Here is a 114546-nt window from a genome sequence, read left to right as displayed (position 1 = left end):
ACGATTCTGGCGAACGGTGGAAATGCGGCGATGATCGACCCTGCAGCCGTGAACCTGATGCATGATCTGGTTCCGAGACGACCCATATTCGGTAGCTCGACGGGAAGTTCGTCGGGCAGCGACGTCGGCTTCCAGACCGGGTCATTCGGATAGGCCCACTTGCCTACAGGCGCTACATCTTCGTCGAGCGCGCCATCACGAAGCAGTAGAGCCCGTAGGTGATGATGCCCAATCCGGCAAGGATCAGCAGCGCCACTCCGTACGGCTGCGCGCCCAGCGTCTTGAACGCTCCGTCGAGTCCGGAGGACTTGCCGGGTTCGGAACTGTTGACCGCAAGAAGAACCAGAATGCCGACTGCAGCGATGGCCAAGCCCTTGGCGACGTACCCGACGGTTCCGAGTCGGCGCACGAAGTTGCTGGGTGTGCCTTTCAGATCATCGAGGAAGTTCTGGCTCGCGCCCTTGTACACGTGGTACACACCAACGGCGATGATCGCGATCCCGCCGATCACCAATGCGATAGTTCCAAGCGTGTTCTCCATCAAACGCGCCGTGATCCCCGCACTCTGACCGCTGCTGGACTTCCCGCTACCGCGGGCGAATCCGAATGCAGTGAAAGCAAAACCGAAATAGACGAGCGAAATGCCCAGAGCCTTTGCGCGGTTGAAGAACTCTTTCTTCTTGTCGTCAGAGGACGGCGACGACGAGCTTCCCAACGCAGCTTCGGCCAATCTCCACAACGCCATGGCAAGGAAGGCCACGACGCCGACCCACAGAGCGAAGACACCCCCTGGCTTTCCTGCCAACTCGGCCATCGCACCCGATTGGTCCGCAGACCCGGATCCACCGAGAGCAAGGCGGATCGCGATATATCCGATCAGCAGATGAACCACACCGCTGACGACGAATCCGGCACGGGCAAAGCGCTCGAAGACATTGTTCTGTGCGACGTCAGCCGCCGTGGACGCGACGCTCTTCTGGTCGTGCGGTGACGATTCTTTATTCATCATGATCGTCGAACCATATACGGGCAGACGCTTCCCTCGAACGCCTGCATCAAGTGTTTCGAGATCAAGGGTTTCGAGGGTTCTGATCCGGCGTCGACCGCGGTTCTTCGGGGTTGGGAACCTTGGGGTCGATCGTGTCTGCATGATCTCGTTGCTGGTTCAGTTCCTCGCGAGAACTCGTCGCCTCTTTCCGATGCTGCGCTGCATGATGTTGCAGCGCAGACGCTTCCGCCGCTTTGGCGTCGGCCTCTGCCTGCACCATGCGCGCTTTGGCTGCTGTCTCTTCTGCCCGCGCCTCGCGCTCGCCTACTTGCAGTGACTTGTCTGCGACGTCTTCGCGGATCTGTTCTGCCTCGATGTGACGACGCTCGTCACGCCTGTTTCGCGCCACCCACAGGAGTGCGGCCACGATCGCTATCACCACGACCACGGCAACAATTATCCAGATAATGCTGCTGGTACTCATACTGCGAGAGGTACCCACCTGCGACTTTCTCACACGCAGGCAAACAAATACGCTGAAATTACAGGTCGGTCGGATGTGTGTTGGCTCCGCATAAAACCACGCACAGTTCACCGTCGGACGGCGGCGACACCGTTCCGTTCAGAACCGGAGCCAATGCTGCTGCGGTTCCCAACTCCACCAGAATCCGGAACTCCCGCCACAGGAATGCCCGCGCCTGTCGGATCGAATCATCTTCGACCACAACACTGTCTACCGAACTCTCATGCAGTGTCTCCCAGGCGATGGCACCAATTCGTGTAGCCCCCAACGAGTCTCCGGCGATACTGTTTACTTCGATATCCACCGGACGCCCCGCATCGAGCGAGGTGTGCAAGGTGGCAGCTCCGGTCGGCTCGACGGCTACCACGTGATCTTCGGGACGAGCCGCCGCGACGATTCCAGAGACCAATCCGCCGCCGCCGACTGCAACGCAATACGTGATCGGTCCGGATGCGTCGTCTTCGAGCTCGAGAGCGATGGTGCCGGCCCCACTGACGATGTCGGGCAGGTCGTAGGCATGCAGTTCGAGCGCACCGCTGGTGCGTGCGATGTCCGCCGCAGCGGCAGCAGCGAGTGCATACCGGTCGCCTACCTTGTGAACGGTTGCACCCAACTCTCCGAGAGCCTTCACCTTGGCATCAGGCGCTGTCTCCGGCACCACCACTGTGCAGGTGAGTCCTCGTCGCCGCGCTGCCCACGCGGCCCCGATTGCAGCGTTGCCGCCAGACGCGATCACCACGCCGGCATCGGGCATGGTGCCGTCGGCGACCGCTCGTTCCACTGCATTGAGACTGCCGCGCACTTTGAAGGAACCGCCGTGCTGGAGGTACTCGAGCTTGAACAGAACCGGTACCTCACCCTGTGGCGTCGGTAGCGCAGTGCGAAAGATCGGAGTACGCCGCGCCAGTCCCGCGATACGAGTCCGCGCAGCTTCGACGTCCGAGCGCTCGATTGCCACTGGACCTGCATTGTTGTCGGCGGTGAGAGTCATGTACCAACCCTACGGTTCGCAACGTCGACCCGAAGCAGTCGGCCCATCGTCATCATGATGTCTGTTTTTCACCAAGGAATGCCCGCATCTGACCGAGACAATGCACCTCGGGGTGAATAAATTTACTACTACAAGCACAACGACGACATCAAGGAAAGGCACACCCCATGTCGAAGATCGCAGTATTCGGTGGAAACGGTTTTGCAGGAAGCGCAATCGCGAAAGAAGCCGCTTCACGCGGCCACGAGGTAACCGTCGTCGCTCGCAGCGCGCAGTCCGGAACCGACACGAATGTCGTGCAGGGTTCTGTTCACGACAACACGATCGTGGAGCAGATCACGGCAGACAACGACGTCGTTGTCGTTGCCATCCCCGCTCGCGAGATCGACGGCAAGCGCCTGCTCGACGCCGTCACTCCCCTCGCAGATGCCGCCGCACGCAACGGTGCTCGCATTGCCGTAGTCGGTGGCGCCGGCAGCCTGTTGGTCTCCGAGGGTGGGCCACGCGTCGTCGACACCCCCGACTTCCCGGACGCATACAAGGGTGAGGCACTCGCTCACGCCGACGTCCTCGATGCGCTCCGCGCGACCGACAGCAATGTCGACTGGTTCTACGTGAGCCCGGCCGCTGCGTTCGGTGCCCATGCCGGCGTCGCCCCGAAGGGATCGTTCCAGTTGGGTGGCGACATTCTCCTGACGGACGCCGAGGGCAACTCCGCCATCGCGGGCGAAGACTACGCACACGCTTTTGTCGACGAGATCGAGACTCCGGCCCACCGTCGCCAGCGTTTCACCGTCGCACACTGAATATGAGCAACCTTCGTAGGCGCGCAGCCTGGATGACTGTTCCCGCTGCCGCCGCACTCCTGCTCACCGCGTGCTCCAACGACGCGGAATCCGCAACGCCCAGCAGTTCTACGACGTCCACGAGCGTTGTTGCCGAACAGGGCGATCAACTCGAATCCAACAAGACCGTCGTCACGGACTTCTACGAACTGGCGTTCAACGGCCGTCAGGTTCAGCAAGCCGCCGACCGGTACCTTGGCGACGTCTACATCCAGCACAACCCCACCGCCGCCGATGGGGCAGCCGGATTTGTCAGCGGCATAGGCGGTTACGTCGAGGCCACACCCGGATTGCATGCCGAGATCACTCGCGTTTTCGCCGAGGGCGATCTGGTTGCCCTCCAGTCCCACACCACGTCTGCACCCGGCGACCGCGGCCAGGCGGTATTCGACATCTTCCGCGTCGACAACGGCAAGATCGTCGAACACTGGGATGCCATTCAAGACGTGCCGGAAACGTCCGCGAATCCGAACACAATGTTCGACGGACCCACCTCGTCGCCGTCCAAGTCGTCAGAAGTCTTGGAGCGCAACACGGCCAACGCGTTGACGTTCCTGCAGCTCGCCTTCAACGAAGGCAAAGCCGCCGAGGCTGCCGACCAGCTGGTCGGTCCGACCTACACGCAGCACAACCCCTCGTTCGCTGACGGCAAGGACGCATTTGTCACCGCACTGGCCGGGATCGAACCCGTTACCGAAGACAAGGCCACCAAGTTTCCACGGACGGTAGCCGAGGGCGACTTCGTCTTTGTTCAGACCTTCGCTTCGTCCGGTGAGGGAACGGCCGGCAGCGGCTCGATGGACATCTTCCGATTCGACGAGAACGGCAAAATCGTCGAGCATTGGGACGCCGTCCAGGACTACCCGTCGACGACTGCAAGCGGCAACACCGTGTGGGACGACGGTCGCTGAGACGGCAACTCCGAACAGTTCAGAGAGGGATGCGGATCAGCCGACGTTGATTCGTTCTGTGTCGCCGTCGTAGTAGTCCAACAATCTCTGATCCATCACCCGGCGCCACAGCGGTGGAATCCACGCGATCACGATCATCACTGCGTAGCCGGCCGGAAGTTGCGGCGCTTCGGCCGCGCTACGCAGACTTTGGTACCGCAGCTTCGGGTTGGCGTGGTGATCGCTGTGCCGCTGCAGTTGGTAGAGAAACAGATTGCTCACGACGTGATCGCTGTTCCAACTGTCAGCGGGGCTGCAGCGAACGTACGAGCCGTCGGCACGCTTGCCACGCAGCAGGCCGTAATGCTCGAGGTAGTTCGCGGCTTCGAGGAAGGTGAATCCGGCAACTGCCTGCAGCAGGAGCCAGGGCGCGACCTCCCAACCGAAGATACCGATCAGCGTCGCGAAGAGGACAACACTCATCGCCCAAGCGTTGAGAATATTGTTCTCGAAGCTCCAGGTTCGTTTGCCTTTCCTCTGGAGTCGAGCGCTCTCGATGCGCCATGCCGAACGCAGCCCGCCGAACACACTTCGTGGCAAGAACCTCCAGAAGCTCTCACCGAACCGTGAGCTGGCCGGGTCCTGCGGAGTAGCTACACGCACATGGTGGCCGAAATTGTGTTCCACGTAGAAGTGCCCGTAGAGAGATTGCGCAAGCGCCACTTTCGCGAGCCACTGTTCGATCTTCTCGCTCTTGTGGCCGAGCTCGTGGGCCGCGTTGATACCGACGCCGGCGACGACGCCCACCGTGAACGACATCGCGATCTTCTCCGCGATTCCCATCGGAGCGTTGATCCAGCACCAGCAGGCGAAGACCAGACCGGCGTATTGCAAGGGGAGGAACGCGTAAGTGCACCAGCGGTAGTAGCGGTCCTTCTGCAGTCGTGGGATCGCATCGTCCGGCGGACTTTCGCCGTCTTCACCGGCCAGCATGTCGATGATCGGGATGACGATGACCAGTAGCCACGCGCCGGTCGCCCAGAACAATCCGAGACGAAGGTTGTCGACGAGAAACCAGGAGATGAACGGGCTGAGTGGAATCAGCAATCCGAGCGGCCACAGGTACCTCTTGCGGTCGCGCCAGCGCGGATTTTCGCCGGACGGCGAGTCGGTGTTCTGGACAGCGTTCGATTCGGTACGCCGTGCGTCGGAAGTCGCTGTCATTCGCCGATCTCGCCTTTCGTCCCCTCGAACGATTCGCCCCACGCACCGTTCACGCTCAGCAAACCAGAACTAATGTCCGGACGGGTATGGTCCCGAAATCCAGAGCGCCCTGCTCGAAAGACGGCACGAGCGCTTGTACTCACCAAAAACTCCCCCGCACATCACTGCTCACCCCGACAGTAGATACGGACAAAATACCCCACGGATCTGCGGGGATGGCGACCACCTCCGCACGTCGCCGAGGATCGATGATCCCTGCCAAGGCAAGGTCGAACCGCGTCGCCCTCGTCGAAGTAACGGTAACCGGCAGTGACAGAAATCATAAGCAGAGGACAGGATTTCCGCTCGTAGTGGCGACCAAAAAGACTGCGCGCCCTCAACTGGTCAGTTGCGGGCACGCAGTGAAAAGGTGAGCAAGCGTCAGAGCGTTGCAAACACCTTCGTTTTCACTTCGTTCAGCCAACCGTTCGCGGTCACGAAGTCTGTGACGCTCGACTGCAATCCGAAGACGTGCCCGGCCTGCGCCGCCGGCAGCCTCGTGAAGAGGTTGTCGTCGAGGACCGCCTGAACCGCCGCACTGGTCGACCCGTCCGCGTTCAGCGGATACAGCACGACCGTCACGCCGTTCAGGATGTCGGCCAACTGCTCCATCGGATAGGACGCGTATCCGGCATCGGTGTAATTGGTCGGAACACCGGGCCCGTACGCCAATCCGAGTTCGTTGACCACCAAATTGCCGATCGCACCGGTGGGCTGCTGAACCGAGAAAGCGCCGGGCGCGTCTCCGAGTGAAATGTGAATCCACTTGTTGGTCGCGATCACGTCGGCGTACTCGCCACGGACACGTTCGAGATTCTCTTCGTAAGCAGTCCGCGTCGACTCGAGCACGTCGGTCTTGCCAATTGCCTCAGCAAGCTCGGTGGTGATCTTCTTCCAGTCGCCTCGGCTCTCTCCCTTGACGATGACGGTGGGTGCAATGCCGGACAGACGGTCGAACGCCGCTTGGTCCACCTCGTCGGCGTCGCCGACAATGATGTCGGGATCCGCCGCAGCGATCGCTTCGAAGTTCATTTCCCCGAAAGGCCCGATGGTCGGGAGCCCGTCGACGAAGGCCTGCTGCTCCGGCGTGAATTCACTGATCCACTTGCCGTAGTCCTGCACAGCAGCCGGTTTCACTCCGAGAGACATGAGCTGCCAAGGAGTGTCGTACGACGCGGCGACGACGCGCTCAGGTGAAACCGGCACCTCGATGTCCCCGTACGCCGACGCGACGGTCCGGACGTCCGTCTGCTCGGAGTCGGCCGACGACGAGGAACAGCCGGTCACCACCATCGCACCTACGACGGCAACCGCCGCCGCTGCGATGACTCTGGAACCGAAAGAAAATGATCGAATTGCGCGCACGCAGAACTCCTACAGGGTGATTGTTTAGCCAACCCTAAGTTCATTCTGCGGCACGGCACAAGTCCGATCGAGGCGCTTAGAGTCGCTGTTCGGACTAGTCCTGTAGCCAATCGGTCATTGGCGCGCGCGGATGATCGATCAGGCTTGCAAACTCCCCCGGTGTCACGCCCATCGTTCGACGAAAAGCCGCACCGAACGCGCTTTCGGAACGAAAACCCGTCTTCCGCGCCACAAACGAGATGCTTCGACCGAGTGCCAGAAGTTGCATCGCGTGATGAGCCCGCAATCGCATACGCCATTCCGAGAAGGTCAATCCGGTCTCGGCCGGAAACCTTCGTGTGAGTGTCCTCGTACTGACCTTCGCGTCGGTGGCCCACTCCTCGACCGATCGGGTGTCGGCCGGGCTGGCGACCAACTGATCTGCGATCTGCCGAAGCCACGGCGTCGTCGGCAGCGGTACATCGAAAATCAGTCGTGGAACGGGTTCGACGAGATCGATGGCAAACGCCTCGGCTCGCCGACGCGCCGCGTCGGTCAGGTCGTCTCGGGTGAGGTGATCGAGTACTTGTTCGAGCAGTGGAGGGGTGGACAAGGCCACCACACGATCCAACCCGGTCACATCGGATGCCACCAACCACGTGCACGACAATTCTGTGCCGCTGCGCGCTGTCACCTCGTGGGGAACAAAGGACGGGATCCACAGACTGACTCCGCTCGGCACCGTGTACACAGTCTCCGGAGTACGGACCTCGAGAACACCGTCGATCGCCCACAGCAATTCGTGATCGCTGTGGCGGTGCATCTCCCACGTGTAGTCGGAATCGACGGCCAGCCGATTGGTCGCCAACCGCAAGTACCCGTCGGCACTGACGCGCAGCGGTCGAACGACGCGTTGCCACTCGGACAGTTCGTCGAGCGGACTGCTGAGCGGGTAGTCGATCTGCTCGCTCACCGCAGCGTCGACAGTTCGGGATGTCCGAACAGGCCAGGCAACCCACCGGTGTGCAGGAAGACCGTTTTTGATCCCGCCGTGATGGCTTCGTCCTTCACGAGTTGGATCAATCCCGCAAAGGCTCGGCCGGTGTACGTCGGGTCGAGGAAGATGCCCTCCGTACGAGCCAATAATCGAATCGCGCCGGCTGATGCTTCCGTGAGCGTCGAATATCCTTGTCCAACTTGGTTTCGCAGGATCTGAAGATCTGCGGCTCGCATAGCCGGACCAGGCATCTCGTCCAACAACCCAGCGACAGTCGACACCGGGTCGGCAACAGCCCCGACGTCGACGCCCACAACTCTGTCGACGCCCAGATGCGCGACAAGGCCTGCCATCGTTCCACCCGATCCGAGTGCAACCACGACGCGATCGACGCCGGCGAGTTGCTGTTCGATCTCGCGTGCGCAGTCCACGTATCCCTGCGCAGCCACCGCGCTGGTACCACCGAAGGGAATGACAAAAGGTACACCGCCCGAGTCCGCGACGGCCTGCACCGCGGCGTCGAGCGCGGATGCCGTGTCCCCACCGGCCCAGACGATCTCAGCGCCCGCGAGTGCATCCAGAACGAGATTTCCCTGCGCGGATTCCGGCTCGGCACCACCGAGCACCAGCACACAACGCAATCCCAAACGGGCTGCTGCCGACGCAGTCAAGCGAGCGTGATTGCTTTGCGGCGCACCGGTAGTGATCAGAGTCGTCGCGCCGACGGCCAAAGCCTGAGCGCAGGTGTACTGCAGCTTTCGGATCTTGTTGCCGCCGCCGCCCAGGCCAGTGACGTCGTCACGTTTGATCCACAGATCTTCCGGCCCCAATCCGAGTGCCTGCGCGCAACGCGCCAGAGGTTCGACGGGCGTCGGCCAACTGCCCAAGCTGATCGGCGGAACGGCGGAACTCAACATTTGACGAGTCTAGTTCGACCGTGCACCTACAGGCTGGGCTCGCATACAGTCGGGACATGGGAACTTTCACGACGACCACACGTGATGTACCGCTGACCGTCAGCCGACCGGATTCGCCGAGTGAACCGAGACATGCGGTAGTAGTTCTCCAAGAAGCGTGGGGCGTGAACCAACACATCGAGAGCATCCTCGAACGCCTCGCCGATGCCGGCTACCTTGCCGTCGCCCCGCATCTCTACCACCGCGGCGCACAGACCTCCTTCACCGACTTCCCGTCCGCGAAGGATGCGCTCATGGCACTCGACGGCACAAGCATCGGCCACGACGTACGTGCCGCCGTCGACTACAGCCGATCCGAGGGAGCAGAGAAAGTCGGCTCCCTCGGATTCTGCATGGGCGGCACCGCATCCCTGTGGTGTGCCGCCGTACCCCTCGTCGATTCCGCTGTCACGTACTACGGTGGCGGCGTTGCAGAAGCCCGATGGGATGGGATTGCCGCAGGCACCGAACTTGCAGCGCAACTGCAGGTCCCGTGGCTCGGTCACTACGGCGACCTCGATCCCAGTATCCCGCCGGAGAGCGTCGAGCAATTGCGCGCAACCGCGTCCGATCTCGCCCGGGTGTACCGTTATTCCGACGCCGGCCACGCGTTCAACAACGACACTTCGACCAGCCACTACGCCCCGGATTCTGCTGCCCTCGCCTGGACCCGCACTATGGAGTTCTTCAACGAAACCCTTTGATTGCCAGCGCGAGTCAGGGCACCCACTTGACCACCGTGCCGGTGATCTCGTCCTGAACCTGCTCAGCCGTCACCGCTCGACTCTGTGCCCGACGTGAGCGGGTGAAGTAGTAGATGCCGATCACGGCGAGGACAAACGGTACTCCGAACACCAAGGTCATCTTGAAATCCTCGACCCACAACGTCGTGACGAGGATCGCGACCATGAGGACACCTCCCAGTATCGTCCCCACCGGGAAGAACGGAATCGTGAAGGAGAGTGTCCGTCCTTCGCTCGCCATCCGCTTGCGAAAGAACCAGTGCGTCACGAAGATCAGCAGCCACGTCGCCATTGCCCCGAACATCGACAGCGAGATCATCAAGGTGAATGCCTGCTCGGGAAAGAGAACGTAGACGATGGTTGCGACGGCGATACCCGACGTCGACAGCAGCAAGGCATTGACCGGTGAGCCGTTGGCCCTGACCTTGCCGAGAATGGCCGGCGCGTCACCAGCACGGGAGAGCGAGAACATCATTCGCGAAGACACGTACAGCTGACTGTTCATCGCGGACAGCGCGGCAATGATCACCACGAAGTTCAGCACGCTGTCTGCGCCCGGAATCTTCACGACCTGCATCACCGTGACGAAAGGGCTTCCGCCGCTCAATATCTTGTCCATCGGAGCGATTGCCAGAATCAAGGCAAGCGTTGCGATGTAGAAGACGAACAGTCGGACGATCGTCACACGGAATGCCTTCTTCACCGCCACTGCCGGGTTTTCCGCCTCACCGGCCGCAATGGCGATCATCTCGATGCTCAAGTAGCTGAAGATCGATACGATCACGGCAAACCACATGCCGGACAAACCATTCGGGAAGAATCCGCCACCGGCCGTGTAATTGTGGAATCCGTAGTCCGGGTTTCCGCTACCGAACACGACGTACGCTGCCATCACGATGAACGCCACGATCGCGAAGACCTTGATCGTCGAGAACCAGTACTCCATCGTTCCGAAGGCCTTGACGTTGAACATGTTCACGCCGATCAGCACTCCGGAGAACAACACGATCCACAGCCACGACGGTACGTCGGCGAACCAGAACTGCATGTATTCACCGATCGCGGTGACCTCGGTCCCGACCGCGAGGACGATGCATGACCAGTAGAGATAGCGAACGAGGAAGCCGATCAACGGTCCGACGTAGAATTCTGCGTACGCACCGAACGAACCTGATGTCGCATGTGCAACAGTCATTTCGGCGAGGGCACCCATCAGCAGGAGGGCGATCAACCCGCCGATCGCGTAACTGATGATGACGCTCGGGCCGGCAAAGCCGATGGCGAACTTACTGCCGAGGAAGAGTCCGGTGCCGATTGCACCGCCGAGCGCGATCATGCTCATCTGCTTGGGGCCGAGTTCGCGTTTGAGACCTGATTCTCGCTGCTGAATGTTTTTGAAATCACTCATGAAAGCTCCTTGCGAAAGGCGGTACCTCCCGGTCCGCGGAAACTTGGAAGAATCAGGTGACTGCGTCGCGCTCGCGGAATTCGGGGCGATCCCAGGACTTGTTCTCGAGGATGTCTCGCAACACGTCGACGGCGTTCCACACGTCGGCGTATCCGAGATAGAGCGGAGTGATACCGAACCTCAGCACTCCTGGTTCGCGGTAGTCGCCGATGACGCCCCGCGCGATGAGAGCCTTCATGATGGAATAGCCCTCGGGATGAACAAAACTCACGTGCGAGCCACGACGCTCGTGCTCGCGCGGCGTGATCAACTCCAAACCGTAGGCAGCGCAACGCTCCTCGACGAGGCTGATGAAGAGATCGGCCAGCGCGAGCGACTTGCTGCGGATGTCGGCCATGTCAGCTTTGAGCATGATGTCGAGACCACATTCGACGAGAGACAACGACGTGATGGGTTGAGTACCACTCAGAAACCGTCGTATTCCTGCGCCCGGTTCGTAGGCCGACTCCATCGCGAACGGTCGCGCGTGCCCCCACCACCCGGACAGCGGCTGGATTCCGGTGTTCTGATGGCGACGGTTGACCCAGATGAATGCAGGTGAACCCGGACCGCCATTGAGGTACTTGTACGTACACCCGACCGCGAAGTCGGCGTCGGCTCCGCTCAGATCGACAGTGACGGCGCCGGCCGAGTGTGCGAGATCCCAGATTATGAGGGCGCCACGTTCCTGCACTGCTGCAGTGACTTCCGTCATCGCATACAGGTTTCCGGTGCGGTAGTTGACGTGCGACAACATCACTACGGCGGTGTCCGGTCCTACTGCTTCGGTGACGTCGCCCGGTTGGTCGATCAGGCGTAGTTCGTATCCCTGATCGAGCAGCGAGATGATGCCCTCCGCAATGTAGAGGTCAGTGGGGAAATTGTCTCGCTCGGAGACGATCACCTTCCGGCTGGGATCCTGTGCAGCCGCGATGGACAGCGCGGAGGCCAATGCCTTGAACAGGTTGATCGACGTCGAATCCGTTACTACCACTTCGCCTTCACCTGCTCCCAGCAACGGGGCAAGTTTGTCACCGAGGCGGACCGGGAGGTCGAACCATCCAGCCTCGTTCCAACTGCGAACCAAGCCGTTGCCCCACTCGTCGCCGATCACTCTCGCGGCGCATTCCTGCGCGGCAATGGGACGCGCGCCGAGCGAGTTTCCGTCGAAGTAGAGAACGCCCTCCGGAATCGCGAACTCGCGGCGGAACTCCCTCAGGGGATCCACTGCGTCGGCCTTGACGCAGTCTTCCAACGAAAGTGTGGTTGTCGATGTCATGACGATTCTTCTCCTGCATGTGTCGGCGTTGAGGGTGATGAAGGCAGAGTCCGGAGCACGGCCCGTACCGGGCTGGCATCGAGGTCGAGGAACTTCAGCGGCAGTGCGATCAACTCGTAGTAGCCTTCGTCGACGTCGTCGAGGCAAAGTCCTTCGAGGATCGCGACGCTACGATCGCTTGCCGCGTGGTGCCCGTCCATGGTCTTGCTGTCCATCGGATCGAACGAGGCGCCGTCGATTCCGATCAGAACTCCACCGCGGTCGGCGAACCAGTGGGTCAGCTCCGGAGATACACCGGCGAAGTCGTTGTCCCACTCGCGCGGGTACTTCGGGTACGTCCTCAGAATCAGCCGCTGCGGCAGATGTCCGCCGAGTCGCTCCACCGTCTCTTCGACGGGCCTGATGCAGGCGGCACCGTCGACCCCCGTCATGTCGACCACCAGTGCTTCGCCGAGATAGGGATCGAGGGGAACGGAACCAATGGTCGCGCCGTCGATGCGAGTGTGCGCCGGCGCATCGGCGTGAGCACCGATATGCGGAGTGGTGGTGATTCGGTTGATGGTGACGGCGTCACTGCCGCCGAGGTCGGACGTGACAGCGCGGGTGAAGGCGGTATCGCCTGGCCACACGGGCGTCGATTCGGAGATCGGCGGGCTGATGTCGATCAACCGCGCCCTCCAGTCGCCCGTGTGTCCGTCGCCCGCGTGTCGGCCGATCCTCGGAAGCATCCAGACCCCTTCGTCGCAACAGTCGACTGTGTCGATCTCGACCGTTTGATAATTCGATGTGTTTGGCAAAAGCTAGGATCATCGACGGGCGCGGTCAATAGATGCTGAATATTTTCGCGACGGCAGGGAGAAATCGGATGATAAATGCGATCGAACGGGCAGCTGCCGCAGCTCGGCCGAATCATGTTCGGCTCGACGACGTCGATACAGCGATTCTCCGCGAACTCGTCCGGGATGCACGCATCCCCAACAATGCACTCGCCGAGAAGGTCGGGATAGCGCCGTCGACCGCTCTGGCGCGGATGCGTGCGCTACGCGAATCGGGCGTCATCAAGGGGTTTCACGCAGACATAGACCTCGAGCTACTCGGCCTCGAGATCTCGGCGATGGTGTCGATTCTGATTCACTCCCACGCCAGGAGCCGGATGACGGAAATTGCCGAGCACCTGAGCGGATTGGATTCCGTTCAGCGAGTGTTCCTGATGAGTGGGGACCGTGATCTCCTGGTACACGTGTCGTGTGAATCCCCCACTCGGCTTCGCGATTTCGTCAGCGCGCACCTCAACGATCCGGCCATCGCCAATACCCAGACCAACCTGATCTTCAGCGAACTGAGTCAAGGCGGCTGAACTGCAGCTGTCGCCAAGGCGTCTTCGAGTGCTTCCGAGATCGGCACCTCGATTCGAACTTCTCCCCACTAGAGTCGAACAGCATGTTGCCACTCGGGTTGTCCATGCTCTGGGAATCGGTGGAGCCGGAAGCCGCATTGAAGCAGCGATTCGGATTCAACAGCTTCCGCGCAGCCACCCATTGGGTCTCGGCGGTACTCGAGCAGACTTGGGGATTGACGGCCCTCGAATGCTCGCGAATGGCGATCAGTGACCAGAACGCGATCGTGTGGGTTGCGAGCGACCGCGGTTGGGCTGGTGGTGAAGTGGTCGCGCGCCACAGAGCGCTTCGCGAACCTGGAGGCGTCGACGCGACTGCTGAGCGCACTCGCCGGGCAGGGTGCGCCCGTTCCGTCGCCAATCACTTCCCTGAACGGATTGGACCGGGAAACACTGCTGGACCGGGAAACACTGGAAGGGCCTTCGTGCGCAGTGTCATTCACCGTACTGCCGGAGTTGGCGGGAGATTGGTTGGACGTGCAAGACCGCGCGGCGGTCCGTTCGGCAGGAGCATGTCTGGCAGAAATACACCGAACGCTCGGCGCCACCCATGTCGACGGATCGGTTTTCTCGTCGCGCAGCACCGGGTTGAAGGAGCGCATCGGTGGTTGGCTCGAGAATTTCGACCGCGGGTTCGCGCCTGAGGCAACGCGTAGGCTCGTGGGCCTCCTGGCGCGTGCGTCCGAGCTCGATGACCAAACACAACTGGTACACAACGACTTCCGTGCAGCCAACATCTTGACTCGAAACTCTCGGACCACCGGAGTACTCGACTTCGACGACGTGGTGATCGACCACCGGGTGAGCGACCTGGCCAAGGCAAGCGTCTATCTGGGCACCCTGTTCACCGATTGGCGACCGACACCGATCGCGGTACGGCAGAGCCTGCGCGCCGGCTACGAATCCGTCCGTCCCCTCAGCCGATCCGAGACAGAATGGTTCGAGATCCTCGAACTGTGGCACGGCCTGATGGCGATCCCGGGTGAGAACGACACCGCCGGTTGGGCATCAGCGTTGTGACAAAAGTGGGGGACGCCGGTACCGGCGTCCCCACTTCGCTTCTGATCACATCAGGATCCGGCGCGGATCCATTCTTCGAGATGCGGCGCCTCGGTACCGATCGTCGTGCCGTCGCCGTGACCGGTGTGAACCTTGGTCTCGGCGGGGAGCGCGAACAGCTTGTCGCGAATGGACCCGATGATGGTCGGGAAGTCTGAGTACGACCGCCCCGTTGCGCCGGGTCCACCGGAGAACAAGGTGTCGCCGCTGAACAGTTCCCCCGCCTCGGGCAGGTAGAGGCAGGTCGACCCCGGGGAATGGCCCGGTGTGTGGATGGCCAGAATGTCCGTACCCGCCACAGCAATACGCTGATCATCTTCCAAGCTCAGATGCTTCACCCCGGGGTGAGTCATCTCCCAGAGGACATCGTCGGCCGGGTTCAGGTAGATCGGAGCGTCGAGTTTCTCGGCCAGCTCCGGCGCAACGGTGACGTGGTCGTTGTGGCCGTGGGTGCAGACGATTCCGATCACCTTGCGTCCACCGACAGCGTCGATGATCGGCTGCGCGGTGTGAGCTGCGTCGACGATCACCACTTCGTTGTCGTCACCGATCAGCCAGATGTTGTTGTCGACGTCCCATGTTCCGCCGTCGAGGCTGAACGTGCCCGAGGTGACGACGCGATCGACTCGCAATGTCACAGGACCACCACCGAACGGAGAACCTCGCCGCGGTGCATCGTCTCGAATGCCTTCTCGACCTCGTCGAGCTTGATGCGCTCGCTGACGAACTTCTCGAGCGGCAGACGCCCATGCTGGTACAGGTCGACCAGAACGGGGAAGTCACGCTCGGGCAGGCAATCGCCGTACCACGACGACTTGAGGGCTCCGCCGCGCGAGAAGAAGTCCACCAGCGGCATTTCCAGCTTCATGTCCGGCGTCGGAACTCCCACCAGCACTACGGTTCCCGCGAGGTCGCGGGCGTAGAACGCCTGCTTCCAGGTCTCGGGACGGCCGACTGCGTCGACAACCACGTCGGCGCCGAAACCTCCGGTCAGCTCCTGGACCGCTTCGACGACGTCGTCGACCTCGGTCGCATTGATCGTGTGCGTGGCACCAAGTTCCGTGGCCCACTCCAGCTTTCGAGGATCCCGGTCGATGGCGATGATGGTATTGGCACCGGCCAGGCGTGAACCCATGATCGCTGCGTCGCCGACGCCGCCACACCCGATCACGGCCACCGAATCACCGCGTCCGACGTTGCCGGTGTTCATCGCGGCACCCATGCCGGCCATGACGCCGCAACCGAGCAGTCCGACGACAGCCGGATCGGCCGAGGCGTCGACCTTGGTGCACTGGCCTTCGTGAACGAGCGTCTTGTCTGCGAATGCGCCGATGCCGAGTGCCGGCGTCAGTTCGGTGCCGTCTTCGAGCGTCATCTTCTGCTCGGCGTTGAAGGTGTCGAAGCAGTACTGCGGGCGGCCACGCTTACACGCACGACACTGCCCGCATACGGCACGCCAGTTGAGCACGACGAAGTCGCCCACCTCGACGTGAGTGACACCGGGGCCGACGCTCTCGACGATGCCCGACGCCTCGTGCCCGAGCAGGAACGGGTACTCGTCGTTGATTCCGCCGTCGCGGTAGGTCAGATCGGTGTGGCACACACCGCACGCTGCAATGGCGACCACTACCTCGTTGGCGCCGGGATCGGGAATCGTGATGGGGACGATTTCGACGGGGGCACCCTTGGATCGGGCGATGACGCCGCGTACCTGCTGTGGCATGGCTTTGCTCCTGGCTTCGTGCGATTGAGGACGTGTCGTCACATGGCGCCGTGTTTTCACATTGCGATATGTGCACTCGTTGAAAGGTTAGCCCGAAGCAGGTGCCCGCAACCCTGGTCGAACTGACTGACCGACCTGGCCGAAAGGACTAGGGCGCGGGCTTCACGCCGGCCTCCGCGCCCGCGGCGGCCGCCGCACCCCGACTCTCGACGCCCAATTTTCGCAGGACCCCGGCAACATGAAACTTGACTGTGCTCTCACTGACGCCGAGTCGCTCCGAGATTGCCTTGTTGCGCCGTCCGGCCACCAGATGCTCGAGTACCTCGAACTCCCGCGGAGCCAGTTCCGTCAGGACGTCGCGGTTCGGTAGGGCGACGGGCGCGTCGAGCGGGATGGTTGCGCTGATCCGGTTCCCCCACCCGGGCGTCGACTCGGATTCGACGGTTCCACCCAAAGTCTCTACCCTCGAACGTAATTGGCGTTCCACGTCGATCACGTCGGCTTCACCACCACCGTCGTCGCGGATGTCGATCGAGAGCGAAGCCGCGTCGAGGGTCCAGGCCACCCGGATTCGCGAGAGCGTCTGCTGATCCGACAAGGCCAAGACCGCGCCGCGGACGACCGCGCGGGCGCCGTGCGCCACTTCACCGGGTAACCCACGCCCGTCGACGGGTGGCTCCACCAACTCCAACGCGATTTCCCGATGCTTGAGCAGCGAACGCAATTCACCACGCATCCGCGCAAAAGCGGTGGTGGTCGACTCTTCGGCCAACTCGCGGTGCACGTCGACGGCCGAACGCAGGCCGATCAGAGCCGAGGCCGCAGTCTCCCTGGCCGAGGTTCGCGCACGTGTGTCGTCGAGATCCGCCGAGCGCAGCGTCGCCAGCATCGTCTCGAGGGTGGCCGCATGCACCTCCGTCATCTCTGCCACGGTGCGTGCACGCTCGGACGACGCTGCCCGCGACTCGGCGAGATATGCCGGGCTCGCGTTCCGGACCTGGAGCTGAATTCCGGTTGAAGTCACCGCGAACAGTGCCTGGATCAATTCGAGGGATGCTGTCTTCACCGGTACGGGGTGCGGTGTCAAAACGAGAAGCGTATCGGTTCGATCAAGCATCGCAAGCACTTCACGATCCCGGCCGGCGATAGCGCATTTTCCCCGAAATATCTGTCCGACAGTGAGATCCGTACGGATACGGTCGAGTTCGGCGATGGTCACACGATCGACGACGGCTGGATCCCCAGCGACCTTGCGCGGCCTACCGGTGCATTCACGGGTGAAGATCACCAGGGAAGTGTGCGGCGCCATGTCCGCGATCAACGTCGAAAATCGTCGGCCGATTTCGGGAAGTGGTCCCACCAACACGTCTCGAAGGGCGGTGATCAGTAGCGCATTGTCGGTGGTGCTCACCGTTCAACGATAACCATCCGGTTCACTGGTGCAGCGTGGTCTTCATGAGCATCACGTTGTAGTCGGACCACGTGGTGGCGAGAAAGTAGAGGTCCTGCCCCTGCGACCAGGGGTGCATGTACGCGCCGTAGAGTCCCGGAACCGCGTCGGTGCCGATCACGACGTCCGGTGCGCTCCACGGGCCGGTCAGGTCCGAGGCCGTCCGCAGCACCAGCGCTCCCCACTCGTTGGAGTACATCGCGACGAACTTTCCGAGATAGTTGTTGTACTGCACCGACAGTTCGCTGACATCCCCGTCGAGAACTACTGCAGCGGCAGCAGGATTGTTGGGGACCCATGCCTTTCCGTCCCAGTATTCGTACGCCGCGACGTCCGCGATGGAGGCTTCCTTGACTCGCGAGAGACGCCCCTCGCCAAAGCGTCCGGCGGGGGTGCCGAAGTTGTAGACGTAACCACCGTCTTTGACGAAGGACCCCATCTGGAAGTTGTCGTTACCTGTCAACGGCAGATTGGGCCGGGACGAGGCCGGTTCGATCTGCCAGGTCTCACCGTTGTCGTGCGAGGACGCGATCTGCGAGAAGTTGGTGACCCACTCGCCCGACCCTCCCCACGAACGTATCGACATGTAGTTGACGTACTGAACGCCGCCCACGGAGATACCCGTCGTCGGAATGCTGCTGGTTTCGACGCCGGTGACTTTCAGACTTCCGATGATCTCGCGCGAGTGATTCGGTCGGTCGGTCGGCGAGGAGTCGATGTTCATGCCGTCGGACAGATTTCCGTCCGAGCTACGGAACAGGACGTTGCTGCGCCAGTCGCCGACCACCCCGGAGCACAGAGGGTCAGATCCGATACCGACGGTGTCACCGAAAGCTGTCAGGACCTGACCTGCGCCGTTGTCCCACATGATGCCCAGATCCGTGCCGAGAACGTTGAACCGCTCGACGGTTTGGTTGGGGCTCAGCGCGCCCGTGATGTACTCGACCGCCGAGGTGCGGCCTTGCAATTCCGGCAGTTTGCCATCCGTGCCGTTGAGCCAGGGAATCGGATTGGTCGGCCCACCTGATTGATCCAAGCTCCCGGTGACATTGCAATCCCACGGGGATGCATTGGCCTGGGTCGCCCCCAAGACCGCGGTCGACGCGAGTACACACGTCACTGCTGCTGTCGATATCTTCCGCATCCGGCGCATCGCTCCCCTTTCGCGGGGGAGATCCGGACTCTACGAGGTGTGTTGCTCGACCGGATCGGTTCATCCACCCACGAGAACACAAGGTAACAGGTAAATCGGTCAATCAGGACGAAACGGGCTTATTCGGTGGAGATGGATTTCAACCATTTCTCCATCACGGCTGCGGCAATCTCGAGCCCCTGCGACTCGGCTGCACTCAACTGCTGCATGAAGATGCGCGGACCGTCCGCTCCCAGCGAAGCATGCAGCGAATCGCGGTACTCGGCCAGTTCCATCCATTCGCGCGCCACCGCGGAGGACGCTTCGAGGTGAAACTGAACGGCGTAACTCTGCTTGTATCGGAAGAGTTGATTCGGATACTTGGCTGAACCAGCGAGCCGCACCGCGCCGTTCGGAATGTCGAAGGTATCCGAATGCCATTGCATTGCAGGAAATGTGGAGGGCAGATCTCCCCACACGGGATCTTGCCGGCCCTCGACAGTCAAGGTGATCTCCTCAACTCCGACTTCAGGCACAGCGCCCGTGTAGACGCGAGCACCCAGCGCCGCGGCGAGCAACTGCGAACCCAGACACACTCCCCACACCGGGACGTCGCTCTCGACCAGATCGCGAATGTATTCGATCTCGGATGCCAACCACTCGACCTCGCCCTGATCGCCGACGCCCATCGGCCCGCCCATCACGATCACGGCGTCGAACCGTCGATGTGCCGGAAGCGGGTCGGTGCCCAGAAGAACAGTCTGCACGTCTCCGTAGCTCTCCAGGACAGGCGAATACGCCGCTGGGGGTTCACACTGCGCGTGTCGTAGTTCCAGAAAATGCATGTAGGCAATTCCTCTCGAATCCGGTGCCGAAAGCCTATGGTTCTATTCGACATAAGGCACATCGACGGCGTCGGATGTGCTCTGCGCTCGAATCTCCGCTTTCATCGCCCCTTTACCGACAAGGAACGTCTGTGCGCGCACCACACCTCTTTTCGACATCGATTCGCCCGCCCTCAACTGCCGTTCGCATCGGACTCAGCGCATTCGCCTTGGCGTCACTTGCCGCGTGCTCAGGAACAAGCACCGACAGCGAGGCCGAATCAACATCCACCGCGACCACCACTGCAACCTCGACAACTCAACCCACGACGACTCAGGCTCCATTGACCACCTCGGTGATCGGTACGACGAATTCTCCACTGGCCACGACCCCAGTCGCCGCGGAAGTGACGCCCGCTGCAGCTCCCGCGGTCATGCCCAACGTCGTGTGCATGAATCTTCAAGACGCACAGGACACCATTCAGTCGGCCGGAGTCTTCTTCTCCAGAAGTGCTGACGCAACCGGCGCGGGTCGACGCCAACTGGTCGATTCCAACTGGATTGTCGTCGATCAGACACCCTCTGCCGGAAGTCCTTTCGGGGAAATCGAAGCCGTGCTCTCGGCCGTGAAGATCGGCGAACCGAACCCCTGCTGATCGGCTGAGTTCTCGAACTTCGCAATTCCGGGAACACTGCGCCTTACTTGACAACTACCTCCGACCTCCTTCACTGTAGTCAACATTACGAGTATCCAATATATTGGATGCGAAAGGTTGGATTGCAACATGAAGGTGCCACGAATACGGCAGAGCGCCAGCTCTCCGGCGTCCATGAGCGACCCCGTCATCGGAATACTCGGAGGCATGGGGCCCGCCGCTACTGCCGACTTCTACTCCAAACTCGTTGCGCTGACACCAGGTTCGACGGATCAAGAGCACCCCAAAGTTGTCATCTGGGCCGATCCCACCGTTCCCGACCGGACATTGGCACTCACCGAGAACGGCCCTGACCCCACTCCGTGGCTGATCCGCGGTGCGCGCGTTCTCCGAGAGTCGGGCGCGACGACGCTCGCCATCCCATGCAATACCGCCCACGCCTTCCTGCCCGCCATCTCGTCCCAACTGGGACTTCCCGTCGTCCACATGATCGACGAAGTCGCTCGGCACATCCGGACGCTCTCACCCGCCGTCACATCCGTCGGACTATTGGCCACCACGGGGACGGTCCGCACCGGGTTGTATCAACAATGGCTGTCGGAATACTCGATCGACGTCCTGGTGCCCGGACCTGCGATCCAGGACGAACTGGTGATGCCGGCGATCCGAGCAATCAAGAGCGGCAACGTCGGAGACGAGACCACCGACAAGCTCGTCAGGGCCGCTGATCTTCTCGTCGAATCGGGCGCGCAGGTCGTCGTGGCCGGGTGCACCGAGATTCCGCTCGGACTGCCCGCCGACGCCACAACCTGTCAGATCATCGATCCGGCAACAATTCTCGCCCGCGCTCTGCTCCGGCGGGTTGCGGATGCCCGGAGACACCCTTCGATGGTCGTTTCGGGCTGACCTGCAGCAGGGAGGCTGCAGAGTACGATATCCAGTATGTTGCGTGGCGGTAAACCGGTTGAGCGAGCACGAATGAGCGACATCGCTCTCGAACGCATTCGCGAAGCGATCGTCACCGGTGAACTGGCGCCGGGCTCGAAGATCAAGGACAGCGAACTCGCCGAGTATCTGGGACTGAGCAGAACTCCAGTCCGCGAAGCGCTCGCAAGGCTGGTCGACACCGGACTCGTGGAAGCGAAACCTGGTGCGTACACGCGCATCACCACCCTCGACCGCGGCGACGTCGAGGCAACACTCGCAGTCATCGAAGCTCTCGACCAACTGGCCGTCGTCACCGCTGTACCGAATCTCACCGACGAGATGATCGGGGCGATGCGTTCGGCCAACAAGGACTTCGCTGCCGCCGTCAAGCGAAACGACATAGGCCGAGCCCTGACCGCTGACGATCGCCTACACAGCGTCATCATCGATGCTGCGGCGAATCCGCTGTTGAAGAAGCTGATTCACCAGGTTCACCCACAAATTCACCGCATCTACTACCGCAAGTTCTCGAGCCTCCTCGGGAGCCAGGACTCCGTCGATCATCACAACAGACTGATCAAGCTGTGCGCAGACCACGATGCCGAGGCGGCAGCGACGCTGTCAGCCGAACATCGACGCCATCTCGGCGGGCTGATCGGCGAACTTTTCGACGCCGACGAGTTCGCGCTCTCGGACTGACCGAGTCCGGGTACAAGTTTCGGCGCTTGCCTATATTGGTCATTGCCGATATAAATGACTGGTGCATGCATTCGACGTTCTCGGAGACCCAGTGCGGCGACGAATCATGGAACTCCTGTCCGGCGGCGAGCGCTCGGCGGGTCAGATCGCCGAAGTCGTGGCAGCGGAGTTCGGAATCTCGCAACCGACCGCGTCCGGACACCTGCGAGTACTCCGAGAAAACGGATTCGCCACCGTCCGCAGCGAAGGCACCAGGCGTCTCTACGCCGTCGAGCCCGCGCCATTGCAAGAAGTGGACCAATGGCTCGACGGATTCCGGCAGTTCTGGAGCGGCCCTCTCGACGCATTGGCCACAGAACTCGCACGCGGGAAACGACGCGGCTCGAAGCGGAGCAGATCTTCACAATCGAATTCTTCCGACGAAGGAGACTCACAATGACCGAGATCGCGAACCAGGACACCAGCCTCACCGCGGTGGAGCGGAGCATGGGTAACCGCGACATCGCAGAAGGTTCGGCTCGAACTGCCGTACTCAAGCGCCGCTACAACGCGTCGGTCGACGACGTCTGGGATGCCATCACGACCCCTGACCGCATCAACCGTTTCTTCCTTCCGGTGAGCGGAGACTTCCAGGTGGGCGGCTCGTACGCCTTCGAAGGCCAGGCAAGTGGCGAGATCCTGGCCTGCGACGCCCCACACCTGCTGCGACTGCAGTGGACACCGCCCGGCGATCGTGGATACAGCGATCAGGTCGAGATCCGGCTGACTGCCGACGGCCCCGACGCCACCTGGCTCGAGTTGGAGCACGCCTCCGTCGCCGATGTCTTCCGTAACGACCCGGACACCGGCTGCTACGGCGTCGGAACCGGCTGGGAAGGCCCACTTCACTACCTGGGCGAATACTTGCGCGGCACTCTCCCTGATGCGCCGAGCACCGAGTGGTACACCTTCGACGAAGCAGAGGAGCTTCGTCTGGCCAACTTCCGAGGGTGGGAGTGGGCAAAGATCGAGGCAGAGCACGGCGGCCGATAACGCCCAATTCTTCGAAAACGGTCACAGGATGGCCGTTAGCTTTGTATCGTGACCGAGCTGGACGTATGTCCAGCAGTTTTGGTGGCTTCCTTTCGTGCCACACCTGCTTCGGTCCACGAGAAGAGAGCTCCACATGGCGCCACAACCCGTAGTCGACAACGCGGCCACGACGCGACGAACGCACATCATCCGGACAGTTCTCGCTGTCCTCGTCATCGCACCGCTGTCGATTGCGGCGTTCTACATGTGGGCACTGTGGGATCCGGGCGACACGGTCAACCGCTTGCCCGTCGCCATCGTCAACGCCGATGCGGGCACAGAACTCGACGGAACACGTCTGCAAGCCGGCGATGAAGTTGTTGCCGCGCTCGTCGAGAGCGGAGACGTTGCATGGAAGGTCGTCTCGGAACAGGAAGCCGCCGACGGCGTCAACGACGGCACCTATTACTTCTCGGTCGTCATTCCGAAAACTTTCAGCGCGGATGTGGCCAGTGCCGCATCGGGTTCGGGCAGCAAGGCCGAACTCGACGTCTTGTACAACGACTACAACAGTCTGGTCGCCGGCCCGGTCGGTGAAAGCATCATCGCTCAAGTGCGCTCGGCGGTCTCCGAGTCGATCGGCGAGCAGTCCATCGACCAGGTGCTGGTCGGGTTGGGTGAACTCGGAACAGGATTCGGTGAAGCAGCAGCAGGAGCGCAACAGCTGTCCGACGGATCCTCCGAAGCGCTTGCCGGAACCAACGAGCTCTACGCTGGAAGCAAGGAACTCGCCACCGGCATGGGCGAAGCAAATCAGGGCGGCAAGGAGCTGGCCGCCGGAGCCGGCGAGCTGGCTGCCGGAGCTGGCGAAGCTGCTGCAGGCTCGGGCGAGCTGAGCAGCGGACTCAACCAGTTGGTCGGGGGAACCGACGAACTCGGCGCAGGCGCCCGTCAGATCAGCGAAGTGGTCGACATGGTCACCACCCCGGTACTCGACCTCGCGGGGTCCTCGGACGCCGTCGTCGGTCAGATCGACGCCCTCACGTCGATGCTTCGAAACTCGGCCGATCCGGTCTCCGCCGGACTCGTCGAAGCCCTGGGTGGACTGCGGGCTTCCCTGACTGCACAACCGTCGGACGACGACGTGATCGGTCAGCTCGGTCAGCTTCGCGACGGCGCGCGGGAAATCTCGCGGCAGCTCACTGATCCGAGCAGCGACTACCGTGGTGGGCTCCTTGCCGCCGCGGCCGGTGCAGGTGAACTCAACACCGGCCTGGGCCAACTGTCCGACGGCGCAGGCCAACTCGCTACCGGTGCACAGGAACTCTCCACCGGGCTGGGGCAGTTGGACACTGGAAGTATTGCGCTCCGTGACGGTCTCGGGCAGCTATCGGCCGGCGTCGGCGAGCTCGACGCGGGCAGCGCGGAACTCGCCACCGGTTTGTCCGACGGTGCCGCCCAGGTGCCGCAGTTCACGGACGACGAGCGCGCCACCACGGCCAATCTTCTCTCGTCCCCGGTTGCCGTCGACGCGCGGAACAACTATCCCGCAGCCGGTTTCGGACCGGGAGCCGTCCCTGCCGTGATCTCAGTGGCACTGTTCCTGTGCGGAATTCTCACGTGGTTCGTCGTCCGCCCACGACGCGGACGTTCACTGAACTCGCACACCAGCGTGGTACGTGAGGGGCTGCGCCGCTACCGCATTCCCGCCCTGGTCACCTTGGTCGCGGCGCTCGTGTTGTCGGTGGTGTCACTGACCGTGGCAAACGTCGAACCACCTAGTGTTCTGGCGATGATCGCAGTGATGATCCTGGTGGGTGCCGCCGCGGTCAGCTCGGGCAGGCTCTTCACCGTTGTGTTCGGTGCCGTCAACGGAACCTTCATCGCTTTGGGCGCCTTGATGATTCAGATCTTCGCCTTCGGCGCGGTATACCCCATCGAACAGATGCCGACGGTTCTGCAGTGGCTGCACGCTCTGATGCCACTCACGTGGGCGCGCAACGCCATGCGCATGGTCCTTGCCGGATACTACGGCCCGAAATTCTGGGTGGCGGTAATCGCTCTGGCTGCCTTGGTGATCGGAGCCGTCCTGTTCACCATCTGGTGGCGCCGCCGACAAGAACCGCCGACCGACGCCGATGACGACGCGCCGATCACCGAGGAGATCGTGTACCTCCAGCAAACGCAAGCGTGAGCCGGATCAGCGAACGAGCGTCGTACGCATCAACATGACGTTGTAGTCGGCCCACGTGGTGGCAAGGAAGTACAGATCCGAACCACTGGACCACGGGTGGATGTATGCGGCATAGATACCGGGAACCTCGACCAGATTGACCAGTGTCTCCGGTGCCGTCCACGGACCGACCGGACTGGGAGCGGTTCGCATCACGATCGAACTGAACGCGTCGGCGTACATCGCCACGAACTTGCCGAGGAACTCGTTGTACTGAACGGAGACCTCACCGATGCGGCCGTCCATGACGGGTACGGCCGCAGCGGGATCGGCAAGGATCCAGCCGTTTCCGTTCCAGTACTCGTAGGCGGAAAGATCGAAGATCGCCCCCTCGGGCACGCGAGAAAGTCGAACCTCGCCGGATCGTCCCGCGGGGGTTCCGTAGTTGTAGACGAACCCGCCGTCCTTCACCATCGAGCTCATCTGGAAGTTCTCGCTACCGGCGACGGGGGCGACACCCGCGGGAAGAACCCCACCGATGTTGGGGCGCAGAGTTTCCGGACGAGTGGTCCACGTCTCGCCGTTGTCCGAGGAGGTAGCAATCTGTGAGTAGTTTGTACTCCACTGCCCGGCCTCGCCCCAGTTGCGCACCGACATGTAGCTCAGATACTGCACACCGTTCACTGCGATGCCGCTCGTGGGGATGCTGGAGGCCTCGACGCCCGGAATCTTCAGACCGGAAATGATCTCACGCGCCTGAGCTGTGCCGTCCATCGGCGCGCTGTCGATGCGCATACCGTCGGCCAGTACCCGATCCGAGCTGCGGAAGAGTACATTGCTTCGCCACTCGCCCACCAAACCGTCGCAGCCGGGGTTACGACTGAGCCCGGTGGTATCGCCGAAAGCGGTCAGAATCTGCCCCGCACCGTTGTCCCACATGATGCCCAGGTCGGTACCCAGGACATTGAAGCGATCAACTGTCTTGTTTGGACTGTATGTGCCGGTGACCTTTTCGATCGCGGTAGTACGACCGGATAGACCTGGCAACCCTCCGGTGTTGCCGTTGAGCCACGGCGCCGCATTGGCCGGACCACCGCTACTACCGACGCCACTGACTCCGACGCAGCCCGGCGCAGCCATCGCCGGCGAAGCCACCGCCGTGACGGCAGCAGCTGCCAGAGCAGCAACTACCCCGAACACCCCCAACGATCTCCCCGCGCGAAACATGACTCCCCCATGGCCGGGATTGTTGGTGTTGTCGTCGTCGTTCCCCCCGAACCTCGGACAATCTAGCAACTGCAGTCACAGATAACCCAATCAGACAAAGACGCGAAAAGGCCTGAAAGTCATAGTAGTTCAGACTTTCAGGCCTTTTCGGACAGAGAAGATCAGTCAGTAGGTCAGCGCGCTCCGCTCGCACCGCCGTCGAGTGGAATCACCGCGCCGGTCAGATAAGCCCCGGCACGTGAAGCCAGGAAGATGGCAAGACCTGCGGCATCCTGGGGAGTTCCGACCCGGCCCAACGGGACCGAGTCCGCCACAGCCTTTGCACTCTGTTCGTCCTCGAGGAGGAATGCCATCATCTTCGACGGGAACGGGCCCGGCGCAATGGCATTGACCGTGATCTGTTCCCCCGCAAGCGTTGCCGCGAGCTTGCGCGTCAACATGTGCACCGCAGCCTTACTCGCTCCGTACGAGAAGTTCTCCGAACCCGACACCACGAGTCCGTCGATCGATCCGATATTGATCACGCGCGCGGGATCTTCCGCCGTGGCTGCAGACCGCAACTGCGGCAACAGCTTCTGCGTCAGGAGGAAGATTGCCTTGACATTGATGTCGAAAATCTTGTCGAAGCCTGCGGCCGGAAAATCGTCGACGGGAGCTCCCCACGTGGCACCGGCGTTGTTGACCAGTACGTCGAGCGTCGGCGAAATCTCGGCGACCTTCGCAGCGAGGCTCTCGACCCCCTCGTCCGTGGACAGATCGGCCGGATGCGAAATGCAGGTGCCGAACTCCGAAAGCTCTCGCGCGGCTTCGTCACAGGCTTCGGCTTTTCGGGCCGAAATGACGACCGTCGCTCCGCCTTCGACAAACCCGCGAGCGATCATGTATCCGATGCCGCGTGATCCACCGGTGACCACAACGGTCTTGCCACTGACGTCGAACAGTCCCTCGATCAAGCTCATGCGACCTCGAAAAGCCCGGCAGCGCCCATACCGCCGCCGATGCACATGGTCACCACCACGAGCTTGGCTCCGCGCCGTTTTCCTTCAAGAAGAGCATGGCCGACCAGACGAGCGCCCGTCATTCCGTACGGATGGCCGACGGAGATACCGCCACCGTCGACGTTGTACTTCTCGGGATCGATCCCGAGCTTGTCGCGGCAGTACAGGGCCTGAGAGGCGAAGGCCTCGTTGAGTTCCCAGAGATCGATGTCGTCGACCTTCAGGCCGTGAAGATCCAGCAGACGCGGAATCGCGAACACCGGTCCGATGCCCATCTCGTCGGGAGCGCAACCCGCGACAGCCATGCCACGGTAGATACCGAGAGGAGCCAACCCGCGGCGTTGCGCCTCGCCTGCCTCCATCAGCACCGACGCCGAAGCGCCGTCGGAGAGCTGAGACGAGTTGCCCGCAGTGATGGACGAATGAGCACTGACAGTCCCGTCGGCCAGAACCGGTCGCAGACTCGACAGCCCTTCCAACGTGGTGGAAGCGCGGTTGCCTTCGTCGCGGGTCAGCGTCACGGACTCGCTGCGGATCTCACCCGTCTCCTTGTCCTGCACCTGCTTGATCGAGGGCAGCGGGACGATCTCGAGATCGAACCGACCTGCGTCCTGGGCCGCTGCGGTCCGCTGCTGGGAGACGAGCGCGAACTCGTCCTGCTGCTCGCGGGTGACTCCGTAGCGCTCGGCGACGATCTCGGCCGTATGCAGCATCGGCATGTAGATCGACGGCTTGTTTTCCTTCAGCCACGGATCAGCCGCGCGGAAGTTGTTCATGTGATCGTTCTGGACCAACGAGATCGATTCGACTCCGCCGCCGACCGCGATCTGCATTCCGTCGTCCACGATCTGCTTGGCTGCGGTTGCGATGGCCATGAGACCGGACGAGCACTGACGGTCGATCGTCATTCCGGAAACCGAATCCGGAAGCCCGGCCCGCAGCACCGCTTGCCGTGCGACGTTGCCGCCGGAAGAGCCCTGCTGCAGCGCGGCGCCGAGGATGACGTCCTCGACCTCGCCACCTTCGAGGCCCGCGCGCTGAACTGCATTCGAAATAGCATGTGCAGCAAGCTCTTGAGCCTGAGTGTTGTTGAACGCGCCGCGGTACGCCTTACCGATCGGGGTACGGGCGGTGGAAACGATGACAGCTTGCCTCATCGGGGAATCCTTTCGTCGAACACGAAGTGCTGTGCGCCTTTATTAACCGCCGGGGGTTAATAAAGGCGCACAGCAAGAATCAGGGCTGGAACACGACGCGACCGACCGTGGTGCCGTCGCCGAGGCGACCGATACCGTCGGCAACGTCCGTCAACGACAGCCGCTCACTGATCAGTGGTTTGACCAAGCCGGCATCGGCGAGCCTGGTGAGCTCGACGTGGCAGTCGTCGATGGCCTGCTGGTTGTAGGCCTTGTACAGCCCCCAGTGCAGTCCGATGATCGAATAGTTCTTGATGAGAGCGTGATTGAGTGCCGGCTGCGGGATCGTGCCACCGGCGAAGCCGATGATGACGATCCGTCCCTCGAAGGCGATGCACTTGGTGGACTTCGCGTATGCGTCGCCGCCGACCGGATCGAAGACCACGTCGGCGCCCTTGCCGCCGGTGAACTCCTTGACCGCTGCCACGAAGTCCTCACTGTGACGGTCTACGACGAGGTCTGCGCCGAGCTTGCGCGCGTACTCGGCCTTGTCCGGGCCGCCGACGACACCGATCACCTTGGCGCCTGCCGCCTTGCCGAGTTGCACTGCCGCACTACCGACACCACCCGCAGCAGCGTGGACCAACAACGTCTCACCCTCGAGCAGTTGGGTGCGGCGATGCAGAGCGAACCACGCTGTCTGATAGCCGATGCTCAGAGCGGATGCTTCCGCGTCGTCGAGAGCCGACGGCGCCGGGAACGTGTTGTTCTGATCCAGTACCGAGTACTCGGCGAATCCGCCGGACGGCAGACTCGGATTACCGATCACCCGGTCCCCCACTGCGAATTTGGTCACCGATTCACCGACCGAGACCACTTCACCACACAGTTCGACACCGGGTGTGAAGGGCAGCGGCGGCTTGATCTGGTACTCACCCCGGCACATGAGGACGTCGGGGAAGTTGGCCGGAGCCGCCAGCACCTTGACCAACATCTCCGTCGCATTCGGGGTGGGATCCGCGGTCTCCTCCAACGCGAGCACATCGCGGGGTTGACCGAGTTCGTTGACGCGCCAAGCCTTCACAGCAATTCTCCAGACAGATAGTGGGTGAGTTTCAGGACGAGATCGGGAGGTCGACCAACTCGGCGAGGCGTGCCCGATGCTGATACGCGGTTCCCAGCGACAGCTGATCGCTCTTCGCCCGTTTGAGGTACAGGTGCGCCGGATACTCCCACGTCATTCCGATACCACCATGAAGTTGGACGCACTCCTCCGCAGCATGAACCGCGACGCCGCTGCAGAATGCCTGGGCCACCGTCGCTGCGATCGCCGCATCGACGTCGCCGCGTGCATAGGTGTCCGCCGCATATCGTGCTGCCGCGCCCGAAGAGCTGACTTCGAGCCAGAGATCGGCGAGGCGGTGCTTGATCGCCTGGTACGAACCGATCGCCCGGCCGAACTGCTTGCGCTCCTTCACATACGCGAGAGTCGTTTCGAGGCACCACTGAGCTACAGCGAACTGTTCGGACGCCAGCAGTGCGCTTCCGCAGAGCAACGCTTCCTCAACCGCTTGCGCCGCGTTGCCGCTGTCGACACGGACCGACGACGACCCCGAGAACTCGACGTCCGCCAATCGGCGCGTCATGTCCAGGGACAGAACCGGCGTGACGGTGGCGTCGGCGATCCGAACGGTGTGCAGCTCCAGACCGCTCTCACCGGCAACCGGAACAACAAGAACATCGGACTCGGCGACGCCGGCAACCGTCGTGACGCTGCCGACGAGTCCACTCGCCGTTGCCTTGACAGTGGGTGTGAAAGTTCCTGGTGCAGTGGACAACGGGACGATCAGAGCAGCCGTCGAATCCCCCGCCGCCAATTGACCGAGCACCTCGGTCTCGCCGGCCTTCAGCAACGCCGTGGTCGCCAGCACAGCGCTGGTGAAGAACGGAACGGGAGCGACCGCACGTCCGATCTCCTCCATCACGACCGCCGCCTCACGCGTCGACGCACCTGCCCCGCCCAGTTCTTCGGGTACCAGCAGTCCCGCCAAACCGAGTTCCGACGCCAGCGACTTCCACAGCCCGGTGAAGTCGGCGGACACGTCGTCGTACGCCGTGACCACGGTGTCGGCACCGGCACGCTCGCTCAGCAGTCGTCTGACGCTGGCTCGCAGATCTTGTTCGGTCTCGGAGTACAACAGATCGGCGCTCATCGGGGTAAGTCCTTCCAGGCGATGTCCTTGTCGACGCGATGCTCGGGCGGCAACCCGAGTACACGTTCTGCGATGACGTTGCGCAGGATCTCCGACGTTCCGCCCTCGATCGAATTGCCCTTGGCTCGCAGGTACCGGTATCCGGGTTCACGCCCGGTGAAGTCGACGGAATCCGGTCGACGCAGCGTCCAGTCGTCGTAGCGCAGACCGGCTTCGCCGTGCAGCTCGAGGTCGAAACCCGAAATCTGCTGAGCCAAACCGGCAAACGCGAGCTTCATTCCCGAGCCTTCGGGGCCGGGCTGGCCGGCGGCGAGCTGCTGGCGCAGTCGCTCACCGGTCAGACGCGCAACTTCGGATTCGGTCCAGAGCCGCATCAACTCGTCGTGCATCGCCGGATTACGCAGCTCGGGCTCGTCACGCCAGGCCTGAGCGACCTTTCCGATCATGCCTCCCTCACGCGGTGCGCCCGAACCGATGGCAACACGCTCGTTGTTCAGGGTGGTGGTCGCAACCTTCCACCCCTGGCCTTCGGCTCCGAGGCGATTGGCGTCCGGAATCCTGACGTCCGTGAGGAATACCTCGTTGAATTCGGCCTCGCCGGTGATCTGACGCAGCGGCCGGACATCGACGCCCGGATCGGTCATGTCGCAGATGAAGTAGCTCAGACCCGCATGCTTGGAACGTGACGGATCGGTCCTGGCCACGAGAATCGCCAGCTGCGCATTCTGCGCGCCCGACGTCCATACCTTCTGCCCGTTGACTATCCAGTCGTCGCCGTCGCGGACGGCGCGGGTAGCGACGGCCGCGAGGTCCGAACCTGCGCCCGGTTCACTGAACAGCTGGCAGTAGACCGTCTCCGCAGTCCACAACGGGCGCAGGAACTTCTGCTTCTGCTCCTCGGTGCCGAAGGCAGCGATGGTCGGTGCCGCCATGCCCAGTCCGATCCCGTTCTTGCCGGTGGCCGGGCCGGGTGCGCCGGCGGCCTCCAGCTGAGCGTTCACCTGACGCTGAAAGCTCTGCGGTACACCGAGTCCCCCATGACCTTCGGGGAAATGAACCCACGCCAGTCCGGCGTCGAATCGTGCGCCGAGGAAATCCGATACCGACACGCTGTTCGGATCGTTCTCCGCGAGAAGCGTGTTCACCTTTTCGGTGAGATCACGCGATACTGCCTCTTCGTCGAAAGCCATGCCCATTCCTTCGGTTCGAGCGGTGAGCGGACGGTCAGTCCTTCGGTCCACCGGCGACGTAGACGACCTGACCGGAAACGAAGCCCGCGCCTTCGCTGACGAAGAACGACGCGGTGTGCGCGATGTCCTCGGGCTGACCGACACGGTTGACCGGGATCTGCGAAGCGGCAGCGGTCTTGAAGTCCTCGAAGCCGACGCCCATGCGCTCGGCCGTTGCGGCGGTCATCTCGGTTTCGATGAATCCGGGTGCAATGGCGTTGGCGGTGACGCCGAACTTGCCCAGCTCGAAGGCCAATGTCTTGGTGAAGCCCTGCATTCCGGCCTTCGCAGCGGAGTAGTTGACCTGTCCACGATTACCGAGAGCCGACGTGCTCGAGAGGTTCACGATGCGGCCGAACTTCGCTTCCACCATGTACTTCTGCACCGCACGCGACATGAGGAACGCTCCGCGCAGGTGGACGTTCATCACCGAATCCCACTCGGCAACGCTCATCTTGAACAGAAGGTTGTCGCGAGTGATGCCGGCATTGTTGATCAGCACGGTAGGTGCACCCAGTTCTGCGGCAACACGATCCACTGCTGCAGCAACCGAAGCCTCGTCGGAGACGTCAGCGCCGACGGCCAGTGCCTGTCCGCCTGCGGCCTTGATCGCGTCGACGGTTCCGGCACACGCCGCTTCGTCGAGGTCGAGCACGGCGACGGCAAAACCGTCTTCCGACAGTCGCTTCGCGACTGCCGCACCGATTCCGCGTGCTGCACCCGTGACAATTGCGGTTCTACGTTCCTGGCTCACTGGCCCTCCATACTTTCGTGATTCGACGGACACCGGACGATCTCGTCAGATCCCGGCCTGATCTGCAATTTCCCTGGCTTTGGCGACCAAGGCGTCAATACGTTCCACGGTGGGAGTTCCGCTCTCGGCGGCATTCTGCGGTTCGTCGCGGGCGCGACGCATCACGCCCTCGGCGATCACGGCAATCTTCCACAGTCCCAACGTGTGCCAGAACTTCAGCGCAGCAGGATCCCGTCCGGTGGCCTCGAGATAGATCCGGGAGATCTCCTCTCGCGAGGGGAATCCCGGGAGTGCCGACGCCGGGAAATCGCCGCCGGTATTCTCACCAGCCGCCGGCCAGTACGCCAACAAGCTTCCGACGTCCGCCAACGGATCACCGAGTGTGCACAGTTCCCAGTCGAGGGCCGCGACAACTTCGCCGTTGCTCGCCGAGGTGATCACATTGCGTAGGTGAAAGTCGCCGTGCACCAACGTGGTTTCAGTGTGATCCGGCTGGGCTGCAATCAGGCGTCGGGTGAGATCGTCCAGATCAGGGCATTCCCGCGTCTTCGACTGTTCCCACTGACCACCCCACCGCTTCAGCTGCCGCGCGGCGTAGGGCTTGTGACTTGCCAAGTCGTCGAGACCTGCCTGCTCGAGGTCGACGGCGTGTATCTTCGCCAGCGTCTGAGCGAGCGAGATTCCGATTGCCCGGCGACGATCTTCCGACAACGCCTCCGCAAGAGGCATTCGGTCCACCACTTCGCCGTCCACGAATTCCATGAGGAGCAGCGGAACTTCGGTGACGGCAGGATCCTCGGTCAACCCGAATACTCGCGGCGATGGCACGTCGGTGGATTCGAGAGCGCTCAGGATTCGAGCCTCACGCGCCACGTCGTGAGCCGAGGCCAGCAGATGCCCCAGCGGTGGGCGTCGTAGCACCCAGCGATTGCCGTCCTGATCGCGAACCAGGTACGTGAGATTCGACTGCCCCAAGCCGATTCGATCGAAGGACAACGGCCCGGAAAAGTCGATCCCCAGGCCTGCGATCCACCCGGTGACCGCTTCGGTATCGAGTCCCACTACTCCGACGCTAGCCACCGACGGACGCTCCCTGCCGGAACGGGAGTGCGTCACCCAACAACTGGCCACCGTCGATGGTCATGATCTCGCCGGTGATCCACTGGGCTGCATCCGAAACCAGGAAGGCAATGGCAGCGGCCACGTCCTCGGGTTCACCGATGCGTCCGAGAGCAGTCGACGCGGACACCGCTTCTTCGTGTTCTTTCCACAGAGCTTCGGCGAGTTTGGTTCTCACCACTCCCGGCGCAACGGCGTTGACACGAATCTTCGGTGACAACTCGAGCGCCAACTGCTTGGTGATGTGGATCAGAGCAGCCTTCGACGCGTTGTACGTACCGATTCCCGCCTCGAACGCCATGCCGCCGATCGAAGCGGTGTTGACCACGGAACCACCGTGCTCGCCCATCCAGGCCCGCGCTGCGAGGCCGGTCCACAGGACTGGAGCCCACACGTTGACGTCGAAAGTCTTGGCGAAGCGCGAGTGATCCTGGTTGATGATCGGCCCGAACGACGGGTTGGTGCCCGCGTTGTTCACCAAGATGTCGAGACTGCCGAAACGCTCGATCGTCTGCTCGACGCACTTGCGTGCAGCATCCTCGTCCGTCGCGTGAGCGCCGACGCCGATCGCGTTGCCGTTCACCTGCGCGGCAGCCGCATCTGCGGATTCCTGTGAGCGCGAAGTCAGTACGACGTTTCCGCCCGCCGCCGCAATCGCCTGCGCGGTCGCGAGGCCGATGCCCCGCGATGCGCCTGTGACGATTGCCGTCTTACCGGTGAGATCCAGTCCTGCCATGTCAGTTCGCCTTGACTTCGCGGTACTTGCGCAGTTCCTGCTTGGCGATGGCGCGCTTGTGCACCTCGTCCGGGCCGTCGGCCAGGCGAAGGGTGCGCATGTGGGCGTAAGCCATCGCGAGCGGGAAGTCGTCGGTGACGCCGCCACCGCCGTGAACCTGGATGGCGCGGTCGATGATCTTGAGCGCGATGTTCGGTGCCGCAACCTTGATAGCTGCGATCTCGGTGCGCGCTTCCTTGTTGCCCACCGTGTCCATCATGTGTGCGGCCTTGAGTGTGAGGAGTCGAACCATCTCGATGTCGATACGAGCCTCGGCGATCCAGTCCTGGATATTCGCGTTGTCACTGACGGGCTTCCCGAAGGTGATGCGGGTGGATGCGCGCTTGCACATCAGTTCCAGTGCGCGCTCGGCCATTCCGATTGCACGCATGCAGTGGTGGATGCGGCCGGGGCCGAGGCGGGCCTGGCTGATCGCGAATCCTTCACCCTCACCGGCGAGAATGTCCTTGGCCGGGACGCGCACGTCCTCGAAAGTGATCTCGCCGTGTCCTTCGCGGTCCTGGTAGCCGAAAACCGGCAGGTTGCGCAGGATCGTGACGCCGGGAGCATCGATCGGCACGACCATCATCGACTGCTGACGGTGGGTGGCGGCATTGAAGTCGGTCTTACCCATGACGATCAGAACCTTGCAGTTCTGGTGCAAGGCGTTGGAAGCGAACCACTTACGGCCGTTCAGCACGTACTCGTCGCCGTCACGGTCCATACGGAGCTGGATGTTGGTGGCGTCGGAGCTGGCAACCTCGGGCTCGGTCATCGCGAAAGCGGAACGAATTTCGCCTTCGAGAAGCGGCTTGAGGTACTTCTCCTTGTGCTCGTCGGTGCCGAAGAGCGTGAGCACCTCCATGTTTCCCGTGTCCGGAGCGGCGCAGTTGGTGGCCTCGGAGGCCAGGTGGCTGCGGCCCATGATCTCCGCGAGCGGTGCGTATTCCAGGTTGGTCAGGCCGGGGCCCCATTCGGGATGGGGATGGAAGAGGTTCCACAGCCCGCGGGCCTTGGCTTCCTTCTTCAAGTCGTCGATGATCGGCGGCTGAAAGTGCGGGTTACCGGACTCACGCATCTGCTCTTCGTAGACCGCTTCGGCCGGGTAAACGTGCTTGTCCATGAAATCGAGCAGTTCGGCCTGGTACTTCTTGGTGCGATCCGAGAACTCAAACACTGACATGTGAACTCCTGACAGAGAGGGAAGGAAAATTGGGGGCTCGATGTTCGAGATGGCTGTTGACACCCTCGACGACATCCGGGCCGTGAAATGCGTTCAGCATCAGCGATTCCGCATGCCTGGCGGAATCAGTGAAGGTCGAGTGCGCGTCGGCACTCATCTGAGATTTGATGACGGAGAGGGACGTCGGCGAGCAGTTGGCCGCGATGTCCTCGGCGTAAGCAATCGCCGCATCCAGAACGTCACCGCCGGTGACCAGGTGGTCGATCAGACCGATGCGGTACGCCTCGTCGGCGTCCACCATCCGGCTGGAAAGCAGAAGATCGACTGCTCGACTGTGCCCGACCAAGCGGGGCAACATCCAGGAGATGCCGTACTCCGCAATCAGGCCTCGACGCGCGAACGCGGTAGTGAATCGTGTTGCGCTCGAACCGAAACGAACGTCGCAGTACAAAGCCTCGACCATTCCGAGCCCGGCAGCGACGCCGTTGACGGCGGCGATCAGCGGCTTGCGGATGGTGGTCGGGAAATGACGGTCTCGCGGCCGGACAAGATCACTTTCGGAGACTTCGCCGACGTTCTTCAAATTGCCGAGGTCAGCCCCCGAGCAGAATCCTCGGCCGGAGCCGGTGACAACAATTGCTCGGACACTGGGATCTTCGTCTGCCACGGCCAGAAAGTCGTAGTACTGATCTTCGAGCTCGTTGGTCCACGCGTTGAGAACGCGGGGCCGATTGAATGTCAGAACCAGCACCGCTCCTCTCTGCTCGGAGAGGACGAGTTCCTCGGTCATCGTGTTCCCGCGAGGAGCGACGCCTGGTACCGGCGCATCCCGCGCAGCCAACGGTCGTAGTCGGCGCCCTTCTGCCGGTACATGTCCAGCACGTTCCTGTGCGGAAGGATGAGAAATTCTTCGGCATCCACTGCCGCAAGAACGATTTCGGCGCATTCGGCAGGCTCGAGAACATTGCCTGCCGCAAGCACGGCTCCGGTTGCGGCCTTGCCGACCGGATCGCCGGAGTTCTCACCTTCGTAGAGGAGCTTGGTGTTGACGCCCATCGGGCACAAGCAACTGACGCGAACGCCCTGATCTCCGTAGGTGATCGAGAGCCACTCGGCAAACGCGACCGCGGCATGTTTGGTCACCGAGTACGCGGCGGACCCGACCTGACTGAGCAAGCCGGCCGCAGAGGCCGTGCTGATGAAGTAGCCCTCCCCGCGCTCCGTCCAGCCGGGGACGAGGAGCCTGGCAGCGCGAATGTGGGCGCGAACATTGACGTCGATCGTCGTGTCCCAGACGTCTTCACTGATGTCGAGGCCCATGCCACCGGTAACGCCGGCATTGGCGAAGTAGAGGTCGACCGGGCCGAATTCCTTTTCCGCCTGCGCGATCAGGCCCGCAATGACCGTCTCGTCGGAGACGTCGCCACCGGCAGACACGGCCGCTCCGGGACGCTCCGCGTTGATCGCCTCTGCTACTGCCGAAGCTGCTGCCCCGTCCAGGTCAGCCACTACGACGCGAGCACCCTCGGCAGCCAGTCGCTCGGCCAGTGCACCGCCGATTCCCCCGCCGCCACCGGTGACAATTGCTACCTTCTGGGCAACCTTCATGAGCGATTCCTCTCGCTTGCGTCATACCTACGCGCTGACAGTGATCCACGTCTCCCCTCATGTATAGTTGAATCCGGCGTCAGTTTCAACCGTCGAATCGCGACGGTCACCCGAACGGCCCGTTCCGTCCTCCTGAACTGCGAGTAAAGGGATAACGATGACTGAAAACCAATTGCCCGTCCGCCCGTCCACCTTCGCCGAGCTCGAGAAGCTCATCGGCCAGGGACTTGGCCCGACGGAGTGGTACGACATCACCCAGGAGCGCATCAACGCGTTCGCCGAAGCCACAAACGATCATCAGTGGATTCATGTCGACCCGGAACGAGCCGCATCGAGCCCGCTCGGCAGCACGATCGCGCACGGACTCTTCAGCCTCTCACTGGGACCCCAGTTCTCCTACCAACTCATCCACTTCGACGGCTTCGCCCACAGCCTCAATTACGGCTACGACAAGGTTCGCTTCCCCGCTCCCGTTCCCGTGGGATCCCGGGTCCGGATGCGCGCAACCGTCGTGTCCGCGGAGCAGTTGCCCGGCGGAATCCAAGTGAAGATGAGCCAGGTGGTCGAGCGCGAGGGTTCCGACAAGCCCGTCGTGGTCGCCGAATCCGTCGCTCGCGTCGTCGAAAAGAGCTGAACCGAAAAGAGCTGAACCGAGACTGGGACGCCCGGCCGCTCGAACATCGATGCAGCCGGGGCGGCCCACCTCGTCAGAGACGGTCGGGGAACTTCAGAGCGTTCGCCCACAGATCGGTCACAGTGGCGACAATCTGATCGAACTCCGGTGAACGCCCGTCCACCTCACCCTCACGAAGGGTGAACAGACTGTAGGCGAGTCGACTCACCATGCCGGACAGAGCAATCGACGCCGTCATCGGATCCAGCGTCGTGTCCGCGATGCCGCGGGACTGCAGATCTGCAATCCCGCGGGCATTACGGCGTATGAACGCATTGGCACGCTCGCTGCGGAACTTCCGGAACTCCGGGTCGATGTGAGCTACCTGCTCCATGAGCCCCATCAACTTCGCATTGCGTTGATACGCGGCCAGATACGCTCGATTACTTGCCTCGAGCACGGCGTACGGATCGTCCGCGCTCGCAACGCGTCCCATGCCCGGGTGCATCATGTCGTCTCGCGCGACCTCGAGGACGGCGGCGAACACCTCTTCCTTGTTCGCGAAGTACGTGTAGAACGATCCCGTCGCGCAACCGGCTTCTTTTGCGATGTCGATCAAACGTGCATCGAGATAGCCACTGCGCTCGAAAACCTTACGGGCAGCAGCAACCAATGCCGCACGCGTGCGTGTCCCCCGCTCGGTGGTCGGTCGATCCCGGAGCAGCGCGGGCGGAGCCACCGGTAAGGCGGCAATTCGCGATTCGTCGTCGAGCACGGTGCGCTCCTCATCCTTCCGATCAACATCATTTTCGGGACAATCCCAGCAGACTCGATGTTGACGCCGGATTCAAGTGTACGCTCTGGTGAGACCCAGGACACACAATCGGTCGATTCCTCCCGAAAGGCAGAACCATGGTTAGCGTTCTCGACCCGGTGACCCGTCACGCGGAAGCCACTCCGGAAAATATTGCAATTCGCGGCACGGATAATCATTGGACATACCGACAGCTCCACGACGCGTCTCTGGCGTTTGCCGGCCGCATTCGCGACGAAGGGTTGAGCATCGGCGACCGGGTTCTGCTCGCGGCGCCGTCGGTGCCTGAATTCATCGTGGCATACATGGGGATTCAGGCTGCAGGTTGTGTCGTGGTGCCCATCAACACGATGTCGGCGCAACCCGAAGTCGAGTACGTACTGGACGACGCCGAGATTTCGCTGGCGATCGCCTGGCACCAGCTCGGTCCCGCAGTTCAGGATGCAGGGAGTGCGCGCGGCGTCCCGGTGTGGACGCTCACCGAAGAATCGGCGAAGGCCGACCATCCACCGGCAACGGTGGTCGACCGCGACACAGCGGACACCACGGCGATTCTCTACACCTCCGGTACCACCGGACGTCCGAAGGGCGCTCAGCTGACAGTCGGGAATCTGTTGTCTGCCGGTGAGATCGGCGCCGAGAGCAGCCGCGGAAATCCCTCGGACCGCACCGGTACCGGACTGCCGCTCTTTCACATCTTCGGCCAGGGTTCGGTCATGATGGCAACCTTCACCGGCGGCGGATCACTGTCCCTGCTCGCCCGGTTCGACCCGGCCGCCATGCTCGACCTGGTGCGTCGGGACAAGCTCACCATCATGGCGGGCGTCCCCACCATGTGGAATGCCATGCTGCACGCCGCAGCCGACGTGGACAGCTCCGACTTCGAACAACTGCGGATCGCAATCTCCGGTGGCGCATCACTTCCCGGTGAAGTCGCTCGCGCCTTCGAAGCACGGTTCAACTGCACAATCCTCGAGGGCTACGGCCTGACCGAGACGAGCGCATTCGGAACTTTCAACAGCATCGACCGCGTCGCAAAGATCGGATACACCGGCCGCGCCGTACCGCGCACCGAGGTCGAGGTCCGTGATCACGACGGAAATGTCTGCCAGGCAGGCACAGTGGGCGAGGTATTCATCAAAGGACCGACGGTCATGAAGGGCTACTGGAAGCGCCCGGCCGACACGGCCGCCGTCCTGTCCGACGACGGATGGTTCCGCACCGGAGACCTCGGCGAGACCGACGCCGACGGTGACCTTCGCATCGTCGACCGCGTCAAGGACCTCATCATCCGCGGTGGATACAACGTCTATCCAGGCGAGGTCGAAGAGGTGCTCTACCAGCACCCCGACATCATCGAGGCCGCGGTGATCGGTATACCCGACGACTACTACGGCGAGGAGGTTGCGGCGGTGGTGGCCGTGCGCCCAGGCTCCGACCTCGAAGCAGATGACGTCACCTCGTGGGCTCGGGAACGTCTGTCCGCCTACAAGATTCCGCGGGTCGTCCAGTTCATCGACGCGCTCCCGAAGGGTTCGACGGGAAAGATCCTCAAGCGATCGATCGACCGCACCGAACTCCTCGCCCAGAAGCAGAACTGAAAACACAGGTGAACCCCGGCGAGATTTCGCCGGGGTTCACCTGTCCATGCGCTCAGAGTGCCCTGTCCATGCGCTCAGAGTGCGTCGAAGTACTCGATCTGCGGGGCGCCTGCGAGGAAGGGCGCCATCGCCTTTCCCGCGGCCTGGAAATGCTCGGACGATCCATGGGCCTTGATCGCAGCACTGTCTTGATACAGCTCCATGAACTTGTACGAATTCGTATCCGTCTTCGAGCGGATCAGTTGATACAGAACCGTTCCGGGCTCTTCCGTGCGCACCTTCTCGGCAAGTTCGGCGACTACGGCTTCGAACTGTTCGCCGCTTCCGTCTTTGACGGTGATATCCGCGATGACAGCAATCATTCATTCCTCCAAAAGTGTTCCAGCAGTATTCGAGTGTTACCGAGAACCTACAGTTTCACTGCATGGGCAGTAGTCCGAACGTCGATTCCAACTGACTGCGAGTGCTTTCCGCATCGGTGTGGAGAATGCCGGCGATCCCCAATCGTGCCGCGCCGTCGAGGTTCTGTTGCAGGTCGTCGATCATCACGGCGCCTTCGGGCGCAACACCCAGCCGCTCGCACGCGATGGTGTAGATCTGACGAGAGGGCTTACGAATCCCGACTTCCGAGGAGATCACCACTTCGTCGGCGAGGTCCTCGAGCACAAAACCCGCGTAGCAATCACGCCCGAAAGCATTGGACACGAGCGCAACAGGGTGACCCGCCGCTCGGACGTCCGCAATCAGTCGCACCATCTCTTCGTCTCGGACAAGCCCGGCCTGCATACGGTCGACCAATCCTTCGCTGTCCACGACGGCGCCGTGCGCTCGTAGCCGTTCCCCGAATCCTGCTTCGAAGGCCTCCTGGTCGATCTTTCCGGATTCGTGATCGGAGAGCAGTCGCTTCGAGACGTCGTCGCGGGAGAGCAGGGTCAACGGAAGTCGTGGGTCGCCCCCAAGCGAGGCTCCGAAATCTTCGAAGGCTCGCAGCACACTGGAGGTGAGAACTCCACCGAAATCGACGAGCACTGCCGTACGCGTGGGTGTCATTGCTCCATCAGACACCAAACATGAACCCGGCGTCAACATCAATTTCGGCGTAGCGAGAATTGCAAAGTGTTGATCCACAACCGGTTGACGGTATCGAGCAGACCGTCGAAGGTCACTCCGGCGGCGCCATCCTCGCCGCCGCGGGATACGAAGTACCCGAACGCAAGTCGACTGATCATCCCGGAGAGTGCCCGAGACGTCAGTAGCGGATCCAGATTCGCGTCCGCCAGTCCGGCCTTCTGCAGCTTCTCGATACTGCGCGCGTTGCGTCGAACAAACGCGTCAGCACGCTCGAGGCGGAGAACCCGGAACTCCGGATCGATGCTTGCCACCTGCTCGAGCAGTCCCATCAGCTTCGCGTTCCGTCGATATGCCTCGAGGTACGCGCGGTTACTCGCCGCGATGACCTCAGCAGGATCCGCGCCTTTCGGAGTGTGCGGCATACCCGGATGCATCATGTCTTCGCGCGCCAACTCCATCACTGCCGCGAAGATCTCTTCCTTGCTCGCGAAGTAGGTGTAGAAGGTACCGGCCGAGCACTGCGCCTCTACAGTGATGTCGATCAGCCGCGAGTCCAGATAGCCGGACCGTTCGAAAACGGTGCGGGCCGCATCGATCAACGCTCGCCGCGTACGCAAACCACGCTGAGTGGAGGGGAGTTCCCGTGACACTGTCGACGAAGCATCTTCGGAGCCTGTGCGTGCTGCAGCCATGCTCCAGTTATACGTCAGACGCCCGCTACCGGTGACCGATAGCGGGCGTCTGCTCGAAACCGAAAGAGTTACTTGGCGTACAGGTGCGCGCCCGGAATTGCGTTCGGATCGTCCCGAACTTCCTTCGGGTTGGTCTCTTTCAGCACCCAGGCACTGAAGAAGGTCACCAAGCCCATGAGTGCCACGAACACGGCAACCCATGTCGTGGTTCCGGTCTTCGCGATAAGTGCTGTCATGATGAACGGAGTGCCACCGCTGACCGTGATCGCAGCCAACTGGTAGGCCAACGATGCTGCCGAGTAGCGCACGTTGGGTGCGAACAGCTCACCCATGTATGCCGCGATCGGCCCGTAGGTCATCGACTGGAACACGCTGCCAACCGTCACCGCGATGAAGAACAGCGGCAGGGACCTGGTGTTGATCAACCAGAAGTACGGGAATGCCCAGACCACGATCGCCGCAGCGCCGATCAGGATCATCGGACGACGACCGATCTTGTCGGACATCTTCCCGGACCACAGCACCACGCCGACTGTCAGCAACGCGCTCAGGAGCGAGATGATGAGCAGTGAGTTCCGCTTCAACCCCAGTTCGGTTGTGCCGTAGCTGAGCACGCCGGCGATGCTGATGTAGAACAGTGCATTGGTGGCGGCCAGAAGTCCGCAACCGAGCAGAATCTTGCGCCAGTGATCCTTGAGCGCCTGCGCCAGTGGAGCCTGAACGACGACGTCCTTTTGGTTCTTCTTGGCGTCTTCCTGCAACTCGAGGAATTCCGGCGTGTCCTCGACCTTCGTCTGGATGTACAGAACCACGGGGAAGAGCAGCGCGCTGGCGAAGAACGGAACTCGCCAACCCCAGCTCAGGAATGCATCATTGGAAATGGTCGCGGTCGCGACGAGGAAGACCAGGTTGCCCAGCACTACACCGAACGAGACACCCATCTGACCGAAAGTGCCTGAGAATCCGCGCTTCTTGGGACTCGCGGATTCGGTGAGGAGAAGGACGATTCCGCCCCACTGGCCACCGCAGGCGAGACCTTGGATGAATCGCAGTGTCACCAGAAGAATCGGAGCGACGACGCCGATTGCCGACGCACTCGGGATCGCGCCGATCAGGAACGTCGCGACAGCCATCAGCAACAGGCAGGTGACGACGGCGGGCTTACGTCCGTACTTGTCGCCGAAGTGTCCGGCGACCAAACCGCCGATGGGGCGGGCAACGAAGCCAGCCCAGAACGTACTGAACGAGAGCAGTGTGCCCATCAGTGCGGATGAATCGGGGAAGAACACATGCGGAAAGACCAGTGCCGCAGCCGTTCCGTACAAGAAGAAGTCGTACCACTCGATGGAACTGCCGAGCAGTCCCGCGCCTAGAAGTTTGCGGTGCGCCTTCTTCTTCTTCCGTTCCTGATCGGACAGGCCCCCTGCCTGCGTGCTCGAATCCACTGCCGATCTCGTCATGGGTTACTCCTCGATGGGTCGGACGCTCGTCGCGCCGGGAGTTGAGAAGCGGAACCGGGCCAGAAGTAGAAACTGACACCAACTTCAACTCTGTGGCGTTGCGATCAGTCTGCGATACAAAAAGAGTGATGTCAATCACTGAAATGCATTGCCGCATAGGGGACTAAATCCCCTACCGATGCTCGTCAGCCACCACGACGAATGGCCGGCTCACCTTGTCGGCCGCCGGCAATTCGTTTGTCAGGTAGATCTAGTTCGGTACCCGCAGTTCACGACGAAGAATCTTGCCGCTCACTGTTTTCGGCAGGTCATTCATGACCTCGACGATGCGTGGATACTTGTATGCTGCAAGCCTTTCCTTGCAGAACTCGACCAGATCCTCGGTGGTCGCCTCGAAACCGTCCTTGAAAGACACGAAGGCCTTCACGGTTTCGCCCCGATACGGATCCATGACACCGACGACAGCAGCCTCTCGTACGGCAGGGTGTTCGTAGAGAACATCTTCCACTTCGCGTGGCCACACTTTGAAGCCCGACGCATTGATCTGATCCTTCATCCGGTCGACGATGTAAAACCAACCGTCGCCGTCCATGAATCCGATGTCGCCGGTGTGAAAACGCCCGTCCGGCATGGCATGTGCGGTCTCGTCCGGCTTGTTCCAGTATCCGAGTGCAACCTGAGGCCCGGAGACCACGATCTCGCCGTACTTCCCGATCTGTACCGGCCTGTCGTTCTCGTCCACCACCTCGGCGTACGTATTCGACACCGGAACACCGACGGCAACGGCTCCCGATGCCGGATCCACCGGCGCTTCACGAGAATTCGGCACCACGATTGCCGGACTGTTCGTCTCGGTCAGCCCGTAGCCGTTGTGAATGTAGTGACCGAACTTCGCCCGGAACGCTTCCAACGCCGCGTGCGGGATCGGCGCGCCACCTGAATACACCGACTCGAGAGAGCTCAAAGATTCCTTCGAGACTGCGGCGCTGTCCGTCCACGCGATGAATACCGTGATCGCTCCGATGATCGCGGTAGCCCGATGCTCCGAAATCGACTCCGCTGCAACGATGGGATGGAATCGGCAGGTCAGAATCGTGGGCGCGCCGGCCAGGAGTGGAGCCGCGACGTGCCCGATCAACCCGGTGATATGGAACAGTGGCGCCACCGCGAACATCGCGCCGCCGGGGCGCAACCCCAGCCAGTCCCGATAGATCTGCGCTGCGAACACGACATTTGCGTGCGAGTTCATCGACCCCTTCGGCGGGCCGGTTGTCCCTGACGTATAGGGAAGGTAGGCAAGGTCTTCCGGAGACAGATCGACCTTCTCGGGCTTCTGCCCTCGATGAGCCTCGATCAATTCCAGTAGATCCGGAAATCCATCGTGCCGAATCCTGGACGCCGAACCGAAGATCCGTTCATCGTCGCGCGACTGAAAATCCCGTTCCGACGTGGTGATCACCCGTCTCACTGCGGTGCCCTCGGACGCAGTCGCCACGGTCTCGGCCGAGGACTCGAGACAGATGACTGCCGCCGCTCCGCTGTCGGCCAGTACGGTGGACAGCTCACGGTCGCGGTACATCGGATTGACCGGAACGACGACGGCACCGAGCTTCCAGACCGCGACTGTCGCGATCACGAACTGCGGAACATTCTGCAGGACAAAGGAAACTCTGTCGCCGAACCCGATTCCGTCCACGGCGAGGGCTACGGCAAGCGCATCCGACATCTCGTCGAGCTCGGCAAAGCTGACGGTCCTGTCGAAGTACCTGATGATCGGGGCGGTGCGATCGCGCTCCAGCGAAGCACGGAACATCGCGAGGGCGTCGACGTGCTCGATGTCTACGTTCGGCGGAGTGTCGGCGTCGTAATTGGCGAGCCAGGGCTTGCTCTCGTACACGTTGGTCATATCTCAGCTCTCGAAATACCGACGTGGGTTGTCCACCAGCATCGCCTTGACCTGGTCTTCGGTGACACCACGTTCGAGCAGCGCCGGAATGACATCATCACTGATGTGGGTGTAGTTCCAGTTCGGAAGTGCCACTTCTCTTGCCGCGCTGGGGAAGTAGTCGATGAAACACGACGCGTCATGTGCCAGAACCATCTTCTCCGCGTAACCGCGACGGGCCATCTCCACCACGGTGTTGACACGATCCTCGAACGACAGGAACGGTTCGAGACCGAAACGGTCCATCCCCAGTAGCGAACCGGCATCGGCCAGCGCACACAAGTAGTCGAGATCCGTGGTATCGCCGGAGTGACCGATGACCACCTTGGTCAGATCCGCACCCTCTTCGGCCAGAACCTTCTGCGCGACCAGCCCGGATTCAGTGTGCGGATTGGTGTGCACGGTGATCGGCACTCCCGTTTCCACCTGCGACTGTCCGACCGCGCGCATGACCCGCTCGACGCCGGGGGTAAGGCCCGGCTCCTCGATGGCGCACTTCAGGAAGGAGGCTCGGACACCGGTTCCGGCGATTCCTTCCCTGATGTCCTTGACGAACAGTTCGACCATCGGCTCGGGGCCGTCGAACAGCAATCCCGGTCCGGTGTAATGGAATTGGAAGGGAATGTCGTTGTAGGTGTAGATGCCGGTAGCAACGATGATGTTGAGATCGACCTGCTCGTTGATCCGGACGATGCGCGGAATGTACCGGCCGAGGCCGATCACCGTGGGATCGACGATCGTGCTGATTCCGCGGGACTTCACCTCGGTCAGCTTTGCCACCGCGTCCGCTACCCGTACTTCCTCGTCCCAGGGTTCGGGGTAGTCGGGGTAGTTCTGGCGCAACTCCTCACCCAGAACGAAGACATGCTCGTGCATCAACACCTTTCCCAGATCGGCTGTATCCACCGGCCCACGAACGGTTTGTACTGAACTCATCGATCGAACCCCTGACTGTGATCACCATCACTAACATGAGACAATGAGCTAGTGTGTCTCACGTGGCCAGGTTCGTCAATAGGCTCGATCCCCCGAGGCTCACCATTTTTCAACGGCCGAAATTGTGCAGAACCGGACAACCGGAGAGAATGTCCCGATGCCTACCGACCTCGAACGCCGACGCGCGATCGACACCGCCGCGAGCATGTACCTCGCGGAGGAACCACTCGACATGTCACTGCTCGCCGAACGTCTCGGCGTAGGCCGCGCGACGCTGTACCGCTGGGTCGGCAACCGCGACGAACTGCTCGGAACAGTGCTGGCCGAGGCCACCGAACGGACATACCGAAAGGCGATGTCACAGGCGTCGGGGCAAGGTCCGGAGTACATTCTCGACGTCTTCGGCCGCGTTATGCGATCGGTGGAATCGTCGACAGAACTGCGCGCGCTGACCAAACGCGAACCGATGGTGTTCATCAAACTCGCGATGATGCCCGGCTCCATCGAATCGATCTCCGCCTCCATCACCGCCGAAATCTTGCAGTCCCAGGTCGACGCCGGCCAACTGACGATCACGCTCTCGCCGCAAGTACTGGGCGAAGCCCTCGTCCGCATCTGCGACGTACACCTCTACGCCCCCCTGCTCGGCCGAGAAAAGGCCGAGATCGAGACTGCCCTCGACCTGATCGCACTGCTCCTCGGCGTCACCCGCAACTGACACGCTTCGACCGCGTGAACACTACGGCGACACACCGGCCACCCGAGTCCTCAGACGTCTGATGAGTTGTTACTCTTTCGGTACCCACCCGAGAGGCAAGCCGTGTCCGACGACCACACAGGATTCACACTTCGCAGTGGTCCGCTGGTACCGCAACTCGAACAGTTGCTGCGCGGACGAATCATGCATGGAACGTGGGCGCCGTCCGAGCGCATACCGAGCGAGGCGGCCCTCGCCGTCGAACTCGGCGTCGGGCGTTCCTCGATTCGCGAGGCAATCCGCCTCCTCGCTCGCGACGGACTACTCGAAGTCCGACACGGCGTCGGAACCTTCGTGGCTGCCGCGTCCGAACTCGAGCACGTCGACGAATTCACCAAACTTCTTCGACGCTCGAGGATCCTCGAGGTCTTCGAAGTCCGTCGCGCACTCGAGATCGAGGCCGCCAGACTGGCCGCGGAGCGGGTACAACCCGAGGACCTCGACGGCCTGCGGCGGCGACTGACCATGCGACACAGTCATTTCGAGGGTGATGTCGAGAAGTTCGTCGACGTCGACCTCGACTTCCACACCGAAGTCGTTCGGCTGTCCGGAAACGCAGTTCTGCTCTCGCTTTTCACGTCGGTGCGTCCACTCCTTCGTGAATCCCTCGTCGAGATGATGGCCCACGAGGCCGGCGTCCCCGACACCTCACATGCCCATGATCAGTTGGTCGAGGCCCTTCAAGACGCCGACCCAGAAGCCGCGGTAGCGGCAACTCGAGCAAACATCGACACCGTCCTACGACGACTGCGTGTGCTCGACGCCTAAGAGAGGTTAGTTCTCGTGCAACACCCCACCGGCACAGTTCTGTCGACCGAACACGTGGATCTCGTCCGCGACGGCCGATACTTGTTGAAAGACATCAACATTTCGATCGAACCCGGACAACACTGGGTCCTCCTCGGCGCGAACGGCGCGGGCAAGAGCACGCTTCTGAGCCTGCTCGGAGCAACCGCCCACCCGACTCGCGGTTCCGTTTACGTCCTCGGCCACAAGTTGGGCCGCGTCGACATGAGGGAACTGCGGATGGACATCGGGCACGTGAACCCTCGTCACACGATCGGAATTCCGATCACCGTCCGCAACGTCGTGATCACCGGCCTCACCAACACCACCGAGGTGATGCCGCGCTGGTCACCGACGCCGGAGCAAGAGGCTCACGCCGACGCACTGATCGATCTACTCGGAATGAGTCCGCGTTCGGACGCACTGTGGCCCAACTTGTCCCAAGGCGAACGGGGACGAGCCCTGATCGCCCGCGCACTCATGGTCGAACCGCGCCTGCTTCTGCTCGACGAACCGGCGACCGGGCTCGATCTTGCTGCACGCGAACAACTCTTGACGGCACTGGACGACCTCCGCAATCAGAACCCGTCACTTGCCAGCATCCTCGTGACGCACCACATCGAGGAGATCCCCAGCACCACCACACATGCTCTTCTGATCAAGGACGGCGTCGTGACCGCCAGCGGCCTCGCCGAGGATGTGATCACCACCCAGAACATCAGCGAGTGCTTCTCGCATCCCATCGAGATCGAGCGTCGTGGTGGTCGGTGGAATGCTCAGTCGCGGCCACGCGAAAGAGTGTGACCGACAGTAGTTTCAGAGACGCCTGGCGCCGGGTCCCTCCCGGCCCAGTTCGTCTCCAGGGTTGAGCAGGTTGCATGTTTTCAGTGACAGACACCCGCAGCCGATACAGCCCGTCAGTTCGTCCTGCATCCGGTTGATGGCCTGCTTGCGATCCTCGAGGCGCTGATTCCACTCCGTGGAAATCTTGCGCCAGTCTTTCTTCGTCGGAGTTCGCCCCTGCGGCAACGATCCGAATACTTCGGCAACTTCGGCCAGGGGTATCCCGAATCTGACTGCCAACTGGATCAGCGACACCCGCCGGATCGAGTGCCGCGGGAACTTCCTCATATTTCCTGCCGTCCGCTCCGCAGGAACCAGACCGAGTGTTTCGTAGTAGCGCACAGCCGACACGGCGACGCCAGTGCGCTCCGATACCTCGCCGATCGAGAGAAGTTCGTCACTCTTACGGATCATTCTGCCTCCCAATGGCTGCGCGACATTGACCTGAAGCGCACTTGAGATTCTACCTTCGACAACATGCACTCCCCCACCGATGCTCCCGCCGGAACCTGGCGGCAACTCCTGAGCGGTCGATACCTCGGCACCGCTACCGTCCTCGCAGGCGGCGTTGCGCTCTACGCGACCAACGTCTACCTGACGACCAGCCTGCTTCCGACTGCCATCGACGACATCGGCGGTCAGCAGTACTACGCCTGGACCGCGACGGTCTTCCTCATTGCTTCCGTCATCTCTTCGATGTTGGTCACCAACGTCCTCGCCGCTAGGGGACCGCGCGGGGCCTACCTGATCGGCCTCGCGATCTTCGCGCTCGGCACCGTTGTCTGTGCGGTCAGCCCGACGATGGAATTGCTGTTGGTCGGCCGCACGATCCAGGGTTCGGGCGGTGGCCTGCTGGCCGGTCTCGGTTACGCCGTCATCAATGCCGCGCTCCCCAGACATCTGTGGACTCGCGGGGCCGCGCTGGTTTCGGCGATGTGGGGAGTCGGCACCTTCGCCGGCCCTGCAATCGGCGGTGTCTTTGCTCAGTTCGGAGCCTGGCGATGGGCTTTCGGCGTCCTGGTCATCGCGACGATCGCAGTCGCCGCTCTCGTCCCCAGCGCGCTACCGGCACATGAACCGGGCAGCACCACAAGTAGCCCGGTGCCGGTCCTCTCGCTGGCATTGCTGACTGCGGCAGCTTTGCTGGTCAGCGTTGCCGGAATTCTGTCCAACCTCGCCGTGACCGCCGCAATGGTTCTCGCCGCTGTGCTGCTACTGATCGCTTTTGTCGCCGCTGACCGTCGCTCGCGCCACGGCGTACTACCGCCGTCGACGTTCAACGCGTCATCTCTCAAATGGGTGTACCTGACCATCGTCGTCCTCGCCGTCGCGTCGACCGTCGAGACGTTCATTCCACTCTTCGGGCAACGACTTGCCGGCCTGGCGCCTCTCGCGGCCGGATTCCTCGGGGCCGCACTCGCTCTCGGCTGGACTCTCGGCGAAATCCCGAGCGCCTCGGCCACGACCCCTCGTATCGTGCGACGAATCGTTGTCAGCGGTCCGATCCTCGTCGCGATCGGGTTGGGCATCATGGCAGCATTTCTCACCGAACACGCCGGCGCCGGTGCGATGGTCGCGTGGGTGATCGGACTGCTGTTCGCCGGCGTCGGAATCGGCATCGCCTGGCCTCATCTTGCAGTCGGGGCGATGACCTCGGTCACCGATCCCGGAGAAGGTGCGCGTGCCTCGGCTGCCATCAACACCGTTCAGCTGATCGCCAATGCTTTCGGTGCAGCCCTGGCCGGAGTGCTGGTCAACATCGGCGAACCGTCGACGCTTCGTTCTGCGCAATTGCTTCTCTTCACCTTCGCCGCTGTCTCGATCATCGGCATTGCCGTGGCAGCTCGCGCACTTCCGCGAACGACCGACAAAATCGGCAGCCCCGAAATCGTTCACGACGCTCGCTAAACTGTGAGAAACCCACACGGAGGAGTTGGCCAGTGACAGAACCGGATCCGGGCACAGTGGAAACCGACTTCCCGAAGACGGGAGCTCCCGCACAGCGCGCGCTGATCGCAGCGGGTTACACCCATCTCGCGCAGCTGACGTCCGTGTCCGAGAAGGAACTCGGCGCTTTGCACGGGATGGGACCGAAGGCCTTGAGGATTCTGCGCGAAGCACTCGCCGAACGTGGTCTGAGCTTCGCCGACTGAGCTCTTACATCAGACCAAGCTCGCCCGCACCTGGTTGCCACCTTCGCGCTTCGCTTCGTACATCACCGAGTCCGCGACGCGGAAGAGTTCAGCAAAAGCAGCGTCGACGGACTCACCCGGATTCCGGGGCGCGGTGCGGATCGCCATTCCGATGCTCGCGCTCGTCGGAGGGTCATCGTTCGCTCCGTCCATCGCGGAGCGGATCTGTCCTTCCAGCCTGGAGATCACGCTGACTGGTACCCGTTCGACCACGACGAACTCGTCACCGCCCATACGAGCAGTCAAGGCGGACTGGGTTGTCCACAAACGGATGCGCAGTGCAGTTCGCATGATCGTGCTGTCTCCTACGTCATGGCCGTGAACGTCGTTGATCGTCTTGAAGCGATCGAGGTCGATCACCACTACGAGCAGTGCATCCGCTTCGGTGACCGGAGCGCCCATCAAGTCATTCACCCGACGCGCCAATCCGCGACGGTTGAGCAGTCCGGTCAACGGGTCGATGTCGGAGGTAGTGGCATCCGAACCCAGGACCGCCAGAACAATCTGTGACACAACAGGAATCACGATGATCGTAGCCAGCACAACCGAGATCTTCGCCAGTCCCAAGCCGGCGTCCGCTGCTGGCCCGAACAACAAAGTCCACCCCGAAAGCACCGTGACGGTCGAGGCGAAGACCAAGTGACCGACTTGGAGTTTCGGATTGTGGAAGAACGCGATGTAGCCGCCGATCGACGCGAAAACGACGCACGCGATGAGTCGTCCCAGCGGTTCCGAGTCGGTTGCGGCCGCCGCCGCAATCGCGACGTCGGAACCCACGACAAAGGTGTACGACCACATCGGCGTAGGCGGAAACAGCCACCAGATCAGGGCCGCGCCGAGGCACAGCGCGATGACCGCCAGATTGACCGCTCGCCAGAACGTACCTTGCGGACCGACGTCACTGAATCGCGCCGACAGCAACACCAGCCCCATCCAGAATGCTGTTCCGCCGACCAGCGCCCGGCAGGAAGTCAAGAACCCGCGGTCCTCGAGGTACCTGCTGAAACTGTGGAACTGGTCCGGCAACTGCCACCAGCGCATGACGACGTCGACCAAACCGTTCATCGCCGATCAGCCGATGCAGCTCCGCAACTTTTGGTCGTACTTCGACGAAACGGACTCGCTGATTTCCCCCCGGAACACACTGGCATATCCGGCAGCATAGTCAGCGGCGACAGACAAAAACCGTTCTGCCGGATTTGAATCGGTCGATCAACTCAAAGCGTCGTAGGCCGCCGATACGTACTGCGCCGATCTCTCGGAACCGAGCAGACCCGGCCCCATCTTGTTCATCACGTACGAGAACGTCATGCGCTTCTCGGTGTCGATGATGATCTGCGAGCCACCCCAACCTCCCCAGAAGCAGATTCGCCCCTCCGGAATGAACGGGACGGACTCGGGCGTCGGCAATCCGAATCCGACGCCGAAGCGGACCGGCACGCCGAGGACGAGGTCGACCCCGTACGACTGCTCCTCGAAGATCTTGTCGATCGTTTCCTCCGACAGCAAGCGAACGTCACCGACCTTGCCACCGCACGCGATCACCGATTGGATCCTTGCGAGTGCCCTCGCATTCGAATGACCGTTGGCCGCACCGATCTCGGCGGCGCGCCACCCGTCGGTCCACGAACCTGTAGCGTCAGCCGGCGGCGCGGTGAATGTCTTCACCATGATGTTGTCCATCCCGAGTGCCGCGATGTCGATCGGCAACGGCGGTGGCGCAATCACATTCGAGACTCGCCCGTATTCCGACTTCGGCAAGCCCAGGCGGAAATCAGCATCGAGTGGGCCGGCGATTTCCTCGTCGATGAAGCGGCCGAGGGTTCGTCCGTCGATGCGCCTGACGACCTCGCCGATCAGGTGGCCGTAGTTGAGGGCGTGGTATCCGGATGCCGTACCCGGTTCCCACCACGGAGCCTGCGTCGCCAACCGGGCGGTGGCATATTCGTCGTCGCAAATGTTCTCGAGGGTGAACGGTTGATCCCACCCCGACACACCCGAGGTGTGCGACAACAGTTGCCGGACCTGAATTCGGTCCTTGCCCGCTGCTGCGAATTCCGGCCAGTACTGCGCGACCGGGGCGTCGAGATCAAGCAACCCGCGGTCGACGAGCATGAGCGCGGCCAGTGCGGTCACGGTCTTGCTGCAGGACCAGACATTGGTAACGGTGTCGCGAGACCAAGGAGCAGTGTGCTCGACGTCGACCCAACCGCCCCACATGTCGACGACGGATTCGCCGTCGATCGTCAGTGCGATCGCTGCCCCGACGTCCTCGCCGGAATCGAGATTGCGTGCCAGCGCCTCCTTCAAGCCAGAGAATCGCTGGTCACATACGCCTTCGATGTTCGCCACTGACAGCCTCCACAGGAATGATGAAACTTGACGTCAACTTCAACTATGTCGAGTATGTGTCCGATTCACCTGTGGTGTCAATCACTTCAAGTGCCAGAGTCGGCTCAGACCAACGGGATTCCCTTGGCGATGCGCCGACGCAGATCCCAGAGATAGAAGTTGTAGGGAAACATCCGCAGAATCTTCGGACTGAACCGATTGACCAGCGCGGCGACGCGCATGGATCGATCGAAGTTACGCTGCTGACGCACTGACCACGGGAGCCGCATTTCGTCACGAAAGGCTTGGGGCAGGAACCCGGTGGTGACAAATCGGTTGAGCGGACCGACCACGGGATGCAACAACTTCGGAGTGAAGGTCGCCGACGCGATCCCGTAGAGATGCTCACGAATCGTCTCGTCGATCGCCACCTTGTCTAGGTTCTCGTTCCAGTAGACCTCGAACGCATCCCGGTCCGCCGGCCACATGTCGCGTCGCATCTGAAGGGTTGTACCGAACGTGGCGCTGCGCTGATAGAACGCATCCCGGGTGACCGGATCGAGATCCCCGTACAAGATTTTGTAGACGTCCTCGAAGCCTCGGTACAGGCAGGCGGCTACCCACAACTGCAGTTCGGGATCGAACGCGTTGTACTCGACCGCACTGTTCTCATCGGAGCGAACATGCTTGTGCGAGCCATTGACTGCGCGCCGGTACAGCTTCTTTTCTTCGTCCGTCGCCAGGCTCGCCACCGCGAGATACGTCAGCGTCGTCCGGGTTCGCTTCACCGGATGCCGATCCAACCGACCCGTCTCGACCTTGCTCTCGTACACGCCGTACCCCACCGCCGGGCGCGCCAGCTGCATGATGACATTCGCGCCGGCTGCCAACAACCCGAGACCGGACATCGCCTTTTCGACTTCCGCGTCGATGTCGATCGCCCGGACGCCGACCGCTCCGATGCCGCCTGCCACCGCTTCCTCGCGCCCGTCCATCGAATCCCTACTCACCGTCATGGCAGAACCCCTTCGAGTCGATATCTGCGAACGCATGTTCTCAGATGAGTGAAACGCCGAAATGCCGAGATGTCAAGCAATCTCGGGATGCAAAGATGGTCTTCATGAATGACCAACCGCGTTCGTACGGTGGCGTCGACGGTGCGCTCCGCGTAGCCCAACGACGGGAGGCGCTGATCGAGGCCGGTCTGGAACTCATGGGCTCCGCCGAGCCCGAACTGACGGTCCGCGGAGTGTGCAAGAAGGCCGGTGTCGCGGCGCGGTACTTCTACGAGAGCTTCACCGATCGTGATGCTCTGATGTCGGCCGTCTACGACACCGTCATCACGGACATCGCCGTTTCAACCCAGGCTGCAGTGGACGCCGCCGAGACCGAACGCGGCAAGGCGCTCGCTGGAATCGCGAACATCGTCCGCACTATCGCGAACGATCCCCGTCGCGGACGTCTACTGTTCTCCAGCGCCCTGACGAGCCCTGTCCTGGCCGAGAAACGCCAAGCGTCGACGACGATATTCATCGGTCTCCTGGCCGCCAACGCGAAGACCTTCTACCGATTGAACGACAGCGGTCATCTGACCCTGACGGCCACGTTCCTGGTCGGCGGCCTGGCGCAGACCCTCAGTGCATGGCTCGACGGGTACATCGACGTGACGGAAGAAGAACTGGTCGCCGAATGTGCGGCGATCCTGCTCGCACCCGCCCTGCCGCCGTCTTGAGCTCCTGATTCAGTCCCAGATCCCGATGTTGTCGAGGTGAGCGAGAAGTCGAGCAGCGCCGTCGGAGAACTGCAGACTCATCTGCGCGTCCACCTGTTCTCGATCGTGCTTCTCGAACGCCGCGATCAAAGCATCGTGGCTCGATACCGCAAGCTCACCCCAGCCTGGATCCGTCGCGTAGAGACGAGCAGGGGTGTACCGAATCGCGCCGAACAGGAACCATGCCAACTTCGCACCACCCGCAGCGCGATTGATCAGGCGATGGAACTCGAATTCGCACTGCTCGATCGCAGCTGCATCCGAAGCGTCGACCGCCGCTCGCAAATCGGCATTGAGTTCCGTGAGTTCCGCGAGTTGATCAGCGGTGATGCTGTCCATCGCCCGCAACGCCAGCTTGACCGCGATCTGCCCCTGCAACCAGAAGATGTCTTCGATGTCCTGGCGACTGAGGGGCGAGACGAGATAGCCGCGATGCGGAACCAACTCGACCATCCCCTCGCCGCGTAATGCGACGAGGGCTTCTCGCACCGGCGTGACGCTGACCCCGAGGTCGGCCGCGGTTTCGTCCAGCCTGACGAACTCGCCCGGACGGACCGAGCCGGACATGATCAGGTTGCGAACGTGGTTGGCCACGTCCTCCGACAACTGTGGCCGTCTCCTCAGCTCAGATGTCGCTCTCCGAGTGCGTGCAGACGTTGCCACAACCGATCCTCACAGTCCGTACGTTTTGCCGATGATGTCTCGCTGAATCTCGTTGGTACCACCATAAATGGAGGACACAAGAGTCTTTCGCACATGGTGCTCCATGTCGAACTCAGTCGCGTAACCGTACCCACCCATCATCTGCATCCCCTCGAGCGCGACCTTCTTGGCGGTCTCGGTCAGCTTGAGCTTGGCCATCGACGCTTCCCGCGGGAACATCTTGGTCGGGTTGGCGTCGACCATCCTGGCCACGCTGTAGACCAGCAGACGGCCGCATTCGATCTCCGTGGCGAGATCCGCGATCCGATGGCGAAGCGCCTGAAACGATCCGACCGGACGGCCGAACTGCTTACGCGTGGTGACGAATTCGAGGGTGTCGTCGAAAGCGCGCTGCGCGGTCCCGAGCATCATCGCCGCGAGGATGAGGCGTTCGATGTTGAGTCCGGCCATGAGTTGACGCCAGCCGTTGCCGACTTCCCCAACCACCGCGTCCTCGGGCAGGAATGTGTCGGTGAAGTAGAGATCGTTGACCTCCTTGCCGCCCATGGTGTCGATTCCACTGATCTTCAATCCGGAGATGTCGGCCGGGACATGGAACATCGTCAGGCCCTCATGCTTGCCTTCACCTCGGGATGTGCGAGCCACCAGAAGGATGTTCTCGGCGAAGTGCGCGTTGGAACACCACGTCTTCTGGCCGTTGATCAGCCACCCACCGTCGACCTTCTCGGCGCGGCAACTCAGATTTCCCACGTCGGAGCCCGCTTCGGGTTCGGACATCGAGATCGACTGAGACGCGCCACGGACGATCCCGCCGAGCACTGCCTCCTTCTGGGCCGGACTGCCGAACTTCTCGTATGCAGCCCCGGTGATGACGGTCGGGCCGAGCCCACCGATCGGCGCCATGCCCTTGGCGGCTTCCTCCAGAAAGATGCACAGGTCGACCGTGCTTCCGGCGGATCCGCCGTATTCCTCCGGGACAGTCAGCCCGAGCCATCCCAATTCCGCCATCTTCTCGTAGAACGCCTGGTTGTGGTTATGGGCGCCATGATCGGTCAGCAGGTCTCGCTGCTCACGGGTACCACTTTCCTTCTTGCAGAACGACGCTACCGACTTGGCGAAATCAGACTGCTCCTGCGTGAAATCCATGTACATCGAAAACTCCCGAGTGAGATGAGGCTGGAGGCTTGTCGGAGCTCGGTCCGACGCATACTGTGACTACCAGCACAGTAAATCACATCACATATATGTGATGCACCGACATGTGGAGGATCTGAAGAACATGACAGAACAGCTCGGCCGCCAGAGCACGTCCACGTCGACAGATCCGAGATCGGACGATCACACTTTCGCGAGCCTCGACCCTCGCAACGATTCCGTGGTCGCGCAGCACCCCATTGCAGACCAGCAGGAGATCGAGAAAGCGGTCGCCGCAGCACGCACGGCGTCGAAGTGGTGGGATCAACTCGGATTCCAAGGCCGCCGGAAGGTGCTCGGCAATTTCCGCGCCGCGATCGCCACTCACGCCGAATCGATGGCGGCGATCATTTCCGCCGAGACCGGAAAACCCAGCGACGACGCACTACTCGAAGTCATGCTGGCCGTCGAACATCTCGACTGGGCGGCACGCAACGCACAGAAAGTGTTGCGCCGCAGACGCGTCGGTGCAGGACTGATCAGCGCCAACCAGTCTGCATCCGTCGGCTACCGGCCGATGGGCGTCGTCGGCGTGATCGGCCCCTGGAACTATCCGCTGTACACACCGATGGGGTCGATCGGCTACGCACTGGCCGCCGGTAACGCCGTCGTGTTCAAACCGAGCGAACTCTCACCAGGCGTCGGCGTCGAATTGGCCCGGCTGTGGGACATCGCGGCACCCGGACACCCTGTCCTGCAGACCATTACCGGCGACGGCAAAACCGGAGCACTTCTGTGTTCGTCCGGCGTCGACAAGATCGCATTCACCGGTTCGACCGCTACCGCAAAGCGCGTAATGGCCGCCTGTGCGGACACCCTCACTCCCCTGGTCGCCGAATGCGGCGGCAAGGACGCCATGCTGGTGGACTCCGATGCCAACCTCGATGCGGCCGTGAGCTTCGCGGCATTCGGGGCAGTGGGCAACGGCGGACAAACCTGTGCCGGCGTCGAACGAATCTACGTCGCAGCGCCCGTGTACGACGCCTTCCTGTCCAAGCTCACCGCCGCGCTACGAGACGCCCACGCCGGCGCCACCGACAGCTCGACCTACGGGCCGATGACGCTGGGAAAGCAGACTGGGATAGTCCGGGGCCAGATCGAAGACGCTCTCAGTCGCGGCGCGAAAGCTGTACTCGGCGGACTTGATTCGTTCAACGGTCCGTTCATCGATCCGATCATCCTGACGGATGTTCCGGAGGATTCCACGGCGATCACCGAGGAGACGTTCGGCCCGAGCGTCGTGGTGAACAAGGTCGCCGACATGAACGAGGGGATCGAACGCGCCAATGCGTCGAAGTACGGCTTGGGCGCCTCGGTGTTCACCAAGAGTTCGTCGAAGGGCCGAGCAATTGCCGAGAAGCTCGACTGCGGTGTCGTCACGGTCAATTCGGTTCTCGGTTTCGCCGGAATCGCCGCCCTGCCGTTCGGCGGGGTCGGCGATTCCGGATTCGGCCGTATCCACGGAGCCGATGGGCTGCGTGAGTTCAGCAGTGTGAAATCACTGGCCGTTCAGAAGTTCAGCGCTCCACTGGACCTGCTGACCATCGAGCGAAAAGCCAGGGACATGAAGATCTCACGTTGGATGCTGGCGAAACGCCACGCGAAGTCCTGAGAGATCAGGCGATCAGCCGGCGGTGACGAGCACCTGCTCGTCGCTGTCGGCTGCTTCGAGTTCACGAACCAGCGGAAGCACCTTGGCCCCGAAGTATTCGATCTCCTCCTGGAAATGCAGGAATCCGCCGAGAATCAGATCGACACCGCGACGGCGATATTCGACGATCCGATGCGCGATTTGTTCCGGCGTGCCGATCAGTTGCGAGCGGAAACCGTCGTTGTACTGAACCAAGTCCTCGAACGTCGAATCCGCCCACATCCCGTCCTTGGACGCGGTCGATGCGCCGGCCTGTTGGACTGCATTCTTGAATCCCTCGACCGCAGGGCGGTTGGCCTTGGCGATGATCTCGCGCAGTGTGTCCTTTGCTTCCGCCTCGGTGTCGCGGGCGATGATGAATCCGTTGAGCCCGAACTTGACCTCCCGATCGTTCTCACGAGCAACACGGCGAACGTCGACCAACTGTTCGGTGACGCCGTCGTAGTCCTTGCCGTTACTGAAGTACCAATCCGAATACCGGCCCGCGTTCTCACGGGCTGCCGCCGAGTTACCACCTTGGAACAGTTCGGGATTGGGGCGCTCCGGAGTGTTGAGAGGCTTCGGCTTCAACGTGAAGTCGTGGATGCGGTAGAAGTCGCCGCGGAAATCGACGTCGTCCTCCGTCCAGATCTTCCGAAGAACCTGAAGGAACTCGGCGCTACGCCGATAACGCTCGTCGTGCTCGAGCCACGGCTCGCCTAGATGTGTGAACTCGTCCTTGAACCAACCACTGACGACGTTGACGGCAAAACGACCGTTCGACAAGTGATCGGCGGTAGCGCCCAGTTTCGCCAACACGGCCGGCTGCCAGAGTCCCGGATGCACCGCGGCGATCACCTTGAGCTTCTCAGTGGCCAGGAGAAGCGCAAGGCTGAAGCTCGTGGATTCGTGCTGGAATTCGGCCCCGTAGCTCGCCTCGTAACGTACCTGACTCAGGGCGTACTCGAAGCCGTTGTTCTCGGCGGTCTGCGCCAGCTTCTTGTTGTACTCGTAGTCCCAGCTGGTCCGCTGCTCGATGTCGGAGGTGACCAGACCACCACTGACATTGGGCACCCAGTAGGCGAACTTGATCTCGTCGGCGATACGTTCAGTAGACATGAAACCCAGCAAACATGCAGTTCCCAGTGGTTTCCAGGGTAGCGATCACACAGGTTGTAAGTGTTGGGTGGGTGCTGCGACTGTGAAACGGTGGCAGCATGACTGCTGTGGACATTCAGGAGATCGCGCACCGCATCACCAGCGAGGACGAGGCGCTCTCGGTGGCGTCACAGCTGTCCGACGAGTTCGCGGCAGGTGCCGGAGTCCGCGATGCGCAGCGCCACCTTCCCCACGACGAGGTTCGCACCCTGGCGCGGTCCGGCTTGCTCGGACTCTCGGTGCCGAAGGAGTTCGGTGGCATCGACGCAAGCACCGAGACGTTGGCCGAGGTCTTCCGCCTACTCGCCGAGGGCGATCCCAGCATCGCGCAGATTCCGCACAGCCACTTCACTTTCCTGGAAGCGCTCCGGTACCAGGGGTCTAACGAGCAGAAGCAGTTCTTCTACGCCGAAGCATTGTCGGGCAAGCAGTTCGCCAACGCCCAGAGCGAGCGCGGCAACAAGACCATCGACATCGACGGCACCACTCTCACCCCCGACGGGGAAGACTTTGTGCTCGAAGGTCGAAAATTCTATTGCACAGGAGCACTTTTCGCAGATTGGATCGTGGTGCGTGCCGCCAATGCGGATCAATTCACCGAGACCGGCGCACAGGTGAAATCCGCGGTCTACCTACCCCGGAATACTCCCGGACTGTCGATCGTCGACGACTGGGACGGCATGGGACAGAAGACAACTGCAAGCGGAACTGTGACCCTGGAATCCGTTTCGGTGCCGCGGTTCAATGTCGTACCATTCACGTCGCTCTTCACTCACCCGACCACCTACGGAGCACAGGCCCAGATCCTGCACGCCGCGATCGACACCGGCATCGCGTCGGCTGCACTGCGTGAATCCGTGAAACTCGCGGCAAAGGCGCGTCCCTTCTTCGAGGCGAAAGTCGATACAGCGGTGGAGGATCCACTGCTCGTTCAACTCGCCGGCGAAGCGGCAATCGAGGTTCGCGCTGCCAGATCCCTCTTGGCGGAAGCAGCGCGATCGATCGACGTGGCGCGTCGTGATCCCACCGAGGACTCCACGGCCCGAGCATCCATCGACGCTGCAACTGCCAAAGTGGTCGGCGCCAGGGCGTCATTGGCGGCCACGAGCACTTTGTTCGAGATCGGTGGCACCAGAAGCGCGGGCGAATCGGCGAACCTCTCCCGATTCTGGCGTGACGCGCGCACGCACACCCTGCACGATCCGACGAGGTGGAAGGTCCAGCACATCGGCCGGTGGACACTGTCCGGGACAATCCCACCGCGGCACGGACTGCTGTGAACACACTCAGTCGGAGTTCATATATCCGCTGATCAAGACTTCCAGTCCTTCCAAGTAGCTCTCAGTCGTCGTCCCTCCCGGCCAGTCCTCGAGCACCTCACTGAGCACCGGCAGTTTCTCGGGCCCGATTTCTCGGATCTTGACCGCGAGAGGTGACACGCTGCCTTCCGGTCGCGTAGTGGTGTCGTAGATGTTGAGCAATGCGCCGAGTGTGTAGTTCCACAGCGCTCGATAGATCAACAGTGCGCGACGAGGTGACATACCGAGTTCGACACACGCGGCCATCGCCCGATCGACCAAGACCACAGCGCCGCTCCCACCACGGCCACCGCGCTGAAGCAACTCGATGATCCAGCGCTCCGACGCCAGCTTTTCGAAGATCGCGGTGAAGATCGTGCGAAGCCGTTCGACCTGATCCTGCGGCAGGACCAGCGCGCCGAGATCTTGTGAGTACACATCGAGCACCGCGCTGATCAGCTGTTCCTTGTCGCCCACGTGCCGGTACAGCGCCATCGGCGTGGTGCCGAGCGACTTCGCCAACGCGCGCATGCTCAACGCGTCGGCGCCGCCGGTCTGAAGCTGCCGTTTCGCCTCGTCGACTATCTGCTCCGACGTGATCGTCGGGGGACGTCCGAGCCGCGGTGATCTCGGTTCCATCTTTTCGGCCATCCGTCGATTGTGCGCGCCCCTGCTACGACGCTCTCGCCCGGGGAACCCCTTGCATCTCAGTGGCCAGCAAGGTAAACCTAACTACTTATGAGAACGCGTATACAAATTAGGTACCTGCAATGACAACAACAACTCGAGCGGTAGCCGCACCGGCTCTGGTCCTCACAGCCGCCGCGGCAGCGCAGTTCCTGGTGGCCTTCGACATGTCGGTCATCAACGTCGCGCTGCCCGACATCCAGGAATCGCTGAACTTTTCCGACGCCGGGTTGTCCTGGGTCGTCAACGCGTACGCCCTCGCCTTCGGCGGACTGCTGCTTCTCGGCGGTCGTCTGTGCGACGTGATGGGCACTCGTCGAGTTCTGGTTTCCGGGCTTCTGCTGTTCGCCCTCGTCAGCATCGTCGGCACCTTCTCCGTGTCCGCCGAAATGCTTGTCGGAGCTCGGGCGCTTCAAGGCGTCGGCGCTGCACTGATCGCGCCGGCCGGGCTCGCCGCCCTCAGTCAGGCCTTTCCCACCGGACGCGCCAGGGCCAAGGCATTCGGCATCGGCGCAATGTCGTCAGCACTGGGCGGCGCACTCGGTGTCGTCCTGAGCGGCATTTTGACCGAAGGGCTCAGTTGGCGATGGGTGATGTTCGCCGGCGCACCAGTGGCCCTGATCGCCGCAGTTGCCGGTGCCCGCGGCCTGCCGGCCGGCCAAGCCGCCAGAGGCGGCTCTCTCGATCTCCCCGGAGCCATCTTGGCGACGGCCGGAATCACCGCCCTTGTCGGCACAGTGATCGCCACGGAATCACATTCCTGGACTTCAGGTTACGTGCTGGGTGGATTCGCGCTCACGATCGCGCTGCTCACTGCTTTCGTTGTGGTCGAAAGCCGCTGCGCCACACCACTGGTACGACTGTCCACCCTGCTTCGACCCCGAATCGGACTGGCCAACGCCATCATGTGCCTGGTGTGCGCGGCACAGTTCAGCGCGTTCTTCTTCGTCTCACTCTTCCTGCAACGCGGGCTGGGCTATTCACCGACCACCACCGGTCTGGCTTTCCTGCCCTTCTGCTTCGGCCTGGTGATCGGCATCCTCGCGTCCACCAAACTCCTTCCGCGCTACGGAGTTCGACCGCTGCTCGTAGTCGGGACAGCAGTCGCCGCAATCGGAACTTTCATGTTTTCGACCATGAACCTCGACAGTCCCTTCTGGGCCGTCATCCTGGTGCCTTCGCTTCTGGCGAGCATCGGCATCGGTCTGTCGTTCATGCCGCTCAGTAACGTCGCCACCGCCGACGCTCCCCCCGAAGAAGTCGGCATGGCATCCGGGCTACTGAGTACATCGCGTCAGATCGGCGGTTCACTCGGACTAGCCGTTCTCGTGAGCGTCGCCGCTTCCTCGACGGCACGTTCGGACAGCGCGCCGACCGAAGCACTGGTTTCCGGATACTCCCAGGCCCTCTTCGTCTGCTCCGGCCTACTGCTGGCCGGTACCCTCCTGTCCTTCTTCTTCCCACGAATGGATCGTTGACCTCAGATGTTCACCACCCGAACCGCATTCGGCATCGTCTCGGCGCTTCTCCTGACCGTCGCCGGCGCAAGCGCGTGCAGCAGCTCCGCCGAGTCCGACACCGCCTCTGCAACTCGCTCCGTCACCCACGAACTCGGCACCGTCGAAGTTCCGGCCTCACCGCAGCGCATTCTCGCGCTCGACGAGTACGCGGGGTTGAGTGCACTCGCACTCGGCGTGAAGCCCACCGTCGTCTACAGCACCCTGCGATCGGACGTCGCCAAGTCGATTCTGCGCGAGCAGGGCGTCGAAGTTCTCGACAAGCCGACTTTCTTCGCCAACCCCGCCGTCGAGGAGATCGCGTCCGTCGAACCCGACGAGATCTTGATGAGCAATGCCGGTCCACTACCGAGCCTGTTCGCGCAGATCAATTCCGTGGCGCCAACCTTGGTCCTCCCGTACTCGGCGCCGTGGCGTGATGTGCTCGAACACGCTGGGGCACAGCTCGATCGAGGCAGCGAAGCTACCGCCATGATCGGAAAGCTGGAATCCGGCCTCGAAGGCGTCAAGTCCGCGGCTGCCGGCCAGAGCCTTGCGATCCTTCTCGGCTACAGCGGAAACCTGTTCACCGTGCCACCGACCACTCCCATCTCCACACTGGTCACCGAGGCCGGATTCACCAGGCCGGCATCGGAAGTCAACGCGACCAACAATCAAGACACCGGCACGATTTCCCCCGTCTCGCCGGAACTCCTACCCGAGCATGCGGCGCAGACCGTCGCCGTACTTTCCGGGCAGCAGTACGACGCATCCATCGTGCGAAACACTCCACTGTTCGACAACCTGACACCCGATCCGGCGCACGCTCTGGACGTCAGCGGTGATCTCTGGTTCGGCAGCCATCCTTTTGCCATCTACTGGATCATCCAGGATCTGGACGGCATCGCACATGGCAAGGGGCAGAACAGTATCGGAACCCTCGACAGCGCCGACGCGCGATGGGCGGCATTCAGCGCGCTCTGACGTCCTGACGGAAGGTCAGCGGAGAAACACCCACCCGGGTGGCGAAGAACTTCGTGAAGTTCGCAGAATCGTCGAACCCCAACTTCGACGCCACCTGGGTGACCGTGTCCGTGCCGAAAGACAGCAGACGTTTCGCTTCGAGAACCACACGCTGATCGATGTACTGCTTTGCCGTCATCCCGGCAGCGGCTCGGGTGGCCCGCAGCACAGTCTTCTCGGAGTACCCGATCTTGTTGGCGTACTCCGAAACCGAACGGACCGTGGCGAAGTCACGTTCGACAACGGCATGAAACCTTTCGAACACGTCATTGTGCGCCAGCACGGAACTCTGTTCCTGTCCACCGAGATGGGTCAGTTTCAACAGAATTGCTGTCAGCGTGTGCCGCAGAATGGCCGCGCGAACGACCGGCGCGGAAGTATCCGGGCAGCCGTAGTTCAGGTTCAGGTGTTTCATACCCGTGCTGATGGTCTCGAGGTTCTCGCCGGACAACTGCCACGCTGCCTGCCGACTGCGGGCGTTCCCGTCCAACAACTGCTGGCTGACGGCATCGAGCGACGAGGGCGTGAACAGAACAACCGTCGCCTCGAAGTCCTGGATTCGCCCCCACTGTTGCACCTGCCCCGGTCTGACCCAGAACACGGTCCCCGGGCTCACCGCGTAGTTCACGAAGTCGATGGTGTGTAGCGCCGAGCCCTCGGTCACCAGCGCGAGCAAGTGAAATTGCGGACGTTGGGGGCCGACGAACTCTGCGCTTCCCCCGTTGATGCGAATGGTGTCCAGGCTGAGTACTTCGATCTCGGTCGCGTCAGCCACCGACGATGCGTACCCGACGTCCCGGACGGGTACTTGTCTGTTTTTCACTAGTTCGGGACTCATCTTCACCGTGACCGAATACCCGAATGCGACATATCGTCAGGGTATCAATCAGTTCACGCTCGGATAGGAATCTTCCAGTGCAGACATCACGCTCGGAAACAGCAGGCAAGACGCAACTCACCTACGTCTTCGACGCCTATTGCGGGTGGTGTTTCGGCTTCGGCCCTGCGTTGACGGAGTTCGTCCGTCAAAATGCCGATTCCATCGACTTGTCCGTGGTCAGCGGCGGACTGTTCACCGGTGAGCGCGTCGCGCCCATGTCTTCGGCTCCGTACCTGAAATCAGCCAACGCGACCATCGCCGCCCAGACCGGCGCTGTCTTCGGTGACGGATATTCACAACTGGTGACTGATGGGCGGTTCGTCATGGATTCGACGGATGCAGCGATCGGACTCGCCGCACTGCGCGCGCAAGATCCGACACGCGCCCTCGACATCGCGGAGGCCATGCAGATCGCGTTCTACCGAGACGGTCGCAGCCTTTCCGATCCCGAGACGTACCGATCCATCGCGGAATCCCTCCAACTCGACCCATCTGCCGCGGTGTCTTCCCTGTTCACCGCCGCCTCGAAGGATGCCGCCCGCGCTGATTTCGTCCGAGCACGCAGGCTCGGCGCCACTTCGTTTCCGACGCTGTTGTTCCACGGGAGCGACGGGTCCGTCGTGAAATTCGGTTCTCCGACCAGTACCGCGGCCGATCTCACCCGCGACCTGAACACGTGCGTGCGGGCGTATGCGGTGGCTTGACCCACCCACCTTGCGAGCGAAAGGTACGCCCGGCGCCTTCAGTACGCCGAACGTACCTTTCGCTCAGCGTGACTTCACCCAAATCACTTCGGCCCCCCTTCTGGTTTGATGAACACCGAACGAATCGCACCAAAGGGGAAACGACAGTGGTTTCAGATCCGATCACGGGCCTGGAGATGGAACTTGCCGACATGTGGCAACGAGGACGCGCCCAGGCGCGCACCTATGCGCGCGCAATTCATCCCAAACTCGATCCGGCGCTCTACCCGGTTCTGGTCATCCTGAACCGTTCGGATGCGGTGCGGATGTCCGACCTGATCTGCACCCTCGATATCGAGAAGTCCACCTTGACCAGGCAAATCGACGCCGCAGCTCGACTCGGCCTGGTGGAACGAATCCCCGATCCCGACGACGCTCGCGCCAAGTTGGTAGCTCTGACCCCTGAGGCGCGAACGAAGCTCACGACCATCCGCAATCACCAGATAGATCGCTGGCGCGCCCGACTCGCGAAATGGGATACGGACGACATCACCACGCTGACAGCGCTGCTTCACCGACTGGGCAGTTCCGAGGACTGACGACAAATTAGTCGTGATGGGCAGCCCACTCGAACAGCCGGACGATTTACGCCGTCACGACAATTCTGCAGCAGCACGCAGAATCAACTGGGTGACCTCGTGCGGGTGGGACGCCAAGGATGCATGGCCTGCGTCGAGTTCCTCGATCTCGCGGGCACCGATACGCTCTGCCATCCATCGCTCGGTTTCCGGCGGAATCATTCGGTCCTGCCCTGAAACCTGATACCAACTGGGCTTCCCACGCCATGCCGGCGGCCCTGACGGGTCCGAGAAGCACTGACCCGCAATGGGTTTCTGCGTCAGCGCCATGACCAATGCTTCCGTGTCGTCGAGATCCTGACTGAAACTCTCCTGAAACTTGTCCGGGGCGATCCACAAGAAGCCCTCGGCGTCCGGCGCGATGTTCGCCGCGCCCGCCGGCTGATCCGTGCGGGCGAAGATACTTCCCAGGCTGTCACCCTCGTCCGGCGCGAAGGCAGCGATATATACCAGTCCCACAACGTTTTCCGCATGACCCGCGCCTGTGATCACCGCGCCGCCGTACGAGTGTCCGACCAGCAGGGTCGGGCCGTCCATCGATTCGGCCAACTTCCTGGTCCGGTCCACGTCGTCGGCGAGCGAAGTAAGCGGATTCTGGACCGCAACCACTCGATGCCCGGCGTTGTGCAGGGTGGGTATGACGTGACGCCAATGAGAACCGTCTCCCCAGGCTCCATGCACCAGAACGATGTTTACCTTCTCTGTCATGACCAACTCCTCCAGATACGCAGTGCGACGAATACTCCGACGATCGGCAAGCCTTCGAAACCCAGACCTTGCCTGTTACCCACGTTAAGGGGATCCTGGATCAATAACCATGACCAGATTGCCAAGTTTTTGTGCAGAAACGCCGAATGCTCGAGACATCGGAGTGATCGATCCATGAGGACAACATCATCACAGCGGTACGTACCCACCACCGACGAGACTCGAACCCGGGACACCCTCTCGCACGTTCTCGAAGTCGTCCACCTTCGCGGTGATCAGATTCATCGCTGCGTCCACGGCGAGAACTTCACCGTGGAGGTACCCACGGGGGTGCGAGCACTTCACATTGCCGAGCACGGTGACATCGTGATCAGAACGCAGGGCAAAGCCCCGATCGAACTCGGCCCCGGGGAACTCGTACTGTTACCCCATGGGCTTGCTCATACGATCGAGAATGCGATGCCGATGCACACGAAAAACGAAACATGTTGGCTTTTCGGTACTTTCACACTCGACGACGTCGCAGCGCTGCGACTGCTGTCCGTTCTGCCGGACTTCGTCGAACTGCGCGCGACACAAGGAACCCCGGTCGAGTGGCTCGAGGTGAGCAGCCGACTGTTGGGCGCCGAGGTGGACGATCCGAAACCTGGTTCCTCCGTGATGGTTTCCCGGATTCTCGACCTTCTCTTCGTCCAGATCCTCAGAGCGTGGGCTCGAGCGGACGGATCGAACGGCGGATGGTTGACCGCAGCAATGGATCCACGAATCGGGCAGGCCCTCGAGGCCGTCCACAACGACCCGTCACGCAACTGGACCATCGACGAACTGGCGACGCTGTCCACCCTGTCGAGATCGTCTTTTGCGGAGCGCTTCTCGCGACTGGTCGGCCAGACGCCCGGCGCTTACATCACCGAGCGCCGACTCGACCGTGCCGCCGAACTACTCGTGCAAACCACCGAGCCGGTCGGAACCATTGCGATAACTGTCGGCTACGAATCCGATGCAGCGTTCAGCCGCGCCTTCCGTCGACGATTCGACGCCTCGCCGTTGAACTGGCGAAAGTCCAACTCCCACAATCACTGACGTCAGGTTGCAGCGATTACGCCTGCGACCGGGATCCGGCCGAGAACTGCAACGCGGAAGTCCACCATCGCGCGCTCCACGTGATTGGCGCTCGAGACCACAACCACGCCGGTCGCGCCTCGATCGGCGAGAATCCGCGCAGAGTTGATCGCATTCTCGACTGTCGACCACGAAGTTCCCTCTTCGGTGATCCGGCCCGGGTTGACGCCGTTGGCAACGAGCCATTCGCGCATTGCCCTGGCTTCCGTTACTCCGGCCTTCGGAGCCCCACCGCTTGTGATGATCGGAGACTGCGGGTACTGACGGGCCAGCTGGAGCGCCGCCTGAAGCCGGTCGACCAACATCGGACGCATCGTGCCGTCGTCGAAGAGGCCGGCACCCAAGACGACGATGTTCGTGCCCACGGGGTTGAGGTCGAGCAGCACGGGCGACTGGCGTGTCAGCGTCTCAGCACTCGTGCACGCAAGAATGAGAGACCGCACCGGTGTTTGGCAGCCGCCCACCGTCGACAGGATGCCGTTGACGACCGTCGTCGGAGTGATGTCGGCACTCGCTGTCGCCGGCGACAATCCCACTCCGGCTGCGGCGATTACCGAAGCAGCAATCAATCCCTTCGTCAGAGACCTACGAACATTTGCCATGTAGCCGAACCCCCAGATTGTCGATTGTCCAGCCCACGGTAACGAACATTTCGTCGCGATTGCATCATTTGACTCAAATTTACTGTTCACTGACCGTCACACAGATTAAACATAAATATTGGGCAACAATTCGGGTTCGAAACCGTCATCTACCAGCATCTCGAATCGACGCGCCTGCCGCGTTACCGATCTGAGCTGCAGCATCCCCGAGCAGGCCGGCGACACTGAACGGCAACAATTCGTTGTTGCAGATCACGATGTTGCATCCGGGTGTTCCTGCTCGCCCCGTCCCGACCATCGTGTCGAAGATCAATTCGGGGTTCGCGAAGCCGACGAGCTGTGACGGATCGTCGATGAGCGGACCACCCGACCCATGCACGGGAGGCCCGACGTACGGCGGCGGTGGAACGTCCACGATCGAAGCGACGACAAGCCGCAAGAACTCCTGGAGATAGAGATCCCGAGGCGCGTTCTGCCACACCGGATGCGAAACATACTTGCTCACCGGCGCATTCACGGAGTAGAAGTCCTCGCCCGCGTTCACCCAGGTCAAGAAGCCGTACCCCCCATTGGACGGAGAGGGCGCGGACAACTCGTCGAGGTAGGCGGAGTCGATCAACGTCTGATCACGCCACGCGCCTCGTTGCACCATCAGCTGACCCAGTCTGGCCATGTCTCCCGGCCGGATTGCCAATCCGAGAATCAGACACGTTCACAGAGAACCACAGACGCATCACGTTTGGGAAGAGTCCGCCTCCATTCCGAGCGCGCGACGCGCTCCCAGCGCCATGGTGACCTGTACAAGATCTTTCGGTGACGACAGGTCAAGTCCCGTCAGGGAACTCGCTTTACGCAGGCGGTACACGACCGTGTTCGGGTGTACGTGCAACTGCCGAGCGGTGGTAGCTCGATCGAATCCGGAGTCGATGAAAGATTCGAGCGTCTCGAGCACGGCAGGATCGGACTCCAACCGCGACAACACATCTGCGAGGATCGGCAGCGCAGCGCTCGGGCGGGTCAGTTGATACTCGACTGCAAGATCCTCGAGACGCACGACCCCACTTGTACGGCCGTACTTTCGGGCAACGTTCAGCACCTCGCGCGCCTGCGACACCGCTGCGGGAATTGCCGGCGGTGCCGCGACATGTACGGCGGCAACCGTCGATGCACCGATGACCTTCTCGAGATCACCCAATCGTCGACACAATGAAAGATACTGCGGACTCGACGCCCAGTTCCCCTCAGCGGGTTCCGATTCCACAATAGGAATCAGTACGGCTCCGCCACTGCTCCCGAGCACCCCGAGCGCTTTGTCACGCCCCACCTGATCAAGCTCTCGTTGCAGGTGGCGCACCTTTCTCCGCTCGGCGACGGCAGTGTCCACCTCGGTCGAGGACTCGTCGTCATTCCGTTCGACGTGCAGCGCCACCACCCAGTACAGGCGCGCCAACCTGATGCCCACATCGTCGGAGACCCGATCAACATCGACACCCGTCGAAAGTGCTACGAACAATGACCTTCGCGCAGAATCCTCGTCCGTCTGGGTGACATGGTCGGAACCGTAGCCGGCAAGAACCGCCGACGCGGAAGCCGCGGTGTATGCATTCAAGAGTCGTCCTGTGCGGGCAAGTGCGACACCGTCTTCCGGGACCGCCCATTCGCTGATGGTCTCCCACCACAGCCCGGCTGCCAAGTGATATGCCCGCAGCACCTCACCGAGCGGAACCAATTCCTGAGCCCGTTGGCGAGCCGATTCGCTGATGTCGGCGAGCAACTCGGGCGCCAGATCGGCGCCGGTCCGCAGCATCGAAATGAACAGTTCCAGATTGCGCCTCACGATGGTGGTGACGTCGTTACGTAATGCCTCGTCAGGGAGCAACCGGTAGAAGGTGACGTCGCGGTGGACCAGATCGACTGTCTCAATGACCAGTGGATGGGTGCGTTGCGCCAGTCGGTCGGCCAGAGATCTGCCACCAACCAGGATCGGCTCGAACGGCAGATCTTTGTTTCCTGACACAAAACCCTCCACAGAATTGAATTGCCACCACAAGGCCGACCTGCCTTTTTCCTATCACTATGTAACCCACGCCACTCACGAATTCACAATCAGCGGCGTAACTGGAAGTCCCACCTTCGACCAAGAGGAGCCTCGAGTGACGTGGAAAACGCGCAGCGCAGCCATTCTGGCAGGCGTCGTGGCTGCCGGTTCGATCGCGGCTCTCGGGACCGGTGTGTCGAGTGCCGAGACACCGGTCAGCACTATCCAGTACGTCGCACTCGGCGATTCCGCGGCGGCCGGCCCACTGGTCACCGCGCAGGACTCGTCGTCACCGGGCTGTCTACGATCACTCGACAACTACCCGTCCGTGGTGGCGCGAGAACTCGGCGCTGAACTCACGGATATGACCTGCTCGTCGGCGCGATCCGCCAACGTCACGGACACCGCACAATCGACGTTCTCCGGTCAAGTATCACCGCAGGCAACAGCATTGGGGCCTGATACCGACCTCGTCACCATCACCATCGGTGCCAACGACATCTCGTTGTTCCCGACAGTTCTGAGCTGCGTCAATCCACTCCCCGAACCCGCCGGAACGTCCTGCCGTGACAAGTTCACCTCCGGTGGCGTCGATCAACAGCGACAAATGATCGAAAATGCGTCCACAGGTTGGAGTTCCATGATCGAAGTCGCGCAGGATCGAGCACCGTCGGCGCGCATCGTCGTGGTCGGATACGGAACATACATCCGTGGTGGCGGCTGCCCCGGCACTCAGCCGTTCTGGCCGCGCGACGCCGACTATCTCCAGAGTGTGATCGACTACGGCAACACGGTCATGGCAGCAACTGCGGCCCGTCACGGCGTCGAGTACATCGACATCACCGAAACCACTGCCGGGCATGACATCTGCACAGACCCTGCCACTGCTTACTACACGGGAATCGTCCCTACCCAGCCGGCGGTTCCACTGCATCCCACTGCGGCCGGGATGCAGGCGATCGGGAAAACGGTCGCCGACGCTCTGTCCTGAGCCTCTCCCCCAACACAATTCATTCAGCACTCGCGAAAAGGGTGGAACAATCATGTCAATTCAACGAGACGCTCCGCCGCTGCCGTCCATCGACGGCGCCCCTGTCGGAACACGTGACAAACTTCTCGGCGGCACACTCGTCGCCCTGTTTCTCGCGAACATGCTCAACTTCTTCGACCGGGCGATCCCCTCGGTCGTTGCCGAGCCGATCAAGAACGAGTTTTCGCTCAGTGACTTGCAATTGGGATTGATCACCTCTGCATTCACCCTCGTCTACGCAGTCGCAGGACTGCCTCTGGGCCGGTTGGCCGACACGAAGAACCGTCCCAAGATCATCGGGATCGGACTCCTGGTGTGGAGCGGACTGACGGCAGCAACCGGTGCCGCCGGCAGCTACGTGCTGTTCATCCTCGCGCGTCTCGGCGTCGGTGTGGGCGAAGCGACCTTCACACCCGCAGCAAACTCGATGATCGGCGATATCTACCCGGCGGAACGACGCTCACGCGCACTTGGTGTCTTCATGCTCGGTTTGCCAATTGGCCTCATGCTCGCCTACTTCACCGTCGGCAAGATCGCCGAGGCATTCGACAGCTGGCGTGCACCGTTCTTCCTCGCGGCGATTCCCGGTGTCCTGCTGGCAGTCGTGCTCTACCGCATGGCAGATCCGGTTCGTGGTGGTTCCGAAAGTCCGGAGGCCCGCGCAGCCGCTGTTTCACAGGCACCGATCACCCGCCCGATCCGTCGTCTGCTCGCAATTCCCACGCTTCGTTGGCTCATCCTTGCCGGGCTGACGTTCAACTTCGCCGCCTACGCAGTGAATTCGTTTGTCGTCCCACTGCTCATGCGCCAGTACCACCTGAAGCTGACTGCGGCGGCATCGGTCACGGGCATCATCGTCGGAATCACGGGCCTGATCGGATTGCTTCTCGGCGCTCGCTACGCGGACAAGGCCAGCGCACGCTCACCGCGCGCACGGTTGATGATCGGTGTCGGAACCTCGGCATTGGCGGCACCTTTGACGGCGCTGGCACTGTTGCAACACGGCGGAAACGTCGTGATGTTCACGCTCTTGTTCTCGGCCGGGTGGCTTCTGGCCTACGGCTTCTACATCAGCGTCTACCCTGCCATTCACGACGTCGTGGTTCCCAGGCTCCGCGGCACTGCGACTGCGTTGTTCTTCGCTGCCATGTACCTTCTCGGCGGATTCTCCGGACCGGTTGCCGTTGGAGCGATCTCGGACTGGTTCGCCAAGCGTGCACTTGCAGATGCCGGTACCGGGAAGTTGGCTCAGTACGCCGGCGACGGGTTGAACTCGGCCATGTATCTCGTGCCGATCATGTTGGCACTCACCGCGGTATTCATCTACCTGGCTACCCGCACTGTAGGCAAGGACTCCGCGCGCATGCAAGCGGAGCTGAGCCAGGCCTGACCGACAAGTTCACGGGCGGTGGCGGGACCCTGAGGCCCCGCCACCGCCGAGTTCAGTTGACCGTAATCGCCAGAGTCGACAACATGGACCGCAACATGTCCGGCAAGCGAGCGATCATTCGCTGCTCGGTTATCCGAACGGAGACGGGCGCGGCCAGCGTCGCTCGCCACAGTTCCGGTTGATTCTTCATCAGGTTGTTGTAGACCGGGAGCAACTGATCGTTGATGTAGGTCCAACGACCATCCCGGTCCGCCCAGTTGAAGTCCGGAAGCGGCGTTTGCACAACAGCATTGCCCACCGCGAACGAGAGCGGGCTCGACTCGCGTGGCGGCACGACGCCAGGCATCGACGGTGATGCGGCGAAGGTGGTCAGGTAAGTCAACGAGCGACCAACGCTGCCGCGGTAGGCCTTCGCCTCGTCCCACTGATCACCCACCGACTGGTACTGCTCCCTTCGCAGCAGACGCACATTGCCGTCGAAGACCGATTCCGGTGTCCCCGAAGCAATGTTGTTCCACGCGATACGGGCGTTCTCGTCGAGCAACCCTGCGCGATCGAGTTCGGCGATGCCGTCGACACCGTCGTGAACCCACGCCATGTGCATGGGAATCAGGTCCGAGAAGATGTGTTTGCTCATCGCAATCACTTTCCCCTGGAACCACATCACGTCCTCGGGGCGAATCTCGTGGCCGACCTCGAGAAGTGCCGCAATGTCCTCGGGTGCTCCCATCGACGATGCAACCGGCGACCCGATGCGGTCGATCTCTCGCCAGACCAGTGCCATCGCCTCGCTGATCGCTTGGACTTCCAGCACAACCCGCCCGTAGTCCAAGTCGAGGAGTCCACCGGCGAAAGCGGGCCCGACCATTCCTCCCATACCTGCCCACTGCAGCTCTCGATGCTCGAGCTGGAGTCGCTCGTAGAACTGGAAAGTGTTGGTGAGGTTTCCGAGATTCGCGTGCACACCGTCGAACGGAGTCCACGAAGCGAGATCGATACCTGCCGACTCCGTCCCGACCGCGAGCCAGTACTGCTTGAGCAGTGTCTGATAGCGATGCGGATCCACTCCCGAGGCTCGGGCGGTATCCACCAAAGACCGCAGCGTCGCGGAATCCGATGGCAGAGAAGGATGCAGGCCGCCCGTGGCTTCGGCGTTTGCGTTCACTGCTTCCAGGTCGAGGTACCTGTCGAGCTCACCAGTACCCGCGGACGCCCTGCCTCCCAGTACGACGGCACCGCCGATACCTGCCGAAGCAACGAGAACCGTGCGCGCAAAATCCCTGCGCGTCAGAGACTTCCGCAAGCTCATCGTCCCTCGGCTTCGTCGAACGTCTTTGCCAGCCAGGCGATGTCCTGCATACCCAGCTGATCGGTCACCGTCTTGTACAGGTTGGTCACGTAATCGAGCGGCCCGCACTGCGACGGGAGCAGGTCCACGTTGCCGCCGTCTGCTCGATATGTCTGCGCCAAGTGCTCTGCCTCACTGAAGGGAACGAGAAAGTCGTCCTCACAGGAAGAAATCAGAAGCTTGGAAGCCGGCGCCTGCTTTCCCAACGTGTTGTCCGCGTACGCCGCGGCCAGCGCAGGGATCGTTCGGGGCGAAGGGTTGGTGAGTAGGACGTCGAACGGAACGAATGGGAGTCCGAGGTAGAGCGCCTGGCAGGACGCGCGGAAGGCTGCGGCGACGTTGTGACCGATCGGAGTCAGATGGTCGTCGAGCCGAACGTCGGGGTAGCCCGCGTCGAATCCGAGAATGCTCGAGAAGACGAATCCGGAACCGATCCCACCGGCCGCTGTTTCCTCGAACGTTGCCGGGTCGATCATCATCGCCTGAATGGCACTGGCCTGGACGTTCAGTTCCGGCGCATATTCATGGGCCTGTTCCGCGGCAAAGCCCGCTGCGACACCGCCTCCGGCGACACCGTAGATGCCGACAGGGGTGTCTGATTCGAGGCCGCCTTCCGGAAGCGCGAGTGCTGCCCGAACGCCGTCGAGCGTTGCCTTCCCTGAGAACTGTCCGATCGAGAACGGATGGGGAGCAGTGTCGCCGTCGTTGCCGACGTCGCTCATCATCACTGCCCAGCCGTGGCCGAACATCTGAGCCACCGGGCCGAGCGCCGAGAACATCGCCGGGTCGCTCTGATTGCCGCCGGTCCACTGGTGACTTGGTGCGCAGTTCGCGCCGAGGCTGTCGTTCGCCTCGGCGTATCCGATGATCTTGCGATCACCTGGCGCAGTTCCGTCCTCGGGAATCATCAGAATTCCGGTGCTGATCACCTGCCGACCGAAGTGATCAGTGGTGGTGTACATCAGTTGATGAGCCGAGACCACGTCGGGGCGGACCTGGTAGACCTGCACGCTGACCGGACGCGCTTTGAGAAGTGTGCCGGGGGCGGTACCCGGCTCGATTTCGGGTTCGTCGAACCACGGATCATCGGACGAGAGCCCGAGTGGAGTCAATTCGGTGGAAATGTCAGCGCCTTGGAGTGCCTTCACGACCAACGGATTGAACACGTCGGCCAGGTCGACGGTCTCCTGCGCACCAGCCGGCGACCCCACCGCAAACAAGGCCACTGCCAGGGCCGATGCCGTTCCGGCGCGCCATGACCACCGTCGCCACGTCGAGTCAAACATCGTTCACGAGTTCCTTACTTTCGGGTAATGAGCACCCCTACACTCCCATTCACCTGCATTAACAGACAAGTCGGGCACCCATCCGTTGGCCGAAAACCCCGATCGGGCTTAGGCTGACGGCACCTGTCCGGCAAGTCTGGCGTGGGAGGTTTGTCTGTGAGTGCTCCGACCCGTGTATCGCGAGCTACCGGCGATTCACTCCAAGCTCGACCGCGGCCGTCCAACATCACGTGCAAGATTCTGATGGCCGTGACAGGACTGATCTTCACCGCTTTCGTTCTCGTCCACATGATCGGAAACCTGAAGGTCTACACCGGTGCCGATCACTTCGACGACTACGCACACTGGCTACGAACGGTGTTCGAACCCTTCCTGCCCTACGAGGGACTTCTGTGGATTCTTCGCATCGTCTTGCTCGCGTCATTGGTCGCACACGTCTGGTGTGCCTGGCTGCTCACCGTCCGCGGACGCCGAGCTCGAGGAAAATTTCGACGTAAAGGTCTGGGAATCAAGTCCTTTACAGCGCGCACGATGCCCGTCACCGGAGCTGTGCTGCTGCTATTCGTCATTTTCCACATACTCGACCTCACGACCGGAACCCGACCCATCGGCAGCAGCGAGTACGAAGCGGCCACGCGCACACAGAGTTACGCATACGACAATCTGATTGCCAGCTTCGAGCGTCCGCTGGTGGCAGCGTTCTACATCGTCGCGATGGCTCTGCTGGCAATGCACCTCGCACACGGACTCTGGAGCGCGGTCAACGATCTCGGCGTGACCGGCCAACGACTGCGCCAGATTGGCGTTGCACTCTCCGGAATCTTTGCGCTCGTCGTGATGGTCGGAAACATGTCGATCCCCATCGCGGTCATGACCGGCGCCATCTCGAAGACAGGAGCGTCATAAGTGAACAGCTTCGAACTCGACGATCTGCGCAGCATCGGGACACCGGTGGACGGTAAGGTCCCGGCCGGCGATCCGGCGACGGCCTGGCCCACTCGCAAACTCGACTACAAGCTCGTCAGCCCACTCAACCGGCGCAAGTTCACGGTCATCGTCGTCGGTACCGGCCTCGCCGGCGCGGCCTGCGCCGCCTCCCTCGGTGAACTGGGCTACCACGTCGAGTCCTTCACCTTCCACGATGCACCCCGCCGTGCACACAGTGTCGCCGCGCAAGGAGGCATCAACGCTGCTCGCGCTCGAAAAGTGGACAACGACAGTCTCGCCCGCTTCGTGAAGGACACCGTCAAGGGCGGTGATTTCCGGGGCCGTGAGGCCGACTGTTTCCGTCTCGCCGAAGAATCCGTACGCGTCATCGATCACATGAATGCCATCGGGGCACCGTTTGCTCGCGAGTACGGCGGCACTCTGGCCACCCGATCCTTCGGCGGCGTTCAGGTGTCGCGCACGTACTACACGCGCGGGCAGACAGGCCAGCAGTTGCAGATAGCGTCGTCGCAGGCACTGCAACGTCAGATCGCAGCCGGAACGGTCAACCTACACACCCGAACCGAGATGCTCGATCTCATCGTTTCGGACGGGCGAGCACAAGGGATAGTCACACGCGATCTCGTGACCGGTGAGATCGGCGCCACCACAGGCCATGCCGTCGTACTGGCATCCGGCGGCTACGGAACCGTATTCCACAAGTCCACACTTGCGAAGAATTCCAACGCCACGGCCGCGTGGCGAGCGCACCGACGCGGTGCGTTGATGGCTTCACCCTCGTTCATCCAATTCCATCCGACGGCGCTTCCCGTCAACTCCGAGTGGCAGTCGAAAACCATTCTGATGAGCGAATCCCTGCGCAACGACGGCCGGATCTGGGTACCGGCCAAGCCCGGAGACGATCGTGAGCCCGGCGACATTCCCGAAAACGAACGCGACTACTACCTCGAGCGCAAATATCCTGCGTTCGGGAACCTCTCTCCCCGCGACGTCTCTTCACGGGCCGCCCGCGAGCAAATCGACTCCGGTCACGGCGTCGGCCCTCTGAAAAACAGTGTGTACCTGGATTTCCGCGATGCGTTGGCACGGCTCGGCCGCAAGACCATCGAGGAGCGATACGGAAATCTGTTCTCGATGTATCGCGACGCCACCAGCGAAGACCCCTATACGGTGCCGATGCGCATCGCCCCCGGAGCCCACTTCACCATGGGAGGACTGTGGAACGACTACGACCAGATGACCTCCATCCCCGGCTTGTTCGTCGGTGGTGAGGCAGGCTGGGGATACCACGGGGCCAACCGCCTCGGCGCCAATTCGTTGCTCTCGGCATGCGTCGACGGCTGGTTCACCCTCCCGTACGCGATTCCGAATTATCTTGCACCGCTACTCGGATCCACTCCACTCGAACTGTCCGATCCCGCTGTGACGTCGACGCTCACTGACGTGAGGGGTCGGGTGGACCTGCTGCTCTCGGTCGGCGGAACACACGGCCCCGACAGGTTCCATCGACAACTGGGCGAGATCCTCTATGCGGGTTGCGGTGTCACCCGAACGGCCGAGGGCTTGACCAAGGCGATCGCCGAAATCCGCGCACTGCGAACCGATTTCTGGTCGAACCTGCGAGTTGCCGGCAGCGGAAACCAGTTCAACCAGGAGTTGGAAAGGGCCGGCAGGGTAGCCGATTTCCTCGAGCTCGCCGAACTGATGTGCGTCGATGCTCTCGATCGTGACGAGTCCTGTGGAGCGCACTTTCGTGCCGAACATCAGACTCCCGACGGCGAAGCGCAGCGAAACGATCAGGACTGGTGCTTCGTCTCCGCGTGGGAAACCGCCCAGGACGGCAGACACGTTCGACACGACGAGCCGTTGTCCTTCACCGCTGTTCCACTGCAGACGAGGAACTACGTATGAAAATCACCGTGGACGTGTGGCGCCAATCCGGACCTGAGTCGTCCGGCGCATTCGACACCTACCAAATAGACGACGCGACGGTGGAGATGTCGCTGCTGGAGCTCCTCGACCGACTCAACGACCAACTCGTGGAGAGCGGCAACGAACCCATCGCCTTCGATTCCGACTGCCGAGAAGGGATCTGCGGGTCCTGTGGCATCACCGTCGACGACGTTCCCCATGGGCCGGTTGCGAACACTCCCACGTGCCGTCAGCACCTGCGCAGCTTCTCCGACGGTGACCGAATCAAACTGGAGCCGTTCCGCTCCGCGGCCTTTCCCGTGGTCCGAGACCTCGTCGTCGATCGCTCTGCGCTCGACCGGGTGCTCGAAGCCGGTGGATACGTTTCGGTCAATGCAGGAACCGCGCCGGACGCAGACAGTCAGCCGGTCTCGCATCAAAGTGCCGAAGCTGCACTGGACTTCGCCGCGTGCATCGGCTGTGGCGCTTGCGTGGCAGCCTGCCCGAACGGTGCCGCGCACCTCTTCACCGGGTCCAAACTGACCCACCTGTCTCTCGTCACGCAGGGCCGCAACGAACGTGGCAAGCGGGCCCGAGCGATGTCGCACCAGATGGAGGCCGATTTCGGGCCGTGCTCGACCTACGGTGAATGTGCGCAGGTGTGTCCCGCGGAGATACCGCTGACCGCGATTGCCGCTGTCAACAAGGAATCGATGCGATTCGGATTGCGGCGCAAGGACAACTGATCGTCACCAGGCGCCGATCAGCTTCATCCACGCGCCGCCGATGATCGTCCAGATCAGGATGATCACGACGCTCATCACGAAACCGATTCGGAACCACTCCGAGGTCTTGATGTATCCGGAACCGTAGATCACTCCGGCCGGACCGGACGCGTAGTGCGAGATACCGCCGAACAGGCTGCCGATGAAGCCGAATACCAGGGCCGAGAACAGCGGCGGCGCACCGGTTGCCACCGCCGCGCCGAGAAACACCGCGTACATGGCGACGATCTGCGCGGTGTTCGACGCAAACAGATAGTGCGCGTAGAAGTACACCAAGGTCAGGATCGCAAAAGCCCAGATCCACGGCAAACCGTCGACGCTCGAGGAGACCTGGGTTCCGATCCACGAGATCACGCCGAGTTCTTCGAGATGGCTTGCCATACCGACCAGAACGGCAAAGAACACGAGCGTCTGCCACGCCCCGGTGTCGTGGACCAGGTTGTTCCACGTCAGCACCTTGGTCACCAACAGGATGCCGATTCCGACGAATGCTGTTGTAGTGGCATTGACGTTGAGCTGCGAGCCCAGGCACCAGAGCACCAGCAGCAGAACGAAGGTGGCGGCCATGATCTTCTCGTTGCGGCTGATCGGACCTGCCTTGCGCAGTTCCTCCCTGGCTTGCTCGGGTGCTTTCGGAGTCTTCAACATCGTGGGCGGGAAGATCTTCGACATCACCCACGGGATCGCGATCAGACTCGCAATTCCCGGAACCGATGCTGCCAGCGCCCATTTGCCCCACGAGATGTCGATGCCGATCTTGGCAGCCGCATCGACGGCCACAGGGTTACCCGCCATGGCGGTGATGAACATCGCGGAGGTCACGACGTTGACTTGCAGCGACGTGAGCAGCAGATATGCTCCGAGCTTCTTGCGAGAGTCCTCGGGCTCGGGATTGGAGTCCTCCAACTTGCTCAGCGAGACGATGATCGGATAGACGACGCCACCCGCACGGGCGGTGTTCGACGGCGTCGCCGGAGCAAGTATCAAGTCCGTCAACGCCATTCCGTAGGACAATCCGAGACTCGACTTGCCGAGTTTGGTCACGAACATGAGCGCAACCCGTTTGCCGAGTCCAGTGACCAGAAAGCCCTCGGCAATGAAGAACGATGCGACAATCAGCCAGATCGTGGTGTTACTGAAGCCGGACAACGCTTCCGTCGGCGTCTCGGTCTGGGTGATCATGGCGATCGATAGGCCTACCAGCGCCACAGAACCCGTCGGCAGCGGCTGCAAGATCAACGCCACGATGGTGCCGACGAAGATTCCGAGCATGTGCATGCCCTTGGGATCCACACCGTCCGGAACAGGCATGAAATAGATGATCAAGCCGAGGACGACGGGCACCGCAGCCGGGTAGTACCGCCTGAGCACTGATTGTTTCGACGGCTCCGCCGGCGGTGTCGTCTCAGAAAAAGACTCAGTGCTTTCGGATTTGGCCTCGGACATTTGCATCTCCTCGACTTGTCGCCCCAGGTGATCGCCCCAGATGATTGTCCCCCAAACATCAGGTTTTCGTGCGGTCAATCCAAGTTCGAGAGAAATTGCCCGGAAGTACAGTCGTCCTTACGAGGCGCTGTCTCGCACCGACGCTTCAGTGGGAGAATGCCCATCTCTCGCAAAAGATTGTGCCAATCGATCAACAGAGGCGCCGGCGTGCTGCACGCTTGAATCTCGGAGAGTTGTTCAACCTGCTTCTGCGAAAGGTATTCGTCGGCACGATGTTTGGGTCAGGACTGCGCGGATTGCCGATCTCGACCGGATCTTCGCGCGTGATGTGATCCAATTCCGAAGCATGTCAGCCGACAGACAGACCCACGAACCGAGAAGATTCGTATCGGGCCGACGACTGGTTGCGCCATCTATTGTCGGGAGTGTGACGGAATCCGACGCCCACGAGGACTCGACCGACTCCACTGAATCGGCAGTGGCCGATCACCCGAGGAAACGTCCACTGTGGCGTGAGATTCTGATCCTCGTTGTCGTCGCACTTGTCCTGAGTGTTGTCATTCAGAACTTCGTCGGACGCATCTTTCTGATCCCGTCGGAGTCCATGGAACCGACACTTCACGGATGCACCGGCTGCACGGGAGACAAGATCCTCGTCGACAGAATCAGCTATCGATTCGGGGATCCGCAACCTGGGGATGTGGTCGTGTTCAAGGGACCCGAGTCCTGGAACGACGAGTACAAATCCATTCGATCCGACAATTCGATTGTTCGCGCGTTTCAGGGACTCGGGTCCATCGTCGGCTTGGTCCCGCCGGACGAAAACGACCTCGTGAAGCGGGTAGTCGCGGTCGGTGGCCAAACCGTACAGTGTCTGTCCGAGGAAGAGGGGCTTCGGGTGAACGGCAAGCCGCTGACCGAGCCGTACATCGACAAGCGCATTCCGGGCAACGATACCTCTTGTCAAGGAAGGTATTTCGGGCCGGTCACGGTTCCCGACGGGAACCTGTGGGTGATGGGCGACAACCGCGCCCATTCGAAGGATTCACGTTTCCATCTCGATGACGAACACAGTGGAACGGTGCCGATCGACAATGTCATCGGCAAGGTTCAATTGATCGTCCTTCCCTTCTCACGGTGGGGAACTGTGAGCTCGTTCGATCCGCAGTGACAGATCGAATCAACCAGGCGGCCCGCATCTTCGGACGGCACAGTCGACATGGCTCCGCTTTCGGACGATCATCGAGCGCATCTGTTACCGAGGGTAGGAGAACCACATGCGCGCTCGACGCATCACCGCCAATCTCAAAGTCGCCGATGTCGGAACCGCCAAGAGCTTCTACTCCGACTTTCTCGGCCTGAGCACCGAAGAGTTCAACATGGGGTGGGTCGCTCGCTACACCTCTCCCGACACCGGCGCGAACGTACAGCTCGTCACGCACGACGCCACTGCAGCCGAGGACTCGGTCATCTCAGTCCACACGGACGACGTCGACGGCGCCTACGAAGAGGCCCGCAGGCTCGGCTACGAAATCGTGCACCCCATAACGACCGAAGAGTGGGGTGTTCGCCGATTCCTCGTCCGGGCACCCGATGGCAACGTCGTCAACATCGTGCGACACCGGGACTGAGCAGCGGAAAGAACCCCATTCGACGTTTTAGGTCATTTGACCTAGAGTTAGGTGCATGACCGATTCATTGCAGTATTCAGCCGACGGCCCGATCCTCGTGGCCGGCGGATACGGAACCGTGGGCAGCGCCCTGACAGCGTTGCTCGCCCCCGACTTCCCACTACTCCTCACCGGACGCACCCCCGAGCGAGGCGACGAACTGGCCGGCCGTCACGGCGCTTCCGTCCGCCGCTGGGACCTCCTCGACCCGACACCCTTCGACGCGTCCGTACGCGCGGTCGTTTCGACGGTCAACGATCCCCACGATCGTGTCCTGTCCGCCGCCGTCGAGGCCGGCATTCCGTACGTGGACATCACCCGCTGGACAACCCGCGTCGCTCGCGCCGCCACTCTGGCGGGTCAGAAGTCGCCGAGCGCACCGGTGTACCTGTCGTCCGGATGGATGGGCGGAGTCACCAATATCGTCGCCGCAGCGCTGGCCGAGGAACTGGGTGGCGCGAGCACGATCGACGTCTCGATTCGCTACGACGTCAACGACATTGCCGGGCTGGACTCCGTCGACTTCATCGATCGGCTCGGGCAGGATTTCGAGGTGATGCAGCAAGGAAACCCGATCACCGTCAGCCCGTTGACGGATACACGCTGGGTCGACTTCCCCGGATCGCGCACCAAGGTCGGAAGAATCGACACTCCGGAACAATTCACGTTCCCCATGACCTTGGGCGCCGAAACTGCCAGCACTCGAATAGGTTTCAGTTCGAATGCATCCACAACTGCGCTGCTCGCCGCCAAGAAGGTGGGTCTGTTCCGTTGGGGTCGCGGCGACCGCTTCACACCGCTACGACGCGGACTCCTGTACTCGCCGGGCAAGGGCGGGAGCGCGCAAGTACGCATCGATGTCACCGGCCCGAGCGGCACGACAAGCGCGACAATCGTCGACCGGCAGGGCCAGGCTCACCTCACCGCGGTGGGCGGCGCGTTGGCCGTCAGACGAGCCTTGGCCGACGATGCCCGGCCTGGAGTCACTTTCCCCGAATCGCTTCCGAACCCTCGCCGCACCGTCTCCGAGTTGGAGAGCTTCGGGGTGGCAGTATTGCGACCATGACCCTCTCCAAGGGCGCCGCCCGTGCGGCAGCACTTCTCGACGCAGCAGAACAGGTCCTCACTACTCAGGGCAATGCCAACTCGGCAATGCGCGATTTCGCAGCCGCGGCCGGAGTGCGGGTAGGACATCTGCAGCACTACTACCCCACCCGTGCAGATCTGATACGCGCAGTGATGTCACGTGCATTGACCCGCTCACTGGATCGCCTTGCCGTCGTCCCCGATACGGATCAGAGCCTTTCCCGCGAGGAATCCGAACACTTCATCGGAGTCCTGCTCGGAGAACAGGACGACCAGGCCACGGTGCGTCTGTACGTCGAAGTATGGGCCATTGCAGCGGCGGACCAAGAAGTCGCGGTCGTGCTTCGAGACTTCTACGCCCAGTACATCGCACACGTAGAGCGCGCAGTCGCGTGTGCACAACCGGAGCTGGATGCGGCGGAACTTGGCGCGACAGCGCAGACCATCGTGAGCTTGCTCGAGGGTTCCGCAATTCTCCGATCGGGAATCACCGGCCGAAAGTCCGAGGCTTCGGACCGAAAGCTCGTGGACACACTGCAGTACCTGATTCACGGGTCCTGACTCGGACGTATCGTAAAGCCCATGAGCGTTGCAAACGAATGGAGCCGAATCGAAGCGTGGTGCCGTACAAACGCACCGGTGACGGCTGCAGCGTTTCAACCAGGACTCGGTGACGCCGTTATCGAGGAATTCGAAGCCTCGACCGGCGTCACGTGGCCCCAGGAACTTCGCGACCTGTATCGGGTCCACAACGGCAGCCTGACCCACGACGACCGGACCGGCCTCTTTCTCGGCAGCGTGCTCCCGGACAAGTTCTTCTACCCCATAGACGTCGCAACAGAAGTTCGTCTCACTCTGCTCGAAACGTGGGACGAGACGATCTACGAGAATCCAGACCTCTACGCCGAGGACGAGATGGATCGACACGATCAACGCGACGCAGGCACTGCCGCAACCATGTTCATCCCCTCGTTCGTTCCCTTTGCCGGACTGGACGAGTACCACTACTTCGTGGACACCCGTAGCGGCGCACTCCACCATTGTGTGACCGAGTATGCCTCGGACGCCACTGACAACGGCGGTCCGATCTGGGCGTCCATCTCGGTAATGCTGGCCGCCCATGCCGTAGCGCTGGAAACAGGATCAACGATCGGAGTGTGGAAACCCGTTGTCAGCAAGGGTGTTCTGGAATGGGAAGTCGACGCATGACACCCAAGCAGGATCCGACCCGTCGCACCCTCGCCGACGGGCGTCAGATCTTCTACTTCGACGATGCCGGCAGTGCCCGCGCCCACTCTGCGCGAGATTCCCGCGAATTGCCGGCTCTCGACCACTCGTCTCGGATGAGATTCGACGTTCTCACCGGGGAGTGGATCACCATGGCTTCGCATCGCATGACACGGACACATCTCCCCTCCGCCGCCGAATGTCCATTGTGCCCGACCGACGAAACACGCACGCCCACAGAGATACCCGACGGAGACTACGACGTCGCGGTGTTCGAGAATCGGTTTCCGAGCTTTGCCGCGGCGCCCGAGGAAGACATTGACAGTCCCGGAGACGGTGCGGGCGATCGCCCAGCGGCCGGTCACTGCGAAGTGATGTGCTTCTCGAGCGATCACACGGCGTCCGTCGCCGAGCTTCCACTCGAACGCATGCGCACGATTGTGGGTGCCTGGATTTCTCGGACCGAAGAGTTGTCGGCGGATCCGCTTGTGGAACAAGTGTTCTGCTTCGAGAACCGCGGCGAAGAAATCGGGGTGACACTCACCCATCCACACGGACAGATCTACGCATACCCGTATGTCACGCCACGCACCCGATCGATGCTGACGCAGGCGCACAAACACTTCGAGCGCACCGGTCGCTCACTACTCGGCGATGTTCTGGCGTTCGAGCGCGAGGACAAGGCCCGGTTGATCTACGACGGAGATCACTGGAGCGCCTACGTCCCGACCGCCGCACGATGGCCCATCGAGATTCACCTGGCACCGCACCGAGACGTCCCGGACCTCCCCTCCCTGAACGACCAAGAGCGCGAGGAGCTTGCGGTCGTCTACCAAGATGTCCTACGCCGTATCGATCGCTTCTATCCGGGCGTCGACCGGGTACCGTACATCGCGGCTTGGCACCAAGCTCCCGTCCGCATCAACCGACCTCTGGGCCGACTGCATCTTCAGCTGTTCTCGATCTTGCGCGCACCGGGCAAACTCAAATACCTCGCCGGGTCCGAGTCCGCCATGGGCGCCTGGGTGAACGACACCGTTCCCGAGGCAGTCGCGGCCCGTCTACGGGAGTTGAAATAGTGGATACCGTCTCGAACAATTCTGTGCTCCAACAGTTTCACGCCACCTACGGCTATCCGGCAACCGGAGTGTGGGCGGCACCCGGTCGAGTCAACCTGATCGGTGAACACACGGACTACAACGGTGGATTGTGCCTACCGGTCGCTCTCGAGCAGCGAACACTGGTTGCCGTCGCACTGCGCAGCGACGGGGTCGTCCGCGTGCACAGTCGGCAATCCGCCGAGACGTACACCGGGCCCCTCGGCGACATCGCCACAGGGTGGGCCGCCTACCCCACAGCCGTTCTGTGGTCTCTTGCGCGCAGAGGCCTCCCGATCGAAGGAATCGATCTTGCCGTCGACTCGTCGGTACCGGTCGGGGCCGGGCTATCGAGCTCCGCTGCCCTCACCTGTTCGGTTGCGTTGGCCGTCAACGAACTTCATGATTCACCTTTCGCCCGCGATGAGCTGGTACAGGTGTGCATCCAGGCCGAGAACGACGGCGTCGGCGCACCGACCGGAGGGATGGATCAAACCATTGCCCTCTTTGCTCAGCCCTCGACTGCGCTCCTGCTGGACTGCCAGGACGGATCCACCGAACCCATACCTTTCGAACTCCACGGTGCAGGGTACGAACTGATCGTCATCGACACCCGGGTCAAACACTCGCTCGCAGACGGACAGTACGGAATGCGGCGCTCTCAATGCGTCGCTGCAGCAGCAGCTCTCGGCGTCGGCAGCTTGCGAGAGGCTACAGCAGACCAGGCCGAGACAGTGCGAGACCCGATCCTCCGGGCGCGGGCACGGCACGTCGTGACCGAGATCGAGAGGACGCGGAAGACCGCAGAACTTCTGCGCAGCAGCAGATTCAGTGACGTCGGCGAGCTGTTCGACAACTCGCACGCCTCGTTGCGCGACGACTTCGAGGTCTCGTGCGATGAACTCGACGTCGCCGTTGCCGCAGCACGACGCGGCGGCGCGATCGGTGCGCGGATGACCGGCGGCGGATTCGGAGGCTCAGCCATCGCGCTGGTTCCGGAAGGAAGCGGAGCGGAGGTCATCGCATCGGTGAGCCGCGACTTTGCGGCGCGAGGTTGGCGAGCACCACACTTTCTCGGCGTCGTTGCCGGGGGTTCGGCCGCCCGTCTCTGAGCGAACGGCACGTTCAGCGCACTGGAGGTGCCGAACGTACCGTTCGCCCTGGTTGGGACACCTCGAGATCCCCCTCACATAAATAGTCATTTCAGATGCGAATTATGTAGGTTCAGATCATGCAACTGACGCAGTTCACCGATCTGGGATTGCGCGTCGTCATGCGGTTGGCAGTACTCGACGCGGATGCCTCCCCCAGTACCCGGGATGTTGCGCAGCAGCTCAACGTGTCGTACTCCCATGCCACCAAGGTGGTTACACGGCTCGGTGAGCTCGGCATCGTGACAACCAGGCGCGGCCGCGGCGGTGGGCTTTCCATCACCGAACTCGGCCGCACCGCCACCATCGGCTGGCTGGCCAGACGCCTCGAAGGCCCGGGTGAAGTCGTCGACTGCGAAGGCGACAAACCGTGCCCATTGCGCGGAGGTTGCCTCCTTCGAAGTGCGTTGCGCGAAGCACAGGAAGCGTTTTTCGTTTCACTCGACGCGGTCACGATCGAAGACGTCATCCGGCAGCCGTCCAAAACTGTCCTGCTACGCCTCACCACCCGGAGCGACGAAGCAGGCTGATCAATCGAATTTCGACCGAACGGAGCAGCTCATGCTTTCCCCACAGTCAACCGAGGTCATTCGCGCCACCCTTCCCGTGGTCGGCGCCGCCATCGGCGATATCACAACCCTGTTCTACCGCAAGATGTTCGACGCACATCCTGAACTCGAACGTGATTTGTCAATCGCGGCAATCAGAAACAGGGCGAACAGCAGAAGGCTCTCGCCGGCGCCATCGCGGCATTCGCGACGCTTCAGCTCGAGCCGGACAGCGCCAAGGTCGATCTCATACTTTCACGTATCGCCCACAAGCATGCGTCGCTGGGAATCACTCCCGACCAGTACGCAATCGTGCACGAACACCTCTTTGCCGCGATCGTCGAAATACTCGGCGATGCAGTCACTCCCGACGTCGCGGCAGCCTGGGACGAGGTCTACTGGCTGATGGCGGAAACCCTCATCACGATGGAGCGTGGCCTCTACCAACTCGCCGGCGTCGACGCCGGTGACGTCTGGCGCACGGTAAGGATCAGCGAACGAGTTCTTCAGTCCGCCGACACCGTCTCACTGACGCTCACGTCGCTCGACGGTAGCGCACTCCCCACCTTCGCTCCCGGACAGTACCTTTCGGTCGGGGTTACGCTGCCCGACGGCGCCCGCCAGATCCGTCAATACAGCCTGTGTTCGATACCGAGCAGCGCAGACTGGCGGATCAGCGTCAAGCGAATCTCCGGAACTCCCGATGGCGAAGTGTCGAACTTCCTCTACAACAACGTATTCGAAGGTCAAGAACTCTCCGTCACCACACCTTTCGGCGATCTCACCATGCCGGACGACAACTCACCGCTCCTGCTCGCGTCGGCCGGAATCGGTTGCACACCGATGATCGGGATGCTCAATCATCTCGTGGACACCGGCGCTGACCGTTCGGTATCTGTCATCCATGCGGATCGATCCATTGCGGATCACGCGCACCGCGCAGAACTCAGCACACTCGTCGACCAGATTCCCGCCGCAACCCTGCACCGTTGGTACGAGGATCTCGGCACGCACGTTGCGTTCGGATCGGTTCACGAAGGACGGGCGGATTTGCAAGGTATTGCAGTGGAGCCCGATACCCAAGCCTTCCTTTGCGGGCCGATGCCGTTCATGTTGGCGATGCGCGCATCGTTGCTCGAAAGGGACGTCCCGGCACAGAATATCCACTACGAGGTCTTCGGGCCCGACAGCTGGGCCAACACCTGAGCGGACCACTGCCTGCGAACTGGACCTTGGCGCGCGACTGCAAACCCTTGTGTACTCGACGAAACATACGCATCGAGTAGTGGGAGACCGACATGATCACGTCAGCGTCGATGACGGGAGTCGCGCTGATCGCCCTGGCGATGGTTCTGACACCGGGCCCCAACATGATCTATCTGGTGTCCCGCAGCATCAGCCAGGGCCGCCGGGCGGGTTTGATCTCGCTCGGCGGAGTCGCAACCGGTTTCCTGGTCTACCTCACCGCCACGTGTGCAGGGCTGACGGCGGTTCTCTTCGCCGTACCAACGGTGTTCACCGCGGTGAAAATCGGTGGTGCCCTGTACCTGGCCTATCTCGCCTGGTCGACACTCCGACCAGGTGGGAAGTCCGCTTTCGAGGTGGGCGAGGTCGACCGCCACGGTAGCGGCCGTCTGTTCGGGATGGGGTTGACCACCAATCTGCTCAATCCCAAGATTGCGCTGATGTACGCGGCCCTGATCCCCCAGTTCGTCGATCCCACTGCGGGTCCGGTCTGGCAACAGGCACTCGTACTCGGCGGCGTGCAGATCCTGGTCGCAGTCACCGTCAACGCGTTGATCGTGTGCTGTGCGGCAGCCGTGTCGACCTTCCTCATGGCGCGTCCGGTGTGGATGCGGGCTCAGAAATGGCTAGCTGGTGGCATTCTCGGAATCTTCGCCACCCGCATGGCCCTGGAGTAGTTTCAGTCCTTCGGACGTTGGTCGATCAGACGACGCGCTTTGCCGATCGAGCGTTCGAGTCCGCCGGGTTCGAGAACGCTCACCTCGACCGTGACACCGATCTTGTTCTTCACCAGCTTCTGCAACGCCGAAGACGCTGCCGCATGAGCGGAAATTGCCGCGTCAGGACGAGCCTCGACGCGCACTGTCAGAGTATCCATCCGGCCCGGACGCTCCAGCACACACTGGAATTGGGGTGCCAGGGCGGGGACGGTCAGGATCAGCTCTTCGATCTGTGTGGGGAACAGATTGACCCCACGCAGGATGATCATGTCGTCGGTCCGGCCGGTGACCTTCTGCATCCGACGCATCGAGCGCGCCGTACCCGGCAACAGACGGGTCAGGTCCCTGGTTCGGTAGCGAATGATGGGCAGCGCTTCCTTGGTGAGAGAGGTGAAAACCAGCTCACCTTCTTCACCGTCCGGCAGCACTTCGCCCGTGACCGGATCGATGATCTCCGGGTAGAAGTGGTCTTCCCAGATATGGAGCCCGTCTTTGGTTTCCACACATTCCATTGCCACACCCGGGCCCATGATCTCGGAGAGTCCGTAGATGTCGACCGCATGCATGTCGAGTTGCTGTTCCAGCTCGGTACGCATCTGTTCGGTCCACGGCTCCGCTCCGAAAACTCCCACCCTCAGTGAGGTCTTCGAGGGATCGATGCCTTTCTTGATCATCGCATCCACGATGGTCAACATGTACGACGGAGTCACCATGATGGCGTCGGGCTCGAAGTCCTCGATCAGTTGAATCTGCCGCTCGGTCATGCCACCGGACATGGGAATGACCGTGCAGCCCAAGCGCTCCGCACCGTAGTGTGCTCCCAACCCACCGGTGAACAGACCGTACCCGTAAGCCACGTGAACCTTGTCCGAAGACCGCACGCCGCCGGCCGAGAGACTGCGCGCGATGAGATCGGCCCAGTTGTTCAGGTCGTTGCTCGTGTACCCCACCACCGTCGGGCGACCGGTGGTCCCCGAAGACGCGTGAATTCGCGAGACCCGGTCCTGTGGCACCGCAAACATCTTGAACGGATAGTTCTCACGTAGATCCGCTTTGGTGGTGAAGGGAAACTTCGCGAGATCGCTCAGATCCTTCAAGTCGCTCGGGTGGACGCCGGCGTCGTCGAAAGCTTTGCGGTAGTGCGGAACATTGGTGTACGCGTGCATCAGGGACCATTGCATCCGCTCGAGTTGGAGCGTCGAAATGCGGTCCCGACTGGCAAATTCGATTTCTTGCGAAGTAGCAGTGACGAGTTCGGTCATGATTGTCTCCGGTGGGCTCAGTGAGGGCGCTGTGCGGGCGGTCAGGCGTCGAAATCGACTGTTATCTGTTCACCGACAGGGAAGGTCTGGCAGGTCAGTACGAAACCCGCGTCGACTTCGTAGTCTTCGAGTGCGTAGTTCCTGCGCATCTCGACGTCACCGCAGGTGACCTTGGCGCGACACGTTCCACAGACCCCGCCCTTGCACGCGAAGGGCAGATCCGATCGGTACTGTTCCGCTGCATCGAGAATCGACTGGTCTCGCGGAAGTGTCGCGGTGGTCGATCGACCGTCGAGCGTGATGGTGACCTCGCTGCCTGGTCCCACAATTCCGGGCTCACGATGCACCGCGACCGGCGGCGCGACGTCGTCGACGTAGAACAGCTCGTGATGGATGCGATCCTTGGCAATTCCCAAGCCGGCCAGTACTTCCTGGGCGTCGTTGACCATCCCGAACGGACCACACAACCAGAAGCCGTCGACCTGGTCGCACGGAACGAGAGAGATGAAGATCTCGCGCAACCGGTCGGCGTCGAGACGGCCCGAGAACAACTCGACCTCGCGCGGCTCGCGAGAGAGAACATGAATAACGTCCAGGCGTGCACCGTACCGGTCCTTCAGGTCGGCGATTTCTTCGGCAAACATGACCGAACGGGTGCGCCTGTTCCCGTACAGCAGGGTGACATCGGCCTCGGGGTTCACCAGCAGTGTTGCAGCGATGGACAACATGGGCGTGATTCCGGAGCCCGCCGCGATCAGAACGTGCCGTCCACCCAATGCCGGATCGGCGACAAAATTGCCAGATGGGCCCTGGACGTCGATTCGATCCCCGGCCTTGACGTCTCGCACCAACCAGGAGGAGAAGAGTCCGTCTGCCACTTCGCGAACCCCCACCCGTGGAGACGCCCCTACCGGTGCACAGATCGAGTAGGAGCGACGGTGTTCGACGCCGTTGATCATCCGCCGCAGTGTCAGTGACTGCCCGGCGCCGAAGTCGAATTGATCGGTGATATCGGCAGGCACGTCGAAGGTGACGGCAACTGCGTCGTCGCACAGTGATTCGACACCGGCGACCGTCAACGGGTGAAATGGTTTGTTCCGGTTCGTCGTTGCGGTACTCATCTGTTCAGATCTCCTTCACGTGATCGAACGGCTCGAGGCAGTCGAGGCAGCGATAGAGCGCTTTGCACAGGGTCGCACCGAATTCCGAACTCAGTCTGGTGTTTGCCGAACCGCACTGGGGGCACAGGATGTCGCGCGGCTTGGCCGTCAAGGTCAAGGCGATCGGGCCGGAGGTGCGACGCGGCGCGGCCCCCGGCACCGAGTACCCGGCCGTCCGAAGTTTCGCGAGCCCCTCTTCGCTGATCCAATCCGAACTCCAAGGCGGCGACAGTTGAGTCTTGATCTGGACGCTGCCGTACCCCGCGTCGGTCAGCTTGTGCTCGATGTCGTCTCGCATCGTCGCCATCGCCGGACACCCGGAATAGGTGGGAGTGATTGTCACACAGACCAAGTTCGCTTCGACGTCGACCGATCGGATGACGCCGAGATCAGCCAAGGTCAACAGTGGCATCTCCGGATCCATCACCGAGGCGACGATCTCCTGCGCCGAAGAGACAGTAGCGGAAGAGACGGTAGCGGCAGTCACGGTCACCACACCCCTTCCGGATGCTCCCGAGCGACGCTCTGCATTTCGGCGAGAAGTAGCCCCAGTGCCCCGGTGTGCAGTCCGGCACGCCCGCCGCGGCCGCCGACGAAACCGGAGAAACGCGAAGGGGGCTCTTCCATTTCGGCTGCATGGAGGACCTGGGCAAGAACAGCGTCGAACTCCGGCCGAACAGTACGCGGGTCCACTCCGACGCCAACTTCTGCCAAGACGAGTTCGTCCTGAGTGGGAACAAAGAGTTCGTCCACGAACGGGAAGATCTCGAGCAAGGCGTCGGCCGTCCGACGCTTGGATTCTGCCGTGCCGGCGCCCAAGGTGACGACCCATCTTGCCGCGTAGTCGCGGTGATAGGTCAGTTCCTTGACGCCCTTGTTCGCCACAGCTGCGAGAACCGGATCGCGCGACATGCGCAGCCGATCGAACAGCGCCAGCCGCCAGGTCGAGAACACGAGTAGCCGAACGACCGTGTGTGCGAAGTCGCCGTTGGCGAGTTCCACCAGTCTCACGTTGCGGAAACCGAACTGATCACGAAAGAAGGCAAGCGCATCTTCAGCCGGCACCGGTGACGTATCGGAGATGAACGGAACCACAGTGGAATCGGCTGCTGCCGCGCGAGCCAGCAGCAGCCTGGCCTGCCCGATCAAGTCCAGGCCGACGTTGGCGAGAGCTACCTCTTCTTCGAGTTCCGGTGCCCGCGTCGACCATTCGGCGAGTCGCTGCGAACTGACGAGCGCGTCGTCGCCGAGCATGAGGCAGTAGCGCGCCAGCGCACCGAGATCGACATCGCCTGGCACCGTGGTGTCGACGCCGGCGAGGGGGTCGTCGAAGCTCGTTCCGAACGCCCACTGACCGTGGCCGTCACCGTCGACCAGGCCGTCGTAGGCACTGTCGTGATCGTTCATCTGTTGGTCCTCGAAGTCGAAGTGATTCTCACATGTGCGGAACGGAGTCCGGGATGTCGTAGAAAGTCGGGTGCCGGTAGACCTTGTCGCCGCTCGGCGCGAAGAACGGATCCTTTTCTGCCGGACTCGAAGCCACGATGTTCGCTGACGGCACGACCCAGATGCTCACGCCTTCGTTACGTCTGGTGTAGACGTCGCGCGCGTGGCGTAGGGCCATCTGATCGTCTGCCGCGCGCAGGGATCCGACATGCACGTGGTTCAGTCCGCGCTTTCCCCTCAGAAATACCTCGTACAAAGGCCATTCGCCCCGCACCTGATCGCGCTGTACCTGATCGTTCTCGCTCATGATGTTTCCCCAGTCGTGCGATCGTGCGCGAGTCTCTCGCGCTGTGCAAAGGCGTACGCGGCGTCGCGAACCCAGGCCCCGTTGTCGTGTGCGGCTTTCCGATTGGTGATCCGCTCGACGCTCGCCGCTCCGTTGCCGCGGACCACGTCCATGAATTCGCTCCAGTCCGGCTCGCCGAAATCGTGTGCGCCACGCTCGGGGTTCCAGCGCAGGTCGGGATCAGGGAAGGTCACACCGAGTATCTCGGCCTGCGGTATCGACATGTCCACGAATCGTTGCCGCAGTTCGTCGTTCGTGTGCCGCTTGATGCGCCACTTCATCGACTGCTCGGTGTTCGGCGATTCGTCGTCCGGCGGTCCGAACATCATCAGAGCGGGCCACCACCATCGGTCGACGGCTTCCTGCACCATTGCCCGTTGAGCTTCCGTGCCGCGCATCATCGTCGCCAACAGCTCGAAGCCTTGCCGCTGATGGAACGATTCCTCCTTGCACACACGGATCATCGCGCGCGCATACGGCCCGAAGGAGCTGCGGCACAGCGGAACCTGATTGCAGATAGCAGCTCCGTCGACCAGCCAGCCGATCACACCCACGTCGGCGTATGTCAGCGTCGGATAGTTGAAAATCGAGGAGTACTTCTGCTTTCCCTCGATCAGTTTGGTGGTCAGATCGCCACGATCGGCACCGAGCGTCTCGGCCGCGGAGTAGAGATACAGACCGTGCCCGGCTTCGTCCTGGACCTTCGCCATCAAGATCGCCTTGCGTCGCAACGAAGGCGCACGGGTGAGCCAGTTTCCCTCGGGCTGCATTCCGATGATCTCGGAATGCGCATGCTGGGCGACCTGGCGGATCAGAGTCTTGCGGTAGCCGTCCGGCATCCAGTCGCGAGGCTCGATGCGCTGGTCTGCCGCGATCGTCTCGTCGAACAGGTTCTGCAGGTCTTGTGGAGCTTCCACGTTGGTCATCGTACCTACCTTTTATTACCGAATGATCGGTTGGTAACTAGTATGCACCGAGGTGTCCCAGCACACAAGAGAATCTTTCGCCGCACCAGAAATCAGCGGCCCTCGAAAACCGGCTTCTGCTTCGACAGGAAAGCCGTGACTGCGCCTCGATGATCTGCCGTGGAACCCAGCTCCACCTGTGCGTTCGCCTCGGCCGCCAGCGTCTGGGAAAGCCCAGGAGCAACGGCACGGATCAGCGATTTCACGTGGGCGAAGGCCGCGGTGGGTCCGTCGGCAAGCTGACGCGCGAGTACCCGAGCCTCAGCTGCGACGTCCTCGTCGGCCACCACGCGATGAACCAAGCCCCACTCCAGCGCGCTCTGCGCGTCGAACTTGTCGCCGAGCAACATCAGGCCACTGGCGCGGCTAGGTCCGAGCGCGTGCACGAGCGCATGACTGAGCCCGGAGTCACTGGCCAGACCGATGCCGGTGAATGCCGTCGCAAAGCTCGCGCGAGCCCCCACGACACGGATGTCTCCGGCCAACGCGATTCCCAACCCGGCCCCGACGCAGGCTCCGCCGATACCCACCACGACCGGGACAGAGAGCGTCGACAGCGCCGTGACGATGGGGTTGTAGTGCGCCTCGACGGTATCCATCGCGTGCGCAGGATCAGCATCCAACGCTGCAGCGTGCTCGCCCAGATCCTGACCGACGCAGAAGTTCTTGCCTTCGGCGAGAATCAACACCGCTCGAACCTCTGCGTCCGTGTGGACCTGCAGCAACGCTTCGAGCAGCTGAGACTTCATTTCGCCGTTGACGGCATTGGCGGCCTTGGGTCGGTCGAGAGTGATTGTCGCCAAACCTCGCTCGATCTCCAAGCGAATCACGTCAGTCATCGATGTTCCTTTCGCAGGCAGTTCGGTTCAGCTCCATGTGTGAAAACCCTGTCCCGTCTTGCGCCCCAACTCGCCGCGAGCCACCTTCTCTCGCAGCAGTGCTGGAGGTGCAAATCGATCACCGAGCGTGCTCGCGAGGTGTTCGGCTATCGCCAGGCGCACATCCAACCCGACCAGATCTGTCGAACGCAGCGGGCCCATCGGATGCCGATACCCCAATTCCATTGCTCGGTCGATCGATTCCGCGTCCGCCACACCCTCTTCGAGCATGCGGATGGCTTCGAGCCCGAGACCGACACCAAGCCGGCTGGTTGCAAAACCAGGTGAGTCGTTGACGAGCACCTCGGCTTTGCCGAGCATCGACACCCATGCTCGTACCGAGTCGACAACCTCGGGGCGGGTCTGAGGCGCCCGGACGATCTCGACCAACAGCGACGCCGGGACTGGATTGAAGAAGTGCATACCGATGAACCGGCCCGGATCCGTCAGCGCTGCGCCGAGTTCGGCGATCGACATGGAACTGGTGTTGCTGGCGATCACGGTGCTTTCTCCGGCAACGGTTTCCGCAGCGGCGAGCACCTCGACCTTGAGGGCCGCAATTTCCGGGACCGCCTCGACGATCAGGTCGAGCGACGGCGGCAACGAGGTCACTGCGTCCACGGTGCTCACGCGCGCCAGCACCGTCGCGGGGTCCTGGTCGTCGAGTTTCCCTCGCTCGTGAGCTCTGTCGAGGCCGGCGGAAACACGCTGCAACGCGGCCGCGGTGTCGCCACTCTCCGCGATGGTGACCGCCCCGCCGAGACTGGCGAACACCTGGGCGATACCCGCACCCATGCGTCCACCGCCGATGACTCCGACGGTCTTCGGTGCAACTGCTTCAGTCATGATTTCTTCTCCAGGAAGGCCGTCATGCGATCGCGCTTGTCCGAACTCTCGAACAGGACGGCCTGGGCGATGTCGTCGGCAAACGGATGCGATCCCGGCGCATCGACGATGATCTTGGTCAATCGCAGTGCCAGCGGGGACAGTCGGGAAATGCGGTCGAGCAGCCGATGCGCTGCGTCGACGTGGCAGTTCGGTTCGGTTACCTCGACAACCAGGCCCGCTCGTAGCGCCTGCTCGGCGTCGAGGTTCCTGGCACCGAGGAGCACCTGCTTCGCGATCGAGACGCCGACGAGCTTCGGCAATCGATAGCTGGCGCCGGCGGCTGCCATTATGCCGAGATTGGGCTCCGGATTCCCGAAGACCGCCGTCGTTGTCGCGATGCGAATGTCGCAGGCGTAGGTCAACTCTGCCCCACCGCCGAGCGCGTAGCCGCTCACGGCGGCCACGGTGGGAAGCGGGAGCTTTCCGATTCGGTCGAACAGCGTGCGGTTGATACCCGCGAACGCTTCCTCTCGTCCGCGCTCTCGGAGCTCCGCGATGTCAGCGCCGCCTGCGAAGTGGTCGCCGCGCCCCGCAAGCAGGAGCAGCTTCGGATCCCGTTCGAGGCGTCCACAAACCTGATGCAGTTCGTCGATCATTTCCGCGTTGATCGCATTGCGTTGCGCGGGCCTGTCGAGGGTGACCACGACGCGATCCTCGCGCTCGTCCACGTGCAGGGTGTTCACATTCGCTCCTTCTCGCTCTTCTCCATTAGTAACCGAACATTCGGTCGTTTGGCAAGGGTGAGAACGAGGATGGTGCACAGCTTTGCCCGAACTGAGAAGATGGGGACATGACTACGGCACGCCCCACTCGACGCACCGGCCTCCCCGGACGTCCCGGCTACGACCTCGATTCGCTCCTGGCCGTGGCCGTGAAGGTGTTCAACGACAAGGGCTACGACGGCGCCAGCATGGAGGTGCTCGCCAAGAAACTCGGCATCACGAAGTCCTCGATCTACCACCATGTGTCCGGAAAGTCAGAACTTCTCGAACTCGCCCTTTCGCGTGCCCTCAACGCCCTGTTTGCGGTCACGACCGAAGAGGGCGCCACCACCGGTCCGTACATCGACCGGCTCGAATACCTGGTCCGGCGCAGCGTAGAGGTGCTGGTCGCAGAGCTTCCATACGTCACCCTGCTCCTGCGCGTCCGCGGCAACACGACGGTCGAGCGCGCCGCGCTAGCTCGTCGACGCGAATTCGACAACTTCGTCGGAGGTCTCGTCGCGTCCGCCGCAGCGGAGGGAGACTTGCGCCCGGACATCGAACCAGCCCTCGCCAGCAAGCTGATGTTCGGCACCGTCAACTCACTGATCGAGTGGTACAAACCCCGAGCGGGTGAGTCCGTCTCCGACATCGCCGACGCGGTCGTCGCCGTCACTTTCGACGGACTTCGCAAGGCCTGACTCCAGGCAGTTCTGCCGAATCCTTGACAACGCGGCGTTACCGGGCGATCGTAATTACCGACCGAACGTACGGTGAGATGGAGTTGTCGTGAGCAGACTGTTGGAAAGCTATGTGGCCGGTCAGTGGTACGCCGCACCGGACGCAGGTACCCCGTTGCCGAGCGCAGTGGACGGATCGGAGGTGGCCCGGATCTCCGCAACCGGCATCGACCTCGCCGAGATGGTTACGTACGCCCGCGAGGTCGGCGGGCCTGCACTGTCCGCGATGACCTTCCACGAACGTGCCGGCGCGCTCAAGGCTCTCGCCCTCACGTTGATGGCAGGAAAAGCCGAGTTCTACACACTCTCCACTGCCACCGGCGCGACGACGCGAGATTCCGGGGTGGACATCGACGGCGGATTCGGGACCCTGCTGAGCTACGCGAGCAAGGCTCGGCGCGAATTGCCCGACAGCACAGTCTTTCTGGACGGAAACGTCGAGCCTCTCGGCAAGGGCGGAACCTTCCTCGGGCAACACATCTATACATCACGTCGCGGCGTCGCCGTGCAGATCAACGCCTTCAATTTCCCGGTGTGGGGGTTCCTGGAGAAGCTGGCACCGGCATTCATCGCGGGGGTGCCGTCCATCGTCAAACCTGCCAGTTCCACGGCATATCTCACCGAACTCGTCTTCCGGCGCATCATCGAGTCAGGCTTGCTCCCAGAGGGTTCCGTCCAACTGCTCTCCGGTAGTGCACGCGGCCTCCTCGATCACCTCGGCGGGCAGGACTCAGTGGCATTCACCGGATCCGCCGACACCGCAGCAACGCTGCGTGCTCACCCGAACGTCGTCGGCAAGGGTGTCCATTTCAATGCCGAAGCCGATTCACTCAACGCGTCGATCCTCGGCGAGGACGCCGTACCAGGAACGCCCGAATTCGATTTGTACGTCAAACAACTCGTCACCGAGATGACGGTCAAGGCGGGCCAGAAGTGCACGGCGATCCGGCGCGCCCTGGTCCCGCTCTCGCTGGTCGACGCCGTTGTCGATGCCGCATCCGAGCGACTGAACAAAGTGGTCGTGGGACACCCCGATGCTGATGGCGTCACTATGGGAGCTCTCGCCAGCATCGAACAGCGTGACGAGGTCTTGAAATCCATTCGCGGTCTGACGAAGTCGGCAACTATCGTATTCGGAGACCCGGACAACGTCGACGTGGTCGGTGCCGACGGCCAGTCAGGAGCCTTCCTTTCCCCAGTCCTTCTCCGGGCGGAAGAGAATGCGCACGAGGTACACGAACTGGAGGCCTTCGGACCCGTCAGCACCGTCATCGGATACGACGGCATCGATCATGCGATCGAACTCGCGGCCCATGGCGAGGGAAGCCTCGTCGCTTCGGTGGTCACTGCCGACACCGACATCGCACGTCGACTGGTGCTGGGCCTCGCAGCTTTTCACGGCAGAGTGCTCGTGCTGAACCGCGACGACGCCAAGGAATCCACCGGCCACGGCTCTCCCCTTCCAGTCCTCGTACACGGCGGTCCCGGCCGTGCCGGCGGCGGTGAGGAGCTGGGTGGCATCCGCGGAGTTCTGCACCACATGCAGCGCACCGCCGTACAGGGCACACCCGACGTCCTCACCGCAGTCGGCGGGCGCTGGTTCACCGGATCGCAGCGCACGACCGGATCCGAACATCCATTCCGAAAGAGTCTCGCCGAGTTGAAGATCGGTGACACTGTTGTCGGCGGTCCGCGCCAGGTCACACTCGCAGACATCGATCATTTTGCAGAGTTCACCGGTGACACCTTCTACGCTCACACCGATCCGGTGGCCGCTGCGGCGAATCCACTCTTCGGCGGCATCGTCGCGCACGGCTATCTTGTTGTCTCACTCGCTGCGGGCCTGTTCGTCGACCCGGCTCCCGGCCCGGTTCTCGCGAACTTCGGCGTGGACAGCCTCAGGTTCCTGACTCCGGTCAAAGCCGAAGACAGCCTGACGGTCACCCTCACAGCCAAGACCATCACACCTCGCAGCAGCGCCGACTACGGTGAGGTTCGTTGGGACGCCGTGGTGACGAACCAGAACAACGATCCGGTCGCGACATACGACGTCCTGACTCTGGTAGCCAAGACTCGCCCCGAAGGGAATTGAAAGCACATGACCTATCGAGTAGCAGTGTGTTACGGACGCCCCACCGATCCGGAGGCTTTCGACAAGTACTACAACGAGACCCACGTCCCGCTCGCCAGCGCAGTGCCAGGGCTCTCGGACTTCACGTTCAGCAAGTGCTCGACGCTGGACGGCTCCGATCCAGTCTTCTATGCCGTCGCCAACCTCGAGTTTCCCGATCTCGAGACTATGCAGAGCGGCCTGAAGTCCCCGGAGATGGGCGCCGCTGGAAAAGATGTCGCAAACTTTGCCACCGGCACGGTCGACATGTATGTCCAGGAAGTTGTCTCGGTCCTCTAGACCCCTGCAATTTCCCGATCACACAGGAGTTGTCTCGTGAGTACAGGAAGCATCACCGCCAGAGAGATGTTCGACGCGGACCAGGCATCGCAGGCACTCGGTATCGAGATTTCCGAGCTGGCGCCCGGTAGCGCAACCGTGACCGTCACCGTGGGCGAAACCATGGTGAACGGTCACGGAATCACACACGGCGGTTATGTTTTCCTGCTCGCGGACACCGCGTTTGCGCTCGCCTGCAACGGCTACGAGGATTCAGCCGTTGCAGCGCGCGCGGACATCAGATTTCTGCGTCCGACCCGTCTGGGCGACACCTTGACCGCGGTCGCCACCGAGAAGGCTCGAGGCGGCCGAAGTGGGATCTACGACGTGACCGTTCGCAATGGCGACGCCGTCGTGGCCGAGTTCCGCGGCGACAGTCGAACCATCACCCGCTGAAATTCAGCCCACGGTGTATCAGCCCACGACGGGAAGTTCGAGGGGGCCGGAACCGTCGGCAAAGATCGTCACCGGCATACCTTGCAGTCCCCCACGGAAACTGATGTCGCCACCGGTGATCGCGAGACGCACGGAATGCCCTGGCTCGAATCGGTGCACTATCGCCGGCATCGTCACCGGCACCGGCTGCGACGGATCACTGATGCGTATGGGCGCAATGAGTCCGTTGATCAGCGAGGAAGTTCCGTCCGGAGCCACGTCGTAGAGTTTCGCGAACACCACCGGCTGTCCGGGCGCCGCAACACGCAGCGTCACAGTGGGAGCTCCCACCACGTCCATCGCCTCGGTCATCGGCGCAGTGGTCCAGAGCGCCTCGGTTCCCGGAATCTGTGCATTCGGAATGTTTCCGGCCGGATTGATATTGAGTGGCTCTACGCCCGTCGGCAGCCCAGCCGGTGCGGTGACGATCGTCTTCGAACCCGGTATCACCGGCGTGCCGTCCGGTAGCAGTCCCCCGTCAGCGGACAGATGGAAGGCGCGAGCGGTCCCGACATCGACGGTGTCGGACGTCGCGTAGGCCGGTGCCGCGTTTCCCTCGTAGTCGATCCAGTTGCGGAAATACGCGAATTCCGGGCCGGTCTCGGTGTTCTCGTCTTTGAGGTAGTGATCGAACCAGTCCATGAAGCGACCGGTCTCGTACTGGGTATCCTCGTCGGGTGCGGAGAAGCTGAACTCGCCCGGCGCAGCGGCCAAGTGGCTGTGCCCCCACGAATGCCAGATCATCTTGGCATCGACGCCACGATCCTTCAGCGCGTCGTAAGTCGCGGTTGCCTCGTTCAGATCGAACAGGGTGTCCTGTTGCCCCTGAGCAAGCAGTACCGGAATGTTGATCCGGTCGACGAACGACGAGACCGACGACGCTCGGAGCTCACTCACTACTTGCGGTCCGATATCGCCGGTCACCACTGCCTCGGCGATCGCGTTGCACATGTAAGGGACGTAGTTCGGGCAGCCGGGTAGCCGTGCGGGATCTGCGATGTAACCGTCCACACCGGGATTCGCGATGCCCGCGCCGAAGAGCAGCGATGCAAAGAGCACCTTCGCTGCTCCCGGCTCCGCAGTCGACACTCCGGAGATGGTCCCGGTGCTGTTGGGCGCCAGAGAATACGAGAGATCGTTCCAGGTGATCATGGGGATGATGGTGTCGATGCGGGGATCGACACTCGCGGCGGCGAATTGAATGCCGCCGCCGTAAGAGCCACCCGTCATTCCGACCCGCGGGTCGTTCGTCGACGGTGCACCGGTGTGATCGACGGAGTCCTGAACCACCGCGGTGAGCGCCGGATAGGGCTGCGTCAGAGCCTGATCCGTGAAGGCAATCCCTTCTTGGCCGCCGAGGAAGCTGACCAACTGGGAAGCGGCGACACCGTCGTATGCGGGAGAGTCGAGGGTGATCTTGCAACTCGAGCCGCCGAAACCCAATCCCGAATACGTCAGTCCGACGTACCCGTTCTCGGCGAAGTTCTGCAGGGCCGGAATCTGGTCCTTGTACGAACCGCCGAACCCGTTGGTGGTCAGGATCGCGGGAGCTGGGTTGTCAGCGTCGACACCATCGGGAACAAAGAGTTCACCGACGACGGTGCACGGCGTCGAGAGTTCAGGCCCGACATCGACCGAGAAGTACAGCAGCTGTGACGAATACGAGCCGTTCGGTGAATCCGCGAGCGCCGGCGGCGAAAAGCCGAGGGCGCAAACCACGAGCGTGACGACACTGATCGCTGTTCTCCGGCGCACCTGAAAACCGTACACCCGGATCTGTTCTCCACCAGCCTGATCGGCTGCGCGCCGCCGAAGTTTCCGGAGCAAAAGCTACGCCGGACGGGCCGACCTCTACTTGACCGTCAAGGTGCCGTGCATGCTCGGGTGGTAGGTGCAGTGGAACGTGTACGTTCCAGGCTCGTTCGGCACCGTGATGGTTTCCGTCTCACCCGCTTCGATGTCCTCGTTGAACAACCCCGCGGTATCGGACGTGACCGAGTGCTCGACGGTGTCGTTGTTCTGAATGGTCAGTACCTGTCCGGGCATCACCGACTCCGGCGTCGAATACTCGAAGCCGCTGATCACGATTCCCATCGACGACGCTCCCGGCGTCGACATACCCAGAGGCATGCTCGGCATCGACATACTGGTCGGCATGCTGGTCATCGGCATACTGGTCATCGCCATGCCGTCGTGATCGGCCGAATCGTTGTCCGACGAATCGTTGTTGTCACTGCACGCGGTCAGTGCGAACACCGCCAGGATCAGCGCTGCGAGCACTGCGAGAATCCGCTTCATTGCTTCGCCTCCTGCTCGTTCCCCCGCAGTCTGCTGATTACCCGCCGCCTAGGGGGCCAAACAGCTCCGATGTGGTGCCTGCGGCGCTGATAGTGCACGATTTCTGCACCAGCTCCACTCGCGGACCGACACTGAAGGAAACAGCACAGATGGCCAAGAGCAAAACGTCGAAGGCAGCCCAGCCGAAGGCGTCGAAGGCAGCGCAGCCGAAGGCTCCCAAGACAGCAGAGCCGAAGGTAGCCGAGAAGGCTCCCGCCGTTCTCTGGAAGGACCTGCCGGACGAGCACGACTACCCGGCGGCCCGCGATTACCTCCAGTTGGGCGCGACGCCGGTTCAGGTCCAAGCTCTCGTGTACGCCCTCAAGACGGCGACGCTGGTCTCGAAGAAGGCCAAAGACATCCTGCGGGCTGCTGGGCTCCCTCTGCTTCCGGTCGACAACCCACACGTGGCTGCCGACCTGTTGAAGATCCGCAAGGGGATCACGCTGTCGCCGATCCTGCTGGTGCAGGGAGACTTCCGCGCCGGAGTACCGGCGCAGATCGCCGACGGCTACCACCGTGTCTGTGCGAGCTACCACGTGGACGAGAACACCGCCATCCCCGCGAAGATCGCACCCTCGACAGTTAACTCGTAGGTCGTCGATGACCTTCGGCATCCTTGCCCTCGTCGCGCTGGCCGGCATTCTCGGCCCGCTGCTCGGCGCTCGCGTCAGCTGGCATGTCCCCGTGGTGGTCGGCGAACTTGCCGCGGGCGTCGTCTTCGGTGTCACCGGTTTCGGGCTGCTCGACTCTTCGGACCAGACTTTCACGTTCCTGGCCGATATCGGATTCGCGCTCACGATGATGGTGGCCGGCTCACACGTCCCGGTTCGCGATCCGGCAGTCCGTGCGGCAATCGGCAAGGGTGCCGTTCGCTCGGTTGTCGTCGGACTTCTGTCGGTTGTTGCCGGCTACGGTGCGGCGACGGCATTCGGCACCGGTCACGCCGCGCTGTACGCGGTCCTGATCGCGTCGTCGTCCGCGGCGTTGATTCTCCCCATCGTCGATTCGCTGGGGCTCGGTGGAACCTCGGTTCTGCAGATGACTGCCCAGGTCGCGATCGCGGACACCGTCTGCATTGTTGCGCTGCCTTTGGTGATCGATCCGGACAATGCCCCTCGTGCCGGTGTCGGCGCACTGGCTGTGGCGGCGTGTGCGGTTGCCTTGTTCTTCGTACTGCGAGCCTTCCACCGGTCCGGCCATTGGCGAAGGCTCCACAAATTCTCGGAGAAACGAAAGTTTGCACTCGAACTCCGGATCAATCTGGTGATCCTCTTTTCTCTGGCAGCGCTGGCGTCGAGCACTCACGTGTCGATCATGCTCGCGGGCTTCGCCTTCGGGCTCGTTCTTGCCGCGATCGGTGAACCCCGCCGCCTCGCCAAACAGCTCTTCGCCATCACCGACGGCTTCTTCGCCCCCCTCTTCTTCGTCTGGTTGGGAGCGGCGATCAATCTGCGCGACCTCGTCACCCATCCGTCCGCCATCTGGCTCGGATTGGTCTTGGGCGGAGCAACTCTCGTGGTTCACGCCGCGATACGCGCCCTCGGTCTCCCGCTCCCTCTCGGCGTGCTGTCCGCCGCACAACTGGGAGTACCGGTTGCCGCAGTTACGGTGGGCACTCAATTGGGGGTGATGGGCGACGGTGAACCCGCAGCCATCCTCCTCGCCGCCATGATCACAATCGGTGCAGCAACGCTGGCGGGTGCTGCCGCGTCGAAAGCTGGTCTCACGAAGCCTGCTTGACCGCGGCCCTCTCCACCGTCAGCAAGCTCTCCTCCGAATGTTCGGCGTGATACGCCGCGCCGCCGCCGCGGACACCGAAGAGTCGCTTGCTCCAGATCAGCCATACGACGGCAGCGATGTTCACCAGCAGCAACCCGGCCCTCAACCACGTGATCTTCTCGGTCAATTCGTAGATTTCGAGGGGCAGGAACAAGCTGGTCGCCACCACCGCGAAGTACTCGCCCCAGCGTTCGACCATCCATAGGCCGACTGCCTCGATCACTTGAAGGCCGGCGTAGACCAACAGCCCGACTGCGATCCAGGTGAGCGTCGTAGCGGACAACGAAAACGCCTGCTCGATGTGATGGACCAGTTTGGAATCGTCGATGTTCCAGCCCAATTGACGGGCAAGTGGCCTGATCAACGGCAATTCGTTCTCGAAGGCGTCCTCGGCGCGACCCTTCGACGATCTCAGTTCGAACACACCGATCGCCAGAAGAACCAAACCCAGAGCGCGGAACATTCTCTCGGTGGCGAGAAGTCGCATGATCAACCGGTCGCGAAGCAGCCTCCCCCGCGGAACCTCGGGGGCGGCGTCCGCCGGTCCCGATGCTCGGGGCGCTCCCGGGACGAAGTTGCCGCAACGTAGGCACCGCCACGCCTGACCCACCGCAGTATCCACATGTAGTCGATCCCGCAGCTCAGGTTCGTCCGGAGCGTAGGTCTCGTGACCGTGCCAACTGCACGAGCGCAATGCGAAGTCCACGGGTGAACTCTATGCCGCATATGCCCGGTAGCGTGGATACCCGCTGACCGTGCACTTCGAACGATGAGGATTCCGATGACAACCACCAAGATCGAAACCCGGCATGGCGTCATGGCAGTCGACGACAGTGCCACCGACGGTTTTCCGGTTGTCTTCATCCACGGGAACTCGGCCAGCCGCTCCATCTTCCGTCATCAGGTCGACGCCGACTGGGCCGGCGACTACCGCATGATCACTCTGGACCTACTCGGCCACGGCGACTCCGAGGACGCGAGCGATCCCGAAGCCGCATACACGCAGAACGGTTACGCCGACGCCATCGTCGATGTTCTGACCGAACTCGGCGTCGAAAGAGCCGTTGTCGTCGGCTGGTCGCTCGGCGGACACATCGCTCTCGAGTTGATCGCGAAATTCCCCGGGCTCACCGGAATCGTCATCACCGGTACGCCGCCGGCAAATCCCGAGACGCTCGGCGACGCCTTCAATGCCGGCGACGGATTGTCCATCGGCGGCACCGAGGTCATCACCGCGCAAGAAGCCGAACTCTACGCACGAATGACCGCCGTTCCCTTCGAGCAGGCTGCCCTCGACGCCGCGATACGCACGGACGGACGCGCTCGCAAGATCATGTTCGACGCATTCGGCGCCGGCCGCGAATCGGATCAGAAGGCTCTGGTTGCAACGGCGTCTGTGCCTCTCGCGGTGATCGACGGCGCCGAGGACCCGTTCGTGAACACGTCGTATGTCGCGTCGTTGACCTTCGCGAATCTCTGGGAGGGCACGTATCACGTGATTCCCGGTGTGGGGCATGCAGCGTTCTGGGAAGCCCCTGAGGTGTACAACCCACTGTTGCAACGATTCCTCGGCAGTTTCGCACAGTAACCTGCTGGACAACCTGCTGGACGCGGCGTCCTATGAGATAGAAGCCACTCGACAATCCGGCCATGTCCGGATCATTCATCGCCGTCCTACAGTTCGGAAAACGACTGGAGGCACTGCGATGACCATTCTCGAGCACGGCACGGAAACGTGCATCGGTGGACCGACCCTTCCCCAGATACGACGCCTCGTCACCGAAGTGCCCGGCCCCAACTCGCGCGCTTTGGCAAAGCGCCGGAGCGCCGCACTGCCGGCCGGGCTGACCAGCGGATCCAGCATTTACGTTGCCGCAGCGGGTGGAGGAGTTGTCGGCGGCGTCGGCGACAACTCGTTCATCGACTTCGGCAGCGGCATCGCCGTGACCACCGTCGGAAACAGTGCGCCGCGCGTGGTCGAACGCACCACGCGCCAGCTCGGTCAGTTCACCCATACGTGTTTCCTCGCAAACCCCTACGAGGGGTACCTCGAGGTCTGCGAAGCGCTCAACCGCCTGACCCCGGGAGATCACGAGAAGCGAACAGCGCTGTTCAACACCGGCAGCGAAGCGCTCGAGAACGCCGTGAAATACGCACGTGCCGCCACCGGTCGCCCGGCAGTTGTCGTCTTCGACCACGCATTCCACGGTCGCACGTTGATGACCATGACGATGACAGCCAAGAACCAGCCGTACAAGGCCACATTCGGCCCGTTCGCATCAGAGGTCTACCGGGTTCCGATGGCATACCCCTACCGTTGGCCGAGCGGCCCCGAAAACGCGGCCGACGAAGCATTCGCCCAGTTCCGTCTTGCGATCGACACTCAGATCGGCGCCGAATCGGTAGCCGCTGTGGTCGTGGAACCGATTCAGGGTGAGGGCGGTTTCATCGTTCCCGCTCCGGGATTCCTGAAGCGAATCTCGGAATTCTGCCGTGAGCGCGGCATTCTCGTCGTCGCGGACGAGGTCCAGACCGGTATCGCACGAACCGGAGCCTGGTTCGCCAGCGAGAGTGAGGACTTCGTCCCCGACATCATCACAACCGCAAAAGGTCTCGCCGGCGGAATGCCACTCGCCGCCGTGACCGGCCGTGCCGACGTCATGGACGCCGCGCATCCCGGTGGTATCGGCGGTACGTACAGCGGCAATCCCGTTGCCTGCGAGGCCGCCCTGGCAGTTTTCGAGACGATCGAGATGGAAGGGCTCCTCGACCGCGCCAAGGACATCGGCGACATTCTGACCACAGGTTTGTCCGAAATCGCTTCGGACACAGACATAATCGGCGACATTCGCGGACGCGGCGCCATGATTGCAATCGAACTCGTCCACGACGAGGACAAGGCTCCGAATCGCGAGGCCGTCGCCCAGATCGTCAGCTACGCCCACGCGCACGGTCTCCTTCTGCTCACCGCCGGCACCTATGGAAACGTCGTCCGTTTCCTCCCACCGCTGAGCATCTCCGACGAGTTGCTGACCGAAGGACTCGGTATTCTTCGCGACGCTGTGGCCGCAGTCCGATGAGCGTCGCAGTGCGCAGCTTGATCGGCGGAGCTTGGGTCACGGGCAGCGACGGCACACTGACGGACACCAACCCGGCCCGTCCCGACGAGGTTGTCGCCACCGGAGGCCGCGCCGGTGCCTCCGAAATGGCGACCGGTGTTCGCGTCGCCCGCATCGCCGCGAACGACTGGGCCCGCCTGCCGATGTCCGCACGCGGCGCATACCTCACTCGCGCAGCGGAAATCATAGAATCCAACGCTGAGGCCTGGGGCGAAGAACTCACCCGCGAAGAAGGGAAAACGCTGGCCGAGGGTATCGGAGAGGTGCGCCGCGCAGCGCAGATTCTGCGTTACTACGGCAACGCCGCCGACCGCGAGACCGGAACGGTGTATTCCTCCCCACGTAGCAGCGAGCAGATTCTCGTCACTCGCAAACCTCTCGGAGTGGTAGGCGTCGTCACGCCGTTCAACTTCCCGATCGCGATCCCGGCATGGAAGATTGCGCCTGCCTTGGTGTACGGAAACACCGTCGTCTGGAAACCGGCTGCCGCGGTGCCCCTTCTGGCCTTCCGTCTCGCGCAGGCACTGACCGAAGCGGGCCTACCCGACGGAGTCCTGAACATGATCCTCGCCGACAGCGCGGCCGGTGAAGCGCTGGTCGATCACCCGGACCTCGACGCCGTCACCTTCACCGGTTCCACCGGCGTCGGCCGAAAGATCGCGGGATCTGCTGCGGCGCGCGGAGTTCCGGTACAGGCGGAAATGGGTGGAAAGAACGCAGCCGTCGTACTTGCCGACGCAGATCTCGAGCTTGCGGTCGACCAGGTCATGCTGGGCGCATTTCGGTCAACCGGCCAGAAATGCACGGCCACTTCACGTCTGGTGCTCCATGAATCCATCGCCGAGGAATTCCTGGCCAGGCTGACCGTTGAAGTCAAGCAACTGAGAGTCGGAGATCCACTCGATCCCGACGTCACGACAGGTCCCGTGGTCAGCGCATACGCGCAGCAGTCGATCATCGGGGGGATCAATCGAGCCGTCGACGGCGGCGCCAGGGTTGTGGCCACCGCCGAAGCGCCGCAGTCGGGCTACTACGTCCAACCGACAGTGCTGGAACTACCGTCGAGCACCGAACTGTGGTTCGAGGAACTCTTCGGCCCGGTACTGGCGGTGCAGCGGGCAGCAACAACCGCAGACGCATTCCGCTTGGCGAACGAGGGCGAATTCGGTTTGTCCGCAGCATTGTTCACGCAAGACCTGACCAGTGCACTGGCCGGTATCGACGATCTGGACGTGGGGATCCTGCACGTGAATTCGGAATCGGCGGGCGCTGATCCCCACGTACCTTTCGGCGGCGCGAAGAGGAGTGGATACGGACCCAAGGAACAAGGCGACGCGGCGCGAGAGTTCTTCACTCACACCACCACCGTCTATCTCAGGGGCGGCCGAGCGTGATCTGAATTCGATTCCGCCTGCAGCAGTTCACGAGCTTTGAGTGCGATCCACAACTCGGACCGGGTGTGGGCGGAATCGAGATCTCTCCCGATCAACTCGGCAGCCTTGTCCATGCGGTTACGCAGCGTGTGCCGGTGAACACCCAATTGCGCTGCAGCGGATTCCCATTGACCATTGTGGTGCAGGAACGCTTCGATCGAGTCCACCAGACGGGAACCGTTCTCGGCGTCGTAGCCTTCCAGCACACCGAGACCGCTGGCCGCGATCGACTGCAGAACATCGCTCGACTGCACACTCAACAAGAGACTGAAAGTCCCGAGTTCCGAGAACGGAACGAGTGTGTGTCCTTCGACCTGCCCCACTTTGGCAGCAGAGACGGCCTCGCGCAGACTGGCCGCAACACCGCTAATCGGCCGGACGCCACCGATTCCACCGTTGATACTCCGGCGTGAATTCTCCCGTACTCTCGCATACACACTGCGCGTGACCTTCTCCGCAACTTCACTTTTCACGACGAACCACACACCGGTTCCGTCAGTCAGCGGGGCCAACAGGTACGGCACCGACTCTTCTTCCAGGGCCGCTGAAGTGATGTCGGTGGCCGCAAGCAAAGGTCCGACATCGGTCAAGGCGGTTGACACCACCGTGGTTTCGGATTCGAATCCGAAGTACCGCAACAGACTTTCGTCGACGTCACCGCCGGCCTGGCGCACCATCGTCGTAACGGCCAACCTCAGCCGCTGTTCGGCATCGACAACCCGCAACGGCTTGGCAAGCTCGATGGTCAACAGCGACACCGTGTGGCCCACCAACAATCGCTCGGACTGATCCAAGGCGGCCTCGGACGCCACGGCCAGCGTGCCGCTCACAGCAAGGCGGTGAATGGCCAGATGGCCGTCGTCGTCCACCACGATCCGGCTGCGCTCCTTACCTGATCGCTCCCTGATGCGTTCGGGCAGAGACGAACTCGCACCTTCCGTCAGAGCCAGCACCGCGCCGTCCCGATCGAGAACACAGACTGCTGCGTGAACGGCTCGACCCAGGGCAGTGATCAGAGCCGGCACCCCGTCGAGCAGGGCACGCGCCAACTTCTCCTGCGCGTCGACCACCGCCTGCACCGTTCGTATCTGGTCGGCGGTCAGTTCGTCGATCACGGCCCGCGAAATGGCGATGAACGGCGTCTCCTTGGCGACGGAAAGCACGGCAAAACCCAGTTCGTCGCCGGCCCTGATGATCGCGTCCGGCACCCTCTCGTGCACGGTGCCGGTGTCGAACGCCAGTGCCACCGCACCGGTCTGCGCGATGCGCTCGACGTACTCGTATTGCTTTGTCGCCGAACGCGGTAGATGCAGCCCCGTCGTCATGACAAGCTCTCCACCGGCGAGCCAACGGGTCGGATCCTGCAATTCGATTGCGTGCGCCCAGCTGATCGACAGATCCACGTCGTCGTGACCGGCAACGATCGTGAGGCCGAGCGAGGTGGTGGCAGCCAGCCGTCGGACAGTCATCGGCATTACCGGAACCTCCGAAGGCAGTGAATAGAAAGGCAGTGGACAGAACTGACAGTTTCCAGTTCAGATTTATACATCAAGTCCATGTTCTGGATCACACGATGAGCTTAGCGTCTCTCCGAAAGAACTGATCGCGTCATGCAATAGGAGCTGAGCCCAGATGCCCGACAGCAGCACCGAAACAGCCGAAGCCGCCAGCGTTCATTCGACACTCAAAACAGGCTTGAAGAAGCGCCACCTGACCATGCTTTCCATGGGCGGCGTCATCGGCGCCGGTTTCTTCGTCGGTCTGAGCGGAATCATCAACCAGGCCGGCCCCGGCGCAGTCATCACGTGCGCGATCTGCGGCATCATCGTGTTCCTGGTGATGCGCATGCTCGGCGAAATGGCCGTGGCCAAGCCGTGTACGGGATCGTTCACCGAATACGCCCGCATGGCGTTGGGCGACTGGGCGGGTTTCACCACAGGCTGGCTCTACTGGTATTTCTGGGTGATCGTCGTCGGCATCGAATCCGTCGTCGGAGCAACCTTGCTCTCCCGGTGGATCCATGGTGTCCCGCTCTGGCTCATGTCAGCGGTACTCCTGTTGGTGATGACCGGGGTCAATCTTCTCTCCGTCAGCAACTTCGGCGAGGCTGAATACTGGTTTGCGGGTATCAAGGTCGCCGTCATCATCGGCTTCATCGTGCTCGGCAGTCTGTTCGTCTTCGGCATCTGGCCCGGCAGTGAAGTCGATTTCAGCAATCTGACCGGCCACGGAGGATTTCTGCCGAACGGCTTCACCCCCGTACTGGTGGGCGTTGTCGCCGTGATCTTCTCCATGACCGGAGCCGAGCTTGTCACGATCGCCGCAGCGGAATCCGCCGAACCTGCCGGAGCGATCAGGCGGGCCACGAACACGGTCGTCTTCCGCATTCTCGCCTTCTTCGTTGTCGCCACCTTCCTCCTCGTGACGATGCTGCCGTGGGATTCGTTCGTCGTCGGCGATTCTCCGTTCATCTCCGCACTCGACCTGCTCGGAATTCCCGGCGCCGCCGACATTCTCAATCTCGTGGTTCTGGTCGCGGTGCTGTCCTGCCTCAATTCCGGCCTGTACACGGCGTCACGGATGCTCTTCGCACTCTCCGTCTACAACGACGCGCCGGCCTGGATGACACGGACCAACAGCCGCGGCGTGCCGGTGAAGGGAGTACTCGCCTGCACCGTGGCCGGGTACTTCTGTATCGCGGCCGGCTACATCTGGCCGGATACGATTTTCTTGTTCCTCGTGAATTCGTCGGGCGCAATCTGCTTGTTCGTTTACATCCTGATCTGTGTATCCGAACTACGCCTCCGACGCCGATGGGAACGCGAAAGCCCCGAGATTCTGAAATTCCGTGTCTGGTTGTATCCCGGCCTGCCGATAGTGGTCACTGGTCTGATTCTCGTGATCCTGGTGGGAATGGGTCTCAACGAACCCACGCGCGCGGAATTCGTCCAAAGCCTGGTCGCGCTGGGGGTCATCCTCGCCGCTTACGGCGTGAGAAAGTCTCGTACGCGAAAAGTCGGATCGTTCGCGACCGCCTCGAACAACGCACACAGCAGTTCGAAGAAAGCTTGAAACAAGCATCGAGTAAGCGCTCGACTCGATAATTGAACCTCTTCCCCGAAAAGAGCCGATCCGATGGAAGCGGTCGAACATAGATTTTCTCTTTACCTAAATTCAAGGCAAAATGGACAGCATGCCGAGCCCTGTCATCGCCTCCGAGGGGCAGAGTTCTTGGCGAACACTTCACGAATGGTTCAACGAACCACACGACTACGAGTGGATAAAGCACCAGAGATCCGGCCGGGCAATCATTCCGATCTTCCGAACCTTGCTCGGAATGATGACGATCATCTTCGGACTGTCCGCTTTCTACAAATTGATCGGTCCGGATACGCCGCCGACCACCCCCGGCAAAGCTCTTTCGATTTTCATGATCTGTACGTGTGTGGGAATCGCCGCATGCTGGTTCACACAACCGTTTCCCGGACGCCGGGGGTTGCTTGCATTCGGAATATTCGCAGATCTCGGGATCGCGGCTGCCGTCCTCCTGGTGCCGGATCGCTCGTCCGGGACGTTCGGTTGCATCGTCTTCGCGGTCACCGGAACCTTTGCGACGCTTTTTGTCAGCGCAAAGTGGCTTGTCGCTCATGTCGTTTGGTCGACGACCGTCACGACTACCGTTTTCGTTCTTGCATATCTGGAAGGAGACGTCGATATCACGACGCTTCTGGCCCGCGGCACCGTTCTTTTCGGAGCTGTCACACTCGTTCCCATTTTTGCGCACCTGACTTGGCGCACTCTCTACCGCGATGCCCAGTATTCGGACCGGGATCCCCTCACTGGACTGTTCAACCGTCGGGGACTGGAAGGGGCAGTCGGCGATCTCTTCGAGAGCGCCCGAGACGATTCTTCATCTCTCGCCTTCATCGTCGTCGATATCGACAAATTCAAAACGGTGAATGATCTTCACGGTCATGCCGAAGGCGATCATGTCATCAGGAGAACCGCGAACCGATTGAGCACACATCTCGGCGAACGCGGAGTCATCGCTCGAACCGGCGGGGAAGAATACCTGGCCGTCATCGCCGGCGATCCCGAATCGACAACCCTGTTGATCGAAGGGATAAACGCGGCGCTGTCGGATTGTTCCGACGCGATCCCCACAACGGTGAGCGTCGGAGCGGTGATGATGACCGCCGAATCGAAGGCGTGGAGCGGCGGTGCTTCCGCAATCCTGGCGGCGACAAATGTCGCGGATTCGATGATGTATCAAGCGAAGGCGGCAGGCGGTAATACGATCCGCTCGGCTCAGATCTGATTCACAGCCACGTAAGTGGGTGGACGCTGCGCCCAGTTTCCGTGTCCGTCGCGGCAAGATACACATCGACGCGCTCAGCGGTCAGAGCCTTGCTGATGTGGTAACCCTGGACCAGGTCACACCCGACCCACTGGACGCGGCGGAACTGCTCGATGGTCTCCACGCCCTCGGCCAACGATTTCATACCGAGGGCCGCGGCCAATTCGACAA

116 protein-coding genes and 1 pseudogene (2 of these 117 running past the window's edge) are annotated in these 114546 nt (G+C 62.0%); 53 read left to right on the top strand and 64 right to left on the bottom strand.

The window, feature by feature from the left end; all coding sequences use genetic code 11:
• Positions 1-153: the final stretch of a serine hydrolase domain-containing protein gene (locus tag V3587_RS22005; RefSeq protein WP_218747855.1), read on the top strand. 1155 nt of this gene lie to the left of the window's left edge; 153 of the gene's 1308 nt are visible here — the last part of the coding sequence; its start codon lies off the left edge, out of view; it ends in the stop codon at positions 151-153.
• A gap of 19 nt (positions 154-172) precedes the next feature.
• On the opposite strand, the gene V3587_RS22000 is transcribed toward V3587_RS22005, so the two are convergent.
• From V3587_RS22000 to V3587_RS21990, 3 genes are all read right to left on the bottom strand, one after another.
• Complete coding sequence (locus V3587_RS22000) at positions 173-1009, bottom strand: DUF1206 domain-containing protein (protein ID WP_003943056.1); 837 nt, start codon at positions 1007-1009, stop codon at positions 173-175.
• A gap of 61 nt (positions 1010-1070) precedes the next feature.
• Positions 1071-1472 carry a hypothetical protein gene (locus tag V3587_RS21995; protein WP_020971062.1) on the bottom strand — a complete coding sequence of 134 codons (402 nt, stop codon included), beginning with the start codon at positions 1470-1472 and terminating at the stop codon, positions 1071-1073.
• 58 nt (positions 1473-1530) lie between these two features.
• The gene (locus V3587_RS21990) at positions 1531-2502 is read right to left on the bottom strand and encodes a serine/threonine dehydratase (RefSeq protein WP_037126245.1); all 972 of its coding nucleotides are present in this window, start codon (positions 2500-2502) and stop codon (positions 1531-1533) included.
• Positions 2503-2669: 167 nt separating this feature from the next.
• Here V3587_RS21990 and V3587_RS21985 point away from each other — a divergent pair, with 167 nt between their 5' ends.
• Positions 2670-3308, top strand: a complete 639-nt coding sequence (locus tag V3587_RS21985; RefSeq protein ID WP_030536013.1) for an NAD(P)-dependent oxidoreductase — start codon at positions 2670-2672, stop codon at positions 3306-3308.
• A 32-nt stretch (positions 3309-3340) separates the two neighbouring features.
• Complete coding sequence (locus V3587_RS21980) at positions 3341-4258, top strand: nuclear transport factor 2 family protein (RefSeq protein ID WP_225320166.1); 918 nt, start codon at positions 3341-3343, stop codon at positions 4256-4258.
• Positions 4259-4294: 36 nt separating this feature from the next.
• Here the strand turns inward: V3587_RS21980 and V3587_RS21975 are convergent, their stop codons facing one another.
• The 4 genes from V3587_RS21975 to V3587_RS21960 all read right to left on the bottom strand — a co-directional run bounded on the left by V3587_RS21975 (position 4295) and on the right by V3587_RS21960 (position 8758).
• Positions 4295-5461: an alkane 1-monooxygenase gene (locus tag V3587_RS21975; protein ID WP_030536015.1), complete on the bottom strand. Its 1167-nt coding sequence runs from the start codon at positions 5459-5461 to the stop codon at positions 4295-4297.
• Between the two features lie 420 nt (positions 5462-5881).
• The gene (locus V3587_RS21970; RefSeq protein WP_030536016.1) at positions 5882-6865 is read right to left on the bottom strand and encodes an ABC transporter substrate-binding protein; all 984 of its coding nucleotides are present in this window, start codon (positions 6863-6865) and stop codon (positions 5882-5884) included.
• 94 nt (positions 6866-6959) lie between these two features.
• Positions 6960-7817, bottom strand: a complete 858-nt coding sequence (locus tag V3587_RS21965; RefSeq protein ID WP_050655982.1) for a helix-turn-helix transcriptional regulator — start codon at positions 7815-7817, stop codon at positions 6960-6962.
• Complete coding sequence (locus tag V3587_RS21960) at positions 7814-8758, bottom strand: D-cysteine desulfhydrase family protein (RefSeq protein ID WP_050655981.1); 945 nt, start codon at positions 8756-8758, stop codon at positions 7814-7816. Before V3587_RS21960 ends, V3587_RS21965 begins: the two co-directional genes overlap by 4 nt.
• A 56-nt stretch (positions 8759-8814) precedes the next feature.
• Between V3587_RS21960 and V3587_RS21955 the strand changes: the two genes are divergently transcribed.
• Positions 8815-9501: a dienelactone hydrolase family protein gene (locus V3587_RS21955; RefSeq protein ID WP_050655980.1), complete on the top strand. Its 687-nt coding sequence runs from the start codon at positions 8815-8817 to the stop codon at positions 9499-9501.
• A gap of 13 nt (positions 9502-9514) precedes the next feature.
• On the opposite strand, the gene V3587_RS21950 is transcribed toward V3587_RS21955, so the two are convergent.
• From V3587_RS21950 to kynB, 3 genes are read right to left on the bottom strand one after another with little or no spacing between them, the layout of a single operon-like run.
• Positions 9515-10948 (bottom strand): amino acid permease, encoded by a 1434-nt coding sequence (locus V3587_RS21950; RefSeq protein ID WP_283377163.1) that lies wholly within the window; start codon positions 10946-10948, stop codon positions 9515-9517.
• Between the two features lie 52 nt (positions 10949-11000).
• The gene (kynU, locus tag V3587_RS21945) at positions 11001-12266 is read right to left on the bottom strand and encodes a kynureninase (RefSeq protein ID WP_283377162.1); all 1266 of its coding nucleotides are present in this window, start codon (positions 12264-12266) and stop codon (positions 11001-11003) included.
• Positions 12263-12994: an arylformamidase gene (kynB, locus tag V3587_RS21940; RefSeq protein ID WP_116057772.1), complete on the bottom strand. Its 732-nt coding sequence runs from the start codon at positions 12992-12994 to the stop codon at positions 12263-12265. Before kynB ends, kynU begins: the two co-directional genes overlap by 4 nt.
• 137 nt (positions 12995-13131) lie before the next feature.
• Between kynB and V3587_RS21935 the strand changes: the two genes are divergently transcribed.
• Both V3587_RS21935 and V3587_RS21930 read left to right on the top strand, forming a co-directional pair.
• Entirely contained in the window at positions 13132-13623 is a 492-nt protein-coding gene (locus tag V3587_RS21935; RefSeq protein WP_007730865.1) for an Lrp/AsnC family transcriptional regulator, read from the top strand.
• A gap of 297 nt (positions 13624-13920) precedes the next feature.
• On the top strand, positions 13921-14682 hold the full coding sequence (locus V3587_RS21930; protein ID WP_283377161.1) for a phosphotransferase enzyme family protein: 762 nt from the start codon (positions 13921-13923) through the stop codon (positions 14680-14682).
• A 50-nt stretch (positions 14683-14732) separates the two neighbouring features.
• Here the strand turns inward: V3587_RS21930 and V3587_RS21925 are convergent, their stop codons facing one another.
• The 5 genes from V3587_RS21925 to V3587_RS21905 form a co-directional block, all read right to left on the bottom strand.
• The gene (locus V3587_RS21925; protein WP_007730862.1) at positions 14733-15359 is read right to left on the bottom strand and encodes an MBL fold metallo-hydrolase; all 627 of its coding nucleotides are present in this window, start codon (positions 15357-15359) and stop codon (positions 14733-14735) included.
• On the bottom strand, positions 15356-16444 hold the full coding sequence (locus V3587_RS21920; RefSeq protein ID WP_283377160.1) for an S-(hydroxymethyl)mycothiol dehydrogenase: 1089 nt from the start codon (positions 16442-16444) through the stop codon (positions 15356-15358). Before V3587_RS21920 ends, V3587_RS21925 begins: the two co-directional genes overlap by 4 nt.
• A 148-nt stretch (positions 16445-16592) precedes the next feature.
• Complete coding sequence (locus V3587_RS21915) at positions 16593-17855, bottom strand: helix-turn-helix transcriptional regulator (protein ID WP_047269429.1); 1263 nt, start codon at positions 17853-17855, stop codon at positions 16593-16595.
• A 22-nt stretch (positions 17856-17877) separates the two neighbouring features.
• Positions 17878-19047: a DUF4185 domain-containing protein gene (locus V3587_RS21910; protein ID WP_050655976.1), complete on the bottom strand. Its 1170-nt coding sequence runs from the start codon at positions 19045-19047 to the stop codon at positions 17878-17880.
• A gap of 119 nt (positions 19048-19166) precedes the next feature.
• Positions 19167-19871 (bottom strand): type 1 glutamine amidotransferase, encoded by a 705-nt coding sequence (locus tag V3587_RS21905; protein WP_030536028.1) that lies wholly within the window; start codon positions 19869-19871, stop codon positions 19167-19169.
• Between the two features lie 131 nt (positions 19872-20002).
• Between V3587_RS21905 and V3587_RS21900 the strand changes: the two genes are divergently transcribed.
• From V3587_RS21900 to V3587_RS21875, 6 genes are all read left to right on the top strand, one after another.
• A complete protein-coding gene (locus V3587_RS21900; protein ID WP_030536029.1) occupies positions 20003-20506 on the top strand; it encodes a PASTA domain-containing protein in 504 nt (167 codons plus the stop codon).
• A gap of 129 nt (positions 20507-20635) precedes the next feature.
• A complete protein-coding gene (locus V3587_RS21895) occupies positions 20636-21412 on the top strand; it encodes an aspartate/glutamate racemase family protein (RefSeq protein ID WP_225320168.1) in 777 nt (258 codons plus the stop codon).
• A 36-nt stretch (positions 21413-21448) separates the two neighbouring features.
• Positions 21449-22132: a GntR family transcriptional regulator gene (locus tag V3587_RS21890; RefSeq protein WP_003942830.1), complete on the top strand. Its 684-nt coding sequence runs from the start codon at positions 21449-21451 to the stop codon at positions 22130-22132.
• 61 nt (positions 22133-22193) lie between these two features.
• Complete coding sequence (locus tag V3587_RS21885) at positions 22194-22571, top strand: ArsR/SmtB family transcription factor (RefSeq protein ID WP_003942971.1); 378 nt, start codon at positions 22194-22196, stop codon at positions 22569-22571.
• Positions 22568-23164, top strand: coding sequence for an SRPBCC domain-containing protein (locus V3587_RS21880; RefSeq protein WP_047269425.1), 597 nt, complete (start codon positions 22568-22570; stop codon positions 23162-23164). Before V3587_RS21885 ends, V3587_RS21880 begins: the two co-directional genes overlap by 4 nt.
• Positions 23165-23297: 133 nt before the next feature.
• Positions 23298-25337, top strand: coding sequence for a YhgE/Pip domain-containing protein (locus V3587_RS21875; RefSeq protein ID WP_283377159.1), 2040 nt, complete (start codon positions 23298-23300; stop codon positions 25335-25337).
• A gap of 6 nt (positions 25338-25343) precedes the next feature.
• Here the strand turns inward: V3587_RS21875 and V3587_RS21870 are convergent, their stop codons facing one another.
• The 12 genes from V3587_RS21870 to V3587_RS21815 form a co-directional block, all read right to left on the bottom strand.
• Positions 25344-26543 carry a DUF4185 domain-containing protein gene (locus V3587_RS21870; RefSeq protein WP_118603086.1) on the bottom strand — a complete coding sequence of 400 codons (1200 nt, stop codon included), beginning with the start codon at positions 26541-26543 and terminating at the stop codon, positions 25344-25346.
• A gap of 173 nt (positions 26544-26716) precedes the next feature.
• Positions 26717-27502 carry a RhlG family 3-oxoacyl-ACP reductase gene (locus V3587_RS21865; protein ID WP_007730838.1) on the bottom strand — a complete coding sequence of 262 codons (786 nt, stop codon included), beginning with the start codon at positions 27500-27502 and terminating at the stop codon, positions 26717-26719.
• Positions 27499-28698, bottom strand: coding sequence for an acetyl-CoA C-acyltransferase (locus tag V3587_RS21860; protein ID WP_003943187.1), 1200 nt, complete (start codon positions 28696-28698; stop codon positions 27499-27501). The genes V3587_RS21865 and V3587_RS21860 overlap by 4 nt, the downstream gene beginning before the upstream one ends.
• A 79-nt stretch (positions 28699-28777) precedes the next feature.
• A complete protein-coding gene (locus tag V3587_RS21855; RefSeq protein WP_003943088.1) occupies positions 28778-29761 on the bottom strand; it encodes an NADPH:quinone oxidoreductase family protein in 984 nt (327 codons plus the stop codon).
• Between the two features lie 31 nt (positions 29762-29792).
• A complete protein-coding gene (locus tag V3587_RS21850; RefSeq protein ID WP_073513374.1) occupies positions 29793-30890 on the bottom strand; it encodes an acyl-CoA dehydrogenase family protein in 1098 nt (365 codons plus the stop codon).
• The gene (locus V3587_RS21845; protein WP_003943047.1) at positions 30887-32080 is read right to left on the bottom strand and encodes an acyl-CoA dehydrogenase family protein; all 1194 of its coding nucleotides are present in this window, start codon (positions 32078-32080) and stop codon (positions 30887-30889) included. The genes V3587_RS21850 and V3587_RS21845 overlap by 4 nt, the downstream gene beginning before the upstream one ends.
• 34 nt (positions 32081-32114) lie before the next feature.
• Entirely contained in the window at positions 32115-32873 is a 759-nt protein-coding gene (gene fabG / locus V3587_RS21840) for a 3-oxoacyl-ACP reductase FabG (protein ID WP_020909429.1), read from the bottom strand.
• Positions 32874-32918: 45 nt separating this feature from the next.
• Positions 32919-33953 (bottom strand): phosphotransferase family protein, encoded by a 1035-nt coding sequence (locus V3587_RS21835; protein ID WP_039973187.1) that lies wholly within the window; start codon positions 33951-33953, stop codon positions 32919-32921.
• Positions 33946-34728, bottom strand: coding sequence for an SDR family oxidoreductase (locus V3587_RS21830; RefSeq protein ID WP_007730827.1), 783 nt, complete (start codon positions 34726-34728; stop codon positions 33946-33948). The genes V3587_RS21835 and V3587_RS21830 overlap by 8 nt, the downstream gene beginning before the upstream one ends.
• 1 nt (position 34729) lies before the next feature.
• A complete protein-coding gene (locus V3587_RS21825; protein ID WP_019745701.1) occupies positions 34730-35950 on the bottom strand; it encodes an acyl-CoA dehydrogenase family protein in 1221 nt (406 codons plus the stop codon).
• Positions 35937-36740 (bottom strand): enoyl-CoA hydratase-related protein, encoded by an 804-nt coding sequence (locus V3587_RS21820; RefSeq protein ID WP_050656976.1) that lies wholly within the window; start codon positions 36738-36740, stop codon positions 35937-35939. The genes V3587_RS21825 and V3587_RS21820 overlap by 14 nt, the downstream gene beginning before the upstream one ends.
• Positions 36737-37558, bottom strand: a complete 822-nt coding sequence (locus V3587_RS21815; protein WP_007730822.1) for an SDR family oxidoreductase — start codon at positions 37556-37558, stop codon at positions 36737-36739. Before V3587_RS21815 ends, V3587_RS21820 begins: the two co-directional genes overlap by 4 nt.
• Before the next feature lie 157 nt (positions 37559-37715).
• Here V3587_RS21815 and V3587_RS21810 point away from each other — a divergent pair, with 157 nt between their 5' ends.
• Entirely contained in the window at positions 37716-38192 is a 477-nt protein-coding gene (locus tag V3587_RS21810) for a MaoC family dehydratase (protein ID WP_283377158.1), read from the top strand.
• Between the two features lie 73 nt (positions 38193-38265).
• On the opposite strand, the gene V3587_RS21805 is transcribed toward V3587_RS21810, so the two are convergent.
• Positions 38266-38946, bottom strand: a complete 681-nt coding sequence (locus V3587_RS21805; protein WP_007730821.1) for a TetR/AcrR family transcriptional regulator — start codon at positions 38944-38946, stop codon at positions 38266-38268.
• A gap of 137 nt (positions 38947-39083) precedes the next feature.
• Between V3587_RS21805 and V3587_RS21800 the strand changes: the two genes are divergently transcribed.
• Positions 39084-40586 carry a class I adenylate-forming enzyme family protein gene (locus V3587_RS21800; RefSeq protein ID WP_007730820.1) on the top strand — a complete coding sequence of 501 codons (1503 nt, stop codon included), beginning with the start codon at positions 39084-39086 and terminating at the stop codon, positions 40584-40586.
• 74 nt (positions 40587-40660) lie between these two features.
• Here V3587_RS21800 and V3587_RS21795 read toward each other — a convergent pair whose 3' ends face one another.
• The 6 genes from V3587_RS21795 to V3587_RS21770 form a co-directional block, all read right to left on the bottom strand.
• Positions 40661-40948, bottom strand: coding sequence for a putative quinol monooxygenase (locus tag V3587_RS21795; protein ID WP_007730819.1), 288 nt, complete (start codon positions 40946-40948; stop codon positions 40661-40663).
• A gap of 55 nt (positions 40949-41003) precedes the next feature.
• Positions 41004-41636, bottom strand: a complete 633-nt coding sequence (locus V3587_RS21790; protein ID WP_007730818.1) for an HAD family hydrolase — start codon at positions 41634-41636, stop codon at positions 41004-41006.
• 38 nt (positions 41637-41674) lie between these two features.
• Complete coding sequence (locus tag V3587_RS21785; RefSeq protein WP_007730817.1) at positions 41675-42349, bottom strand: TetR/AcrR family transcriptional regulator; 675 nt, start codon at positions 42347-42349, stop codon at positions 41675-41677.
• Between the two features lie 68 nt (positions 42350-42417).
• A complete protein-coding gene (locus V3587_RS21780; protein WP_007730816.1) occupies positions 42418-43809 on the bottom strand; it encodes an MFS transporter in 1392 nt (463 codons plus the stop codon).
• Between the two features lie 250 nt (positions 43810-44059).
• Entirely contained in the window at positions 44060-45715 is a 1656-nt protein-coding gene (locus V3587_RS21775) for an AMP-binding protein (RefSeq protein ID WP_007730815.1), read from the bottom strand.
• 3 nt (positions 45716-45718) lie between these two features.
• A complete protein-coding gene (locus tag V3587_RS21770) occupies positions 45719-46690 on the bottom strand; it encodes a phosphotriesterase family protein (RefSeq protein ID WP_003943005.1) in 972 nt (323 codons plus the stop codon).
• A 157-nt stretch (positions 46691-46847) separates the two neighbouring features.
• Here V3587_RS21770 and V3587_RS21765 point away from each other — a divergent pair, with 157 nt between their 5' ends.
• The 3 genes from V3587_RS21765 (at position 46848) to V3587_RS21755 (ending at position 49037) form a co-directional block, all read left to right on the top strand.
• The gene (locus V3587_RS21765; RefSeq protein ID WP_003943195.1) at positions 46848-47408 is read left to right on the top strand and encodes a QsdR family transcriptional regulator; all 561 of its coding nucleotides are present in this window, start codon (positions 46848-46850) and stop codon (positions 47406-47408) included.
• A gap of 102 nt (positions 47409-47510) precedes the next feature.
• The gene (locus tag V3587_RS21760; protein WP_003943086.1) at positions 47511-48215 is read left to right on the top strand and encodes a FadR/GntR family transcriptional regulator; all 705 of its coding nucleotides are present in this window, start codon (positions 47511-47513) and stop codon (positions 48213-48215) included.
• A gap of 15 nt (positions 48216-48230) precedes the next feature.
• Positions 48231-49037: an ABC transporter ATP-binding protein gene (locus V3587_RS21755; protein ID WP_003943111.1), complete on the top strand. Its 807-nt coding sequence runs from the start codon at positions 48231-48233 to the stop codon at positions 49035-49037.
• 12 nt (positions 49038-49049) lie between these two features.
• On the opposite strand, the gene soxR is transcribed toward V3587_RS21755, so the two are convergent.
• Positions 49050-49490, bottom strand: a complete 441-nt coding sequence (soxR, locus tag V3587_RS21750) for a redox-sensitive transcriptional activator SoxR (protein WP_003943238.1) — start codon at positions 49488-49490, stop codon at positions 49050-49052.
• Between the two features lie 63 nt (positions 49491-49553).
• On the opposite strand from soxR, the gene V3587_RS21745 reads away from it, so the two are divergent.
• Positions 49554-50984, top strand: coding sequence for an MFS transporter (locus V3587_RS21745; RefSeq protein ID WP_007730802.1), 1431 nt, complete (start codon positions 49554-49556; stop codon positions 50982-50984).
• 32 nt (positions 50985-51016) lie between these two features.
• Positions 51017-51229 (top strand): hypothetical protein, encoded by a 213-nt coding sequence (locus V3587_RS21740; protein ID WP_007730800.1) that lies wholly within the window; start codon positions 51017-51019, stop codon positions 51227-51229.
• A gap of 9 nt (positions 51230-51238) precedes the next feature.
• On the opposite strand, the gene V3587_RS21735 is transcribed toward V3587_RS21740, so the two are convergent.
• The 3 genes from V3587_RS21735 to V3587_RS21725 form a co-directional block, all read right to left on the bottom strand.
• On the bottom strand, positions 51239-52333 hold the full coding sequence (locus tag V3587_RS21735; RefSeq protein WP_007730798.1) for a GGDEF domain-containing protein: 1095 nt from the start codon (positions 52331-52333) through the stop codon (positions 51239-51241).
• Positions 52334-52480: 147 nt separating this feature from the next.
• Positions 52481-53620: a serine hydrolase domain-containing protein gene (locus tag V3587_RS21730; protein WP_283377157.1), complete on the bottom strand. Its 1140-nt coding sequence runs from the start codon at positions 53618-53620 to the stop codon at positions 52481-52483.
• Positions 53621-53724: 104 nt separating this feature from the next.
• Positions 53725-54594 (bottom strand): oxygenase MpaB family protein, encoded by an 870-nt coding sequence (locus V3587_RS21725; protein ID WP_007730795.1) that lies wholly within the window; start codon positions 54592-54594, stop codon positions 53725-53727.
• Positions 54595-54710: 116 nt separating this feature from the next.
• Here V3587_RS21725 and V3587_RS21720 point away from each other — a divergent pair, with 116 nt between their 5' ends.
• Positions 54711-55331 carry a TetR/AcrR family transcriptional regulator gene (locus tag V3587_RS21720; protein ID WP_007730794.1) on the top strand — a complete coding sequence of 207 codons (621 nt, stop codon included), beginning with the start codon at positions 54711-54713 and terminating at the stop codon, positions 55329-55331.
• A 9-nt stretch (positions 55332-55340) separates the two neighbouring features.
• Here V3587_RS21720 and V3587_RS21715 read toward each other — a convergent pair whose 3' ends face one another.
• Both V3587_RS21715 and V3587_RS21710 read right to left on the bottom strand, forming a co-directional pair.
• Positions 55341-56033, bottom strand: coding sequence for a GntR family transcriptional regulator (locus tag V3587_RS21715; RefSeq protein WP_003942905.1), 693 nt, complete (start codon positions 56031-56033; stop codon positions 55341-55343).
• Positions 56034-56042: 9 nt separating this feature from the next.
• Positions 56043-57185, bottom strand: coding sequence for an acyl-CoA dehydrogenase family protein (locus V3587_RS21710; protein WP_007730792.1), 1143 nt, complete (start codon positions 57183-57185; stop codon positions 56043-56045).
• Between the two features lie 127 nt (positions 57186-57312).
• Between V3587_RS21710 and V3587_RS21705 the strand changes: the two genes are divergently transcribed.
• Positions 57313-58839: an aldehyde dehydrogenase family protein gene (locus V3587_RS21705; RefSeq protein ID WP_039973194.1), complete on the top strand. Its 1527-nt coding sequence runs from the start codon at positions 57313-57315 to the stop codon at positions 58837-58839.
• A 12-nt stretch (positions 58840-58851) separates the two neighbouring features.
• Here the strand turns inward: V3587_RS21705 and sfnG are convergent, their stop codons facing one another.
• The gene (sfnG, locus tag V3587_RS21700; protein WP_007730790.1) at positions 58852-59976 is read right to left on the bottom strand and encodes a dimethylsulfone monooxygenase SfnG; all 1125 of its coding nucleotides are present in this window, start codon (positions 59974-59976) and stop codon (positions 58852-58854) included.
• A 98-nt stretch (positions 59977-60074) separates the two neighbouring features.
• Here sfnG and V3587_RS21695 point away from each other — a divergent pair, with 98 nt between their 5' ends.
• Positions 60075-61295, top strand: a complete 1221-nt coding sequence (locus V3587_RS21695; protein ID WP_007730789.1) for an SfnB family sulfur acquisition oxidoreductase — start codon at positions 60075-60077, stop codon at positions 61293-61295.
• A gap of 6 nt (positions 61296-61301) precedes the next feature.
• Here the strand turns inward: V3587_RS21695 and V3587_RS21690 are convergent, their stop codons facing one another.
• A complete protein-coding gene (locus V3587_RS21690; RefSeq protein WP_007730788.1) occupies positions 61302-61964 on the bottom strand; it encodes a TetR/AcrR family transcriptional regulator in 663 nt (220 codons plus the stop codon).
• 119 nt (positions 61965-62083) lie between these two features.
• Between V3587_RS21690 and V3587_RS21685 the strand changes: the two genes are divergently transcribed.
• Complete coding sequence (locus tag V3587_RS21685) at positions 62084-63478, top strand: MFS transporter (protein WP_003942889.1); 1395 nt, start codon at positions 62084-62086, stop codon at positions 63476-63478.
• 6 nt (positions 63479-63484) lie between these two features.
• Positions 63485-64480, top strand: a complete 996-nt coding sequence (locus tag V3587_RS21680; RefSeq protein ID WP_007730787.1) for an ABC transporter substrate-binding protein — start codon at positions 63485-63487, stop codon at positions 64478-64480.
• Here the strand turns inward: V3587_RS21680 and V3587_RS21675 are convergent.
• Positions 64467-65294 carry a helix-turn-helix domain-containing protein gene (locus tag V3587_RS21675; protein WP_030536057.1) on the bottom strand — a complete coding sequence of 276 codons (828 nt, stop codon included), beginning with the start codon at positions 65292-65294 and terminating at the stop codon, positions 64467-64469. The genes V3587_RS21680 and V3587_RS21675 overlap by 14 nt on opposite strands.
• Before the next feature lie 140 nt (positions 65295-65434).
• Here V3587_RS21675 and V3587_RS21670 point away from each other — a divergent pair, with 140 nt between their 5' ends.
• The gene (locus tag V3587_RS21670) at positions 65435-66103 is read left to right on the top strand and encodes a DsbA family protein (protein ID WP_007730785.1); all 669 of its coding nucleotides are present in this window, start codon (positions 65435-65437) and stop codon (positions 66101-66103) included.
• 146 nt (positions 66104-66249) lie between these two features.
• A complete protein-coding gene (locus tag V3587_RS21665; protein ID WP_003942924.1) occupies positions 66250-66681 on the top strand; it encodes a MarR family winged helix-turn-helix transcriptional regulator in 432 nt (143 codons plus the stop codon).
• A 54-nt stretch (positions 66682-66735) separates the two neighbouring features.
• Here V3587_RS21665 and V3587_RS21660 read toward each other — a convergent pair whose 3' ends face one another.
• Positions 66736-67428, bottom strand: a complete 693-nt coding sequence (locus V3587_RS21660) for an alpha/beta hydrolase (RefSeq protein ID WP_007730784.1) — start codon at positions 67426-67428, stop codon at positions 66736-66738.
• A 174-nt stretch (positions 67429-67602) separates the two neighbouring features.
• Between V3587_RS21660 and V3587_RS21655 the strand changes: the two genes are divergently transcribed.
• Complete coding sequence (locus V3587_RS21655) at positions 67603-68511, top strand: AraC family transcriptional regulator (RefSeq protein WP_283383828.1); 909 nt, start codon at positions 67603-67605, stop codon at positions 68509-68511.
• 2 nt (positions 68512-68513) lie between these two features.
• On the opposite strand, the gene V3587_RS21650 is transcribed toward V3587_RS21655, so the two are convergent.
• From V3587_RS21650 to V3587_RS21640, 3 genes are read right to left on the bottom strand one after another with little or no spacing between them, the layout of a single operon-like run.
• On the bottom strand, positions 68514-69242 hold the full coding sequence (locus V3587_RS21650) for a YdcF family protein (RefSeq protein ID WP_030536059.1): 729 nt from the start codon (positions 69240-69242) through the stop codon (positions 68514-68516).
• A 55-nt stretch (positions 69243-69297) separates the two neighbouring features.
• Positions 69298-69825 (bottom strand): hypothetical protein, encoded by a 528-nt coding sequence (locus V3587_RS21645; RefSeq protein ID WP_007730781.1) that lies wholly within the window; start codon positions 69823-69825, stop codon positions 69298-69300.
• A gap of 60 nt (positions 69826-69885) precedes the next feature.
• On the bottom strand, positions 69886-71169 hold the full coding sequence (locus tag V3587_RS21640) for a PucR family transcriptional regulator (RefSeq protein WP_007730774.1): 1284 nt from the start codon (positions 71167-71169) through the stop codon (positions 69886-69888).
• A gap of 136 nt (positions 71170-71305) precedes the next feature.
• On the opposite strand from V3587_RS21640, the gene V3587_RS21635 reads away from it, so the two are divergent.
• Together V3587_RS21635 and V3587_RS21630 are read left to right on the top strand one after the other, a co-directional pair.
• On the top strand, positions 71306-72181 hold the full coding sequence (locus V3587_RS21635) for an SGNH/GDSL hydrolase family protein (RefSeq protein ID WP_054187512.1): 876 nt from the start codon (positions 71306-71308) through the stop codon (positions 72179-72181).
• A 52-nt stretch (positions 72182-72233) separates the two neighbouring features.
• A complete protein-coding gene (locus tag V3587_RS21630) occupies positions 72234-73610 on the top strand; it encodes a spinster family MFS transporter (protein ID WP_054187513.1) in 1377 nt (458 codons plus the stop codon).
• Positions 73611-73662: 52 nt separating this feature from the next.
• On the opposite strand, the gene V3587_RS21625 is transcribed toward V3587_RS21630, so the two are convergent.
• A complete protein-coding gene (locus V3587_RS21625) occupies positions 73663-74919 on the bottom strand; it encodes a Tat pathway signal protein (protein ID WP_283377156.1) in 1257 nt (418 codons plus the stop codon).
• Positions 74916-76244 (bottom strand): lipase family protein, encoded by a 1329-nt coding sequence (locus tag V3587_RS21620; protein ID WP_116057753.1) that lies wholly within the window; start codon positions 76242-76244, stop codon positions 74916-74918. Before V3587_RS21620 ends, V3587_RS21625 begins: the two co-directional genes overlap by 4 nt.
• A 156-nt stretch (positions 76245-76400) precedes the next feature.
• Between V3587_RS21620 and V3587_RS21615 the strand changes: the two genes are divergently transcribed.
• From V3587_RS21615 to V3587_RS21605, 3 genes are read left to right on the top strand one after another with little or no spacing between them, the layout of a single operon-like run.
• Complete coding sequence (locus tag V3587_RS21615) at positions 76401-77150, top strand: succinate dehydrogenase cytochrome b subunit (protein WP_283377155.1); 750 nt, start codon at positions 76401-76403, stop codon at positions 77148-77150.
• Entirely contained in the window at positions 77151-79103 is a 1953-nt protein-coding gene (locus tag V3587_RS21610) for a fumarate reductase/succinate dehydrogenase flavoprotein subunit (protein ID WP_007730764.1), read from the top strand.
• Positions 79100-79849 carry a succinate dehydrogenase/fumarate reductase iron-sulfur subunit gene (locus V3587_RS21605; RefSeq protein ID WP_283377154.1) on the top strand — a complete coding sequence of 250 codons (750 nt, stop codon included), beginning with the start codon at positions 79100-79102 and terminating at the stop codon, positions 79847-79849. Before V3587_RS21610 ends, V3587_RS21605 begins: the two co-directional genes overlap by 4 nt.
• A 3-nt stretch (positions 79850-79852) precedes the next feature.
• On the opposite strand, the gene V3587_RS21600 is transcribed toward V3587_RS21605, so the two are convergent.
• Entirely contained in the window at positions 79853-81334 is a 1482-nt protein-coding gene (locus V3587_RS21600; protein WP_042446385.1) for an anion permease, read from the bottom strand.
• Positions 81335-81761: 427 nt separating this feature from the next.
• Here V3587_RS21600 and lepB point away from each other — a divergent pair, with 427 nt between their 5' ends.
• From lepB to V3587_RS21550, 10 genes and pseudogenes are all read left to right on the top strand, one after another.
• The gene (gene lepB / locus V3587_RS21595) at positions 81762-82505 is read left to right on the top strand and encodes a signal peptidase I (RefSeq protein ID WP_042446389.1); all 744 of its coding nucleotides are present in this window, start codon (positions 81762-81764) and stop codon (positions 82503-82505) included.
• Between the two features lie 106 nt (positions 82506-82611).
• Positions 82612-82965, top strand: coding sequence for a glyoxalase superfamily protein (locus tag V3587_RS21590; protein WP_003942961.1), 354 nt, complete (start codon positions 82612-82614; stop codon positions 82963-82965).
• A gap of 55 nt (positions 82966-83020) precedes the next feature.
• Positions 83021-84070 (top strand): saccharopine dehydrogenase family protein, encoded by a 1050-nt coding sequence (locus V3587_RS21585; RefSeq protein ID WP_042921555.1) that lies wholly within the window; start codon positions 83021-83023, stop codon positions 84068-84070.
• Positions 84067-84651 carry a TetR/AcrR family transcriptional regulator gene (locus tag V3587_RS21580; protein ID WP_003943180.1) on the top strand — a complete coding sequence of 195 codons (585 nt, stop codon included), beginning with the start codon at positions 84067-84069 and terminating at the stop codon, positions 84649-84651. The genes V3587_RS21585 and V3587_RS21580 overlap by 4 nt, the downstream gene beginning before the upstream one ends.
• A 21-nt stretch (positions 84652-84672) precedes the next feature.
• Positions 84673-85299: an SMI1/KNR4 family protein gene (locus V3587_RS21575; protein WP_054187516.1), complete on the top strand. Its 627-nt coding sequence runs from the start codon at positions 84673-84675 to the stop codon at positions 85297-85299.
• Positions 85296-86396 (top strand): galactose-1-phosphate uridylyltransferase, encoded by a 1101-nt coding sequence (gene galT, locus V3587_RS21570; protein WP_047269402.1) that lies wholly within the window; start codon positions 85296-85298, stop codon positions 86394-86396. Before V3587_RS21575 ends, galT begins: the two co-directional genes overlap by 4 nt.
• Positions 86396-87526: a galactokinase gene (gene galK, locus V3587_RS21565; RefSeq protein ID WP_099697153.1), complete on the top strand. Its 1131-nt coding sequence runs from the start codon at positions 86396-86398 to the stop codon at positions 87524-87526. The genes galT and galK overlap by 1 nt, the downstream gene beginning before the upstream one ends.
• 119 nt (positions 87527-87645) lie before the next feature.
• On the top strand, positions 87646-88095 hold the full coding sequence (locus V3587_RS21560) for an RrF2 family transcriptional regulator (protein WP_003943059.1): 450 nt from the start codon (positions 87646-87648) through the stop codon (positions 88093-88095).
• Between the two features lie 31 nt (positions 88096-88126).
• Positions 88127-89319 (top strand): annotated as a pseudogene (locus V3587_RS21555) (globin domain-containing protein).
• Between the two features lie 92 nt (positions 89320-89411).
• The gene (locus V3587_RS21550; protein WP_007730629.1) at positions 89412-90035 is read left to right on the top strand and encodes a LysE family translocator; all 624 of its coding nucleotides are present in this window, start codon (positions 89412-89414) and stop codon (positions 90033-90035) included.
• A 2-nt stretch (positions 90036-90037) separates the two neighbouring features.
• Here the strand turns inward: V3587_RS21550 and paaK are convergent, their stop codons facing one another.
• The 9 genes from paaK to V3587_RS21505 form a co-directional block, all read right to left on the bottom strand.
• Positions 90038-91339: a phenylacetate--CoA ligase PaaK gene (gene paaK, locus V3587_RS21545; RefSeq protein ID WP_158170385.1), complete on the bottom strand. Its 1302-nt coding sequence runs from the start codon at positions 91337-91339 to the stop codon at positions 90038-90040.
• 41 nt (positions 91340-91380) lie between these two features.
• Positions 91381-92460: a 1,2-phenylacetyl-CoA epoxidase subunit PaaE gene (paaE, locus tag V3587_RS21540; RefSeq protein ID WP_007730625.1), complete on the bottom strand. Its 1080-nt coding sequence runs from the start codon at positions 92458-92460 to the stop codon at positions 91381-91383.
• Between the two features lie 4 nt (positions 92461-92464).
• On the bottom strand, positions 92465-92923 hold the full coding sequence (gene paaD / locus V3587_RS21535) for a 1,2-phenylacetyl-CoA epoxidase subunit PaaD (protein ID WP_047269445.1): 459 nt from the start codon (positions 92921-92923) through the stop codon (positions 92465-92467).
• A gap of 65 nt (positions 92924-92988) precedes the next feature.
• The gene (gene paaC, locus V3587_RS21530; protein WP_007730623.1) at positions 92989-93906 is read right to left on the bottom strand and encodes a 1,2-phenylacetyl-CoA epoxidase subunit PaaC; all 918 of its coding nucleotides are present in this window, start codon (positions 93904-93906) and stop codon (positions 92989-92991) included.
• Positions 93907-93934: 28 nt separating this feature from the next.
• Positions 93935-94252, bottom strand: coding sequence for a 1,2-phenylacetyl-CoA epoxidase subunit PaaB (paaB, locus tag V3587_RS21525; protein ID WP_007730622.1), 318 nt, complete (start codon positions 94250-94252; stop codon positions 93935-93937).
• Positions 94249-95217: a 1,2-phenylacetyl-CoA epoxidase subunit PaaA gene (paaA, locus tag V3587_RS21520; RefSeq protein WP_007730621.1), complete on the bottom strand. Its 969-nt coding sequence runs from the start codon at positions 95215-95217 to the stop codon at positions 94249-94251. The genes paaB and paaA overlap by 4 nt, the downstream gene beginning before the upstream one ends.
• A gap of 92 nt (positions 95218-95309) precedes the next feature.
• Positions 95310-96095, bottom strand: coding sequence for an enoyl-CoA hydratase-related protein (locus tag V3587_RS21515; RefSeq protein ID WP_007730619.1), 786 nt, complete (start codon positions 96093-96095; stop codon positions 95310-95312).
• 27 nt (positions 96096-96122) lie between these two features.
• The gene (locus tag V3587_RS21510) at positions 96123-96980 is read right to left on the bottom strand and encodes a 3-hydroxyacyl-CoA dehydrogenase family protein (RefSeq protein WP_007730617.1); all 858 of its coding nucleotides are present in this window, start codon (positions 96978-96980) and stop codon (positions 96123-96125) included.
• Positions 96977-97705: an enoyl-CoA hydratase/isomerase family protein gene (locus tag V3587_RS21505; RefSeq protein WP_007730615.1), complete on the bottom strand. Its 729-nt coding sequence runs from the start codon at positions 97703-97705 to the stop codon at positions 96977-96979. The genes V3587_RS21510 and V3587_RS21505 overlap by 4 nt, the downstream gene beginning before the upstream one ends.
• A gap of 107 nt (positions 97706-97812) precedes the next feature.
• On the opposite strand from V3587_RS21505, the gene V3587_RS21500 reads away from it, so the two are divergent.
• The 4 genes from V3587_RS21500 to paaI all read left to right on the top strand — a co-directional run bounded on the left by V3587_RS21500 (position 97813) and on the right by paaI (position 101308).
• A complete protein-coding gene (locus V3587_RS21500) occupies positions 97813-98424 on the top strand; it encodes a TetR/AcrR family transcriptional regulator (RefSeq protein ID WP_007730612.1) in 612 nt (203 codons plus the stop codon).
• Between the two features lie 88 nt (positions 98425-98512).
• Positions 98513-100555: a phenylacetic acid degradation bifunctional protein PaaZ gene (gene paaZ / locus V3587_RS21495; protein ID WP_211921675.1), complete on the top strand. Its 2043-nt coding sequence runs from the start codon at positions 98513-98515 to the stop codon at positions 100553-100555.
• Between the two features lie 6 nt (positions 100556-100561).
• Positions 100562-100873, top strand: a complete 312-nt coding sequence (locus V3587_RS21490) for an EthD family reductase (protein ID WP_283377153.1) — start codon at positions 100562-100564, stop codon at positions 100871-100873.
• 66 nt (positions 100874-100939) lie between these two features.
• The gene (paaI, locus tag V3587_RS21485; protein ID WP_047269444.1) at positions 100940-101308 is read left to right on the top strand and encodes a hydroxyphenylacetyl-CoA thioesterase PaaI; all 369 of its coding nucleotides are present in this window, start codon (positions 100940-100942) and stop codon (positions 101306-101308) included.
• Between the two features lie 18 nt (positions 101309-101326).
• Here paaI and V3587_RS21480 read toward each other — a convergent pair whose 3' ends face one another.
• Together V3587_RS21480 and V3587_RS21475 are read right to left on the bottom strand one after the other, a co-directional pair.
• Positions 101327-103117 (bottom strand): CocE/NonD family hydrolase, encoded by a 1791-nt coding sequence (locus V3587_RS21480; protein ID WP_162114107.1) that lies wholly within the window; start codon positions 103115-103117, stop codon positions 101327-101329.
• An 81-nt stretch (positions 103118-103198) separates the two neighbouring features.
• The gene (locus V3587_RS21475; protein WP_003943263.1) at positions 103199-103645 is read right to left on the bottom strand and encodes a cupredoxin domain-containing protein; all 447 of its coding nucleotides are present in this window, start codon (positions 103643-103645) and stop codon (positions 103199-103201) included.
• Between the two features lie 272 nt (positions 103646-103917).
• Between V3587_RS21475 and V3587_RS21470 the strand changes: the two genes are divergently transcribed.
• Together V3587_RS21470 and V3587_RS21465 are read left to right on the top strand one after the other, a co-directional pair.
• Positions 103918-104280: a hypothetical protein gene (locus V3587_RS21470; RefSeq protein ID WP_283377168.1), complete on the top strand. Its 363-nt coding sequence runs from the start codon at positions 103918-103920 to the stop codon at positions 104278-104280.
• Positions 104281-104287: 7 nt separating this feature from the next.
• A complete protein-coding gene (locus V3587_RS21465) occupies positions 104288-105427 on the top strand; it encodes a cation:proton antiporter (RefSeq protein WP_030536077.1) in 1140 nt (379 codons plus the stop codon).
• Here V3587_RS21465 and V3587_RS21460 read toward each other — a convergent pair.
• Positions 105411-106172 carry a DUF2127 domain-containing protein gene (locus V3587_RS21460; RefSeq protein WP_003943067.1) on the bottom strand — a complete coding sequence of 254 codons (762 nt, stop codon included), beginning with the start codon at positions 106170-106172 and terminating at the stop codon, positions 105411-105413. The genes V3587_RS21465 and V3587_RS21460 overlap by 17 nt on opposite strands.
• Positions 106173-106247: 75 nt before the next feature.
• Between V3587_RS21460 and V3587_RS21455 the strand changes: the two genes are divergently transcribed.
• The 3 genes from V3587_RS21455 to V3587_RS21445 all read left to right on the top strand — a co-directional run bounded on the left by V3587_RS21455 (position 106248) and on the right by V3587_RS21445 (position 109979).
• Entirely contained in the window at positions 106248-107054 is an 807-nt protein-coding gene (locus tag V3587_RS21455; RefSeq protein ID WP_003942939.1) for an alpha/beta fold hydrolase, read from the top strand.
• 118 nt (positions 107055-107172) lie between these two features.
• Positions 107173-108546, top strand: coding sequence for a 4-aminobutyrate--2-oxoglutarate transaminase (gabT, locus tag V3587_RS21450; RefSeq protein WP_331702773.1), 1374 nt, complete (start codon positions 107173-107175; stop codon positions 108544-108546).
• On the top strand, positions 108543-109979 hold the full coding sequence (locus tag V3587_RS21445; protein WP_162114105.1) for an aldehyde dehydrogenase family protein: 1437 nt from the start codon (positions 108543-108545) through the stop codon (positions 109977-109979). The genes gabT and V3587_RS21445 overlap by 4 nt, the downstream gene beginning before the upstream one ends.
• Here the strand turns inward: V3587_RS21445 and V3587_RS21440 are convergent.
• The gene (locus V3587_RS21440; protein ID WP_283377151.1) at positions 109955-111487 is read right to left on the bottom strand and encodes a PucR family transcriptional regulator; all 1533 of its coding nucleotides are present in this window, start codon (positions 111485-111487) and stop codon (positions 109955-109957) included. The genes V3587_RS21445 and V3587_RS21440 overlap by 25 nt on opposite strands.
• Positions 111488-111650: 163 nt before the next feature.
• Between V3587_RS21440 and V3587_RS21435 the strand changes: the two genes are divergently transcribed.
• Positions 111651-113090 carry an amino acid permease gene (locus V3587_RS21435; protein ID WP_030536080.1) on the top strand — a complete coding sequence of 480 codons (1440 nt, stop codon included), beginning with the start codon at positions 111651-111653 and terminating at the stop codon, positions 113088-113090.
• 121 nt (positions 113091-113211) lie between these two features.
• Positions 113212-114336 carry a GGDEF domain-containing protein gene (locus tag V3587_RS21430; protein ID WP_063892116.1) on the top strand — a complete coding sequence of 375 codons (1125 nt, stop codon included), beginning with the start codon at positions 113212-113214 and terminating at the stop codon, positions 114334-114336.
• 1 nt (position 114337) lies between these two features.
• Here V3587_RS21430 and V3587_RS21425 read toward each other — a convergent pair whose 3' ends face one another.
• On the bottom strand, positions 114338-114546 hold the 3' portion of the coding sequence (locus tag V3587_RS21425; protein WP_007730571.1) for a putative bifunctional diguanylate cyclase/phosphodiesterase. 2119 nt of this gene lie beyond the right edge of the window; the window shows 209 of its 2328 coding nt (coding positions 2120-2328); its start codon lies beyond the right edge, outside the window; its stop codon occupies positions 114338-114340.

This window comes from Rhodococcus sp. IEGM 1306, from assembly GCF_036541985.1.
Classification (GTDB): Bacteria; Actinomycetota; Actinomycetes; order Mycobacteriales; family Mycobacteriaceae; genus Rhodococcus_F; species Rhodococcus_F qingshengii.
This window is presented reverse-complemented; position numbering and strand designations above follow the sequence as displayed.

What these genes read in the sequence shown, in the direction of transcription:
- galT (WP_047269402.1), top strand. Translation starts at nt 85,296, where the DNA reads ATGACACCCAAGCAGGATCCGACCCGTCGCACCCTCGCCGACGGGCGT.
- V3587_RS21620 (WP_116057753.1), bottom strand. Translation starts at nt 76,244, where the DNA reads ATGTTTGACTCGACGTGGCGACGGTGGTCATGGCGCGCCGGAACGGCA.
- V3587_RS21510 (WP_007730617.1), bottom strand. Translation starts at nt 96,980, where the DNA reads ATGACTGAAGCAGTTGCACCGAAGACCGTCGGAGTCATCGGCGGTGGA.
- V3587_RS21710 (WP_007730792.1), bottom strand. Translation starts at nt 57,185, where the DNA reads ATGTACATGGATTTCACGCAGGAGCAGTCTGATTTCGCCAAGTCGGTA.
- V3587_RS21765 (WP_003943195.1), top strand. Translation starts at nt 46,848, where the DNA reads ATGCCTACCGACCTCGAACGCCGACGCGCGATCGACACCGCCGCGAGC.
- V3587_RS21875 (WP_283377159.1), top strand. Translation starts at nt 23,298, where the DNA reads ATGGCGCCACAACCCGTAGTCGACAACGCGGCCACGACGCGACGAACG.
- V3587_RS21980 (WP_225320166.1), top strand. Translation starts at nt 3,341, where the DNA reads ATGACTGTTCCCGCTGCCGCCGCACTCCTGCTCACCGCGTGCTCCAAC.
- gabT (WP_331702773.1), top strand. Translation starts at nt 107,173, where the DNA reads ATGACCATTCTCGAGCACGGCACGGAAACGTGCATCGGTGGACCGACC.
- soxR (WP_003943238.1), bottom strand. Translation starts at nt 49,490, where the DNA reads ATGATCCGTAAGAGTGACGAACTTCTCTCGATCGGCGAGGTATCGGAG.
- V3587_RS21645 (WP_007730781.1), bottom strand. Translation starts at nt 69,825, where the DNA reads ATGGCCAGACTGGGTCAGCTGATGGTGCAACGAGGCGCGTGGCGTGAT.
- V3587_RS21870 (WP_118603086.1), bottom strand. Translation starts at nt 26,543, where the DNA reads ATGTTTCGCGCGGGGAGATCGTTGGGGGTGTTCGGGGTAGTTGCTGCT.
- V3587_RS21490 (WP_283377153.1), top strand. Translation starts at nt 100,562, where the DNA reads ATGACCTATCGAGTAGCAGTGTGTTACGGACGCCCCACCGATCCGGAG.
- V3587_RS21655 (WP_283383828.1), top strand. Translation starts at nt 67,603, where the DNA reads ATGAGGACAACATCATCACAGCGGTACGTACCCACCACCGACGAGACT.
- V3587_RS21990 (WP_037126245.1), bottom strand. Translation starts at nt 2,502, where the DNA reads ATGACTCTCACCGCCGACAACAATGCAGGTCCAGTGGCAATCGAGCGC.
- V3587_RS21660 (WP_007730784.1), bottom strand. Translation starts at nt 67,428, where the DNA reads ATGACAGAGAAGGTAAACATCGTTCTGGTGCATGGAGCCTGGGGAGAC.
- V3587_RS21815 (WP_007730822.1), bottom strand. Translation starts at nt 37,558, where the DNA reads ATGAAGGTTGCCCAGAAGGTAGCAATTGTCACCGGTGGCGGCGGGGGA.
- paaD (WP_047269445.1), bottom strand. Translation starts at nt 92,923, where the DNA reads ATGGATCCGGAGATGCCACTGTTGACCTTGGCTGATCTCGGCGTCATC.
- paaA (WP_007730621.1), bottom strand. Translation starts at nt 95,217, where the DNA reads ATGACCAACGTGGAAGCTCCACAAGACCTGCAGAACCTGTTCGACGAG.
- V3587_RS21985 (WP_030536013.1), top strand. Translation starts at nt 2,670, where the DNA reads ATGTCGAAGATCGCAGTATTCGGTGGAAACGGTTTTGCAGGAAGCGCA.
- paaI (WP_047269444.1), top strand. Translation starts at nt 100,940, where the DNA reads ATGTTCGACGCGGACCAGGCATCGCAGGCACTCGGTATCGAGATTTCC.
- V3587_RS21630 (WP_054187513.1), top strand. Translation starts at nt 72,234, where the DNA reads ATGTCAATTCAACGAGACGCTCCGCCGCTGCCGTCCATCGACGGCGCC.
- V3587_RS21785 (WP_007730817.1), bottom strand. Translation starts at nt 42,349, where the DNA reads ATGGCTGCAGCACGCACAGGCTCCGAAGATGCTTCGTCGACAGTGTCA.
- V3587_RS22000 (WP_003943056.1), bottom strand. Translation starts at nt 1,009, where the DNA reads ATGATGAATAAAGAATCGTCACCGCACGACCAGAAGAGCGTCGCGTCC.
- V3587_RS21440 (WP_283377151.1), bottom strand. Translation starts at nt 111,487, where the DNA reads ATGACTGTCCGACGGCTGGCTGCCACCACCTCGCTCGGCCTCACGATC.
- V3587_RS21850 (WP_073513374.1), bottom strand. Translation starts at nt 30,890, where the DNA reads ATGAGCGCCGATCTGTTGTACTCCGAGACCGAACAAGATCTGCGAGCC.
- V3587_RS21790 (WP_007730818.1), bottom strand. Translation starts at nt 41,636, where the DNA reads ATGACACCCACGCGTACGGCAGTGCTCGTCGATTTCGGTGGAGTTCTC.
- V3587_RS21950 (WP_283377163.1), bottom strand. Translation starts at nt 10,948, where the DNA reads ATGAGTGATTTCAAAAACATTCAGCAGCGAGAATCAGGTCTCAAACGC.
- V3587_RS21695 (WP_007730789.1), top strand. Translation starts at nt 60,075, where the DNA reads ATGACTGCTGTGGACATTCAGGAGATCGCGCACCGCATCACCAGCGAG.
- V3587_RS21685 (WP_003942889.1), top strand. Translation starts at nt 62,084, where the DNA reads ATGACAACAACAACTCGAGCGGTAGCCGCACCGGCTCTGGTCCTCACA.
- V3587_RS21560 (WP_003943059.1), top strand. Translation starts at nt 87,646, where the DNA reads ATGCAACTGACGCAGTTCACCGATCTGGGATTGCGCGTCGTCATGCGG.
- V3587_RS21825 (WP_019745701.1), bottom strand. Translation starts at nt 35,950, where the DNA reads ATGTCAGTGTTTGAGTTCTCGGATCGCACCAAGAAGTACCAGGCCGAA.
- V3587_RS21895 (WP_225320168.1), top strand. Translation starts at nt 20,636, where the DNA reads ATGAAGGTGCCACGAATACGGCAGAGCGCCAGCTCTCCGGCGTCCATG.
- kynB (WP_116057772.1), bottom strand. Translation starts at nt 12,994, where the DNA reads ATGCTTCCGAGGATCGGCCGACACGCGGGCGACGGACACACGGGCGAC.
- V3587_RS21625 (WP_283377156.1), bottom strand. Translation starts at nt 74,919, where the DNA reads ATGAGCTTGCGGAAGTCTCTGACGCGCAGGGATTTTGCGCGCACGGTT.
- V3587_RS21845 (WP_003943047.1), bottom strand. Translation starts at nt 32,080, where the DNA reads ATGGCTTTCGACGAAGAGGCAGTATCGCGTGATCTCACCGAAAAGGTG.
- V3587_RS21500 (WP_007730612.1), top strand. Translation starts at nt 97,813, where the DNA reads ATGACTACGGCACGCCCCACTCGACGCACCGGCCTCCCCGGACGTCCC.
- V3587_RS21770 (WP_003943005.1), bottom strand. Translation starts at nt 46,690, where the DNA reads ATGAGTTCAGTACAAACCGTTCGTGGGCCGGTGGATACAGCCGATCTG.
- V3587_RS21905 (WP_030536028.1), bottom strand. Translation starts at nt 19,871, where the DNA reads ATGCATTTTCTGGAACTACGACACGCGCAGTGTGAACCCCCAGCGGCG.
- sfnG (WP_007730790.1), bottom strand. Translation starts at nt 59,976, where the DNA reads ATGTCTACTGAACGTATCGCCGACGAGATCAAGTTCGCCTACTGGGTG.
- V3587_RS21865 (WP_007730838.1), bottom strand. Translation starts at nt 27,502, where the DNA reads ATGAGCTTGATCGAGGGACTGTTCGACGTCAGTGGCAAGACCGTTGTG.
- V3587_RS21920 (WP_283377160.1), bottom strand. Translation starts at nt 16,444, where the DNA reads ATGCCACAGCAGGTACGCGGCGTCATCGCCCGATCCAAGGGTGCCCCC.
- V3587_RS21775 (WP_007730815.1), bottom strand. Translation starts at nt 45,715, where the DNA reads ATGACCAACGTGTACGAGAGCAAGCCCTGGCTCGCCAATTACGACGCC.
- V3587_RS21720 (WP_007730794.1), top strand. Translation starts at nt 54,711, where the DNA reads ATGGTCTTCATGAATGACCAACCGCGTTCGTACGGTGGCGTCGACGGT.
- V3587_RS21585 (WP_042921555.1), top strand. Translation starts at nt 83,021, where the DNA reads ATGACCGATTCATTGCAGTATTCAGCCGACGGCCCGATCCTCGTGGCC.
- V3587_RS21575 (WP_054187516.1), top strand. Translation starts at nt 84,673, where the DNA reads ATGAGCGTTGCAAACGAATGGAGCCGAATCGAAGCGTGGTGCCGTACA.
- paaC (WP_007730623.1), bottom strand. Translation starts at nt 93,906, where the DNA reads ATGAACGATCACGACAGTGCCTACGACGGCCTGGTCGACGGTGACGGC.
- V3587_RS21935 (WP_007730865.1), top strand. Translation starts at nt 13,132, where the DNA reads ATGATAAATGCGATCGAACGGGCAGCTGCCGCAGCTCGGCCGAATCAT.
- paaK (WP_158170385.1), bottom strand. Translation starts at nt 91,339, where the DNA reads ATGACCGAACTCGTCACTGCTACTTCGCAAGAAATCGAATTTGCCAGT.
- V3587_RS21465 (WP_030536077.1), top strand. Translation starts at nt 104,288, where the DNA reads ATGACCTTCGGCATCCTTGCCCTCGTCGCGCTGGCCGGCATTCTCGGC.
- V3587_RS21435 (WP_030536080.1), top strand. Translation starts at nt 111,651, where the DNA reads ATGCCCGACAGCAGCACCGAAACAGCCGAAGCCGCCAGCGTTCATTCG.
- V3587_RS21515 (WP_007730619.1), bottom strand. Translation starts at nt 96,095, where the DNA reads ATGACTGACGTGATTCGCTTGGAGATCGAGCGAGGTTTGGCGACAATC.
- V3587_RS21860 (WP_003943187.1), bottom strand. Translation starts at nt 28,698, where the DNA reads ATGAGGCAAGCTGTCATCGTTTCCACCGCCCGTACCCCGATCGGTAAG.
- paaE (WP_007730625.1), bottom strand. Translation starts at nt 92,460, where the DNA reads ATGAGTACCGCAACGACGAACCGGAACAAACCATTTCACCCGTTGACG.
- V3587_RS21830 (WP_007730827.1), bottom strand. Translation starts at nt 34,728, where the DNA reads ATGGCAGGACTGGATCTCACCGGTAAGACGGCAATCGTCACAGGCGCA.
- V3587_RS21430 (WP_063892116.1), top strand. Translation starts at nt 113,212, where the DNA reads ATGCCGAGCCCTGTCATCGCCTCCGAGGGGCAGAGTTCTTGGCGAACA.
- V3587_RS21955 (WP_050655980.1), top strand. Translation starts at nt 8,815, where the DNA reads ATGGGAACTTTCACGACGACCACACGTGATGTACCGCTGACCGTCAGC.
- paaB (WP_007730622.1), bottom strand. Translation starts at nt 94,252, where the DNA reads ATGAGCGAGAACGATCAGGTACAGCGCGATCAGGTGCGGGGCGAATGG.
- V3587_RS21975 (WP_030536015.1), bottom strand. Translation starts at nt 5,461, where the DNA reads ATGACAGCGACTTCCGACGCACGGCGTACCGAATCGAACGCTGTCCAG.
- V3587_RS21735 (WP_007730798.1), bottom strand. Translation starts at nt 52,333, where the DNA reads ATGAACGGTTTGGTCGACGTCGTCATGCGCTGGTGGCAGTTGCCGGAC.
- V3587_RS21475 (WP_003943263.1), bottom strand. Translation starts at nt 103,645, where the DNA reads ATGAAGCGGATTCTCGCAGTGCTCGCAGCGCTGATCCTGGCGGTGTTC.
- kynU (WP_283377162.1), bottom strand. Translation starts at nt 12,266, where the DNA reads ATGACATCGACAACCACACTTTCGTTGGAAGACTGCGTCAAGGCCGAC.
- V3587_RS21960 (WP_050655981.1), bottom strand. Translation starts at nt 8,758, where the DNA reads ATGTTGAGTTCCGCCGTTCCGCCGATCAGCTTGGGCAGTTGGCCGACG.
- V3587_RS21810 (WP_283377158.1), top strand. Translation starts at nt 37,716, where the DNA reads ATGACTGAAAACCAATTGCCCGTCCGCCCGTCCACCTTCGCCGAGCTC.
- V3587_RS21590 (WP_003942961.1), top strand. Translation starts at nt 82,612, where the DNA reads ATGCGCGCTCGACGCATCACCGCCAATCTCAAAGTCGCCGATGTCGGA.
- V3587_RS21690 (WP_007730788.1), bottom strand. Translation starts at nt 61,964, where the DNA reads ATGGCCGAAAAGATGGAACCGAGATCACCGCGGCTCGGACGTCCCCCG.
- V3587_RS21445 (WP_162114105.1), top strand. Translation starts at nt 108,543, where the DNA reads ATGAGCGTCGCAGTGCGCAGCTTGATCGGCGGAGCTTGGGTCACGGGC.
- V3587_RS21580 (WP_003943180.1), top strand. Translation starts at nt 84,067, where the DNA reads ATGACCCTCTCCAAGGGCGCCGCCCGTGCGGCAGCACTTCTCGACGCA.
- V3587_RS21890 (WP_003942830.1), top strand. Translation starts at nt 21,449, where the DNA reads ATGTTGCGTGGCGGTAAACCGGTTGAGCGAGCACGAATGAGCGACATC.
- V3587_RS21995 (WP_020971062.1), bottom strand. Translation starts at nt 1,472, where the DNA reads ATGAGTACCAGCAGCATTATCTGGATAATTGTTGCCGTGGTCGTGGTG.
- V3587_RS21455 (WP_003942939.1), top strand. Translation starts at nt 106,248, where the DNA reads ATGACAACCACCAAGATCGAAACCCGGCATGGCGTCATGGCAGTCGAC.
- V3587_RS21680 (WP_007730787.1), top strand. Translation starts at nt 63,485, where the DNA reads ATGTTCACCACCCGAACCGCATTCGGCATCGTCTCGGCGCTTCTCCTG.
- V3587_RS21705 (WP_039973194.1), top strand. Translation starts at nt 57,313, where the DNA reads ATGACAGAACAGCTCGGCCGCCAGAGCACGTCCACGTCGACAGATCCG.
- V3587_RS21820 (WP_050656976.1), bottom strand. Translation starts at nt 36,740, where the DNA reads ATGACCGAGGAACTCGTCCTCTCCGAGCAGAGAGGAGCGGTGCTGGTT.
- V3587_RS21795 (WP_007730819.1), bottom strand. Translation starts at nt 40,948, where the DNA reads ATGATTGCTGTCATCGCGGATATCACCGTCAAAGACGGAAGCGGCGAA.
- V3587_RS21550 (WP_007730629.1), top strand. Translation starts at nt 89,412, where the DNA reads ATGATCACGTCAGCGTCGATGACGGGAGTCGCGCTGATCGCCCTGGCG.
- V3587_RS21605 (WP_283377154.1), top strand. Translation starts at nt 79,100, where the DNA reads ATGAAAATCACCGTGGACGTGTGGCGCCAATCCGGACCTGAGTCGTCC.
- V3587_RS21600 (WP_042446385.1), bottom strand. Translation starts at nt 81,334, where the DNA reads ATGTCCGAGGCCAAATCCGAAAGCACTGAGTCTTTTTCTGAGACGACA.
- V3587_RS21800 (WP_007730820.1), top strand. Translation starts at nt 39,084, where the DNA reads ATGGTTAGCGTTCTCGACCCGGTGACCCGTCACGCGGAAGCCACTCCG.
- V3587_RS21725 (WP_007730795.1), bottom strand. Translation starts at nt 54,594, where the DNA reads ATGGACGGGCGCGAGGAAGCGGTGGCAGGCGGCATCGGAGCGGTCGGC.
- V3587_RS21745 (WP_007730802.1), top strand. Translation starts at nt 49,554, where the DNA reads ATGCACTCCCCCACCGATGCTCCCGCCGGAACCTGGCGGCAACTCCTG.
- V3587_RS21880 (WP_047269425.1), top strand. Translation starts at nt 22,568, where the DNA reads ATGACCGAGATCGCGAACCAGGACACCAGCCTCACCGCGGTGGAGCGG.
- V3587_RS21910 (WP_050655976.1), bottom strand. Translation starts at nt 19,047, where the DNA reads ATGCGCCGGATGCGGAAGATATCGACAGCAGCAGTGACGTGTGTACTC.
- V3587_RS21780 (WP_007730816.1), bottom strand. Translation starts at nt 43,809, where the DNA reads ATGACGAGATCGGCAGTGGATTCGAGCACGCAGGCAGGGGGCCTGTCC.